Source organism: Maricaulis sp., assembly GCF_030149515.1.
Taxonomy (GTDB): Bacteria; Pseudomonadota; Alphaproteobacteria; order Caulobacterales; family Maricaulaceae; genus Maricaulis.
Window position 1 is genome coordinate 1 of the sequence record NZ_JASBRI010000029.1, and the last position, 113,471, is coordinate 113,471.

A 113,471-nucleotide genomic window follows, 5' to 3' on the forward strand; every position below is an offset into this window, starting at 1 on the left:
GCTTGCGCAGCGCCTTCGCCTCGATCTGGCGGATGCGTTCGCGGGTGACCGAGAATTGCTGACCGACTTCTTCCAGCGTGTGGTCGGTATTCATGCCGATGCCGAAACGCATGCGCAGGACGCGTTCCTCGCGCGGGGTCAGGCTGGCGAGCACCCGTGTCGTGGTTTCGCGCAGGTTGGCCTGGATCGCGGCGTCGATCGGCAGGACGGCATTCTTGTCCTCGATGAAATCGCCCAGATGGCTGTCTTCCTCGTCGCCGATCGGCGTTTCCAGGGAGATCGGCTCCTTGGCGATCTTCATCACCTTGCGCACCTTCTCCAGCGGCATGGCCAGCTTTTCGGCCAGTTCCTCCGGGGTCGGCTCGCGGCCGATCTCGTGCAGCATCTGACGGCTGGTGCGCACGATCTTGTTGATCGTCTCGATCATGTGCACCGGGATGCGGATGGTCCGCGCCTGATCGGCGATCGAGCGGGTGATGGCCTGACGGATCCACCAGGTGGCATAGGTGGAGAATTTGTAGCCGCGGCGGTATTCGAATTTGTCGACGGCCTTCATCAGGCCGATATTGCCCTCCTGGATGAGATCCAGGAATTGCAGGCCGCGATTGGTGTATTTCTTGGCGATGGAGATCACCAGGCGCAGATTCGCCTCGACCATCTCCTTCTTGGCCACCCGGGCCTCGCGCTCGCCCTTCTGGACGGTGCGCACGATGCGGCGCAGGTCCTCGATCGGCACGCCGGCGCGCTGGGTGAGATCGGCAAGATCGTCGCGGATTTTCGAGGCGTCCGTCGCCTCGCGCTCGATGAAGCGGTCCCAGGCCTTCGACGTGCCCTTCATCGAACCCGGCCAGTCGGGGTTCAGCTCGTTGCCGAAATAGCTGTCCATGAACTGGGCGCGCGGCACGCCATGGGCATCCGCCATGCGCAACAGCTTGCCCTCGAGCGACATGCGCTCCTTGTTGATGGCGTAGAGCTGCTCGACCAGGGCCTCGATACGCGCATTGTTGAGATGCATCGTATTGAGCTGGGTGACGATGGAGTTCTGCAGTCCCTCGTACTTCTCCCGGCTCTGCTTGGTCAGGTCCTTGCCCTCGATGCGCGCGGCGACGAGCTTGTCCTGCAGCTTGCGGAAGGCGGCGAAGTCCGTGGCGATACTGTCCAGGATCTCCATCACGCCTTCGCGCAGCTCGGCCTCCATGGCCGACAGGGACAGGGACGCGCCGTCATCATCGTCGTCGTCCTCATCCTCGTCATCGCCTTCGCCGGAGCCCTCGGCGTCGTCTTCACCGTCCTCGTCATCGTCCTTGGACGGCTTGGCCGGCTTCTCGGCCTCTTCGGCCTCGGGTGCGGCCGGTGCCGGAGCCGGCGCAGCAGCCTCGGCGCCTTCGCCGTCCTCGCCCTCACCCTCACCTTCACCTTCACCTTCGGCCTGCTGGCCGCCATAGGTGGCATCCAGATCGATGATGTCGCGCAGCAGGACCTGGCCTTCCTGCAGCTCGTCGCGCCAGACCATGATGGCTTCGAAGGTCAGCGGGCTTTCGCACAGGCCGCGGATCATCGCGTTGCGGCCGGCTTCAATGCGCTTGGCGATGGCAATCTCGCCCTCGCGGGACAAGAGCTCAACCGAGCCCATTTCGCGCAGATACATGCGCACCGGATCATCGGTACGGTCGGCGGAGGAGCCGGTATTCTGGCCGACGACGGCGGATTTGGACGTGCCGGCCACGGCACGGCTGTCGCTTTCCTCCTCCTCGTCGCCGTCTTCCTCGCCGCTGTCGCCGGACGCGGCCGACGCCTTGCCGTCACCTGCGTCGTCGTCGACATCGGTCTCGCTGTCGACGACATTGATGCCCATTTCCGACAATTGCGCGAGGACGTCCTCGATCTGCTCGGAGGAAAACTCCTCGCTCGGCAGAACGGCGTTCAACTCGTCATGCGTCACATAACCGCGTTTCTTCGCGGTCTTGACCATGTTCTTGACCGACTGGTCCGTCAGGTCCAGCAGCGGACCGTCCTGGTTTTCCGATGCGTCGTTGGCTTCGGCCGTCTTGCTCATCTATTCGTCCCTTGTCGCGCCGCCCTGCAGCGCACAATTCGAATTCATCTTCCGCATCAGGACGGTTCGGAGCGAGAGGTTTCCCGGCGCCAGGCTTCAACCAGCCGCCGTACACTCTCCGAATCGTCCCTGCCAATTTCTTCGTTCAGCCGCGCGCGGATCTCGTCACGCCGGCGCTGTGCCTCGCTCCGTTCCATATAGGCCGCCGCCAGACGCGTCCAAGCCTCCGTCCTCGACGTCAAGGATGCTTCATTGCCGCCCAGTGCCGCCCGCATGGGTCCGCGCTCTCCGTCCAACCGCTTCAACATCGCCGCGTATCCGGCCTCGGCCAATCTGGCCCTAAGCGTGTCGGTTTGCACAGACTGCCCAGAAGAGCAGGCGTCTAAAACGGCGTCGCGCAACGAGTCAAGCGAACCGAGAGGCAAAAGCGCAAGTGTTTCCACCTGATCGAGCGCAATATCCGGATATTCTATGACCGCCAGCAGCAGAAGACGGGCATCCGCCGCCCCCGGCGCCGGCCGTGCGGCGCGCTTGAGACCCGGTGTCGCGCCCAGCCTGGGCAGGCGCCCCGAGCCGCGGCGCTGAAAACCGGACTTCGGCCGCGCTCCGAACAGCGCCTCCATGCGCGTGTCGAATTCGCGTTTGTACTCTTCGCGTATATCGGTATCGGCGATCTGCGAGACAAGAGCCCGGATACGGCGCCGGAACCCGGCGCGGCGGTCGGGATCGTCCAGCGGTTCCAGATTGACCTCGCGCTCCCAGAGCAGATCCGCCAGGGACCGCGTTTCCGTGAAGACGGCGCGCAGGGCGTTCGGTCCCTCCTCGCGCAGCATGTCGTCGGGATCCTTGCCCTCGGGCATGAAGGCAAAGCGCAGCGTCTTGCCCGGCTGCAACAGCGGCAGGGCCCGGTCGGCCGCCTTGAACGCCGCCGCACGCCCGGCACCGTCCCCGTCCAGGCACATCACCGGCTCGCCGCCGGCGCGCCAGAGGAGCTGGATCTGGTCTTCGGTTACGGCTGTCCCCAGCGGGGCCACGCCATGCTCCAGCCCGGCCCGGGCCAGGGCGATCACGTCGAGATAACCCTCGGCGACGATCAGGCCGCGAATGTCCTGCTTGGGATCGGAGGCCGCCTTGCGGGCCTCGGGATAGCGGTAGAGGACCGAGCCCTTGTGAAAGACCGGCGTTTCCGGCGAGTTGAGATATTTCGCCCGCGCCTCCTTCGACAGCGCCCGCCCGCCGAACGCCACCAGCCGCCCCCGCGGATCATGGATCGGGAACATGATGCGGTCGCGGAACCGGTCATAGGGCGAGCCCGTATCCGGCTGGATCAGCAGGCCGCACTCGATCAGGTCCTCCACCGGTGCACCGGCGGTGACGAGTTCGTCCTTCAGCGCCGTGCGCCCGTCGGGCGCATAGCCGATGCCGAAACGCCTGCAATCCTCGCCGGTCAGCCCGCGGCTCTTGAGATAGGTGCGCGCCGTTTCGCCGGCCGGTCCGAACAGGGCCCGCTGGTAGAACGCCTGGGCCGCCTCCATCCATTCCACCAGCGATTTGCGGTGCACACTCTTTTCGGCGGCCTGCGGATCGGGATCGGGCAGGCGCAGCCCCGCCTCGCCGGCCAGACGCTCGGCCGCCTCCATGAAGGACAAGCCCTCCATCTCCTCCAGCCAGGTGAAGACATCGCCATGCTTGCCCGAGGCGAAGCAATGATAGAAGCGCTTGTCGTCATTGACGAAAAAGGAGGGCGTGCGCTCCTTCTTGAAGGGCGAGAGGCCGACGAATTCACGCCCCTGGCGCTTGAGCGGAACCGAGCGGCCGATCAGGTCCGACGGACGAATCCGCGCCTTGATCTCGTCGATGAAGTCATCGCTCAGCCGCATGGAAACAAGTCCGCCTCATGACCCCGGGGTCCAGCCGGACATGATGCGCCGGATTGCCGGTGGCGTCACGCGGAGAGTCAGGGCTGCGGAGCGACACGTCCCTTAAGGGAACGCGGCCCTGGCCTACGCCGCACCCGCCAGCAGGTGTTTCACCTTGGCGCCGGCCTGGCCGAAATCCATACGGCCGGCATAGCGGGTTTTCAGCTCGCCCATGACGCGGCCCATATCCTTCAGGCCGGAGGCTTCCAGCTCGTGCACGACAGTTTCCGCGGCCTGTTCGATCTCGGCCTCGTCCATCGGCCTGGGCAGGAATTCGCGGACCACTTCGGCTTCCGCGCGCTCGGCTTCGGCCAGATCGAGACGGCCGGCCTTTTCATAGGTGTCGGCGCTGTCCTCGCGCTGCTTCACCAGCTTTTGCAGGATGGACAGGATCTCGGTGTCCTCGCATCCGGCGCAGCGATCCTCGGCGCGCGCCGCGATGTCGCGGTCCTTTACCGCCGCCGAGATCAGGCGCAGCGTCGACAGGCGCGCCTTGTCCCCGGCCTTCATGGCGGATTTCATTTCTTCAGTAATGCGGTCACGAAGCGACATGGGTCAACTCATCCATTCTGGGTGGCGTCCGGCCACCCGACAGGAGATTTCCGGTGTGGAGAACTTTTCTTGCGCGTCTCTTAAGCTGCGCCATTGTTTCGAGCGATTAAGGTCTTTTCCTGACATCGACGCTGGCGGGGCCGAATGCCCCCGAAACGAGGGCCGGGGGAATATTCCCATGTCGGAAAAGAATCAAGCCCCAATCATAAAGCGGTCATAAAGCGTGATCGAAAACCCGGCATGCGAAGTTGCAGGTATTGACCGCGGCGGGCGAAGAGACTAGCGAAGCGCCCGTTTACCCGGACGTTGCCCGGGCGCCGATTCCCGCGCGCGCCGCCGCCGTCCCGCCAGGCCCGGAGTCGCCCCATGACGCAAGACATCCCGACCCAAGCAACCGGTGCGATCGCCCTCGCCGACGGTGAGGTCCTGTTCGGTTTCGGTGCCGGCGCGGCCGGCATGGCAATCGGCGAGATCTGCTTCAACACGGCGATGACCGGGCATCAGGAAATCCTGGCGGACCCGTCCTATGCCGGTCAGGTGGTGTGTTTCACCTCCCCCCATGTCGGCAATGTGGGCGCCAATGCGGAAGACGAGGAAGCCGCCTCCGAACCTGCCCGCCATGCCGCGGTCGGCATGATCTCGCGTGCGACGATCACACCGCCGGCCAATTGGCGCGCCGAGCAGAGTTTCGACGAATGGCTGCGCACACGCGGCATTGTCGCCCTGACCGGCGTCGACACCCGCGCGCTTACCCGCCGCATCCGGGAAAAGGGCATGACGATGTGCGCCATCGCACACGACCCCAATGGCCGGATAGACGTTGAGGCCCTCAAGGCCGCCGCGGCGAAGGCACCTAGCATGGAAGGCCGCGAGCTCGCCGCCGATGTCGCCCGCGCCGAGCCCGGCGACTGGGACGAAGGCACGTGGACGCGGGGCGAAGGCTACGCCGCAGGGCCTGAGGACGGGCCGCGCGTCGTCGTGCTCGATTATGGCGTCAAGGCCAACATCCTGCGCCTGCTCGTCGGGGCCGGCGCCCGGGTCGCCGTACTGCCGGGCAAGGCCTCCTTCGAGGACGTCAAGGCGCTCAATCCCGACGGTGTGGTTTTCTCCAACGGCCCGGGCGATCCCGCCGAGACCGGCAAATATGCCCTGCCCACGATCAGGGCGGTGCTGGACGCCGGCATCCCGGCCCTGGGCATCTGCCTGGGCCACCAGATGCTGGCCCTGGCCATCGGTGCCAGGACCGCGAAAATGCCCCAGGGCCATCACGGCGCCAATCACCCGGTGAAGAACCACGAGACCGGGCAGGTCGAGATCGTGTCGATGAATCACGGCTTCGCCGTCGACGGCACCACCCTGCCCGCCAACGCCGTGGAGACCCATGTCTCCCTGTTCGACGGCTCCAATTCCGGCTTCAAGCTTACCGACAAGCCGGTCTGGGCGGTCCAGCACCACCCGGAGGCCTCCCCCGGCCCGCAGGACAGTTTCGGCGTGTTCGACCGTTTTGTCGGCGCGCTGGCGAAAGCCGAGGCGTAGTTTCTTCCCTCCCCGCGAGCGGGGAAGAAAGAACTCGGCCTTCCCTCCTCCGCAAATCGCGCCATGATGGCGCGATGCTCAATCGCCGCGCCCTCCTTGCCGCGTCTGCCGCTACCGGCCTTGCCGCCTGCGGCCGCCGGGCCGCACCTGAAAACCTCTTGCGGGTGGCGACCACAAGCCTGCCCGACAGCCTCGACCCCGCGCGCGGCGAATTCGCCGCAGCGGCACTCGTCTACAAGCAGATCCATGCCGGGCTCACCGAATATGCGTCAGACGGCTCTGTGGCGCCGGGCCTGGCCGAGCGCTGGACGGTCTCGCCCGACGGGCTCAGCTGGACCTTTCATCTGCGCGAGGGCTTGGCCTGGTCGGACGGGCATCCGCTGGATGCGCATACGGTGGCCTGGTCGGCGCGCCGTTTCGTCGACCCCGGACAGAGCCTGGCCAATCTCGGCGACTTCTTTCATGCCGTCGCCAATGCCCGCGCCATCCAGGCCGGCGAGGCGGCGCCGGACCGGCTGGGTGTCGAGGCCCTGGATGCGCGCCGGGTGGTATTCCGGCTGTCCACCCCGCTGGGCCTCTTTCCCATCCTGATGCGCGAATTCTACCCGTTCCCGCGCCATGTCGTCGAACGGGCGGGGCTGAACTGGGTGCGGCCGGAAAACATCGTGACCGCAGGCGCCTATACCGTGACCGGGGAGAGCCAGCTGCATCTCGACCTGGCCAGGAACCCGCACTATTACGCCGCCGACAACGTCGCGGTTCCGGCGATCCGCATCGATGCAGTGCGCGACGACGCCACCCGTACCCGGCTTTTCCGGGCCGGGGATTTCGACCTGGCCGACAGTCCGCCGCCGAACCAGATCGCCTTTCTGCGCCAACGTCTGGGCGAACGTTTCCGGAGTTTCGACGCGCCGATCCTGCGCTATCTCAAACTCAACCATGCCCGGCCGACGCTGGCCGATGTGCGGGCACGGCGGGCCCTGTCCCGGGCCATAGACCGCGAATTCATTGCCGAGAACTTCTTTGCCGGCACGGCCCGCCCCACTCATCACGTCATCCCGCGCGAAGCGCCGGCCGATCCCCTCGCACGCCGCGGCGCGGCATTGAGCCCGCCCGTCGATCCCGACCTGCCTGAACGGGTGGAAATCCGCACCACGACCGGCGTCAATGAACAGATCGCCATCGCCATTGCCGACGACTGGAACCGGCTCGGGGTCGGGACCGAGCTTCTGGTGACCTATCCCACCGATCTCTACCAGGCCGTCGATGCCGGCGAATTCGACATCGCCGTGGCCAGCTTCAATCGCGGCCTCAAGACCGATCCCTTCTTCATGCTCGACCCGTTCGCACCGGGCGGTTTTGCCGACAATTTCAACTGGGAAGACGACGAGTTCGCCCGCACCATGGCGACAGCCCGGGCCGAAAGCGATCCGGCCTCACGCGCGCTCGCCTACCGCATGGCCGAAACCCGCCTGCTGGACGAACAGGCCATCATCCCCCTGCTGCACGAACGCGCCCACTGGCTGGTCGGCGAGCGGGTCGCCGGCACGCGCGGGGACGTGCAGCCCATGCTGTGGCGGGACCTCAGCCTTCGCTCCGCCTGAATTCGAACAATTCCCCCGGCTGGCAGTCCAGCACGTCGCACAGCGCAATCAGGGTGGAAAAGCGGATCCCCTTGATCTTGCCGGTCTTGATCATGGACAGCGCCTGTTCGGAAACACCGACCTGGTCGGCCAGCTCCTTCGAACGCATCTTGCGGCGCGCCAGCAGCACGTCGAGATGCACCACGATCTCGCCGGCGGGAGTCCCGGTCCCGTTCACAGGATCAGCTCCAGCTCCTCATGCCGCCGGCGGCCTTCCGCCAGGATGTGGGCGATGAGGAAGAAGACCAGCGCCAGGCCGATGGCCCGGACATGGTCGGATCCCAGGGCAATCTCCAGAGCATTGGGCACGTTCGGATTGGAAACCGACAGGTAGACGCCCATCAGCGTATGCTCGAAAGGCGCCCAGATCGCATTGACGAGGCTGGCCAGGGCAAATTGCCGGAAACCGCTCACCGCTCCGGCAGAGAAATACCGGCCTTCCGCGCACGCCCGGAACAGATCGCGCAGCCCCATGAGACCGTAGAGCGCGACCAGCAGCGCCACCGTGGCGATGCCCGCGGCGCCCAGGCGCAGGGGCCAGACGAACCAGTCCAGCCCGCCGCCGAACCCGTTGCCGGGCACCTGGCCGGACCGGCCGATCATCTCGAATACGCCGGGCCACAGCCACGGCCCCCAGGCCATCAGCGGCATGACAGCCATGAGACCGAGCGTGGCGGCGGAGAGGAAACGGCTGAGGCCGCGAATGCGGCTGTCGTGGGCGGTTTCGGGCAAGGACACGTCCATGAATTAAAGTTTAACTTGAATTTATTCCGAGATTAGTTGAATCGTACCGCATCGGCAATCGGGAGCATGACCGTGATTTTCACCCCCCAGCCGTCGCGGTATGTGTCTGTTCGTTCGTATCCCCGCCCCCTTCCTCACACACGGGGTGAAGGCTGCAGCAAACCCTCCCGGTTGCCGAGCCTGTCCCGCCCGCGGAAAGCGGCCATCCGAACTACTCATTTTCATATTTAATTCAGATATTTATCCTCATACACACCGAAAGTCACAGTTTCCCCCTTACCTTCTCCGCGATTCCGCGATAGGTACCCGCTTCAGCATCAAAACCGACGCCACCTGCACGGCCTCCCGGAACCGGGGTGCCGCGACGGGTGCGCGCGCACGCAGACGAAGGCCCGAACGCCCATGCCCAAACGCACCGACATCGAAAGCATCCTGATCATCGGCGCCGGCCCCATCGTCATCGGCCAGGCCTGCGAGTTCGATTATTCCGGGGTGCAGGCGGTCAAGGCGCTGAAATCCGAGGGCTACCGGGTCATCCTGGTGAATTCGAACCCGGCGACGATCATGACCGATCCGGAATTGGCCGATGCCACCTATATCGAACCGATCACGCCGGAAATGGTCGCCAAGGTGATCGAGAAGGAACGCCCCGACGCGCTCCTGCCGACCATGGGCGGCCAGACCGCGCTCAATTGCGCGCTGGAACTGGACAAGCGCGGCGTGCTTGACCTGTTCGGCGTGGAAATGATCGGCGCCCGCGCCGACGTCATCGACAAGGCGGAGAACCGCGAACGCTTCCGCACAGCCATGGACAAGATCGGGCTGGAAAGCCCGCGCTCGCGCACCGTTCACTCCATGGCCGAGGCCGAGGCAGTGATGTCGGAGATCGGCCTGCCGACCATCATCCGTCCCTCCTTCACCCTGGGCGGCACCGGCGGCGGCATCGCCTACAATGTGGAGGAATACGAAGAGATCTGCCGCAACGGTCTCTATGCCTCGCCGGTCAACGAGATCCTGGTCGAGGAATCCATTGTCGGCTGGAAGGAATTCGAGATGGAGGTCGTCCGCGACAAGGCGGACAATTGCATCATCGTCTGCTCGATCGAGAATATCGACCCGATGGGCGTGCATACCGGCGACAGTATCACCGTCGCCCCGGCCCTCACCCTGACCGACAAGGAATACCAGATCATGCGCTCGGCTTCGCTGGCCGTGCTGCGCGAGATCGGGGTTGAGACGGGCGGCTCGAACGTGCAGTTCGCCGTCAATCCGGAAGACGGCCGCATGGTCGTCATCGAGATGAATCCGCGCGTCTCGCGCTCCTCGGCGCTGGCGTCCAAGGCCACCGGATTCCCCATCGCCAAGGTCGCCGCCAAGCTGGCCGTGGGCTATACGCTGGACGAAATCGCCAACGATATCACCGATGGTGCCACTCCGGCCTCGTTCGAGCCGACCATCGACTATGTCGTCACCAAGATCCCGCGCTTTGCCTTCGAGAAATATCCCGGCGCCGACAATCGCCTGTCCACTTCGATGAAGTCCGTCGGCGAGGCGATGGCTATCGGCCGGACCTTCCAGGAAAGCATGCAGAAAGCGCTGCGCTCGATGGAGACCGGGCTGGCCGGGTTCGACGATGTCGAGATCCCCGGCGTCGTCGAGGCCGCCAATGAGGACGCCCGCAAGGAAGCCGTGCGCGCCGCCCTCTCGGTGGCCACGCCCGACCGCCTGCGCGTCATCGCCCAGGCCTTCCGCGAAGGGTTGAGCGTGGACGAGGTCCAGGCCGCCTCGCTTTACGAGCCCTGGTTCCTGCGCCAGATCGAGGCCCTCGTCCATACGGAGGAAGACATCGCCACCTTCGGCCTGCCGGAGACGGCAGAGAAGTTCCGCGCCCTCAAGGCCATGGGCTTTTCCGATGCCCGCCTGGGCCAGCTGGTGAAAAAGGACGAGGCCGCGGTGCGCAAGGCCCGTCGCGCGCTGGGCGTGCGCCCCGTGTTCAAGCGCGTGGATACGTGCGCAGCCGAGTTCTTTGCCGCGACGCCCTACATGTATTCGTCCTACGAGAGCCCGGCCTTCGGCGGCCAGGCCGATTGCGAAAGCGATCCGTCGGACAAGCAGAAGGCCATCATCCTGGGCGGCGGCCCGAACCGGATCGGCCAGGGTATCGAGTTCGACTATTGCTGCTGCCATGCCGCCTTCGCCTTCGGCGAAATGGACATCGAATCGATCATGGTGAACTGCAACCCCGAGACTGTCTCGACCGACTACGACACCGCCGACCGGCTCTATTTCGAGCCGCTGACGATCGAGGACACGCTCGAACTCATCGAGACCGAACGCGCCCGTGGCACGCTTCTGGGCGTGGTGGTCCAGTATGGCGGCCAGACCCCGCTCAAGCTCGCCGGCGAGCTGGAAGCCGAGGGCGTGCCCATCCTGGGCACCGCGCCCGACGCCATCGACCTGGCCGAGGACCGCTGGCGCTTCAAGGACCTGCTGGACAGGCTGAACCTGAAACAGCCGCCCAACGCCATCGCCTCCTCGGAAGACCAGGCCCGCGCGGAAGCGGAAAAGCTGGGCTTCCCCCTCGTTCTGCGCCCCTCCTATGTGCTGGGCGGCCGGGCGATGGAGATCATCCGCGAGATCGACAGTTTCGACCGCTATCTGCGCGAGGCCGTCCACGTCTCGGGCAAGTCTCCGCTGCTGCTCGACCGCTATCTCACCGACGCCGACGAGATCGATGTCGACGCCATCTGCGACGGCGAGGATGTCTGGGTCGCCGGCGTGATGCAGCATATCGAGGAAGCCGGCGTGCACTCGGGCGACAGCGCCTGCTCGCTGCCGCCCTACAACCTGCCGCAGGAAACCATCGACGAGCTGAAGGCCGAGGCCGTTGCCATGGCAAGGGCGATCGGCGTGAAGGGGCTGATGAACGTCCAGTTCGCCGTCAAGAACGGCGAGATCTACGTGCTGGAGGTCAATCCGCGCGCCTCGCGCACCGTACCCTTCGTGGCCAAGGCCATCGGCCAGCCGGTCGCCAAGATCGCCGCCAAGGTGATGGCCGGCGCCAAGCTGAAGGAGTTCGGCCTCAAGGACCCGGCTCCGAAACATGTCTCGGTCAAGGAAGCGGTGATGCCCTGGGCCCGCTTCCCCGGTGTCGACCCGGTATTGGGCCCGGAAATGCGCTCGACCGGCGAGGTGATGGGGATCGACACCATGTTCGAGGCCGCCTTCGCCAAGGCCGAACTGGGTGCCGGTGTGAGACTGCCGCGCTCGGGCGGGGTCTTCATCTCGCTCAAGGAAAGCGACAAGGCAGGCATGATCGAACCGTCGCGCGTGCTCGTCATGCTGGGTTTCAAGATCCTGGCCACCGGCGGCACGGCCTCGGTGCTGGAAGAGGCCGGCGTGCCGGTAACCCGCGTCAACAAGGTGTTCGAGGGCCGGCCGCACATCGTCGACCTGATGAAGAATGGCGAGGTACAGCTGATCTTCAACACCACCGAGGGACGCCAGTCGCATCTGGACAGCTATTCCATCCGCCGCACGGCGCTGGACATGAAAATCCCGTGCTACACGACCGCTTCGGCCGCACGGGCCGCCATCCTGTCGCTACGGCGCATCGATGACGGCGCGCTTGAACCGATGGCCCTGCAGACCTACTCTTGATGGTCAACTTCGCGGAGGCTAGCCTGTCTCCCGCTCCCGAAGAAATGTGGTCGTATGAACAAGATCCCGATGACCGTCGCCGGGCATAAAGCCCTCGACGAAGAGCTGAAACGTCTGAAGACGGTCGAACGCCCGGCCGTGATCGCCGCCATCGCCGAAGCGCGCGAACATGGCGATCTGTCCGAAAATGCGGAATATCACGCCGCGAAGGAACGCCAGGGCTATATCGAGGGCCGCGTCACCGAGCTGGAAGACAAGCTCGCCCGCGCCCAGGTCATCGACACCTCGAAAATGTCCGGCGACCAGGTCAAGTTCGGCGCCACGGTGACCGTTCTGGACGAGGACACCGAAGAGGAATCGACCTACCAGATCGTCGGCGATGACGAGTCGGATGTTAAATCGGGCAAGATCTCCATTTCCTCGCCGATCGCCCGCGCGATGATCAACAAGGAAGTCGGAGACGTCGTCGAGGTGAATGCACCCGGCGGGCTGAAGAGCTACGAGATCATGTCGGTGGAGTGGGGCGCCTAGACATTTCATCCCGACAGGCTGAGGGTTTCAACCGGCGCTCCTTCGGGGCGCCGGCTTGTTTTTGCCTCGCCTTCTGCCTATCCCAGCGTCCATTTCAGCTGCAGCTGGGCAACGCGCTCATCGACACCGGGCACGCCGAACTTGTTGCGCCAGTACTGATATTCCACGCCCAGATAGAGCCCGTCGGTTTCTGGCACCTGCCATAACAGGCGCGGCACAACGAGCTGGTGGGCCGTTCCGGCCCCCTCGCCACCGGCCAGGTCGGCAAAGCCTTCGGTGAGAAACGCCTGCCCGCCGATCCGGAACGAGCGGTTCCAGACGAGGGTCCACTGCCAGGTCGACCCCGGCCGCTCCGGATCGTTCCGGTGATAGGCGTGCACTCTCAGAAAACGGAATCCGGGCACGTCGAGGTCCGCCGCCAGCCCGGCCAGCCTCCGGTCCAGGCCCTCATCGCCCAGTTCGAAATTGGTTGCGATGTAAATGTCACGTACGGCAGGGAAGGCGATATCCCGGCCGGTCATCCGGGACAGGGAGAAACGCGGGGACACCTCGCCATAGACGCCGCGCTGGCCATCATCACCCCATGTGACATCGGCGAACAGGAAGAGGTCTCCGAAGCGCCACCGATTGGCATGCTCGATCGTGACGATGGTGCGCCGCCTGTCGCCGAGCTCATAGTCGAACCCGCGCAGCAGCTGGACATTTTCCGTATGCCACTCGACGAACCCCTGAGCGTGGCCAGCCCCGGCAAGGAGGCCGGCAAGACAGGCTGAAACGGCAATGCACCGCATGTCACGCCTCCCGGGACGGCACCGCCGTCAAGGATACCCGGAAGCGCGAAAGGGGGAAGCAGTTTCCGCGGGAACCGGCCTTTGCCACCGGCGCTTCCCCCAACCCTGCCGTCGGTGTTTCGACGAGCAGGCGGTGCCCCTACAGGCCCGGCACCACGCCGGCCGGATCCAGGCGCTCGCCGTCATGGTGCAGTTCCACATGCACGTGCGGGCCGGTGGAACGGCCGGTCGACCCGACACGGCCGATCTGCTGGCCGGGCGAGACGTGATCGCCCAACGCCACATCGAAGCCTTCCATGTGGGCATAGACGGTCTGCCAGCCATTGCCGTGATCGATGGCAATGGTGTTGCCCCAGGCGGCATTGCCGTTGAACCCGGCCGCAGCATGGACAATCACACCCGCACCCGGCGCGACGATAGGCGTGCCGCGTTCGGCAGCGATGTCGATGCCATGATGGAAGGCCGGAGCACCGGCCGGGCGGGCGGGACGATCGCCATAACGGCTGGTGATACGCCCGTGCGCAACCCGGTGGGTCAGGCTCGGCGCAACCGCAGGGGTGGCACGGCTGGCCGGCTGCCGCGCAGCAGGTGCGGTATGAGGCTCGGAACGGGGTGCGGCGTGCGGTTCGGCATGAGGCTCGGCATGCGGTTCGGCTTCGGGTTCCGGCACGGCAGCGGTCTCGCGGAAATGATCGTCATCTGCAATGGCCATTGAACCGGCGGCCGACACATGCAGGCTCTTACCGCGGACCGGGTTCACCGCTTCGACGGGTTCGTTGACGATGCGCCTTTCGGTCACCAGGGCCTGGGCGCCGGCGATGGGAACGGCGCTGGCCAGGATGGTGGCGGCGAGCCAGACGGCGCGGCTCTTCCGCGCCGCCCGAGCGGTCATGATGGCTTTGATTCGCATTTCCCGGTGTCTCCTGTTGGATGGTCCGAAGGCGGAGACGGCCGGGGCCGCACACCGCATCATGTCGATCAGCGCGGCCGCATAGGCCTTGCGCTGCGCGCCCCCCAGCGCATTCAGGGCCTCGCGGTCGCAAGCGATTTCGCGCGCCGCATTCAGTTCGCGTTCGATCTGGCGCAGCGGCCAGTTGAACCAGTTGACCGCGATCAGGGCCGCACCGACCAGCCGGTCACGTTCGTCGCCGCGGCGCAGATGGCAGAGTTCGTGAATGAGGGCGTAGTGCAGCGTGTCGCGCTGTTCCACCAGGTCCTGCGGCACGATCACGATGCCGCGCCACCCCGTCAGAAAGGGCGTGACACCGGCAGGACCGACGCGCATTTCCGGTGCGCGTACGCCGATCCGGCCTGCAAGGGCTTCCAGCGGCCGGCGCTCCTGTGGCGAGGCCGGGCGCGTGCGCGCCAGGAGGCGATTGCGGGCGATATGGCGGGTTGCGGCGATCAGCAGCGCCAGGACGAGTCCAGCGCAATAGGCCAGGCCCAGCAATACGGGCAAGGACGGCAGGGGGACCGGCGGGGCCGGCATATCCGCTGCCGCCGCCATCGCCGGGTACGACGGGACCGGCGTGGCCATGGATAGCTCCAGCCCCACGGGCGCGGCGGCTGTTTGCGGCACGAGATAGATCAGGGGCGCCAGGACGAGCGGCAAGAGGGCTACGAGGCGGGCCGTACGCCAGACGGCCACTTCGGCGCCATGGATGCGGTTGCGCAGGCCATGGCCGAGCAGCCAGGCGGCCATGGCCGCAAGAACGGACAGGCCGGCTCCGGCCAGAAGCGCATCGAGCAATCCGGTCATCGCTGCGCCTCCCCGTCGGGCTCGCCATCCTCGAGCAGACGCGTCAGCGCCTCGGCCTCCTCTTCGGTGAAGAGACGGCTGCCGGCAAAGGCGGTGCCGGGAAGCGGACCGTCCATGTCCAGCACGTTGGCGGCGAAATCGCGGATCATCCGGCCCATGAGCGAGACCTTCTCCGCCGTCGCCTCGAACACGGAGAGCCCGTGCACATCCTTGCGCGCGATAAGGCCCTTCTCGGTCATCCGCGTCAGCAATGTACGCGTGGTGGAATAGGACCAGCCGGTGGCCTCGCCGATGCCCGTCTGGACCTCGCGCGCGCTTTGCGGCCCGGCGGACCAAAGATGCTTCAGGACGGCCAGCTCGGCCTGGGAGGGTGCGGAGGACGTCATGACATTTCCTGTGATGGAGACGCTACATTCGTCGCACTATGTGACATCTGTAGCGCGACCTGTCAACGGGCACGCAGTCTTGACGCCTCGCCGGTCGCATCTTCTAAGTCGCGGCCATGGCGCAACCGGACCTGCCCCCCAACGCAATAGCGACAGACCCGCATCAGGCCACCATCTGGGTGGTCTCGGACGGGCGCCGCGGCATCGAGAACCAGGCGCTGGGCCTGGCCGAGGCCGTGGCCGGCAAGCTGGACCGGCCGGTCGGGATCGAACGCGTCATGGTGCGGCGGGACGGTTTCGTCACCCTGCCAGCCGCCGCCTCGCCGGATCTGTGGATCGGTTGTGGCCGCGCAGCCGTGAAGGTCGCCCGCAAGCATCGCCGCATCTTCCCGGACACGTTCTTTGTCTATGTTCAGGACCCGCGAACCCGCCACGATATTTTCGATCTGATTGTCGCCCCCGATCACGACCGCCTTAAGCGCGACAACGCGATGGCCATGATCGGCTCGCCCAACCGGATTTCCCGCGAAAAGCTGGACGAGGGCCGCGCCCGGTTTGCCGCGCGGATCGAGGCCCTGCGGGGGCCCCGCGCCGCCGTGCTGATCGGCGGCGCCTCGAAACGCTTCAAGGTGACCGAAGAGATCGCGGTCTATCTCGAACGGCGTCTCGACCATCTGCTGGGACGGGGCCTCAGCCTCATGGTGACCGTCTCCAGGCGTACGCCGGACAGGATCCGCGCGCGTCTGGCCAAACGCCTGGCCGGGCAGGACAGGGTCTGGTTCTTCGATGGCGACGGCGACAATCCCTATTTCGCCTTCCTGGCCGCGGCCGACTGGATTTTCGTCACCGAGGAATCCACGAACATGCTGCTGGAGGCTGCCGCGACCGGCGCGCCCGTCTACACGCTGCCCATGGCCGGCAGGCCCGGCAAGTTCGCCCGGCTGCACGCCGCGCTTGAAGGATATGGCGCGATCCGTCCCTATCTGGGCGATCTCGACCGCTGGACCTATCCGCCCCTGGACGAGACCAACCGCATGGCCGCCGCGCTGATCGCGCGCTGGCGGATGGCAGGACAAGACGATTGAGAAGGATATCCGCATGAGCGAGAGCGAAAGCCAAACCGTCGTTTGCCGGCATGGCGACATATGGATTGCGGCCCAGCCCAGCGAGGCCGATCTGGACCAGTGGGCCGCGGACGGCGTCAAGATGATCGTCAATTCGCGCACGCCGGGAGAGACGTCGGGCCTGTCCTTCTACCTGCCGGAAGCCGTCGAGACGCGTGGCATGCGCTATGTCGAACTGCCGATCGGCGGCACTTACGGGGCCAGCGCCGTGCTCACCGCCACGCTCGGGGACCTGCTCGCCGAAGCGGACGGACCGGTGGTCATGCATTGCCGCACCGGCGGCCGTTCAGCGCATCTTTATGCCGCCCATCTCGTCGATACCGGCCAGGACGGCGAGGACCCGTTCGACACGATGAACTGGCCCGGACCGCGCGACATGAACATGGTGCGTGCCCTCGTCCCGGTGCGCGGCGCATAGCCGGAATGCTGACATCGGGCATGCATCGCGCTGCGAACGCCCTATATAAGTCGTCCGATCCAGACCCGGGGCCCCGCGCCCGTCACCAGACTTCCCGAGGTTTCCCATGTCCGAGACGCGTCATTCGCGCCTGATCATCATCGGTTCCGGCGCCGCCGGCTATACCGCCGCCATCTACGCTGCGCGCGCCATGCTGGAACCGGTGCTGATTGCCGGCCTGCAGCCGGGCGGCCAGCTGACCATCACTACCGATGTCGAGAATTATCCCGGCTTCGCCGACGTCATCCAGGGCCCATGGCTGATGGAGCAGATGCGCGAACAGGCCGAGAAGGTGGGTACGGAAATGATCTCCGACATTATCGTCGAGGCGGACCTGTCCCGGCGCCCCTTCGTGCTGAAGGGCGACAGCGGCACCACCTACACGGCCGACAGCGTCGTCATCGCCACCGGCGCCCAGGCCAAATGGCTGGGCCTGGAGAGCGAGCAGAAATTCCAGGGCTTCGGCGTCTCCGCCTGTGCCACCTGTGACGGCTTCTTCTATCGGGGCAAGGATGTCGTGGTTGTCGGCGGCGGCAATACGGCCGTCGAGGAAGCGCTCTTCCTGACCAATTTCGCCTCCAAGGTAACCCTGGTGCACCGCCGCGACAGCCTGCGCGCGGAAAAGGTGATGCAGGACCGCCTGTTCAAACATCCCAAGATCGAAGTGGTCTGGGACAGCGTCGTCGAGGAGGTTCTCGGCGACACCGATCCGCCCGGGGTCACGGCGGTGCGCGTGAAGAACGTCAAGACCGGCGAGACCACCGACATTTCGGCCCACGGTTTTTTTGTCGCCATCGGCCACGCCCCGGCAACGGAACTCTTCATCGACCAGCTGGAAACCAAGGAAGGCGGCTATCTCATCGTCGAGCCCGGCACGCCGAAAACCTCGATCCCCGGTGTTTTCGCCGCCGGCGACGTCACCGACGACGTCTACCGCCAGGCCGTGACCGCGGCCGGAATGGGCTGTATGGCTGCGCTGGAAGCGGAGCGTTTTCTGGCGGCGCAGGAATAGCCCGGGCTCAACCCGGGAGACGGCCTGCCGGCCGCTCCCGGATCCGGATGCGGGGTCCTATTCCGGAATATCCGGCTTGTCCGTCGTCAGCATTCCGGCACGTTCGAGCTTGGCCCGGATCGCCTCGCGGTCGATCTCCGGCAGCGGCTCTTCGGGACCGGGCTTCTCACTGCGGGTCACAGGGGCGGCAGTTTCCGCCGGCGCGCCCTCGGCCTGCGGCTTTTCCTCCTGGGCCCGGGCCGCACCGCCAAGGGCGGCCGCCGCAATTGACGCTGCCATCAGCGCAGTACGCATGGTCGTCTCCTTCGATGTGACAATCAGCACTGCAAAGACAAGGCTTTGCAGGGTGCCAGATGGTTGGCGGCCCAGGCAGCTTCAAGAGACCCGCGCGACCTCGAAACAGTCCCGTGCAGACAGGCCCCGGCGCGAGAAAAGATGGACAGGATTTAAGTCGACCTGAGCGTGCATGCCCGGTACCCAGACCGGGCTGGGGAGCGCCAACAGGAGACTGATCATGTCGAATGTCCGGCTATGGATTCCCGCAGTCGCCGCGGCGGCCCTGCTCGCCCTTTCCGCTCCCCTGCCCGCGTCAGCCCAGGATGTGTCAGACCGTTTTTCCGCCTTTGCCGTTCACGCCGAAAGCGGGCCGGAAATCGACTATTCCGCGCTAAGCGTGATTTTCCGCAATGTCGTCTACGATGTGCCGATGTCCGACCGCCAGGTCGTGCGCAGCCGCGTTGAACGCACCGGCACCCGGCTCGTGCGCCAGAGCGAGTCGCGCTACCGCTATGAAGGCAATCGGCTGATGCTCCACGTTCTCAACGACGAGAACAAGGCCATCATCGCGTCCTACCGCGGCGGGCTGGAGGATATCGCACGCCAGGTCGACCTGGCCTCGCTGACGCGCGACGAACAGCTCGCCTTCTGGTTCAACCTGCACAATATCATCGTGCTGGACGAGCTGGCCCGCGCCTATCCGGTCAGCTCGCCGCAGCGGATCCGGCTGGGCCCGGACAATACCTCCCTGCACGACACTCCCGTTGTCGAGGCCGGCGGCACCCGTCTCAGCCTGCGCGATATCCGCGAGAATATCGTCTATCGCCATTGGGACGACCCGCGGGTGATCTACGGTTTCCACACCGGCGCCGTCGGTTCGCCGCAATTGCGGCGTCAGGCCTACACCGGCTCCGAAGTGTGGTCGATGCTGGATGCCAATGCGCGCGAATTCGTCAACGCCCTGCGCGGCGTGGAGGACAACACGACGCCCCGCATCTCGCCCGTCTACGAGACTGCGAGACCCCATTTCTTCGCCGATTGGCCGGCGGATCTGTATGCGCATCTCGGCACCTTCGCCGGCGCGCAGGTCTCCGCCATTCTTGCCAATGGCGGCGAACCGCGCTTTCTCGCCTATGACGACAATCTCGCCGACCTGACCAATGGCGCCGGCCCGTGCGCAACCGCCTCGCTCTACGGCGGCAGCGTCAGCCGGCCGAATGAAGGCGGCCTGGCCGACAGCGGTACGGGATGCCAGGCGGATTCGGAAATCGTTCGCGATTTCTTCGACAATGTCGCCCTGCGCCGGCAACGGATGTCGAGCGGCTCAGGCGATGTCTCGGTGCGGGATGTACCTGAGGAAGCGCCGTCGGACTGAGACTGGTGCCGGCACCGCCGCCCGGACCGCGGTGCTGGACCCGCCCCCGCGCATCGGGCTAGAGGGGTGCATGAGCGCCGATCAGCCCTCCACACGGACCCGTCTCATGCGCGCCGCCATGGTGCTGGTGGCCGAAGACGGATTCTCCGCCGCGACGACGGCTGCGATCGCCCGCAAGGCCGGCCTCGCGGAAGGCACGCTCTACCGGCATTTCGACAGCAAGGACGCGCTCTTCGTCGCGGTCTATTCCCACATCAAGCAGACCCTGTTCGAGACCGTGAAGGCCGGGACCGACGCCTCGGGCAGTGTGGAAACCCGCTTCCGGCGGTTCTGGCGCGGCATCTGGAACGCCTACAGCGCCGACCCCGTCGCCTTCGCCTATGGCCAGCGCTTTTCCGAATACCCCCTGTCCCGGGTCGACAGCGGCCAGGTCCACGAAGGCCTGATCACGCATACCGCCGCGCTGATCCGGGACGGCCAGGCCGCCGGGCAAGTCAAGCCCGTGCCCGACACCGTACTGCGCGCCTTCCTCTTCTCCCCGCTCGTGACGATGCTGAAACAGGGCGCCCAGGGGCGCCGGTGGAGCGAGGCGGAAATCGACGCGGCCATCGACGCAGCCTGGGACAGCTGGCGCATTCAGGACTAGAATTCTTCCGCAGGGGACTTGCGCTGACGCCGGCCGCATCCCATTTGTGAGTGAGCACTCACCCGCTGCGGTGAGTGCCTTTCATGGCTCCGGCCGGGGCCGCCCCTCATTCAGCAATCTCCACGCAAGGGAGACCATCATGCAGAAACGCGAAATCGGCCATTCCGGCATTTTCGTGAATCCGATCGGGCTGGGCTGTATGGGCCTGTCCGAATTCTACGGACCCGCCGTCGGCACGGCCGACGGTGTCGCCCTGCTGCACGCCGCGATCGATGCCGGCATCGATCATTTCGACACCGCCCAGCTTTACGGCATGGGCGCCAATGAACGCCTTCTCGGCGAGGCCTTTCACGACCGCCGCGACAAGGTGACCATCGCCACCAAGTTCGGCCCGGTCCGCGATCCGGAGACCGGCGCCTTTCTGGATGTCGACGGATCGGAAGCCAATATGCGCAGGGCGATCGAGGACTCGCTGCGCTTCCTCCGGACCGATCATGTCGATCTCTACTACCTCCACCGGGTCGACCCGAAAACACCGATCGAGGAAACGGTGGGCGCCATGGCCAGGCTGGTCGAGGAGGGCAAGGTTCGCGCCCTGGGCCTGTCGGAAGCCTCGGCGGACACGCTCAAGCGCGCCGGCGCCGTTCACCCCATTGCCGCGCTGCAATCGGAGTATTCCATCTTCAGCCGCGATATCGAGGAGGGCCCCCTGCCCGCCGTCCGCGAGACCGGCGCCTCGCTCGTGGCCTATTCGCCGCTCGGGCGGGGCCTGCTGACCGGCCGCTTCACCAGGGACTACACGCCCCCGGAGCAGGATTTCCGCTCCAGCGCCACGCAGCCGCGCTTTGCCCGAGATGCCCTGGAGGCCAATCTGGCCCTGGTCGAAGAGGTGAAAACCGTTGCGGAAACCCTCGATGCACATCCTGCGCAGGTCGCCCTGGCCTGGGTCCTCGGCCGGGGCGAGGAGGTGCTGACCATTCCAGGCACGACCAGGCTGTCGAACTTGCACGTCAATCTCGGCGCCTCGCGACTGACCCTGACGTCGGACCAGATCGCCCGCCTGGACACCCTGGCCGACCGGGTGAAAGGCGCCCGCTACCCGGAAAGCCGGATGAGCAATATCAACGCCTAAGGTCAGCGCTACACCGCAAGCCGGTCCCTTGCGGACCGGCTTGCGCATTTCGCCCCTCGCGATTTGTGCCCATACAGATAAACTGTCCCCGGAACTCTGATTCCGGGGGAGACGCAGGGCCGATGGACTGGGACAAGCTGAAGACGTTTCATGCCGCGGCCCAGGCCGGCTCGCTGACCAAGGCCGCCGACATGCTGGGCTTGTCGCAGTCGGCCGTCAGCCGGCAGATCGCCGCGCTGGAAGACGATCTGGGCGTCACGCTCTTCCACCGTCATGCGCGCGGCCTGATCCCGACTGAGCCGGGCAATCTTCTCTACGAGGCAGCCCACGAAATCCACGGCAAGGTGGCCGTCGCCGAGGCACGCGTCCAGGATGCCCGCGACGAACCCTCCGGGGAACTGAAGGTCACTGCCCCCACGGCCCTGGGCGCCATCTGGCTGGCCCGCCGCCTGGAAGCGTTCCACGAACAATATCCCGGCATCCGCATTCGCCTGATGCTGGACGATCACGAGCTGGATCTGGCCGGTCTCGAGGCCGAGGTCGGCATCCGCCCCTGGCCCTCGACCCAGAACGATCTGGTCCAGCGCAAGCTGATGAGCGTGCGACAGCACCTCTATGCCAGCCATTCCTATGTCGAACGCCGCGGCGCGCCGGTCTCGGCCGAGGATCTCGACAATCACCCGATCATCCATTACGGCCCGCCGCAAATGGCACCCATTCCGGGGCTGGACTGGGCCGCCAAGGTCGGGCGCCCCGACGGCGAACCGCCGCGACCTGCCGTGATCGAGGTGAACACGATCTATGGCGTGATGAAGGCCGTCGAGGCGGGCATGGGCATCGCCGCCCTGCCCGACTATGTGGCGCGGGAGAACGCCAATCTGGTGGAGGTCCTGCCCGAGGTCGAGGGCCCCGATTTCGACGTCTATTTCGTCTATCCCAGCGAGCTGCGCGGGTCGCGCCGCATTGTCGCCTTCCGGGATTTCCTTATCGAGCAGGCTCGGCTCTGGCAGAGCTGATTCCGATCGTCACCCGGCTCGCCGCCATCCGGTGATGGCGGAAATATTGCATGGCAAAAATGTGGACCGCCCGCATTTTTGCATGTCCGACATGATGGATCGGCTCTGGTCGGCCCTTCGCAAATGCATCATATACACGCCCGACGCGGCGGCGACGTCGCGCCTCAGATCTCCCCATTCTGAGTTTGCATACCCGTCTCCTCCCCATCAGGTATGCACATCGCGCCGGGTCCCCTCTCCTCCCCTTAAGGACCCGGCGCCATTTCTTCGGGCTACCCCGCCCGCAAGCGAGTAACACTGCCCCGGTCCTCCTGGACCGGGGCTTTTCTTTGCCTGTCCGCCACGACTTGCCAGGGCACCACATCGTCCATATATCCATTTTTCTGGAATATTGGATATTATATGCTGCACGATCATCTCAATGCGCAGTGCCAATGCACGCCCACCGGCCCCGGCCTGGCGCTCACGGCGCCACAGGGGGTTTTCCTGCCGCGCCGGACCCAAGCCGGCCTTGTCGAGGCGACGCGGGCCGTCGGCCGGACGCTGAGACGCCTGCGGCCGCGCAGCAGCGCTGTCGACAATGCGGGCCTCTTCAACAGTTTCGACTATCACATCACGCCCGACGGGCCGAAGCTGATCGAAATCAACGTGAATGCGGGCGGCCTCTTCCTGCAGCCCGCCATTGCCGCTTCGGTCGCATCCGCCCCGGCGGGCTGTCTGACCCGGATCGGCGCAACACACCCCGCCGATCCGGTCGAGACCATTCTCAAGGCCTGGTCCCGCCATGCCGGATCCACGCCACTCAGGCGGGTCGCGATCCTGGACGAGGATCCTGAAACACAACCGCTCCATTGCGAGATGCAGGCCGCGCGCCACGCCCTCGGCCGCGCCGGGATCGCCTGCGACATCCTCGATATAGGGCAGTTGGCGTTCGACGGCTGCGGGCTTCGCGGACCCTCCGGGCCCGTCGACATGGTCTACAACCGCTGGACCGATTTCACCTGGGCAACGCCGCAAAGCCGGACGCTGCGCCATGCCCATGAAACCGGCGCCGCATTCGTGGCACCCAATCCGCAGGTATGGCAGGCCTATGCCGACAAGGCCCTGCTCGTACAGCTGGCGGCCGATCCCGATCGGCCGGCCGCGATACTCGATGCCGAAGCCGTCACGCATGCACGCGCCGATGCGCTCTGGACCGGCCGCAAATCGCTGGTCTTCAAACCCCTTCGCGGCTTCGCTTCGCGCGGCGTCTATCGGGGCGACAAGCTGAGCCGGCGCAAATGGCAGGACATCCTGGACGGCGGTTATCTGGCCCAGGCCCTCGCCCCTCCCGGCCAGCGCATCCTGACCACCGCCGCCGGAGCACGCGCCTTCAAGACCGATATCCGCGTCTGGACGCATGGCGACACACCGCTTTATATGGCCGCACGCCTGTTTTCCGGGCAGGTCACGGGATTGAGCGGCGAGGCGGAGGGCTTCGCGCCCATCCTGTGGGTCGAAGACGAAAAGGGCGGACCGGATGCCTGCCATTGCTGACGCCGATACCGATCTCGACCGTCTGGCCGGACAGCTTGCCGCCCTGGGACACGGAACACGTCTGCGCATTTATCGCGTTCTCCTGCGGGCCGGGCCGGAGGGCCTCCCCGTCGGCCGGGTGCAGGCACAGCTGAGCATGGCGCAGTCCACACTCTCCTTTCATCTGCGCAAACTGGTCGATGTCGGCCTGGTGCGGCAGACGCGCGACGGACGGGTGCTGAACTGCTGCTGCGACATGGCGGCCATGGGGGGGATTCTTGCCTTCCTCCAGGAAGAGTGCTGCCGCAACGCCTAGCCGATAAAAAACCCCGGCATGGCGGCCGGGGTTTTCATGTTGGCTGGCAGGGCGCGCCCTATCCGATCGTCGAGCGCAGCATCCAGGCGGATTTCTCGTGCTCCGTGAGGCGCGGGGTCAGCACGTCGGCCGTGGCCTCGTCGCCATGTTCGTCAGCAAGTTCCAGCGCCTTGCGGATCGTGGCGACCACGGTTTCATGGCCCGTCAGCAGATCCTTCAGCATGGCATTGGCCTCGGTGGCATCGCCGCCGGACTTGATAGAGGCCGCGCCCTCCATCTCGGCGTAGGAGCGCGGCGCGACCACGTCGAGGGCACGGATACGCTCGGCGATCACGTCGGTTGCAGCCCAGAGTTCGTTGTACTGGGTCTCGAACAGGGCGTGCAGATCGTGAAAGCGCGGTCCGGTGACATTCCAGTGATAGACGTGCGTCTTGAAATAGAGCGCGTAGGTGTCCGCCAGGACAGCCGTGACGGCCTTCGCCATGGTCTCGCGCTGCGTGTCCGACAGACCCATATTGATGCTCATGCTTGTCTCCATTCGTAGTTCGCGTGCGGGCAGGCCCGCGGTCTCGACCCCAATATGGGCCGGGCAATTCCGCACTTCCAATCAGGAATTACGAAGGCCGGTATAGACTGGATCTATGATCAACTCAGTGCGGCACAAAAGCGCTGGATACGCTTTCCGGCTTCGGCGAGGGCGGCATCGTCCGTCGCGTAGGAGATGCGGAAACCCGGTTCCAGGCCGAAGGCAATGCCCGGCACAACGGCTACGGCCTCCGCACCCAGAAGCGCCGCGCAGAAATCGGTATCGGTTTCGATCCGCGTGCCGTCCGGCGCGGTCTTGCCGATACAGCCGGAACAATCGGCAAAAACATAGAACGCACCCTCCGGCGTCGGCGCCTGCAGGCCTTCCGCTCCGTTCACCGCCCCCAGCACCAGATCGCGGCGGCGCAGGAAGGCGTCGTTGCGCGCCTTGAGGAAACCGTGATCGCCGTTGAGCGCCTCTACCGAAGCCCACTGGCTGATCGAGCAGGGATTGGAGGTGGTCTGCGAGGCGACCTTGCCCATCTCCTTGATCAGCGCCTGCGGCCCGGCCGCATAGCCGATGCGCCAGCCCGTCATGGCATAGGCCTTGGAGACCCCGTTCATGGTCAGCGTGCGGTCATGGAGTTTCGGCTCGACCTGGGCGATGGTGGCGAATTCATAGCCCTCATAGACGATGTGCTCATACATGTCGTCGGTCATCACCCAGACATGCGGGTGGCGCAGCAGGACCTCGGCCAGCGCCTTCAGCTCGTCTGCGGTGTAGCCCATGCCCGTCGGGTTGGAGGGCGAGTTGAGGATGAGCCAGCGCGTTCTGGACGTGATCGCCGCTTCCAGCTGGTCCGGCGTGATCTTGAACCGGCTTTCGATTCCCGCCCGGACGGCCACCGGCGTCCCGCCGACCAGATTGACCATTTCCGGATAACTCACCCAGTAGGGTGCCGGAATGATCACCTCGTCGCCGGGATTCAAGGTCGCCAGAAGCGCATTGTAGATCACCGGCTTGCCGCCGGTGGACACATGCACCTGCTGGGCCGTGTATTCCAGATCGTTGTCGCGGCGGAATTTCCTGACGATGGCTTCCTTGAGTTCGGGGATGCCGTCGACGGCCGTATATTTGGTCTCGCCGCGCCGGATGGCCTCGATCGCGGCCGCCTTGATGTGGTCGGGCGTATCGAAGTCCGGTTCGCCCGCGCCAAGCGAAATCACGTCCACACCCTTCGCCTTCAGATCGCGCGCCTTCTGGGTGACGGCAAGCGTGGCGGAGGGTTTCACGCGCATGAGCGCGGCGGACGGCGAAAAATTCATGATGTGATTTCCGGTGAACAGGGATGGGCGAAGCAGGAAGCCTAGTCGCCACACCGGTTAAGGCCAATCCCCCAGCCATGCAAGATCGCCTTGGCGGCCCGGCAATTCTGCATGACATGAAAAGCCCGCGGCGCCCCGCAATTGCCCAACTTCTCCCCGCTCTCGCCCCATTCCTGCCCCGTCACATCCGCGTTCCGGGTCCAGCGTTTCAGGCGGACAGGGAGGCCGGCCGCTCCGGATCTCACCCTCGCAAACGGAGCGGCCGGCGCGTTTCGGGGAGAGACATTGATGGCATCCGCTCATTCACACCATTCGCTTGGAGGACAGGGCGGCTTTGCCCTTGTCCTGGCAATCGCCGCCCTCGCGGTATCGCTCCTTCTGTGGTCCGACGCCCGCGCCGACACGCCGGACGGCCTGGTCAGGCTGTCGGAGATCCATGAAGGCGCGCTGTTGATCAGGACCGTCGATGCCGGGCTCTACGTGCCCGCCCCGATGGTCGCCACCGACATCGAGCTGGATATATCCGGCCCCATTGTGCGCGCCACGGTGACCCAGCGTTTCGAGAATCCGTCGGATGCCTGGGTCGAGGGGACCTATGTCTTTCCCCTGTCCGCCGGCAGCGGCGTCGACCGGCTGCGCATGCAGGTCGGCGACCGCTTTATCGAGGGCGAGATCCACGAACGCCGTGAAGCCCGGCGCATCTACGAACGCGCCCGCGAGGCCGGTCAGCGGGCCAGCCTTCTGGAGCAGGACCGGCCCAACATGTTCACCACCTCGGTGGCCAATATCGGTCCCGGCGAGACCGTGATCGTGCAGATCGAATACCAGGACGTCGCCCGCCTCGATGACGGCACCTTCCAGGTGCGTGTGCCGCTGGGACTCACCCCGCGCTATATCCCGCAGGACAGTGACGTCCTGCCCGCCGCCCTCGGCAGCCCGCCCGATCGCCGCGTGCCCGGCGCCCATCGCATCACCCCGCCGATAATGCACCCGGACGGCGAGCCCGAGGAAGGCCTGCGCCTGCCGGTGACGATCACGGCCGATCTCAGACCCGGGTTCGAACTCGGCCGTGTCGCCAGCCTCTATCACGCCACGCTGATCGAATTGGGCGACCCCGGTCGCGCCCGGGTGTCACTGGCCGACGGGCCGATCCCGGCCAATCGCGACTTCGTCCTCACCTGGCGTCCTGCCGACGAGTCCGCCCCCAGCGCTGCCCTCTTTACCCAGGAACATGAGGGCGAGACCTATCTCCTCGCCCAGATCCTGCCGCCGGCTGCGCTCGGTGCCGGCACGCCGAGGCGGCCGCGCGAAACGATATTTGTCATCGACAATTCCGGCTCCATGGCCGGCACCTCGATGCGCCAGGCGCGCGACGCCCTGATCCAGGCGCTTCAGCGCCTGGCGCCGGAGGACCGCTTCAACGTGATCCGCTTCGACAATTCGATGGAGATGGTCTTCCCCGCCGCCGTCGACGCCAGCGAAACCAATATCGGCCGCGCCCTCGCCTTTGCGCGCGGCCTCGACGCCGGGGGCGGGACCAATATGCTGCCCGCCATGCAGGCGGCGCTGACCGACGCCACGCCGGACGACGGGAGCCGCATACGGCAGATCGTGTTCCTCACCGACGGCGCTATCGGCAATGAGTCCGAACTCTTCGCCGCCATCCACGACGGCCTGGGCCGCTCGCGCCTTTTCCCCGTCGGTATCGGTTCGGCCCCCAATACCTATTTCATGAGCCGCGCCGCCCGCATCGGCCGGGGCACCTTCACCCATATCGGCGATGTTTCGGAAGTCTCCGGGAAGATGGCCGAGCTCTTTACCACGCTGGAACGTCCGGTGATGACGCATCTCGACGCGCTCTTTCCGGAAGACACCTTGTCGGAAATCTGGCCGGCCCCGCTGCCCGATCTCTATTATGGCGAACCGGTACTGCTGACCGCCCGGCTCGGCTCGAGCGAGGGTGTGATGATGGTGGAAGGCCGCCTGTCAGGCGAGACCTGGCGGCAACAGCTCTCGCTGGCCGGCACGATACCGGCCACCGGTGTTGCCACGCTGTGGGCCCGCAACCGGATCCGCGCCCTGGAGGAAACCCGGTTCCGGGGCGCCAGCCAGGCCTCGATCGATGCGGCGGTGCTGGAAACGGCGCTCGATTTCCACCTGGTCTCGCGCCTGACCAGCCTGGTCGCCGTGGACGTCACCCCCGCCCGCACCGCCGGCGACGACCTGGTTGCACGCGACGTGCCCCTGATGATCCCCGACGGATGGGATTTCGAGGCGGTATCGGACTCTCGCGCCCGGCCGGTCCGGCATGCCGCGCTCGATGACGCCGCCGTCAGCCGCATCGCCCCGTCGGCACCCCCGCCCCCGCCCGGCAGCGATGCCGGCGAGGGTGAGGCCGGCCTTGCCCTGCCGGCCACCGCGACGCCGCGCGAATTGCTGAGCCTGGTCGGCGGATTGCTGATGCTGCTCGGCCTGCTCTGGCTGGTGATGAATCAGGAGCGCCGCCTGTGGTGAACACCCGTCTCATCGCCCGCGGCGGCGCGCTGGCGCTGATCGCCGCCGGAGCCCTGGTCTTCGGACAGGGGGTCTGGATCGCCGCCAAGGCCGAAATTGCGCAGGTCCTACTGGCGCACGCCTGGACCCGCGCAATCGACGGAGAGACCGCGCCAACACCATGGCCCTGGGCCGATACCTGGCCCGTGGCGCGGCTCTCCGTCCCCGAACTCGGCGAACATGCCATCGTGCTGGCGGATGCTGGTGGAGAATCCCTCGCCTTCGGCCCCTCGCTGCTCGCGGTGTCGGCACGCCCGGGCGAGGCTGGGGTCAGCGTGATCGCCGCCCATCGCGACACGCATTTCGCCTTCCTGCGCGATGTGGAACCCGGCCAGACCGTCATCGTCGAACCCGCGGACGGTCCGCCGGTCGCCTATCGCGTGACCGGCAGCGAAATTGTCGACGCCAACCGTTCCGGCATTCATGTCGACGGCGGGACGGCACGCCTGGCGCTCGTCACCTGCTGGCCCTTCGGCGCCATGACGCCGGGCCCGCTGCGCTATGTCGTATGGGCCGAAATGCTGTAGGCCGCCGCCCCTCCCGCCTACCCATTCTCCCCGGTCCCCGTTCCGGGGGATATGCGCAGCCCGTTCCCGACCGCAGCCCCATTACAGACTTGTCACCTCGACAAGTCTGGTCCTTGCCGCGGCGATCCGCTACCTCTTGAAACGACGGCGGGGGCCGATTGGGAGGCTGGATTGGGCGTAGCGTTTTTCGCGCCCCCGACCGATATCGTGCGCCGCCGTGCCCTCGCCGGCGTGCTTGCCATTGCGGCCAATTCGCTGTTCATCACCCTGCTTCTTTTCCTGCCGCGCCCGCCCGATCCGCGCGAATCGCCCGCCGCACTGGACGTGGTCTTCGTGTCCCCGCCGCCCCGGCCGGAACCCGCACCGGAACCCGCCACGGCGCCACCGTCCCGGACCGGACCGGAACCGCCGGAGCCCGAGCCGGCCGCCGAGGCCGCGGAACCGGTCACGCCGGCTGTGCCGCCACCATCCGCCGAGGCCGAAACCGACGAGGACGAGGACGACGACGACGAAACACCGGCGGAACAAGCCCGTGGCGGCGGCGCCGCGGCGACCGGCCTGGCGAATGAGGTTCTGCCCTATCCCGCCGGTCCCGGATCGACGGAGTTCGCGGTACGCGAAATCTTCTGCCTGTCCACCTCGGACGCCAATCGGGACGCCCTGCGCTGCCCGCCCCCGGACGGATCGGAAGGCCTGCCCATGCTGCAATATGCCAGCCCGGAGAACCTCGCCAGGGCCGAGGCCGCCTTTGCCGAACTTACCGAAGCGCAGATCCGCGCCCTGTTCGCCGGACGCGGACTTCCCGTCCGCGATCTGGCCGGCCAGCCCACCCTGGCCGACCCGTCCAGCCGCCCGACGTCCTCGGCCGACCAGATGCGCGACACCCTGCCGCCACTGATCCCCGACCCGGCCTTCGGCGATTGACGAATGCGCGCCGGCGTTCTCCATTGCGGCCCATGAATTTCCTGTCCGACACTACCGCCCCCGCCCATCCGGCCCTTCTCGAGGCCATTGCCGCCGCCAATGCCGGCTTTGCCGCCAGCTATGGCGCCGACGACGTCTCCGTCCGCGTCGAAGCCCGGCTGAAGGAGATTTTCGAGACCGACCTGAAAGTCCTGTTCGCCGTATCCGGCACGGCCTCGAACGCGCTTGCCCTGTCGGTCCTGTGCCCGAGTCACGGCGCCATCCTGTGCCATGACGAGGCGCATATTCACCGCGACGAACGTGGCGCGCCGGAATTCTTTACCGGCGGCGGCAAGCTGATCCCGCTCCATGGCGATCACGCGAAAATCTCGCTGGACGCGCTCGACAGCGCGCTGGGCGAGATTCCCGAAGGCTTCGTGCACACCTCGCCGGTCCGGGTCTTGTCGCTGTCCAATCTATCCGAGAGCGGCAGCGCCTACAGCCCGGCCGAGATTGCCGAACGCGCCGGCCGGACCAGGGAACGTCCGGCCTTCGTGCACATGGACGGCGCGCGCTTCTCCAATGCCCTTGTCACCCTGGGCTGCAGCCCGGCCGAGCTGACCTGGAAAGCGGGCGTCGATGCGCTTTGTTTCGGCGCCACCAAGAATGGCGCACTGGGCGCAGAGGCCGTGATTCTCTTTCCCTCTGTCATGGACCGGTTCGAGGAGTTGCAGGCTCGGCAGAAGCGGGCGGGACACATGGCCCCGAAAATGCGCTTTCTGGCCGCCCAGTTCGAGGCCTGGCTGTCCGGCGATCTCTGGCTCGATCTTGCGCGCACAGCCAACGGGCATGCCCGGCGCCTGGCCGAGGGGCTTGCCGCTCTGCCGGGCGTGACCATCCTGCATCCTGTGGACGGAAACGAAGTCTTCGCCCGGCTCCCCGAAAGGCTTGCTGAACGCTTGCGCGGAGGCGGGGCGAGATTCTATCAGTGGCCCGACGGATCTGCGCGTTTCGTGACCAGCTGGTGCACCGGAGACGCAGAGATCACCGGTCTCCTCGAGACAGCATCCTGACACCACTTGTGTGTGCAGAACAAATCATGTACACCTTGTGAATGTGGAGCAGGAGGGGTGCATGTGTGCAGATATCGGGATTGTCTTAGAACTGGATGAAATCGCCTTCGACCCCCATGGCCGGGTCGTCGTCTCCGACAAGGCGGCCGGCGTGCGGATCATGGAGCTCCTGGCGGAAGCCGACGCCATTTCATGCCGGTCCGGCTGCGGCGCGCCACTCAGCTGCGACACCGCGCTGATCACCCGCACGGAAGCCGTCCGCATCGGACGCGACGTTCTCGTCAACAATCCCGACTTCGCCGCCATCATCCGCAAGCGCAAGGCCGTCGGCGCAGGTGAGGCCGTGATCGTGTTCTCGGTCTACAAGAAGATGGAGACAACAGCCGCGTAAGGGACATGGACACGAAAGCGACGGACATGGAGCAGCCCCGGTCCGTGTCGCCTGAAATATGCGGCCGTACTACCCGGTCGCGGAGTGTTCCTCGTCCGTCTCGCGGCGCCAGGGGCCGGTATAGCGCGGATCCTGGCGGCGGCGGCGGTCGGGGCCGAAATAGGTCGAGGCCTTGATGAAGCGCCGCGGGCGCTCGATCAGCGCGGTAATGCGGTGGAACAGGTCCACCGGACGCACCGGCTTGGCCAGGTATTCATTGACCCCGGCATTGATCGCCTCGAGCACCTTGGAGCGGTCGGTATGGCCGGTGACCATGATGATCGGCAGATACTTGTTGGCGCTGTCCGAAGCGGTGCGCACCAGGCGCGTGAATTCCAGCCCGTTCAGATCGCCCAGCATGTAGTCGACAAGGGCAAAGTCCGGATTGACGTCGCGCATCGTCTCGAACGCGTCCGCCGCATCGCGCACCTCGACGATCGTGCGCACGCCGAAACCCTGCAGGATCGTGCGCAGAATGGTCGACATGTGAGCATTGTCCTCGACGATCAGGACGCGGATGCGGTCGAAGCTGCCGGACATGGGGTCTCGCGGTAACGGCGGTGAATCGGTCGTTGGCTGCATATTGACCCCGCCACCTTAACCAAGTCTTGATCGGAGAGCCCGCCGCCCACCCCGCCGCCCACCCCGCCGCGGCATCGCCGCGCACCCCGGGGACGGAGGTCACAGAAGCGCGAAACCGTGCTAGGCTGCGGCCGTTGCCAAGCGTTCATCGCGTCAGGCGTGAAAGGGCGTTGACATGAACATCGCGGAGCAGATGGTCCAGAAACTCATCCTGAGAGCGCGGGCCTATGACAGCAAGGAACAGATCGACGATTACGAGCACGAGCGCGATCCGGACAATGGCGAAACCGACGCCGTGGAGACGCTCCTGACCGGCGATATCGACCCCATCCGGACCGAGATCGAGGACTGGCTGGACAGTCTGGACGAGGAAGCCCAGGCCGAGCTCGTGGCGCTTTACTGGATCGGCCGCGGCGATTACGAGGGCAACGATTTCCCGCAAGCCGTCCGCGAGGCACGCAACCGCCGCTCGGGTTCGACTGCGGCCTATCTGCTGGGCGCACCGATGCTGGGGGATTATCTCGAACTCGGTCTGGACGCCGTCATCGAAGCTGACGTCTACGACGAGGCCTGATGAGGCCCGGCCAATCTGTCCGGACATCGCGCTGGCGACCCGGCGTCCCGACCTGTTCCTGCGGTCCCTCGCGCCCTGCTCGGGCGGTCGACCGCGAAATCCCCATCGATGCCGTCAAACCGACCGACGAAGACACAAGGGGGACAGGTATAGTTAACGAGCGTTAACTATACCTGTCCCCCAAATCGTGGCGCGTTCTGTCGGCAACAACAGCTCGGAGGTGTCCGATGATCCGGTTGATGGTTTCCCTGTCCGCTCTGCTTGTTCCGGCAATCAGCGCACCCGGCCTGCCGCAGGACAGGGAACTCCCGGAGCTTCTGAACGCACCCATTGAGGTTGAACGCCCGCAGCCTGTTGCTTCAACGGCGCTCGAAACACGCTTCGGGAAGTTGTTTCTGAACGCCACGGTGAATGGCGAGACGCATGAATTTATCTTCGACACGGGTTCGCCGACCATGCTCTCGCGCAGTATCGCCGAGCGCCTTGGGTTGACGACTATCGGCCACAATACCGGCCTGGACGCGAACGGCAATTCAGTCACGATGGCGTTCGCGCTCGTCGACGAACTCGCGGTCGGAGGCGCAGTGTTTCATGATGTTCCGGTCCTGGTGTTCGATTTCACCGAACTCTCTCTCGGTGGGTGCATCATTGACGGCGGCATTCTCGGATCGGAAATCTTGGCCGGCAGTGCCTGGCTGATAGACACGGAGAATGAAACGCTCAGTTTTGCCGCGAACGCCGATGCACTTGGAAGCGGCGAGGCGGTCGTCGACGCCGGGCTGAGCGATTTCGGGTATCCGCACGCACCAATCATTGCTTACCAGGTCGGCGATGTGACTGACCGGGCCTTGTTTGACACCGGCAGTGCCGAAGCCGTCTCCCTCTTCCGGACACTCATTCAGGACGCGTCTGTCAGAGACGCAATTGCGGCAGATTCCATGGTCACCGGACGTGGTTCCGAAGGCGAGTCGGCCGGTGGTTACGGCGAAATCACGGACCTTGCCCGCTTCACGCTCGAGGCCTTTTCCATCGACGGTCAATCGGTTGCTCCGTTGCGCGCGAACACCCGCGGCGCGCCCCCGACGCTCGTCGGGGCCGGCATGCTCGACACCTATCGTGTCCGTCTCGACTACCCGCAGGGCCGCTTTGTCCTGGAGCGGCGCGACGAGGCGCTTCCGGACGAAGCGGAGAGTGGCTACTCGGTCGCGTTCGTGGACGGTCAGGCGCGCGTGGTACAGATATTCAGCGGCTCCCCCGCTGCCGAGGCCGGCCTCCAACTCGGGGACCAGGTCATCGCTATTGACGGGCGCCGGCTGGACGTGACCCCAGCCTCGCCGATGTGCGAGACGGCGCTCTGGCTGCTCAACGGGTTCGACGCCGCCCGCGGCGGGGTTTTTGAGATCCAGCGGGGTGACACAAGAATGACAGTGTCCGTTCCTCCGGCGGGACAATGACAAGGCTGCGGAGACTGCCTCCGCATCGGGACAACCGGCAACCCCCGCCTCCCTAAAGCCACACCTTCCCGTCATCACCCGGATCGGGATCCGGGCACACGTCCGGCCTCATGTGTCAAACGCACCAGGTGTCGTGAGGACGTCCGGGCTCCGGTACGGCACGATACCGGACCGCCAACCCGGTCAGTGTCCGAGCCAGGCCGCCACTGTCTTGCGCCGCCGCCGGCTGACGGGCACCGCCCGGCCGTTTTCCAGGACCAGCCACCAGCGTTCGCCGTCGCTGCGCCGCTCGCTCACGGCATGGCGGGCAACCCAGTGCGACCGGTGTACCTGCAAGCCCGGTTCGTCACCGGTCTCGGCGATGGCGTCGGTCAGGCGCATCAGCAATTGCCCCTCGCCCCGGTCCGTGATCACACGCACGTAATGTCCGTCGGCTGACAGGGCGAGCAGGCGGCCGGTGCGCGCCGGACCGGCGAGCCGGCCGAGCAGGCGCGGCCGTTCGGCAGGCGGCCGGGTGTCCGCTCCATACCCGTCGCCGCGGGCCGGAAGCCATGCGGCGGGGCCCAGGCGCAGCCGGTGGGCGGCCAGGGTCAGGCCCGTGCCCAGGACCAGGATCTCCAACCAGGTCGCCAGCCAGTCGGCGTCCACCGGACGGGCCAGAAGCCCGCGTTCCAGCAGGACCAGCCAGGCCGTTCCCGGCCAGGCGGCCAGCGCGACCAGAAGCGTCAGCGCGAGGGCGGGGCGCGGGCGCGCCCGTTCCGGCATGAGCCGTGCCGCGGCAAAGGCCAGCAGCTCGATCAACCCCCACACGCCCATCACCGCCAGAATCCAATAGGCCAGCCGCGCGCCGCCGCCGAACTCCTCATAGGTGCCGAACGGACCGCTCAGTCCCAGCGCGCCGCCCAGGGCCAGCATAGCCCCGCCCGCCGCGAACGGACGGCGGGGCCATTCACGCTGCGCGAACGGCAGGGCAGCGCCTTTCATGTCGTTTCTCCCGTCATTCACGCATCCTGGCTTGAGACGCAGGACCAGGGAAAGAGGCTGGGCGATAGCAATTTCGTGACGGAGTCCTTCATGCGTTTTCGCCCTTCCTTCCTTCTCCCCTGCCTCGCGCTCGCAAGCCTGCCACTGGACTGCAGCGCCGTGGCGCAGGGCCTGCCCGCACAGACCGGCGCCGACGGTCCCTTTCTCGGTATCGGCGTGGGGCAGACCGCGCACGGGGCCGATCTCACCGTGTCGGTGGTCGGGGCCGGATCGGCAAGCCTGGACGGGACAAGTCTTGACGCGCCGGCGCTCGATATCGCGGCCGGCTGGATGGCGGCGCACGGGCGATGGCACTGGGGCGTTCGGGGAGAGGCCGGCTTCGTTCTGGAGGATGCGCGTGCCACCGGCGCCTTCGATGACGGGCCCGCCGGGTCGGTCTCGCTACGCCGCGACGACAGTCTGCACCTCGTACTGCAGGCGGGCTGGGCGCCCGGCGAGGGCAGTCTGGTTTACGGCTCGGCCGGCTGGACCTGGACCGCACTCACGGCGCAGGGCGAGATCGCCGGGACCGGATTTTCCCGGTCTCTGGACCAGGACGGTTTCACGCTGGGCGGGGGACTCGGCGTGGCGGTCAGCCGCCACGCCATGCTGGTTCTCGATATTCGCCGGGAATTCCTGAACGCGCGCACGCTGATGCCCGATCCGGATACGCAGCTCGAGATCGGCGGCCAAGCCAGTGGCGCACGGCTCGGTCTCGTCTGGCGTTTCGGCGGCTAGGCCTGCTTGCGCTCGACCGTGTGAAGCCCGGCATCCGCCTCGCCCGTCAGCTCGGCGATCTTGTCGCCCAGCATGCGGGCCGTGACCGGCTTGGGCAGGATCGCGTCGACCCCGGCCTCGCGGGCTCCGGCGGTGAGATGGTCCTGGCCGGTCGGCGAGAGGAGGATCAGCGGCAGCTCCGGCATCGGGCTCTGCGCGGCATCGCGGAAGGCGGCGACCAGTTGCACACCGGTCTCGGCACCCAGGTCGTAATCGATGATCGCCAGATCCGGGCGGCACACCCGCGCCATGATGAAGGCTTCCTCGCGGTTTTCCGCTTCGTAGATCCGCGTCACGCCGAGGCCGCAGAGCAGCGTCTTCAGGACGGTTCGAACCGGACGGCTATCGTCGACCAGAAGAATATTGATGGCTGCATCGCCCAGGACTGACATGGTCTCCTCCATCGAATGTCGAAGCTCATATTATGCGAAACATGTTTAACGCCCGGTGACCGGGGAGTGATTCCGTATGATCTCGTCGCTGCCCGCTGCTGACACAACGCTGGCAGGGAGCGCACCGCACCCTCTGGCCCCGGCCGCCGCGACGCCGCATATTCACGGCCATGACCAAACTCACCCTCGACGACACGCTGACGGTTCCGGAAGATTTCGTGCTGGACCGGGACATGCCCGACGTGCCGGCCGCCTGGACGCCGCACCGGCCCGACCGTCCGGAAAAGTCCGAGGGCGGGCTGCGTTTCCGGTGCGTCTCGGAATACCAGCCCACCGGCGACCAGCCGACCGCCATCGCCGAACTCGTCGAGGGGCTCCGGGCCGAAGAGCGCGACCAGGTCCTGCTGGGCGCGACCGGCACCGGCAAGACCTTCACCATGGCCAAGATCATCGAGGCGGTGCAGCGCCCGGCCCTGATCCTGGCGCCCAACAAGACGCTGGCGGCCCAGCTCTACGGCGAATTCAGGAGCTTCTTCCCGGACAATGCGGTGGAGTATTTCGTCTCCTATTACGACTATTACATGCCCGAGGCCTATGTGCCCCGCACCGACACCTATATCGAGAAGGAAAGCTCCATCAACGAGGCCATCGACCGGATGCGCCACGCCGCCACGCGGGCGATCCTGGAGCGCGACGACGTCATCATCGTCGCCTCGGTCTCCTGCATCTACGGCATCGGCTCGGTGGAGACCTATACCGCCATGACCTTCGAGCTGAAGCCCGGCGACGAGATCGATCCCCGCCAGGTCATGCGCCAGCTCGTCGACCTGCAGTACACGCGCAACGACCAGGCCTTCATCCGCGGCACCTTCCGCCTGCGCGGCGACAATCTGGAGGTTTTCCCGGCCCACTATGACGACCGCGCCTGGCGCATCGCCTTCTTCGGCGACGAGGTCGAGGCGATCACCGAATTCGACCCGCTCACCGGCAAGGCCATCGCCGACCTGAAGAGCGTGAAATTCTACGCCAATTCCCACTATGTCACGCCCAAGCCGACGCTCAACCAGGCCATCGTGCAGATCAAGAAAGAGCTGAAGGAACGCCTCGCCTGGATGGAGGCCGAGGGCATGCTGCTGGAAGCCCAGCGCCTGCAGCAGCGCACCGAGTTCGACCTGGAAATGCTCGAGGCCACCGGCTCCTGCGCCGGCATCGAGAACTATTCCCGCTACCTCACCGGCCGCAAGCCGGGCGAGCCGCCCCCCACCCTGTTCGAATACCTGCCCGAGGATGCCCTCGTCTTCGCCGACGAGAGCCATGTCTCCATCCCGCAGCTGGGCGCCATGTACCGGGGCGACTACAACCGCAAGAAGACCCTGGCCGACCACGGCTTCCGCCTGCCCTCCTGCCTCGACAACCGCCCCCTCAAATTCGAGGAGTGGGACGCGATGCGCCCGCAGACCATCGCCGTCTCGGCCACGCCGGGCTCCTGGGAGCTCAACCAGACCGGCGGCGTCTTCACCGAACAGGTCATCCGCCCCACCGGCCTGATCGACCCGCCGGTCGAGGTGCGCCCCGTCGCCAAGGACGGCGCCTCCCAGGTCGATGACGTCATCGACGAGGCCCGCGCCACGGCGGAAAAGGGCCTGCGCACCCTGGTCACCACGCTGACCAAGCGCATGGCCGAGGACCTCACCGAATACATGCACGAACAGGGCCTCAAGGTCCGCTACATGCACTCCGACGTCGACACGGTGGAGCGCATCGAACTGATCCGCGACCTGCGCCTGGGCGTCTATGACGTGCTGGTCGGCATCAACCTGTTGCGCGAGGGCCTGGACATCCCCGAATGCGGCCTCGTCGCCATTCTCGACGCCGACAAGGAAGGCTTCCTGAGATCGGAAACCTCCCTCGTCCAGACCATCGGCCGCGCCGCCCGCAATTCGGAATCCAAGGTCATCCTCTACGCCGACCGGGTCACCGGTTCCATGCAGCGCGCCATGGACGAAACCGACCGCCGGAGAACCAAGCAGATCGCCTATAACGAGGAACACGGCATCACCCCCACCACCATCACCCGCGGCATCTCCGACATCCTGGAAGAGGTGATGGAAAGCCAGGCCAAGGGCCGCGGCGTGGCGAGCAAGGGCCGCGGCAGGAAGGCCAGCGGCAAGCCGGCCGGCGTGTCGGATCGCGGTCAGGCCGCGCTCGAGGGCGGCGAGAACATCACGGCGGTGATCGCGGATCTGGAGAAGCAGATGCGCGAGGCTGCGGCGGATCTGGAGTTCGAGCGCGCGGCGAAGCTGCGGGACGAGATTATGGGGTTGAGGGGGGAGTGAGGCTATTCGGTAATCGCCAATGGTGGCATTTCATCCCAAGTTCTGCCATCGAGCTCACGCCCAGTCTTTTTCTTATTCACGCCGCCCCATTGTTTGAAGAAAAAGGCGACATTTTGCCGGTCGCACTGATCAAAAATCTGTCGCACCCACAGCTCGCTCATCGGGCGCGCCCGAGGCCCGGATTCTCCCCCTACAATCGCCCAGTGGATGCCTGTGAGATCTACGGAGCCGACTGCCCCGATTAGGGGCTCAAATGAGATGAATCGTACGGTAGCCTCACAGGCCCGAAGATCATCGACCCGACCTTTTACTCGCTCGTCCTCCACCGACGTGCCAACCCAGACGTTAGGTAGCGCTTGGCCGTCGCGTTGAGCCAAGTACTCCCTCATTCGCTCAGGCTGTTTCGTGAGAATCTGATAGGTGTGAATGGGGGTAGCGGCCATGACTTCCCAAACCCTATCCACATAGGCAAATGGCACTGCATCCTGGAAGAGGTCCGACATCGAGTTAACGAATACCAATCTCGGCTTCCGCCACGACTTGGGAATGTCCAGTGCAGCTTCGTTCAAATAGACGGCCCCAGTCCAAACATGACGCTGACCGCTTTTCCTTGTCGTGCCTTGGTAGGGGCGCTGCCCCATCGCCTCCAAACGCGCGGCCATTCTCATTGCATAGCAATTGGTGCAACCCGCGCTCATGATGCGACACCCGGCAACCGGGTTCCATGTCGCATCAGTCCATTCGATGTCAGAAGAGCCGGCCACTACTTCAGTACCTCACGAGCCAATTTTAGCGCTAATTTGGACGCTTTGGGACTTGGGTTCGAACAAGCAAATAGTAGTGAGTACCAATGCGAACCCCCGCGCCCCAGAGGCAACCACCTATCCGAGACACCTCCTTTAAAGATGCTCTTCATCTGAGAAATCATTATCTCGGTGACCTTCACTGGCGTCGATAGCTTCTTATTAACCTGAATGGGATTGTCGAATAAGTCTCTGCGCTCTTCGCGCTGAATTAGCTGATCCCTCCAATGTTCTCCACCAAAAATTCGATTTAGTGATTGAACCGCTGTTGGGTGTACTATCCCTTTTCTGGATATCTGTCGATCAACACATAAAAAAGCAGGAAACAAATACCACAAATCGATTGCCTCAGTTCGGGCAATTGCGTCTACAGTATCCCAGTGCACTTGTCCCCCCATCGGGTCCAAAAACACTATGCCTCGATTGGCACTCCATTCGGTTTCGCCAACCCATTTCAAGAGAGCAGCGTTCGCGTCCTGCTGTGAAAACTGGCACCTATCGTACCTTTCGTGGCCGCATAGCAGATCTTTAAGTGCCCCGATTTTTCTCGGATCGAGCTCTACAAAATTGTATCTATCAAACGGATGCCTAGTTTGTAGCGCGCGTGTGGCCGACCCTTGGATCACGGCGTTGGCGTCATCCTCCGGTATTAACGAGGACTGGCCTGCTTTGCGCTTAGCATCAACAACGCTCTTCGAAATCTCCACGGTGCCAGTACCGGCGAACGCGTCGAAATAGTGTAGTTTCAGCGGTTGCTTGCTAAGGGCTGTGGTGAAAGCGTCGAGATACCTTTCAAGCGCTTCAAGCTTCCGCTTCGTATGATCACCGCCGAACGATTGCACGCCCCCCTCCCCAGTGCATCAACTACTAATTGCACATTACGCCGAGGTTAACAAATGCACGAATCGTCTAAACTGTAAGGAACAGTCCAAATGTGGCATACCCTGTCCGTCGGCAAACATCCGCCACGCCGGGTCACTTCTCATTTCTACAAAACGCCTTTCTCCCGGAAGCGCGACCGCGCTGTCCGGGACCGACGATGGCCGAAAGCGAGCGCGGCGATCGCTCAGTAGATCCCGGCTCGGCGCCTTGCGCCTATCCGGAAGAAAACCGGCGTTCTGGCGAAAGCCGGGCTGTGGCCGCCCCCTTATCCCGCCGCGCGGCCGGGACGGCGGGGCCCGGAACGCCGATGGCAGGCGGCTGCGCGGGCGGCCCTCAAAAAACTTGTCCCCGCCCGGACGGGCCCGCGCATACTCCCCGCCGTCCCGTCACCACTCGAGGCCCGGACCGGTCAGTCCGGGGGTGCCGGGATTGCGGAGCGTGCTCGTCCGGCGGGGTTGACCGCCGTCCGGCCCGGCACGGCTACAGGGAGGTCCGGCGGCATGTTTGACGATCCAGACCGTTTTACCTGCCCTGTCTGGTAACCGAGGCGAGAGCCGAGGGGAAATCTCCGTGTGCGGGATGACGGCCAGGACCACACATAATCGTAACGGACGGCCCTGACCGGCATCCCGCACGCCTCACACACACCTCCAGGCCAATACGCCGTGGAGACGTCGATGCTGGGCACTGTCCGCGACAAACACCAGGGGAGGAAACGCGCATGAGACCGGGAGGAAGCTTCGACACACGCCGCCGGCGCGGCGGCCCGCCGGACGATAACGAGGCGGCGGACATGGAGGATCCCCGCACCATCGCGGAGTTGCGGGCTGCGCTTCGCTTCAGGATCTACCGGCAATGGACGCGCTTTCACATTGCGCCGAACATCGAGCGATGGGGGCATCCCGGCGGCCTGTTCGGCCTGGTGGAGGACGGCCGGATTCCGCTGGACACCGTGCCCCTGCCCGAGACGCTGCCCCCTGACGACACGCCCGATCCCTGGTACCAGCAGGAACTGGCGCTGTTGCGGGCGCATCCGGAAATCGGCACACGGGTCGATCCCGACGCGCCGCACCCCGGGCCGGGCTGGGCGCGCGCCCGCTGGTGGCGCGGTTTCGTCGACCCGGACATCCCCCCGCCCCTGCCGGACCCGGATGCCGGGCAGCGCCCCGCCTATCCGCCCGGATGGTCGCCGCGCTGACCGCTCACACATCCTCCGGCATGAAGGGGATATCCGTGTCCTCCGGCCTGGCGCCGGCGGCGGTGAGCATAGCGTGGACCTGGCCGCGATGGTGGGTCTGGTGGTTGAACATGTGGGTAATGCAGATCCAGCGCGGCGTGATCATGTCGCGCTGGAGGGCGCCGGAAAACCAGTGCAGATCCGCCGCGATCTCCGCCTCGGTGAGGGTGTCGGCCCAGGTCAGGATGGCCGCGTCCAGCGCCGCCCGGGCGAGACAGAGCCCGTCCCAGTCGCCGCCCTCCTTCGTCGATTGCGCGATCGAGGTCTCCTTCGGCGGTTCGGTGCCGGCCAGGCGCGACATCCAGATCCGGTCGCCCCACAGGAGATGGCCCAGCGTGGCGTCGATGGAGCCGAAGAAGGCGCCCCGGTCGGCGCGGCGTCCGGCCTCGTCCAGCGTGGCGGCGGCGGTATAGAGGCTGCGGTTCTGCCAGCGGTTATAGCGCGCCATCAGGCGGACATGCTCGGGCGAGATCATGGGCGGGCTCCCTGCTTACGGCGGCATTGTGGGCCGGGCCGGGGCGCCGCGCCAACCCGAAAATCCCGCAAATCGCCTAAAACGCAAGGCAAATTCGCCTCAAATCGCGCGGCCCGGCTTATCCGGCGGGCAAGACATCGCTGGTTTCATGGCACATGGATGCACCAGGGGCCGGCCGTTCCGGGCCGGCATGAGAGGTGAGCGATGTCCGAGCAGCACACCCGGCGCGGGACCCAGGTGGTGGTCTTCGCCTCGCAGAAGGGCGGGTCCGGCAAGACCACGGTGTCCGCCCACATGGCCGTGGAGGCCGGACGCGCCGGCGCCGGTCCGGTGGCGCTGATCGATACCGACCCGCAGGGTTCGATGGCGAAATGGTGGAATGCCCGGGCCAGCGAGACGCCGGCCTTCGCCCAGATTTCCGTGCCCGACCTGTCGCGCGATATCCGCTTTCTCGAAGACGCCGGCTACCGGCTGATCATCATCGACACACCCCCGGCGGTCACCTCGACGATTTCGGAAGTCATCACCCACGCCGATCTCGTCGTGGTGCCGACCCGGCCCAGCCCGCACGATCTGCGCGCGGTCGGACCGACCGTGGACATCGTGCAGATGCAGGACAAGCCGCTGGTCTTCGTGGTCAATTCGGCCACGGCGCGGGCGCGGATCACGGGCGAGACGGCTGTGGCACTCTCCCAGCACGGCACCGTGGCGCCGGTGACGCTGCATCACCGGGTCGATTTCGCCGCCTCCATGATCGACGGGCGCACGGTGGGCGAGGTCAACGAGACCGGCCCGTCCGCCCGGGAGGTGGCCGGCCTGTGGCGCTATTTCGAGGACCGGCTGCGGCGCCTGCGCGGCGACAGGCTGGACATGCTGTCGCGCCCGCCGCGGCGGACCTTCGAGGACGACATCCTCACCCCCGCCAGCGCCGGCATGCCCGGCCTGGACGAGGAGGGCGAGGCCCCGACACCGATCGAGGAGCGGCCCGGCTATGCCCTGCCCGGCCAGCCGCCGCGCTTCGGCACGGGTGCGGGGGCACCGGCGCCGGAGGCGTCGAACACCAACTGGGACGGAACCGAGCGGCGCCAGGCCGATCTCGGTCCGCCCAAGGGACAGCCGGACCGGCGCCGGGGGAACCAGCCCTTCGGCCGTCGCCATACGGCCTGATCCGGGAGACGGGAGGACACGCAATCATGGCCAAGTATGCCAGTCTTCATGCCGGTCTGCTGGCCCGCAAGGGCGAAGCCGCACCGGCCGTGCCGCCCGGTTTCACCGGAGCGGGCCATGCCGACAATGCCGCGCCGCGCCAGGCCGACCGGCGCGATGTCGAACTCACGCCCGCGCCGCAGCCGCTCTTCGCGCGCAAGCCCCCCGGCCGGCCCGAACACGACGAGGATGCCGGGCCGGGTGCGAAAGGCTGTTGCGTCGCCCGGCCCGGTCCGGGCGAGGACCCGCATGCCGGTGTCGACCGGGCGGCACGGGCCGAGGTTCGCCTGACCGCCGAACAGAAGCGCCGGCTGCGCACGGTCGCCATTCAGATGAACTGGCCGCAGCAGCGTATCCTGTCGGATGCGCTGGACGCCTGGCTGGAGGCCCTGTGCGCAGGGGAAATGCGCAATTGTTCCTGCCTGCGCGCCCGGCCGGAGGATGGAGCTACCCGTTGAGACAAGGCAGGTATGCGCCTGAAATTGCTTTAATTTGCGTCGCTGCCACATTCCCGGCACGATTGGGCTTACAACGGCCCGCCTCGGGGGGGTCGGCCCGTTGGACGCGGAGGGGATCGCGTGGTCATACAAGCCTATTCCATGGAAGGCTTCGATATCCGCATCGACGGGGACATCCTGGAAATGCGCACCGAAGGCGACCGCACGCCCTCGACCGGGACCGATCCGCGCCGGGCCTTCGAAAGCTTCCTGGCCGCCTCCCCGGTCCGCGGCATTCTCTTCGACGTGCGCGGCGCCCGCTATCATTTCCAGGCCGGGCAATGGGAGGAACGTGCGCGCGTCATCGCCCGCCTCACCCGCAGCAGGGTCATCGCCATCATCGGCCGCGAGGACCAGGATGCGTTGATCGACCGGGTGCTGGAATATCACGCCGAAATGGGGGGCAGTGGCATGGCTTTCCGTTCGCGAGCGGAGGCCCGCAACTGGCTGCGCGACATCCTGGACGGCGGCTAGACGCTCTACTGGACCGGCCCGTCCGCCCCGCCGGCCAGGCGTTCGGCCAGGATCGCCTCCATCTCGCCCAGGCGCGCCGCCGTATCCGCCGCCTCGAGCAGGCGCTGACGGTCCTGCGCCCCGAAGGGCGCAACCATGGACAACTGGTCGACGAGCGTCGTCAGCGGCGCCTCGGCCACCGATTCCCAGTCCGCCGCCACATGCTCGTTCTGGAACCAGGCCTGCAGCATGCGCACCAGCCGGTCCCGATCGCCCTCGATCTCGCTGCGCGGCTCCAGATCGTGGGCGAAAGGCGCATAATCGGCCCGGGCCACACGATAGGGGGTCGCCCGCTCCAGCTCCTCGACCATGACAAAACGGCTGACCCCCGTCAGGGTGATCAGGTAGCGCCCGTCGCCGGTCTCCTCGAAATGGTCCACCCGCCCGGCCCCGCCGATGCCCGCAAGCGTTGGCTTTTCCGGCGTGCCGCCCGGGCGGATCTGGATAATGCCGATATGGCCGGGACCGCGGCGGACATCGTCGATCATGTTGAGATAACGCGGCTCGAACACGTTCAGCGGCAGGCGTTCGCCGGGCAGGAGTATCGTCCCGCCCAGCGGGAAGAGGGGCAGATCCGTCGGCGGATGCGTGGCGCTGCTCATACTATCGACATAGGCCGGCCCGGCGTCTCCGCCAAGGCCCCTCGCCTATTCCGCGAACGCGGCGCAGGGCGCATCCGGCGCGCGATGGCAGCCGGCCTCGACATAGGGTTTCAGGCGCCCTTCGATGAAATGCACCCAGACCGAGCGTACCACGCCGGCCAGCTCCGCATCGATCTCGCCCGTCATCGCCAGGGCGATCCCGAACCGGGTCGCCTCGCCCTCTCCGGCCTCGCTGAGCGTCCAGCTGGTCACCAGATCGACCGCCCGGCCCGACAGACCCAGCGGACCGTTGAGGCGAAGTTCATTCGGCGCATGCACGTAGATCACACGGGCGTGCAACACCCCGTCATCGGCGCCGGCCTCGAACCGCTCGTAGAAACGGCCGCCAACGACGGGTTCGATGGCCATTTCCGCCGGATCCGTGGAAAAGGAATGATCCCACCAGCCTGTGACATCCCCCGTCGCAGCCTCGAATACCTCGGCCACGGGTGCGTCTATCTCGACCTCAATCGTGGTGCGGAAACCCTGCGGCTGAAACGCCTCCACGGCACCGGTTTCCTGAGCGGCCATGATGGCAAGAGCGGCGGCGGCCGGTGTCAGCATGCGATCCTCCCTGCGGGCGAATATCACACTAACCGCCCGGGCCGCCGCCCGCTAGCGGGCGGGCATACCCATCATGTCGGCCTTGCCCAGCGGCACGCCGATATTGCGCAGGATGTCGTAGGCCGTGGCGGCATGGAACATCGTATTGGCCAGAACATAGTTCTGAACATAGGTCTGCCGCGGCGTTGTCAGCTCGCGGCCGGGTCCGGCGGGAAAGGTGATCGAGCCCTGCGGGTCGGCATCCATCGCCGCCGGATCGAGCGCCCAGACCGCTTCGCGGGCTTTGTCTATACGGGCGCGCAGGGCTTCGAACGTGGCTTCGTCATCGCTCATGGACATCGGTTCCACGCCGGCCAGCCGGGCGAGGCCGCGATAGGAGAAATCGCTGACCAGCTGGATCTGCCGGGTCAGAGGATACATGTCTGCGGCCAGCCGCCAGTTCAGATAGACGCTTTCCTCGACGCCACACTCCGACGCATGCGCCTCGCCCTTGCTCAGAATGATGCCAAGGGCGCGGTAGGTCTGGTCGAGCTGGGTCTTGGCCAGGCTGGACAGGGTTATGGACATCAACTCTCTCCCGGATTGACTGCCGGAAGAGATGGGCGGCGCAGGCCTTTCGTTCAAGCGAATGAGGGCCATACGAAAACGGGGCTTGCTCCTGGTGCAAACAAGACGGCCCGGATCGGCGGATCCAGGCCGTTTGCGCAGATACTGCACCGGTCAGATGGCACTACCCCCATAGCGGCAGACCGTTTCGCCGGCGGCGTTCCAGGTGGTCAGCCGGGCAGAGAATTCGGCGCCGGTGTCGACCAGCATGTCCGACACCACCACGGCGCCCGGACCGTTTCCGTCGACCTCGCCGCTCTGGACGATATCGAAACCGCCCGCCCCGGCGGACTGGGTGACAACCATGCGCCAGCTGTCCGAGATTTCCGCGGCGCTCCAGGCGGTGAGCAGGAGACCGTCCTCGGTCTCCGACACATCGATCCCGCACGCCTGACCGGCTTCGAGCTCGGCGAGCCGGGCGCTATCCGGAGCCTGGTCCGCCTGGGTGGCGAACCAGACGCCGCATGCGGCCAGCAGCGAGCTGAGGGATGCAAGTTTAAAGCTCATGACAGCCTCCTTTGCTGTCTGGCCTGAAGCCCGCGGTTCCGGGCGGCACAGCACGCCGCCCGGCCGCGGCCCCGGGCCTAGTGGTCGCCCTGGATCACCAGGGTCACATTGCCATTGCCCGTTTGGCGGACATTGGCGCTCTGGCCATTGCCGACCTGGATCACGCCGGCAGCGTTGTTGTAGCCGTACTGGTCGGTCACCGCGGTATTGTTGCGGCCGATCTGCGAGACGCCGGAAATGTTGCGATTGCCGGTCTGCACGCTGGTGGCGTAGTTGTTGCGACCCTGCTGGCCGACAACGGCGTCATTGTTGCGGCCGTACTGGTCGACATGGGCCTCGTTGTAGCGGCCGTATTGGCCGACCGTGGTGCCATTGCGCGCACCGTCCTGGATCACGGTCACATACTGGCGCTGGCCGTACTGGTTGATCACCATGCGCTGGCGGTAGCCCGACTGGCGGCCGGCGATGTCGTTGTTGTAGCCCTGCTGGGCAATGCTCACCCGGTTGCGCGACTGCGCTTCGGCCACGCCGACCGTTCCGAGAACCGAAACCGCCGCGAGGGCGCTGGCGATGAGAAGACGGGTTTTCATAGTCGATACTCCTTCTGGCTGGCCGACGCCCAATGCATCGAAGCCTGGGATCCGGTTTAAGGGACAGGCCATGAGTGGATGCTGAGTGCGTCGTTCAGACTCCGGTCAGCCGGATGAACAACCGCTCAGCACCCTCTTGCCGCTGATTGGAAAAGAAAAAGCCCGAAGCGCGTGCTTCGGGCCATCAGTGGAGGGATGTGAAACGACGGATCAGAACCGGTCCGCAGGTGCAGGCCGGAAACCGGCCGGCCCGGCATTGGGCACGGGCGCTGGAGACGGACCCCGCCCGCCATAGGTCGGTGCCATCGCGCCGATGGATATCGCGTCGACTTGATCCGTCGAACAGGTGAGGCGGCCGCGCATGTCGAACACGTCGAGCCGGGCGACGATGCGGCGCGTATCGATTTGTCCGCCCCCCAGGGCCGGACCCCGATGCATGGCGAGGAAATGGCGCTGCAATTGCGATTCGGCCAGCACCGCCTCGGCCCGGCCCCGGCTGTCGAAACGGCCTTCCAGGTCGGCCAGGACGTCATTGCCCGCACCGCGCCGCTGAATCACCAGGCGATAGCGTCCGTGCTGGCCCGGACCGGCCTTCGCCAGCAGCGGCCCCGAGCGGTAGAAGCCGTAATACTGCAGCCCGCACGCGGCGCCATTGTCCAGCGGAATACCGCGAACGCCATTGTGCGACGGCACGGTCTGGGCGGCCGCCTGGCCGGCGGATGCCAGGGCCATCGTCACGGCCGCCGCGCCGGCGGCCAGGGTTTTCAGGCAAGTGCGGGACATGAAGACCTCCTCGATTGTCGCGAGGAGCATGGCGCACACCGGATTAGCCGGGCATGAGCAACGGGTTCAGGCCGCATTCATCGCCGCAGCATCACGCGCGGGCCATCTCTCGAAGGGGTTTGTCGTCCCCGTCGCGCGGCGGCAGGAGGATGGAGGCTTCCACGGTATTGCCGACGCCGAGATAGTTGACCTGGGTAAAGCCCATCGACCTGGCCAGCTTGATGCCCTTGCCGCGATAGCCCGCCCGCGCGGGATTGGCCATTTCAGCGGTTTCCGCATCTATCCCCTCTCCATCGTCCTGGATAAGAAAGGAGATCGAGCGCACACCCCGGTGGAAACGCAGCTTTACCCGGCGATCGGCATAGCCCGGCTCGTCCATCCGCTTCCTCAGCTTGCGATACCAGGAACCGTCCGCCAGGCCCTTGGCCTTTTCCGTCGCGTCGTATTCCAGGTTTCCGTGCTCGATCGCATTGGCCAGCAATACGTAGAGACCGACCGAGGTCTGGCATGGCTCCGGGCAGGACCGGCCCAGGAAAACCGCCGTATCGCGCGCCTCCTCCAGTGTCTGCACCGAGAACTCACCATCGGACAGGGTGTGGATCGCCCCCAGGCCGGCATCGTGATCGTCGGGTACGGCCATCAGGTATTCCCGATAGGCGCGCATTCCCTCGATCGCATTGGTCAGCGTACCGGCATCGGTGTCGTGATCCAGATAGAGATCGGCCCCCGTGCGCCGGGCATTCCCGGTCACCCAGAGCGAGAACTGTTTCGGCGCCGCATTGGTCTTCGCCTCGGCGATACACTTGCCGTGGGCATCGTCCGCAACCACCAGGGCCACAGGCCCCTCCTGGTCCATCGTCGGCCCCATATAGACCGTCATGCCCAGACCCTTTGCCAGCGCGCGGGACACCACGCGCGTGCGGTTGCTGTCGCTCATGCAGAGCCAGATACGGTATGGTGTCTTGCCGGTCTCGGCGGGGGCCATGACGTCTCCGCAGCTCGCGAATCCAAGCAGTTATCCTTGCCACGCAGTATTCACACAAGACATTAACAATGACTATCGAGCGCTGCGCCGGCAAATACGCGCCCAGCGGGCATCATTCCTGACACAAGGCTGTCAGGGCCACAGGCTTAGAACAATGGGCGAACGGTACCGCACGGGGCGGTGCCGGACGCCCAGGATGCCCGTGATGTACAAGCTCTACCATTTCCCCTTTTCCCAGCACGCCCGACGTGTCGTCACCCTGCTCGAGGCCGCCGGCCTGCCCTATACGCTCGAACATGTTGCCATGGACGCGGGCGAACATCTCACGCCCGCCTATCTCGCCATCAATCCCAATCGCCAGGTCCCCACCCTTGTCTGCGACGGCCTGAAGATTCACGAATCCACGGCCATCATGCGCTATCTGTGCAACCGGCACGGTCTGGAGGACTGGTATCCCTCGGCGCTGCCGGTACGGGCCGAGATCGACCAGTGGGTGGACTGGACCCAGAGCCGCATGGCTCAGGCGGTCATCGATATCGTGTTCAATTCGGTCTTCGCACCCGCCCATATGCGCGATCACGCCGCCATCGAACGCGGCAAGGCGCGCATGAGCGAACTCGCTCCGATGATCGAAGCGCGGCTGGACGGCCGCGACTGGATTGCCGGGACCGACCGGCCAAGCATCGCCGACGTCGTCATCGCCTCCAATATTTCCCAGCTGCAACTGGCCGGATGGCGGCCCGCCAACGGCAACTTCAAGGCCTGGTACGGGCGTGTCTGCGCCATCGAGGCATTTGCGAAAACGCTGCCGGAAATGGAAGCGGCGTAAAGCCCGGAGATTGAAAAATGTTTGTCATCCTGCTCAGATTTTCCGGCAACAAGGCGCGTGCCGGAGCCTTCATGGACGGCCACAAGGCCTGGCTGAGCCGCGGGTTCGACGACGGCATCTTCCTGATGTCGGGCAGTCTTCAGCCCAATGCGGGCGGCGCCATCCTCGCCCACAACACCACGATGGACGAACTCCGGACCCGCGTGGGCGAGGACCCGTTCGTCGCGGAAAATGTCGTCAATGCGGAAGTCTTCGAGATCACGCCATCCCGCGCGGGAAGGCAGCTGGACTTCTTGCTGGCGTAAGCGTGCGGGATGAGGAGCGGTCGGTTTCGCCGATCGCAAAAGTCCGGGGACTTTAGCGACACGAAGAATGGCGGGCGCCGGTAAACCGGTCTGGTTTTTGGGCGTGACATCCATCGACATCCCGCACGCGGAGCTTTCCCGGGCACAAGTGACCGAGCTCGCGTCTCCCGTCCCGGAAACCGTCTCCGTGTCCAAGCCAGATGCAAAGGACGGGGACAGGCCGGGACACGTTTCCGGAAAGTGGCTGGCAGGCCTACGCGTCGCGTTCGCGGACCACACCGGCGGCACGTTCGCGGCGGGTGGGGAAGCGGTAGAAGATGTGGGTGCCGATGCGGCGGGTGCGCACCAGATTGTCGTTCCAGTAGGGATCGACAGCCACAGTGTGATAGTGCGTCGCGTGGCGGGTCACATCCCGGCCGAAGCCCATGAAGGCGTGCTGGGCGACCAGCTGCGACCGGCGCCAGGCCCGGCCGCGGGCTTCGCGCATGATCGAGCCGTCACAGGTGAAGGTGAACTGGCAGCCGGTATGGCGTTCGGAGCCCTCGAAGACCACGCCGCAGATCGAATCCGGATAGGAGCGGTGGCGCACGCGGTTCATCACGACCTGGGCCACGGCGAGCTGGCCGACAAAGGGTTCCGAGCGCGCTTCGTAGTAGATCGCGCGGGCCAGGCAGTCGATTTCGGCATTGAGGCCGGCCGCGGTGTCGAAGTGGGAACTGTCGAAAGTCCGCAGATCGTCCAGCGAACGGGCGGTCAGGATCGCCCCCATTTCGCGGTCGGCCTCCAGCGCGATCGAGGCGATGCGCAGCGCACGCGGAGCTTCCCAGCTCTCGCCGACATCGCCGCGCACGAGATAGTGCCGGGCCAGACGCTGCCATTGGAGCGTCTCGTCCTGTTCGCGCGCCCGGGCGGACGCCAGATTGAGAACCAGTATGGTCAGCGCGCACAGCAGCAAGGTCGCCAGCATGTGCAATGCTGTCGCGACCTGTTTCTGCTGGCTGCGTGCCTCGTCCAAATTCATCCGGTCTCTGACTTTCTCTCAAAACGGCTCGAATCGATCCGTGCAAGTCACGAACCTACCATGAAGCTTCGACCTGAATCCTTCATGAAAAAGTGCGCGGCTATCTATGGAAGGCCGCGGCTACGGTCAACCCGACCGCCCGATTACAAATAAGAAATGACTCCCCCAAACCAAGGGGGAGTCGCTTTTACGCATTGTTTTCAGCAAGTTCTACTGCCGGCGAAGGCGGGCCTGGGCCGCGGCAAGCCGGGCAATCGGAACACGGAAGGGCGAACAGGAAATATAGTCCAGCCCCCTCTCCTCGCAGAAATCGATCGAGGACGGATCCCCGCCATGCTCGCCGCAAATTCCCAGTTTGAGACCTTCACGGGCCGCCCGGCCGCGTTCCGCGGCAATGCGCACGAGGTCGCCCACGCCTTCCTTGTCGAGCGAGACGAAGGGATCCTTCTCGAAAATGCCGGCTTCGAGATAATCGCCCAGGAACTTGCCCGCATCGTCGCGGGACAGGCCGAACGTGGTCTGGGTGAGATCGTTGGTGCCAAAGGAGAAAAATTCCGCATCCTCGGCGATCTTGCCGGCCAGCAGCGCGGCGCGCGGCAGTTCGATCATGGTACCGATCAGATATTTCGGCTTGCCGCCGCTTTCCTCGGCAACAGCCTTGGCGACACCGGCCACGCGGGCCTTGAGTATGGAAAGCTCGGCCGGCGTGGCCACCAGCGGAATCATCACTTCCGCCAGCGGCTGGAAACCCGTCTCCTTTTCCACAGCGACCTGGGCCTCGAAAATGGCCCGCGCCTGCATCTCGTAGATTTCCGGATAGGTGATGCCCAGGCGGCAGCCGCGATGACCCAGCATGGGGTTGCTTTCCGCCAGGTCGCGGGCGCGCGCGAGTAGCTGGTCGGCGGGCAGGCCAGTCGCCCTGGCGACATCGACCACATCCTCTTCCGTGTGGGGGAGGAATTCATGCAGCGGCGGGTCGAGCAGACGGATCGTACACGGACGATCTCCCATGATCCTGAAAATCTGGGCGAAATCGTCGCGCTGCATGGGCAGGATCTTGTCGAGCGCCGTGACGCGGCCATCCTGGTCGTTCGACAGGATCATTTCGCGCACGGCGGCGATACGGTCGCTTTCGAAGAACATGTGTTCGGTGCGGCACAGGCCGATGCCTTCCGCACCGAAGTCGACGGCGGTCTGGCAGTCGGCGGGCGTTTCCGCATTGGTGCGCACCTTCATGCGCCGGTGCGTGTCGGCCCAGGCCATCAGCTTGCCGAAATCGCCGGTCAGCTCCGGCTTGATCATCCTGGCTTCACCATAGAGGACCTGGCCGCTAGCACCGTCGATGGTAACCGTCTCGCCATCCTTCACCACCCGCCGGCCGACGGTGAACTGCCGGTTGGCATAATCGATCTTGATCTGGCCGGCGCCGGAGACGCAGGGGCGCCCCATGCCCCGCGCAACCACGGCGGCGTGGGAGGTCATGCCGCCGCGGGCGGTGATGATGCCTTCGGCCGCATGCATGCCGTGAATGTCTTCCGGCGAGGTCTCGATGCGCACGAGAATGACCTTCTCGCCCATCTTGCGGCGCTCTTCGGCCTCATCGGAATCGAACACCACCTTGCCCGACGCCGCGCCCGGCGAGGCCGGCAGGCCGGTGGTCAGCACATCGCGCTCGGCTTCGGGATCCAGCGTGGGGTGCAGCAACTGGTCGAGCTGGGCCGGATCGACCCGCATCACCGCCTCGTCGGTGGTGATCAGCCCCTCGGTCGCCATGTCGACCGCGATCTTCAGCGCCGCCCGGGCGGTGCGCTTGCCATTGCGGGTCTGCAGCATCCAGAGCCGGCCTTCCTCGACCGTGAACTCGATGTCCTGCATGTCGCGATAATGCCGCTCCAGCTTGTCGAACACCTTTTCCAGTTCGGCGAAGCTCGCCGGCATTGCGGTTTCCATCGACGGGTTCTCGTCGCCCATCTTTTCGCGCATCGCCTCGGTCAGGCATTGCGGCGTGCGGATGCCGGCCACCACGTCCTCGCCCTGGGCATTGACCAGGAATTCGCCGTAATAGCCCGTCTCCCCGGTGGACGGGTCGCGGGTGAAGGCCACCCCCGTGGCCGAGGTCTCGCCCATGTTTCCGAACACCATGGCCTGGACATTGACCGCCGTGCCCCAGCTGGCGGGAATATCGTGCAGGCGGCGATAGGTCTTGGCGCGCTCGGTCATCCATGAGCCGAACACGGCGCCGATGGCGCCCCAGAGCTGTTCGCGCGGATCGGCGGGGAAATCATGGCCCAGCTCGCGCGCGGCGGCCTGCTTGTATTCCGCCACGATGGTGACCCAGTCCTCGGCCGACAGCTCGGTGTCGAGGGTGAAGTCGTTATCGTCCTTGTAGCTGTCCAGGATGTCCTCGAAGATCGAGTGATCCAGGCCCAGAACAACGTCGGAATACATCTGGATGAAGCGGCGATAGCTGTCATAGGCAAAGCGCTTGTCGCCGGAGAGTTTCGCCAGCCCCTCGGCCGTCTCGTCGTTGAGACCGAGATTGAGCACGGTGTCCATCATGCCCGGCATCGAGGCGCGCGCCCCGGAGCGTACCGAAACCAGCAGCGGATTGGCCGGATCGCCGAACCGTTTGCCGACGGCGGCCTCGAGCTTGGCCAGGGCCGTCTCGACCTGGGCATCGAGGCCGTCGGGATAGGCCTTGTCGTTTTCGTAATAGGCGGTGCACACGCCGGTCGTGATGGTGAATCCCGGCGGAACGGGCAGGCCCAGCTTGGCCATTTCGGCCAGGTTGGCGCCCTTGCCGCCCAGCAGTTCGCGCATGCCCGCTTCGCCTTCGCTGTCCCCGCCGCCAAAGGCGTAAACCCATTTCGTCCTGGTCATCACGTCAGCGCTCATGCCTGGAAACTCCTGGAGTTGGGTGCGTGGCCTATTGAAATGTCGGCCGGAGATTTTTCCTCCCCAATGTCAGTTGGGGAGGTGGATCGCCACGCAAGTGGCGAGACGGAGGGGCCGCCGTGCGCAGCACGGCGGAATGCCCGCGCCAAGCTCGACCGCCCTCCCGGCGCTGCGCGCCGGGCCCCTTCGACCCGCGGCTCCGCCGCGGCCCACTTCCCCACTTTGTGGGGAGGAAAACCCGCCCCGCCTTCGCGGAGGCTCCATCCGGGATGACAGGGCGAATGAGCGGAAACAAGGCTGTCTGCAATGAAAAGCATGATGCGTCTAGCCTGAGATCTTGTCGAAGTCCGCGACTTCGCGGACGGCCGTGCGGATTTGCGACAATAGGAAAAGTCTGTTGCGGCGCAACGCGGGATCGTCGCTGTTAACGGTCACGTGCTCGAAAAAGGCATCGATCGGTGCACGGAGCGTCGCCAGCGCGGCCATGGCGGCCTCGAAATCCTCCGAGACCAGCGCCTGTTCCGCCTCGCCCTTCACCGTGTTCACGGCGGCGATCAGCGCGCGTTCCTGGTCTTCCGGGGCGGCGGCGAGATAACCGGCTTCCAGCTCGCCCTCGAAAGCGCCCTCGCCGTCCTTCTTCTCTTCCGCCCGCACGATGTTGGAGGCGCGGTTATAGCCGGCCAGCAGCGCCGCGCCGTCATCGGTGTCGAGGAAGGCCTGCAGCGCGCGGGCCTTGGCCGTGACGCGGACGAGATCGTCATCGCCGAGGGCAAAGACGGCGTCGATCACGTCGTAACGGATGCCTTCGTCGCGGAGGTGGACTTTCAGGCGGTCGGCGAAGAAGGCGAGGAGGTCTCGCCCCCCCTCTCCACCTAGAGCACTAAAATACCAGCCGCCGGCTTGCTTCGCTGCGAAGGAGGCCAAGTGGAAATCCGCTCTAGGAATTGCACGATCAAGCAGAGGCATCTTGAGCCGTTCTTCCAACAAAATCCGGATCATCCCCAGCGCTGCCCGCCTCAGCGCAAACGGATCCTTCGACCCTGTCGGCTTTTCATCGATGGCCCAGAATCCGACCAGCGTGTCCAGCTTGTCGGCCAGCGCGACGGCAGCGGAGACCGGTGCGGTCGGCACGGCGTCGGACGGGCCCTGCGGCTTGTAGTGGTCCAGACAAGCGTCGGCGATCTCGGGCGCCTCGCCCTGGTCGAGGGCGTAATAGCGGCCCATCGCGCCCTGCAGCTCGGGGAATTCATAGACCATCTCGGAGACGAGATCGGCCTTGGCCAGGCGGGCGGCCTTTTCGGCCATGTCGGCATCGGCGCCGACGACCGGGGCCAGTTCGCGCGCCAGCGCGGCGACGCGCTCGACCTTGTCGGCCACCGTGCCCAGCTTTTCGTGGAAGGTCACCTTCGACAGCTCTTTCGCCATCTCGTCGAGCGGCGTCTTGCGGTCATTGTCCCAGAAGTGGCGGGCGTCGGAGAGGCGGGCCGAGAGGACGCGGGCATTGCCCGCCGCGATGGCCTTGCCGCCGTCCGGGGCAACCTGGTTGGCGATGACGACGAATTTCGACGTCACGCCGGCCTCGCCCGGCCTTTTCACCGCGAAATACTTCTGGTGGGTCTTCATGGTGAGGGTGATGACTTCCGGCGGCAAGTCCAGGAAGTCCGGATCCATCTCGCCCAGGAGCGGCACCGGCCATTCCACCAGGCCCGCCACTTCGGTGAGCAGGCCGGCATCCTCCACCAGTTCCAGCCCCGCCTCGGCACACACCTTGCGCGCGCCCTCCAGGATGATCGCCTCGCGCTCTTCGCGCTGCTGGATCACATGGCCCTCTTCGCGCAGCACTTTGGTGTATTGCGCAAAGTCCGTGATCTCGAACGGGCCGCGGCCCATGCGGCGATGGCCTTCGGTGAGATTGCCGGTCTTGATGCCAAAGACCTCGAAATCGACCACATCGCCATCGAAGATGCACAGGAGGCGCTGGATCGGACGCACCCAGCGCTGGGCCTTGTCGCCCTCGCCGAACTTCATGGATTTGGGCCAGGGGAAAGCCTTCATCACTTCGGGGATCGCCTCGGCGATCACGTCGGCCGTGGCACGGCCGGGCTTTTCGATCAGGGCGACCCAGAATTCGCCCTTCTTGTCTTCGCGCTTTTCGCAGCTGTCGAGACTGTCGAGCCCGGCGCCGCGCAGGAAGCCTTCCACCGCCTTGTCCGGCGCGCCGACGCGCGGTCCCTTGCGCTCCTCGCGCACATCGTCCGTCTTCACCGGCAGTCCCTCGACCACCAGACCCAGGCGGCGCGGACCGGCGAAGGTCGCCATCGAGGTCCAGGTGAGGCCGGCCGCCTTGAGTTTTTCGCTCACCAGCCTGTCGAGATCGGCCTCGGCGCGCGGCTGCATGCGCGCGGGGATTTCCTCGCAGAAGATTTCGAAGAGGAGTTCGGACATCTCGTCTTTCCGTTAAGAGGCGTGCTCTTGCGCCGCCCAGCGCTCCATCAGCGCGTAATAGCTGTCGTCAGGCGCTTCTTCGTAGATCAGCGCGTTTTCGTCGAAAATCATCCAGTCCTGGGCAGACTTGACCCAGATATGGCCGACCGGTTTCAGCCTGGCCCGGTCGTCCAGCGTGCCTGCCTTCACCGACAGGGCCGGCCGGCCCTCGGTATCGTGCGCGATGCGACAGCCGCACTTGGCGCAGAACAGGCCCAGCTTTTTCTTCTTGCTCGCCGTGGGGATCTCGAAGGCCGCGGCCCCGCCCTTGAGGAAGCGGAACCCGTCGCGCTCGACCAGCATGGACAGGCCGAAAGCCGAGGAGGATTGCTGCTGGCAGGTGGTGCAGTGGCAGGCATAGAGCGTCAGCGGCCGCTTGGTGATCTCGAACCGGACCGCCCCGCACTGACAACCGCCGCGAAGGGGGAGTTTCATGATGCGGCCTCCGCACAATTTCCATCCTCCCCCTTGATGGTGGAGGGGGTGGGGGCGAGATGTTTGAAAAGGCGAACACCGGGATTCACCCCTTCCGACCCGAGGCTTCGCCTCGGCCCACCTTCCCCATCAATGGGAAGGATGTTTGCTGCCCGCACCATCACGCCACCTCCAGCGCGGCGCGCTCGTTCTTCACCCAGGCTTCTGCGCAGCCCTTGGCGAGTTCGCGCACGCGGGCGATCCAGCTGGCGCGTTCGGCCACCGAGATGGCGCCGCGGGCATCGACCAGGTTGAACAGGTGCGAGGCCTTGAGACAGAAATCATAGGCCGGCAGGGGCAGCGGCTTGTCGAGGTCCAGCAGCGCCATGCACTGGCTTTCCGCACCCTTGAACCACTCGATCAGCATGTCGACATCGGCATGCTCGAAATTGAATTCGGAATACTGCCGCTCGGCTTCCTGGAAGACCTCGCCGTATTTCAGGCCGGCGCCGTTGAAATCCAGGTCGTAGACATTCTCCACGCCCTGGACATACATCGCCAGGCGTTCCAGCCCGTAGGTCAGCTCGCCGGAGACAAGGTCGACGTCCAGACCGCCGACCTGCTGGAAATAGGTGAACTGGGAGACTTCCATCCCGTCGCACCAGACTTCCCAGCCCAGCCCCCAGGCGCCGACGGTGGGATTTTCCCAGTCATCCTCGACAAAGCGCACATCGTGCACGTCGCGATCGATGCCGATGGCGTCGAGGGAGCCGAGATAAAGGTCCTGCAGGTTGGACGGGCACGGCTTCAGGAGGACCTGGAACTGGTAATAGTGCTGCAGCCGGTTGGGGTTCTCGCCATAGCGCCCGTCGCCGGGACGGCGCGAGGGCTGGACATAGGCGGCGCGCCAGGGCCGCGGCCCCAGCGAGCGCAGCGTGGTGGCCGGGTGCAGCGTGCCGGCCCCGACTTCCACGTCATAGGGCTGGAGAATGGCACAGCCCTGCTCCGCCCAGTAATGCTGCAAACGGAGGATCAGGTCCTGGAAGGACGGCGCATTCGAAGCGGCCATATCGTGTAGTCCCGGCGAAATGAAACGCGGCAAGAAATCGGGCGGACACTAGGCAACGGGGCCAGTCTAATCAAGCGCGCGAGTCCTCATCCTGCTGCGCCGCAGCATCCGGATTGAGCCGCGCTTCCACGGCCTTGCGTGCCGCGTCGGCTGCGGCATCGCGCCGGGCGGTCTTTTTGCCGCGGAAGGCGAGCCAGAGGATAAGCGCCAGGAGGATGAGCAAGACGGTGAGGAGCATGGGGACGGGTTTAGCAGGGAAAGGACGGTCTGGAACAGACATTCGGCCGGAGCGCGGATACGCGGCGGCCCGTCGAGGCTCAGCCCATCTGCACCACGGCCCGCCCGCGCAGGATCGCATCCGCCTCGGCGGAATGCCCCTCCCCGTCGTGAAGCCACAGGGGCGAGAGCAGCTGCAGCGGAGCCCGGCCGCCGATGCGCGCCAAGACAATCACCCGTTTGGCGGGCTGGCCCTCGCGCGGATGGACCGGCTTGATGACAACCGAGCCGAAACTCTTCTCCAGGCCGTGCAGAATGTCGCCCAGCCGGTCGGCGCGGTGGATCAGGGTGAGACGGCCCCTGGCCTTCAGCGTGCGGGCCGCGGCCCGGATCCAGATGCCCAGGGGCGTCGGGCCGCTCAGCCAGGCATCGCGTTTCTCCGTCTTCGGCGTGCGCAATCGCGTCTCGTCATCAAAAAAGGGCGGATTGAAAAACACCTGGTCGGCCCGGTGCGCATTGCCCAGACTGCCAATATCCGCGGTTTCCACCTGCATGCGTGGATCCAGACCGTTGGCGGCAATGTTTTCGCGGGCCAGTTCGGCAGCCGCGGCGTCCTTTTCGATCCCGGTAAAGCGCGCCTCGCCGAGGCGGGCCGCCGCACACAGCATGGCCGCGCCCGGCCCGCAGCCGAACTCGACCAGGTGTTCGCCGGGTTTCGCGTCCAGGGCTGCCGCCAGCAGGACCGCATCCATGCCGGCCCGGTAGCCTCCGGCCGACTGGCGCAGCGCGACCCGGCCGTCGAGCAGACGATCCAGCGTGGTGTCCGCGCTCACGTGTCGTCCTTGAGCGCTTCGGCCAGCAGGTCGCGGGCCCGGGCGGCGTGATCGTCGGCGACGGACAGGCGTTTCTCGACGAAGGGAATCCCCCCGCCATACATCGACGCCATGCCTTCATCGAGCACGAAACTCTCGATCCCCGCCTCGCTCAGCACCGATCGGGCGTAGGACAGGATCACCGGATTGTCGGTCTTGAGGACATCCTTCACGGCATCGTCACCCCTGTGCTGTTTCGTCACCGCCTCCGCCGCTTGCCGGGGGAGGTTCGGATTTCTATTGTCTCGGTCAATTCACGGGGCTGCAAGAGGACCGCTGGCGTGGACAGCACGGTGAGAGTCGATACGGCAGCGGCCCGGGTAGCGTCCGCGCCGAATGCCGCCGAACGGCTCGCCTCCCTGGCTTACAACGACATGCGCCGCGTCGACGCGCTCATTCTCGAGCGTCTGGACAGCCATGTCGAACTGATCCCGGAACTGGCCCGTTATCTGATCGAGGCCGGAGGCAAGCGCGTGCGCCCGATGATCACGGTCGCCGCGGCCAACATGCTGGGCCATCGCGATGCCGCGCCGATCCGTCTCGCGGCAGCCGTGGAGTTCATTCACACCGCCACCCTGCTGCACGACGATGTGGTCGACGAGAGCGGCATGCGCCGCGGCAAGATTGCCGCCAATCTGGTCTGGGGCAATGCGTCGAGCGTTCTGGTCGGCGATTTCCTGTTCGCACGCTCCTTCTCGCTGATGGTGGAGGCCGGCTCGATGAAGGCACTGGGCGTGCTTTCCGCCGCAGCCTCCACGATCGCCGAAGGCGAGGTGCGGCAATTGTCGGCGGTGAAGGATATCGGCATGACGGTCGAGACCTACATGCAGATCATCGATGCCAAGACCGCCGCCCTGTTCGCTGCAGCCGCGCGGGTTTCCGGTATCGTTGCGGGACGCCCGGCTGCAGAAGAAGCCGCCCTGGAGGCCTATGGCCGCGAACTGGGCCTGGCCTTCCAACTGGTCGACGATGCGCTGGATTATGGCGGTGCCGCTGCCAAGCTGGGCAAGTCTGTGGGCGATGATTTCCGCGAAGGAAAGGTGACCCTGCCGGTGGCGCTGTGCCTGCAGGAAGCGCAGGGCGAAGAGGCGTCGTTCTGGCGCCGTACCATTGCCGAGACACGGCAGTCTGACGGCGATTTCGAACAGGCCCTGGCCTATCTCGGCCGCCACGGCGCGCTTGAAGCCACCCTGGACCAGGCGCGCAGTCATGCCCGCCGGGCACGCGAGGCCCTCGCGGTCTTTCCCGCCAATGAATGGCGCACGGCGCTGGAAGACCTGGCCGACTTCGTGGTGGATCGCGCCTACTAGGGCGCCGACGCTGGTTGCAACCGCACTGTCCGCGACACCCTTATTGATACACGTCCAGTCCGGCCGCCATCGCCATTTTGCGCACGACACGGTGGATGATCGCGAAGGCCGCGACACCGATTGCGAAAACCGCGAATTTCACCCACGCCCCGCCGGCCGCTCCGGCCAGAGCCAGAGCACCGCAAGCCAGGCTGAGACCGCCCCATATCGCGGCAATCCGGGCATGGCTTTTCCCCATGCGTATGAGCAGCTGGTAGGCATGCGCACGGTGCGCCACGAAGGGCGAGCGCCCGGCCCTCACCCGCGCCGCCATGGTCAGGAGAACGTCGCCCAGAAGCGGCAGGATCAGCAGCGGTGCGAGCCAGACGCTTCCCGCCGGCGCCGTTGCGGCCCAATGCAGGGCCAGCCCCGCAAAAATCACCGCAATGCCCAGCGAGCCCACATCGCCGCAGAACAGGCGGCCGCGCGGCCGGAGCAGCGGTGCGTTCCAGACGGCGAAGCCCGCCAGACCCGCCGCCAGCGCAAGGCTGGCATCCGCCGTTCCGCCATCGGCAAGGAGCCCCAGCGCCAGCGCCGCGGGGATCAGCGTAGCAGTGAGAAGACCGTCCGATCCGTCCATGAAGTTGACCGCATTCGCCACCGTGAACACCCAGAGCGCGGACCCGGCCAGCCCCACGATCCAGGGCAGGGCGATACCGAGCCCGGTCACCGGCCCGGCCATCACCGACAGGGCGAGACCAAGGGTCGTGAGAACAGCAAATTTCAGTCTCTCCGACAGGGTGAGCAGGTCATCGAGCAGCCCCAGGCCGGCCGCCATGCCGCCGCAGAGCACGGTCCCGGCCAGCGCCGCGCCTTCGGCGGGGCCGGTCACCGGAATGACGAGCAGTGCCGCAAACACGCCGGCAAGCACGCCGATACCGCCGCCGCGCGGGGTCGGGCGGGCATGGCTGGAACGGGCATTGGGATGATCCAGGATGCCCGCGGCCAACACCGACCAGGCCACCAGGACCGCCACCGGAAATGCGATGAGCGCGGCCGGCAATGTCACGCCTCCATGTCCGGCGCGCCCAGGGTTACCGCCTTGCCGAATTGCGGATAGGCATCGGCGGCGGCGCGGGCATCGGCAGCGCGCTTGCACACGGCAAAACAGCTTGCCCCCGACCCCGTCATGCGCGCCAAGAGAACACCAGGCTGGGCATGCAGCCAGTCCAGCGTGTCACCGATGGCGCCTTCACGCACGATCGCCGGGGCTTCCAGATCATTGCTCTCGCCGGCCAGCCAGTCGACCAGGTCGCCCTGCCACCAGGCACCCTCGGCCAGGGGCTGCGGGCTCGCCTCGTCGAAGGCCCGGAACACCGGACCGGTGGGCACGGCGACGCCCGGATTGACGATGACGGCATGCAGAGCGGGAACATTGTCGATCATCTCGATCCATTCACCGATACCGCGCATGCGCAGGGGCCGCGAATAGACACAGGCCGGCACGTCGGCCCCCAGGCCAAGACCCAGCTGGGCCAGCCGTTCCGGCGGCCAGTCCAGACCCCATAGCCGGTTCAGCGCGCGCAGCGTCGCGGCCGCATCGGCCGAACCGCCGCCCAGGCCGGCTTCAACGGGAATATTCTTGTGCAGATGAATGCTGGCACAGCGATCGACGCCCGCCTCGCGCTGCAGCGCCATGGCCGCGCGCAGGACCAGATTGTTGTCGCCGCCGCCGGCGAGCCGCCGCGACGGTTCGCCCGACATGGACAGGAGGAAGGCCGGGCTGTCCTTGACGCGGATCTCGTCGCCCCAGTCGGCGAAGACCACGAAACTGTCCAGCGGATGATACCCATCGGGCCGGACCCGGCCGACGCGCAGGGTGAGATTGACCTTGGCAGGCGCGAGTTCGCTGATTTCCCCGGCACTCACGGCTCGCCGGCCCCGGAGACATCGACCGAGGCCATCTCTGGCGTGTGTTCGGGCGGACGGCCATGTTCGAGACGATACTCGATCTGCACAACCTGTTCGGCAGACGGGTCCAGGTCGGCGGCCCGGCGCCACTGGAAACCCGCTTCCAGCCGGCGGCCGACCTGCCAGTAGGCATCGCCCAGATGCAGGTTCGCCGTGGCGCTGCCGGGATTGAGCGCAGCGGCCCGTTCCAACTCCTGCACCGCCAGCTCGTAATGGCCAAGCTGGTAGTAGGCCCAGCCCAGACTGTCGATCACATTGCCGTTTTCCGGGTCCATCTCGGCGGCCCGGGACACCATGTCGAAGGCCCGTTCAATATTCTCGCCGCGCTCGATCCACAGATAGCCCAGATCGTTGAGCACGGTGGACTGGTTGGGGGCGATGTCGAGCGCATCCAGATAGGCCGCCTCGGCATCGTCCCAGCGGTCCAGCGTGACCAGGCAGGATGCCCGGAAATATTCATACCGCCAGTCCTCGGGACGGCCGCGCGACCGGTTGAGGGCGATGGCACGTTCGTAAAGGGGAACAGCGGTTTCGCAGCGATTGTGGATCCGCGCCAGATCGGCATGGAGCAGAAGCGCCTCGGGCTCCCCGGACTGTTCCGCCAGATTCTCGGCCGCGGCATAGGCGGCATCCATCCGCCCCAGCGTCGCCATCAGCACGATCCGGTCGATCTCGGCGCCCAGGCGGAAGGGTCCTTCGGGCACGGCAGCGTATTCGGACAGGGCAAGATCGTGCAGGCCGATCCGGTCCAGCGTGCCGGCCAGCACCACATGCAGGGGCGCAAGATCGGGATCCAGGCGCTGGACCATGCGCATGTAGACAACGGTCAGATCCATGTCGGCCTGGGCAGCCAGGTCGGCTGTCGGCCCCAGCACGGCCCGCGCAGCCAGGCCGGCGATGCCCGGCCGGCGCGGCGCCCGCGCTCCGGACGCCGCCGCTCGGCGTGCAGCCTCGATACTGCTTTCGCCGCGATCGTCGCGAAGATAGGTGTCATAAAGGGCAATGGCTTCGTCGCGCCGGTTCTGGCGAACCAGGAAGGCGCCGTACATGTCCGTCGCCAGGCGCCGGAAGGTTGATGTAAACACGGCCGACCGATACCCCGCCTCGGCCGCCTCCATCTGGTCATCGGCCTCGAACAGCATGGCCTTGTGCAGCCAGAGATGCGGCGCCAGGAATCCCGGTGCCTGCATGGCGCCCGCCGCCTCCAGCGCCTCATCGCTGCGGCCGGCGCCCATCAGGGCCCATTGCTGCAGGATGTCGCTGAAGAACGCGTTGTAGGGACCGTATTCCGGCCCGGTATCCAGCACGGCGATGGCGCCTGAATAGCGCTGGCGGGAGATCAGGTCCGCGGCATGATAGAGTGTGGCGAGCCGGCTGGGATCGCCCGCCCCGGCTGCGCCTACAGCCAGATCGGCGGCCCGGTCGAGATCGCCGGCAATCACCGATGTGATGAAGGCCCGGTCCGTGAGCACGACGTTTCCGGGCATGCGGTCGAGCGCTTCGACATAGTATTCCGCCGCGCCCTGGGCATCGCGGTTCACACCGGCATAGCGCGCCGCCAGAAAGGCACCATAGGCCGACGCCTCCTCTTCCGGCGGTGTCACGCAAGAGGTAAGCGCCAGTGCTGGCAACAGCACCGGCAGGGCAAGGGAAAGACGCGTCATGGCCGGTATGCTCGCTCCAGCGGCGATCCGGCGCAAGGGCGTATCGCGGTTAAATGCCTACATCCCCGCATACATCGGACCGCCCCCGCCTTCCGGCGTCGTCCAGTTGATGTTCTGGTTGGGGTCCTTGATATCGCACGTCTTGCAGTGGACGCAGTTCTGGGCGTTGATCTGGAAGCGCTGCTCCCCCGTCGCCTCGTCCTCGATCCACTCATAGACACCGGCCGGGCAATAGCGTGCCGACGGCCCGCCGAACTCGCCGAGCTCGGACGACTTCTGCAGCGCCGCATCGGCGAGCTTAAGGTGAACCGGCTGGTCCTCCTCGTGATTGGTGTTGGAGATGAATACCGAGGACAGCCGGTCGAAGGTGAGCACGCCGTCGGGCTTGGGATAGTCGATCTTCTTGAATTTCGAGGCTGGCTGCGTGCTTTGCGCATCGGTCTTGCCATGACCCATCGTGCCAAAGGGCGACCAGCCGCCGGTGATCGTGTTGATCCACATGTCTATCCCGCCCAGGGCAATACCCAGCACGGTGCCGAATTTCGACCAGAGCGGCTTGGCATTGCGCACGCGCTTGAGGTCCTGCGCCACCCAGGACTTGTCGTAGGCGGCCTGGTATTCGGCCAGTTCGTCATGTGCCCGGCCCGCACCTAGCGCCGCAAACACGCTCTCGGCGGCCAGCATGCCGGTCTTCATGGCGTTATGGCTGCCCTTGATGCGCGGCACGTTGACGAATCCGGCCGAACAGCCGATCAGCGCCCCGCCCGGGAAGGCCAGTTCCGGCACCGACTGGAAGCCGCCCTCGGTGATGGCCCGGGCGCCGTAGGAAATGCGCTCGCCGCCTTCCAGCACTTCACGGATCGCCGGATGCGTCTTCAGGCGCTGAAATTCCTCGAAGGGGGAGATCCAGGGATTCTTGTAGTTGAGGTGAACGACGAAACCGATCGAGACCAGATTGTCGCCGTAGTGGTACATGAAGGATCCACCGCCGGTGGCGTTGTCCAGCGGCCAGCCCATGGTGTGCTTCACCAGGCCAGGCTTGTGCTTCTCCGGCTTCACGCGCCAGAGCTCTTTCAGCCCGATGCCGAATTTCTGCGGCTCCTTGCCTTCGGACAGGTTGAAACGCGAGATAAGCTGCTTGGCCAGGGAGCCGCGCGCGCCTTCCGCGATCAGCGTGTACTTGCCGCGCAATTCAATGCCGGGCTGGTAGCCATCCTTGTGGCTGCCGTCGCGGCCGAGACCGAAATCCCCGGTGACGACACCCTTGATAACCCCGTCTTCCTCGACGAGATCGGCGGCGGGAAAGCCGGGATAGATCTCCACGCCCAGCGCCTCGGCCTGTTCGCCCAGCCAGCGGCAGACATTGCCCAGCGAGACGATATAGCAGCCGTGATTGCTCATCAGCGGCGGGAAGAAGAGCGTGGGCAGGCTGATCGATCCGGCTTCGCCAAGCACTTCGAAAATGTCGGTCCTGACCGGTTCGTCGAGCGGGGCGCCCCTCTCCTCCCAGTCCGGGATCAGTTCATTGAGTGCCTTGGGGTCGACCACCGCGCCGGACAGGATGTGCGCACCCACTTCCGCGCCCTTTTCCAGGACCGCAATGGATATCTCCTGGTCCGCGTCGGCAGCCAGCTGTTTCAGGCGGATCGCCGCCGACAGGCCGGCGGGACCGCCGCCGACTATCACCACATCGTATTCCATGGATTCGCGTTCGATCGGTGCGTCGGTCATGTTCGGGCCACCCCTTCCTGTTCAAGTTTCAGCACTGTCCCGCTTGCAGGCTTCCGGTCATACCTTAGGATCGAACACCCATCTAGCGCGTCCGGCTGTCCGGATCAAAATTATTACGTTAACGTGCACGTAAGGCATGTCCGACCCAACCGCCTCTCTCGACCCCTGCCAGGAAAAGGCTCTCAAGGCGCTCATCACCTGGTGGGAGGAAGCCGGGATCGAGCTCGACGCGCCGGTGGTCCGGCCGCGCCCGGCCCCGGCACGGGCCACACCGCCCGCCCGTGAAACCGGAGCCGTGCGCGAAGCGCCGCAGCACAGCCCCGCCCGTCCGGCAGAACCGGTACGCGCCGCCACCGCCGCATCCGCCCGCGCAGCGGGCTACGGCCAGGTCGAACACGAAGGCCCCGGCGCCCGGGACCTGGCCGCCGGCGCCGATACGCTCGACGCGCTCCAGGCTGCCATCGAGAGCTTCGAAGGCTGTCCGCTCAAGCGCACGGCGCGCAACACGGTATTCTCGCGCGGCAGCCGGGAAGCCCGGCTGATGCTGGTCGGGGAGGCGCCCGGCAAGGACGAGGACGAACAGGGCCAGCCCTTTGTCGGGCGGTCCGGACAATTGCTCGACCGCATGTTCGCCGCGATCGGCATCGGCCCGAACGATCTCTACATCTCCAACATCCTCAACTGGCGCCCGCCCGGCAATCGCACGCCGACCCAGGAGGAGATCGCAATGTGCCTGCCCTTCATCGAGCGGCACATCGCCCTGAAGGCGCCGGACATACTGATCGTCGCCGGCGGCATATCGGCCCAGTCCCTGCTGCGCACATCGACCGGCATCACGCGCCTGCGCGGCCAGTGGCAGGACTATGCCGTGCGCGACACGGCGGGCGAGCCGACGGACAAGACCATCCCCGTCCTGCCCGTCTTCCACCCGTCCTACCTGCTCCGCCGTCCGCCGGAAAAGCGCAAGGCCTGGCAGGACATGCTGGCGCTGGAGGCGCATCTCTCCTCGCTTTAGACGACCGTGCGGGACGCCACGACCGGCGGCGTCCTCGCGAGGGCTGTTCTGCCGCCGCTCGATCGCAAAAATGTTCTTGATTTGTTCTTTTTCTGAGTCATAGTAGCGCCATGACCGAGCGCCCAGGTGGCTACGCCCTAAACGCCCCTTCCACGGCCCCCTCGCCCGACACCCCCACCGCCCCGGGGACCGGCGCCCGGGGCCGGGGCGCTCGGTCAAACATTTCAGGGCGCTATGAGATGTTCGCACGGGAAGCCTTCGACGACGGATGGACCGAGGCGGATGGCGAGGCACCGCGCCTGGCAACAACCATCCTGAAGGATGCCTCGCGCTCCATCGTGGCCACCAATTCCTCGCCCGACATCTCCTTCGACCAGTCGATCAATCCCTACCGGGGATGCGAGCATGGCTGCATCTACTGCTATGCCCGGCCGAGCCATGCCTATTGGGGATATTCTCCGGGCCTGGACTTCGAAAGCATCATTTTCGCCAAGCCGGACGGGGCGGCCCTCCTGGAACAGCATTTCAACCGGCCGGGTTACACACCTCGGCCGATCGTGATCGGGGCCAATACGGATGCCTGGCAGCCCGTGGAAAAACAGCTGGAACACACGCGGGACATCCTCAAAGTCTTCGCCCGCTACAAACATCCGGTCAGTTTCATCACCAAATCGGCGCTCGTGCTGCGCGATCTCGACATCCTCGGGCCCATGGCCGCGCAGGGCCTGGCAAAGGGCGCCATATCCATCACCACGCTGGACAGGCGGCTGGCGCGGGACATGGAGCCCCGCGCCGCGGCGCCTCACCGCCGGCTCGATGCCGTACGCGGCCTGGCCGGCGCCGGGCTTCCTGTGACGGTAATGATGGCGCCGATCATACCGGCCTTGAACGACAGCGAGATCGAGGCGGTGTTCGAGGCAGCCGCCGAAGCGGGAGCGGCCAATGCCTCCTACGTACTCTTGCGCCTGCCGCTGGAGATCCGGGAACTGTTCCGCGAATGGCTGGCCGCAAAACGTCCCGATGCGGCGGCCCGGGTGATGTCGCTGATCCGCCAGATGCGCGGTGGCAAGGATTATGATGCGCGCTGGGGCGTGCGAGGCCGCGGCGACGGCCCGCTGGCGCAATTGATTGCCAAACGGATTCGCGCCGCGGTCAAACGCTATGGTCTGACGGCGCCGCGGGCGGAGCTGGATATTTCAAGGTTCGAACGCCCGCTTGGATCGGCGGGCCAGCCCAGCCTGTTCTGAGCCAGCCGGTTCGCGCTTGAATTGCAGAAGGCCGTCTGCATAGTCCGGGTCGGGGGGCAAATTCATGCGCGTGTTTCCGATCCTGCTGCTGCCGCTACTGGCAGCCGTCTCGGCCTGCTCAGTTCAGGTCCAGCCCTATCTGCGCGGTCCGACCGCCGACGAGATCGCCACAATGTCCGACAAGATCGGCGACGAGGTCGATCGCGCCTTCATTCGCGAGATTTACCGGGCCGCGCTGGACCGTGACCGGGCCGTATTGACGAGTGCCTTCGTCGACGAGATCGGTCAGGCCGATCTGGAAACGGGCTTCACCTCCTTTTACCAATACATGCCCGAAGACCGGCCTGTGCGCTCGGACCTCGTTACGTGGGTGTTCAACACCCATGTCATGAACGACGCCGACCCGGTCCACACATTGACCGCCGAATACGTGCTGGAGGCGTCCAACGGGCAGTTGCATCACCTCTACATGCAGAGCCGGCGCGCCGGCGGCGGAGACCCCCGGATGGCGAGCCTGATCTCGAACCATCTGCCGACGAACGGTTTTGAAATGCCCGATCGGTGGGGTTGGCTGCGCATGCTGATGGCCGGGCTGGCCATCGCCTCCCCGCTGGTCCTGTTCGCCGCCATCTCGGTGCGCCTGCGAATCCACAATCTGGAAAAGCCCATCCTGTGGACCGCGGCCATCCTGATCACTGCGCCAACCTTCACGTTCAACTGGACCAGCCAGGCGATCGACGTGATCGCCCCCTTCGTTCAGACGGGCGGGACGACGGTCAATGTCAGTCTGTTCAGCTGGATCGTCACAGGCAGCCAGGTCGCCAGGGCCGGTGACTATCATCCCTGGATGCTGACGATCGGCCTGCCGCTGGGTGCGGCCTGGTTCCTGCTCAGGCACTGGACCGGCGGCCTGAGGCTCAAGACCTGAGCGGTCAGGCCCGGCGGCGTGGCGTCTCTGCTCCTGCGTTCACGTGCTCGCAAATGCGCAGGCGCAGATCCGCGCTTTCGGCGTCGAATCCGGGCACCTGGCCGCGCGAGATCGGGCGGGAGAGCAGGAAACCCTGCAGGACGAGATCGGGCTGGCACCCTAGCGCACCAAGCTCGTCGAACTCTTCCACACCCTCGACAACGACACGGATATTCAGCTCACGCGCCAGGTCGATCGTCGCCTGCACGATGATCTGGGCTTCGCGGTCCCGGTGGATGCCGGTCATGAAGGACCGGTCAATCTTGATCTTGTCGAAGGGGAAGGCGCGCAGATAGCTCAGCGAGGAATAGCCCGTGCCGAAATCGTCGATCGCCAGGCCCACGCCCAGCTCCTTCAAGGCGCGCAACACGTTCAGTGCGCGCTCCTCGTCATCGATCAGCACGCCTTCGGTGATCTCGATCTCCAGCCGCTCCGGTGCAAGACCGGAAAGCTTCAGCGCCTGCCGGACCGAGAATACCAGATTGCCCTGGCGGAACTGGGCCGGGGAGACGTTGACCGCAACCCGCCGCCCATCAGGCCAGTTCACGGCCTCGCGGCAAGCCGCCTTCAATACCCATTCGCCCATTTTCAGGATCAGACCGGTCTCCTCGGCAATCTGAACGAAGTTCGAGGGCGGAACGAAACCGCGGCGCACATCGTTCCAGCGGATCAACGCCTCGTATCCCACGATAGCGCCATCGCCCAGGCGGGCCTGCGGCTGGAAGTGGAGTTCCAGCAGCTCGTCCTCGATCGCCAGCCCCAGATCGGCCTCGAGCATGCGGCGTTCCTGCATCATCTGGCCCAGCTTGGGATCGAAATCGCAAACCTGGTTCCGGCCCTGGCCCTTTGCCCTGTAGAGGGCGAGATCGGCCTGGTTCATCAAGCGGTCCGGATCCTCGCCATCGAGCGGGAACAGGGTCACGCCGCCGGACGCCGACACCTTGAGGTGCAGTTGCCCCAGCGTCAGCGGAGATCCGACCGTATTGACCACGCGCTGGGCGATGGCCAGCACATCCTCGCGGCCCTCGACATCGGGCAGGACGACAGCAAACTCGTCGCCCGACAGACGCGCGGCGATCGCCCCCTTGGGCAGCACGTCGAGCATGCGTTCCGAAACGGTCTTCAGCAATGCATCGCCTGTGGCATGGCCGTGGACGTCATTGACCTCCTTGAACCGGTCGAGGTCGAAGAACATCAGCGCGACGATCGTGTCTGCGTGCCAGGCCCGGTCCAGTTCGGCCTCGAAGGCCTCACGGAACTTCAAGCGGTTGGGCAGGCCGGTCAGTGTGTCGTGATGCGCCAGATGAGTGATCCGCGCGCGGGCGCGCTCTTCGGACGAGACGTCGCGGAAGGTCAGGACCTGGGCAGGGTCGCCGTCGAACTCCATGGTGCGCCGCCGCACCTGTACGGTGATCGCCGCGCCATCACGACAGCGCAGCTGGCAGGTGACCGGACGCATCTCGGCCTGCTCGTCGAGGATCTCGGCCAGCTTTCCGTCCATGACCACCTTGTTGATCGGGGTGCGGATCAGATCCTGACGGTCGAGCTTGAGCATTTCGCAGAAGCGGGAATTCATGTCCTGCATGATGCCATCGCGCACAACGGCAATCCCCTCGAAAGTCGCGTCGGCCAGGGTGCGCATGCGCCGTGCCTCGGCTTCGCGGCGCGTGCCGAGATGCAGGTCCAGTGCCGCCGCGCCCAAACCGATGGAGACGACGAAGATCACGCCGAGGGCGATGGTCACAGCCAGCAGCTTGGTCGATACACCGTCCGGCTCCACGATCCCCGGTGCGAGGGGAACAAGCTGCAACGCTCCCATCGCAATGAAGTGAAGGCAGACCACGCCCAGAACGAAAGCCGCCGCAGCGCCGAACAGGCCGCGGCGGGTCGGGTAACGCACCATGATCGTCGCGCTGGCGGCCGCGAACTGCATGCCCAGGACGACAGATGCAATGACAAGGCCGGTATCCCACTGCATGCGCGCACCGACATCCATCGCGTCGATGCCCATGAAATGCATGGTGGCAATGCCGGCCCCGATGACGGCGCCACCGACCGGCGCGGCAAAGGCATGTTCGGCCCTGACCGCATAGGCCCAGCCACAGGCAGAAACGAAGACGGCCAGAAGCAGCGAACCTATCGTGCCGACCATGGCGTAGTGGATGGGAAGCGGCGATTCATAGGCCAGCATGGACACGAAATGCGTGCCCCAGATACCGACACCGGTCACGAATCCTGCCACAAGCAGCCACAGCACCTGCCGCTCGGCCGGGGCGGCCATGGCACGCCGCGCCGTACCCACAGCGGCGAGGGCGGACAGGGTGCACAGGATGGCGGCGACGGCGACCAGACGCAGGTCGTGTTCGACCGTCAGGCAATAGAATACGCGATACACTCTTGCCTCGAAGGATCGGCTTTGACCCGGACGCTCCCACAAAAAGACAAGCATTACCTTAACGGGACCAAGGGTTTTCCCGCGCAACCGGTGGCCGGTGTGGACGAGGCTGGACGGGGGCCGCTGGCCGGTCCGGTCGTGGCCGCTGCGGTGGTCCTCGATCCGTCCCGGCCGATCCCGGGCCTCGCCGATTCCAAGACCCTCACCGCCCGCCGGCGCGAGGCCCTGGCCGGGCAGATCCGGCAAAACACATGGATCGGTATCGGTATTGCCGAACCCGCCGAGATCGACCGGCTGAATATCCTGCAGGCGACAATGACGGCCATGGCGCGCGCGGTCTCTCGACTGCCGCGGAGGCCTGTACACGTCCTGGTCGACGGCAACCGGGTGCCCGAGGGTCTGCCCTGCCCGGCCGAAGCCCTGGTGAGAGGCGATGCCCGCGAGCCGGCGATCGCCGCGGCGTCGATCATCGCCAAGACGCTGCGCGACGCGCTGATGCTGGAGGCAGCCCGCCGCTGGCCCGGCTACGGCTTTGACGGACACAAGGGCTATCCCAGCGCCGCCCACCGCAAGAGGCTCGCCGAGCTGGGCCCCTGCCCGATCCACCGGCTGAGCTACACGCCGGTTCGTCTTGCGGCCGAATCAGCGCAATCCACAGATGCGGCCAGCTGTGGATAACTTGATCGAAGCTTAACCGCCCGTTAGCCATAAGAGCTGAGAAACTTCCCGTCTGAAGTACGAGTGGGAGTGGCGTGTCATGGCGGATATCCGGATCGACCAGATCCTTGAAGGCGAATGCGTGGAAGTGATGAAATCGCTTCCCGACGGTAGCGTCGACCTGGTTTTCGCCGACCCGCCCTACAATCTCCAGCTCGGCGGCGATCTGCATCGCCCGGACAATTCCAAGGTATCGGCCGTCGACAATGACTGGGACCAGATCGGCGGGTTCGACGAGTACGACCTGTTTACCTGGAGCTGGATGGAAGAGGCGCGCCGCGTCCTCAAGCCGAACGGCGCGATCTGGGTGATCGGCTCCTATCACAATATCTTCCGCGTCGGCGGCATTCTCCAGGATGCGGGATTCTGGGTCCTCAACGACATCATCTGGCGCAAATCCAACCCGATGCCGAATTTCAAGGGCACGCGCTTTACCAATGCACACGAGACCCTGATCTGGGCCGCCAAGTCGAAGGACGGCCGCCCTACCTTCAACTATGCCGCCATGAAGGCGCTGAATGACGGCGTGCAGATGCGCTCGGACTGGACCTTGCCGATTTGCTCCGGAGGCGAACGCCTGAAGGGCAAGGACGGCAAGAAGGCGCACCCGACGCAAAAGCCGGAAGCCCTGCTGCACCGCGTCCTGCTGTCGACCACCAATCCCGGCGATATCGTGCTCGACCCCTTCTTCGGCACCGGCACCACCGGTGCCGCGGCCAAGCGCCTGGGCCGCCATTTCATCGGCATCGAACGCGACCCCGACTATCTTGACGTCGCCCGCGCCCGGTTGGACGCTATCACGCCTGCCTCTACCGAAGCGCTCAGCGTGACCCAGTCCAAGCGCGCCCAACCGCGCATCCCCTTCGGCGCGCTGGTCGAGCGCGGCCTGGTCAAGCCGGGCGACACGCTGTACTGCCCCAAGGGCCGCCACACCGCGCGGGTGCGCGCCGACGGCACACTGATCGCCGGCGCCAATGCCGGATCGATCCATCAGGTCGGCGCCCGGATCCAGAGCGCGCCCTCCTGCAACGGCTGGACCTACTGGCACGTGCGCACCAAGCAGGGCCTCGCCCCGATCGACGTTCTGCGCGCGGAAGTCCGGGCCACGTTGGACAGCTAGCCCCGATGCTATATCCTGTGTCCTGCCGCCGATCAGGGCACGCGACATGAAGACTGGGCGAGGCTGAAGTGAGCCGCCATGGCTCCATCGCTTGGATGATCCTTGCGGTCATCGTGCTTACCTCGCTCGTAGTTTCCGGCAGCACGGTCGCTATTACGGCGGTCAGTTTCTGGCGTGACCTGCAACGCGTGCAGCTGGAACAAATTGAAGACTATGTCGCCGAACGCGGCCGTATCAACGCTGCCCTGTTCGAGCGCATGGCGGCCACCCAGACAAACGCTATTGCAGCCCTCGACCGGCGCCTGGCCACGCTCGACGATGATTTTGCACGGGCCGAATTCGATCGCCTGTTCCCGCTGCAGGACGACGGGACACGCCGCAGTATCGACCCGCTTTTCGAAGGCTATACCGCCCCCGATGGAGACACCCATTTTGGCGTCGGCGCCTATCTCAATCCCGAGCGCGAATGGGATCTGCCGCGCAAACGCTTGCTGGTGGCCGCCTATCTGGTCGTCGACCGGTTCGGCGAGGCGCTGCAGGGCCTGATCGACAACATCTATTTCTTCTCCGACGACAATGAGCTGGTTATTTCCGCTCCCGCCCGGCCGGACCGTCTGGCCTACTACCGCCGCGAGGCACCGGCCGGCTTCGACATGCGCGAAGCGTCCTTCTTCCCGCTCGTCCTGCCGGAAAACAATCCCGAAGGCCTCTTCGTCTGCGACGAGCTGGCCCGGCTGCTCTATGTGCAGAGCGGAGAATGGCTGACAACCGGATGTTTCACACCCTACCGGCGCAACGGGGAACACCGCGGCGCCTTCGGCACAACCGTGGAATTACGCACCTATTTCGGCGAAGCCATGGCCAATCCTCCCGCCTATGGCGAAAACATGATTATCGATGCCAACGGCAATCTCATCGCACATGCCGCCCTGCTCGACGCTCCGGTCACACCGCAGGCGGTCGAGGCCGTCTCGCAGGGCCTCGACACGTCCGGATTTCTCCACGCCATCGAGGCCAGCGGTCAGCCGCACGAGCATGGCGTCGTGGCCACGCCGAACGGCCACTGGATCATCGGCTATACATGGCTCGACGGTCCCGGCTGGTATTCCATCTCGCGCATTGACCGGGACGCCCTGCGGCAGGAGCAGGCCGGCCGGGTCCTTGTGGTCATCCTGATCGGCATCGCCGGTGTCGCACTGCAATGCCTGCTGGCCTATCTGATCCTGTTCAACCGCCTGGTCCGCCCGCTGGCCGCCATGACACGGCATTTCGGCACGTCGCGGCCGGATGCCGCCGGACGCAATCCCGCCCTCACCCGCACGCTCCAGGCCCGCAACGAGCTGGGCACGCTGGCCCGCCGGCTCGAGGCCCAGCGGCGGCGCAATGAGGAGATGATCGACCAGCTCGAGGACCGTGTCGCCGAACGCACCCGTGAACTGGAAGTGGCGAACCAGGCCAAGAGCGAGTTTCTGGCCAATATAAGCCACGAAATCCGCACCCCCCTGAACGGTGTCCTGGGGCTTGCTCAGATCATCGAACTCAGGGCCAAGGATCCGAATCTACGCGAGCAGGCCCGCATGATTCATGACAGCGGCGAAATGCTGACAGCGCTGCTCAACGACATTCTCGACATGTCCAAGATCGAGGCCGGCAAGCTGGAGCTGGCCCCGGCCGCGACCGATCTTCGCACCGTGCTGTTCAACCTCAAGACCCTGTTCGAAAGCGAAGCGCAAGCCAAAGGGCTGGATTTCACCTTCAACATCGACGCCGGCATTCCTGCGCAGCTAAGTTTCGACCCGCTGCGGGTCAAGCAGTGCGTATCGAACCTGCTGTCGAATGCGATCAAGTTCACTGAGACCGGTTCGGTCCGCCTGACCGCTCACGCCGAATGCGAAGAAGCCTCGGGCGAAACCGGCGGGACATGCCTCGTCACGATTTCGATTGCCGATACTGGCATGGGCATGGAGCCGGACGTGCTCGACCGCCTGTTCGCCCCCTTCACTCAGGCCAGCGCCTCGATCGGACAAACCCATGGCGGCACGGGCCTGGGATTGGCCATCACACGCAATCTGGCGGAGATAATGGATGGCGGTGTCACGGTCCGCTCGACACCGGGCGGGGGGGCGGTATTCACCCTCACCTTCCGGGCTGCAACAGTCAAAACCGCCGCTGGCCACCAGGCGCGGGAAGCCCCGTCGGATCTGGCAGCCGCGCCGGAATTCGCGCCGCTGCGCGGGCTGAACATTCTTCTGGTCGAAGACAATCACATCAATCAACAGGTCGCCACGGCCTTCCTGGCGCCGCTGAAGGGGCGGATCCACACCGCCATGACCGGCTTGCAGGCGCTGGAAAGGCTGGCCGACAGCGCATTCGATATCGTCATCATGGATGTGCGCATGCCCGTCATGGACGGCCTTGAGGCAATCTCGCGAATTCGCAGCGGCGAAACCGCCTATGCCGGCATTCCGGTCGTCGCCCTCACCGCCAATGCCTCCGAAGAGGACGCACGCATCTGCCTGCAGGCCGGCATGGACGCCTACGTATCCAAGCCGCTGAAACCGAAAGCCCTCTACAACGCCATGCTGACGGCGCTCTCCCGCAGTAGCGCGCGCCGCTAGCGCGACCGGGCCGCCACCACTTTTCGCATCACACTGGGCAGGGCTTCGCGCTCCAGGGCTTTTTCCCTCACCCAGCCGCCCTCATCGGGTTCCCAGTCCGGCAGGGCGGCGGCCTCGCGCACCGACAGGCGCAATTCGAAATGGGTAAAAACATGGCGCACCTCGCCGCGATCGGCCCACTCGCCTGCGAAGGGCGGGTCGCCCTCGGGCTCGGCCTCGCCCCAGGGCGTGGAGGGCACTTCCATCATGCCGCCCAACAGGCCCTTGTCCGGCCGCTGGCGCAGCCAGACGCCCTTGGGACTTCGTACAAGCCAGGCAATGCCGCGGCGCACCGGTTTGGGCTTTTTCTTCTCCTTGAGCGGATACCGCGACATGTCGCCCGCGGCCCGGGCCTCACAGGCAAAGGCCCAGGGACAGGCAGCGCAGCCGGGGGTGCGCGGCACGCACACCGTGGCCCCCAGATCCATGATCGCCTGGGCATAATCGCCCGGCCGGTCCGGCGATGCGATGGCGGACGCCAGGCGCCGGATTTCCGGCTTGGCCTTCGGCAGTGGCGTGTTGATGCGATAAAGCCGCGTGATGACCCGTTCCACATTGCCGTCCACCACGCTGGCCGGCTTGTCGAACGCCGCCGCCAGGATGGCGTTCGCCGTGTATTCACCGATCCCGGGAAGTGCACGCAGACCCTCGAGCGTGTCGGGGAAGCGTCCGTCATGATCTTCGCTGACGGCCCCGGCGCAGGCATGCAGATTGCGGGCGCGGGCGTAATAGCCCAGACCGGCCCACTCGCGCATCACATCCGCGCGCGGGGCTGCGGCCAGATCGTCGACACGCGGCCACAGGTCCAGGAAACGGAACCAGTAGGGCGTGGCATGCGGCACCGTGGTCTGCTGCAGCATGATTTCCGACAGCCAGACCGCATAGGGATCGGCCACACGCCCCCTCGCCCGGTCTTCCGGCCGGACCCGCCAGGGCAGCGTGCGGCCCTCGCGGTCGTACCAGTCGAGCAGGGTGGAACGCAGACGGTCGATCTGATCGGACGGGGTCATGGGGCTTTGCACTTGCGACAGGCCGTCAACACGGCGACACTGGTGAGCATGATGCGCAAACCGTCCCCGTCAACACTGGAAGCTGCCGCAAACGCCTTTATCAGCAGACGCCGCGGCCGGCCGGCGATCCGGCCCGCTCCCTCGGCGGGGCGCGCGGCCGAGCGTGTTCTCAAACCGCTGGCGAAACAGTTCGGTGTCGGCACCGACCAATTGCGCGAGAACTGGGAAGAGATTGTCGGGCCGCGCCTGGCGCAATGGAGTTCCCCGGAAACCATCCGGCGCTCCGGCGGGGTATTCACGCTGGTGATCCGCGCCCGCGGTCCGGCCGGGGCCATCCTGCAGGCGGAATCGCGCCGCATCCTGGAACGCATTGCCACCTTTGCCGGCCAGCGCGCCCCGACCCGGCTGCGCATCGTCCAGGGCATGTCCGCGGCCAGGCCGGCTGTGCGCCCATCCACCCGCATGAACACTTCGCAATCCGCTTCACAACTGAGCGAGACGGTGGAGACTTCGCCCGAGGCCCGTCTATTGTCGGCCCTCGACCGGTTCGGCCGTGCGATCAAGGCACGGGACGAACGCTGATTTTGGCATGGGGAGCCTCCCGATGAATCTCACACGACGTGCGTTGTCCGCTGTCGCCGTTTCCGCCGCCCTGATTGTTGGCGCCTGCGGCGACAATGACGCGCCCAGCACCGGGCAGACCAGCTATGAACGGGCCAGCGATCGCGGCCTGGGCAGTGCGTCTGCACCGGTGACGATGATCGAATACGCCTCGGTGGCCTGCGGGCATTGTGCCCTCTTCCACGAAGAGGTTTTCCCGACGCTCGAGGAATATATCGAAGCCGGCCAGCTCCGCTTCGTCTTGCGCGAAATGATCACCGGAACGCCGCAATTTGCCATCGCAGGCTTCGCGCTGGCCCATTGCGTGCCCGAAGATCGCTATTACGACATGATCGATCTGCTGTTCGAACAGCAGCGCGCCATTTTCCAGGCCGCCCAGACCCAGGGCAGCGCCCGCGGCCAGTATCTTGCCATCGCCCGGTCGATGGGGCTTAGCGAGCAGGAATTCGTGGCCTGCCTGAACGATGAAGAAATCAATGAGGCCATCGTTGCCGCCCACGACCGCGCGGTCGAGGAAGGCATAGACGGCACGCCGCGCTTTGTCTTCAACGGACAGATGCTGGAATCGCGCCGTGCGCCGGGGGATACGGAATACACCTATTTCCTGGGCGGCGAACAGCTGATGATCGATGGCGAGCCCGTGCCGGGCCTGGTGGATGCGGAGACGTTCAGCCGTATCATCGATCATCTCGTCGCCCAGTCGGGTGGCGCGGCGGGCGAAGGGGCGGAATAATGTCCCTGTCGCGCCTCGTCCCGACGGCCCTGACCTCGGCGGCGCTCCTACTGGGTACGGCGGCGGCCGGTCTGGCCCAGAACCCGGCCCAGGCGGAACGTCCGGACGATCACGCCATCGGCGCGGCCGATGCCCCGCTGCTGATTGTCGAATACGCGTCCTATGCCTGCCCGCACTGCGCGCATTTTCAGGAAGATGCGTGGCCGGCCGTGCGCGAGGAGTTTATCGAAACCGGCCAGGTACGCTGGGTCTATCGCCCGACTCTGACCAACCCGATCCAGCTCGCAGGCGCCGGGATCATCCTCGCCGAATGCGCCGCCGAGGACCGCTTCTTCGATGCCACCGACCTGTTGTTCGCCGAACAGGCCGCCCTGTTCGAAGCGGCGCGCTCAGGCGGCGATGTGCTGGGTGTCTATAACCGGATCGGCGCCGCGGTCGGCCTCAATTCGGAGGCCTTCATGGCCTGTTTGCAGGACCCTGCGATGAACGAGGCGGTCAACGCCGCCGCGATCCAGGCCAATGAAGACGGCATCCCGGGCACCCCCTCCTTCATCATCGGCGGCGAGTTGCTGGCGATCGTCCGGGAAGAGGGCCGCTCGATCTGGCACTGGGGCGGCGAGCCGCTGATGCTCGACGGGGAACGGGTTCCCGTCGAATTGAACGGAGACTCGTTCAGCCGAATCGTCCTTCACTTCCTGAATAGTTCCGATTCGGAGAACTAGAATCGCATCAGGAAAGCGCCGCATTCGGGTAGTAAAGGACCCGCCAGGCTGCGCAATGGAGGTCGGGTGAAGTTCACACAGCTGAGGCTGGCCGGATTCAAATCATTCGTCGATCCCACCGAGTTGCGGATCGATCCGGGCCTTACTGGCGTGATCGGACCCAACGGTTGCGGCAAATCCAACCTGCTTGAAGCCCTGCGCTGGGTGATGGGTGCCACCTCGGCCAAATCCCTGCGCGGCGGCGGCATGGAAGACGTGATCTTCTCGGGCACGGACGCCCGCCCCTCGCGCAATCACGCCGAAGTCGTCCTGACCGTCGACAATGAGGAAAAGCTGGCCCCGGCCCGGTTCAACGAGGCCGATGTGCTGGAAGTGACCCGCCGCATCACCCGCGGCGCCGGATCGGCCTACAAGATCAACGGCGAGGAGGTGCGCGCCAAGGACGTCCAGCTCCTGTTCATGGATGCCGGCACCGGCGCCAATTCGCCCGCCCTGGTGCGTCAGGGGCAGATTTCCGAGCTCATCGCCGCCAAGCCGGAAAACCGCCGCCGGATCCTCGAAGAGGCTGCTGGCGTTTCCGGCCTGCGGGCCCGCCGCCACGAAGCCGAGCTGCGGCTGAAGGGCGCGGAGACCAATCTCGACCGGCTGCAGGAGGTGATCGACGATGTCACCGCCCGGCACGGATCGTTGCAACGCCAGGCCCGCCAGGCCGCGCGCTACCGCAAACTGTCCGCCTCGATCCGCGCCCTGGAAGCCGCCGTCTGGCTCAATCGCTGGCGCGAGGCGGCCACGGCCGTTGAAACCGCCGAGGCCGAGCTCGGCGACAAGCGCGAAGCAGCCGAGACCGCCACCCGGGCTGCCTCCGAAGCGCGGACCCAGGCCGAAATTCTCGCGGCTGCGCGCGAACCGGCCCGCGAGGCGGAGGCCGAGGCCGCCGCCGCCCTGCGCCGCCTGGAGCGCGAACGCGACCTCTTGGAACGCGATGCCGCCGAGGTGGAACGCACGATCGAGAGCCTGGAACACCGTCTGGCGGACCTCGCCTCCGCCGAAGAGCGCGAGACCCATATCGCCGAGGATGCCGAAGCCAGCCGCGACGAAGCCGCCCGCGCCATCGAAGAGCTCGACGCCGAAATCGAACGCGAAGCGGCCACTCTGGCCGAGGCCGAGAGGCGGGCCCGTGAAGCCGAGGAGCAGCGCCGCGCCAGGGAGGCCGTGCTGGACGAACGTGCCCGCGAGGCCGCCGACAAGCGCGCTGCAATCGAGGCCGCACGTCGCGATCTGGACCGCTGCCAGACCCGCCTGGAGCAGATCGCGCGCGAAATCGAGAGTGCCGGGCGCGAACGCGATACCATGCGTACTTCCGCTGCGCTGAGCGATCTGGAAGATGCCGAGATCCGGGCCGAGGCAGCCGAAATGGCGCTGACCGAAGCACGTGCCGAGCTTGACGCGGCCGAGGCCGTGCGGGCCGCTGCCGATACGGCCCTGGAAACCGCCGCCCAGACCTGGCGCGATCTGTCGACCGAGCGCGAGACGCTGGAACGCGAGGCCCAGGCACTGGAACGCCTGCTCGCCTCGTCGATGCAGGAAACCGTCTCGCCGGCCCTCGATGCCGTGCGGGCCCGTCCGGGCTATGAAAAGGCCCTTGCCGCTGCGCTCGGAGACGACCTGGATGCCTCGCTGGACGCCGGCGAAGCACGGCACTGGCGCGAGACCGGCATCAGGGCGGACTATCTGCCCGGCGGCTGCGTGCCCCTGTCCGACCATGTCGAAGCACCGGCCGCACTCAAGGCCCGGCTCGACTCGGTCGGCGTGATCAACGCCGGCAGGGCCGAAGAGGCCGCGGCCAGACTCAAGCCCGGCCAGCGACTGGTCACACGCGAGGGCGATCTGTGGCGCTGGGACGGTCTGATTGCCCGCGCCGACGCGCCGTCCGCCTCGGTCGCGCGGCTGGAAAACCGTAACCGGCTCGACGCGATCCGCGAGGAACTGGAGGCCGGGGTCGAGGCGTTCGAGACCGCCCGCACTGCCGAGGCCGAGGCGCGCGAGGCGGCCGACGCCGCGCGTACCCGCGAACAGGATGCCCGTGCCGCCATCGGCCCGGCCGACCGCGCCGTACGCGAAGCCCTGGCCCAGGTCTCGGGTCTGCGCGAAAAGGCTGCCAAGGATGCCGCCCGGGCCACCGCGCTGGACGAGCGCATCGAACGGTTGGAGGCCGAAGAGAGCGAAAACCGCACCGCCCTGGAAACGGCGCAGTCGCTGCTGGCCGAGGCGGAGGCAGCCGAAGGCGATACCGACGCGCTGGACGCCGCGCGCGAGGATGCCGAAGAGGCCCGCCGCACCGCCGCCGATACGCGCGCGGCCCTGGAAAGCGTCCGCCGCGACGGCGAATTGCGGCGCCAGCGCCGTATGGGCTTCAAGCGCGATCACGATGCCTGGGCGGAACGCTGCAAATCGGCGCGGGCCCGTATCGAGGACCTTCACCGCCAGGACGCCGAGGCCCGCAAGGCCCTGGAAACGGCCCGCGCCAGGCCGGACCTGATGGAGGAAAAACTGCTCGCCCTGACCGGCAAGGTCCAGGCTGCCGAACGCGCCGCCTGGGAGGCGCGCGAAAAGGCGTCCACCACGGAAGGCCAGGTCAAGGAGGCCGACAGCGCGGCACGCCAGGCCGAAGCCGCTGCCTCGGCCGCGCGCGAGGGCCGGGCCGCTGCGGAAGCCCGTCTGAGCGGTGCCCGGGAGCGCCTGAACGAAACCACTGAACGCCTGCAGGACGCGACGGGCGAAGCGCCCGGCGCCCTCTCCAGGCGTGTCGACGAGGACGAGATCTCCGAACTCACCCCGGCCGAGCTGGAACGCCGGCTCGACGAGGCCCGCCAGGGCCGCGAACGCCTGGGTGCGGTCAATCTCCGCGCCGACGAGGAGGCCGAGGATCTGGCCCGGCGCATGGAGGAAATGACCAAGGAACGCGACGATCTTATCGAGGCGATCGCCCGCCTGCGCAAGGCGGTGGACGAATTGTCCCGCGAAGGCCGCGCCCGCCTGCTGGAAGCCTTCGACATTGTCGACGGGCATTTCCGCAATCTCTTCGCCACCCTGTTCGAGGGCGGCCATGCCGAGCTGCGCCTGACCGAGAGTGACGACCCGCTGGAAGCAGGCCTGGAGATCATGGCCTGCCCGCCCGGAAAGAAGATGGCGACGATGTCGCTGATGTCCGGCGGCGAACAGGCCCTGACCGCCTCCGCCCTGATCTTCGCGGTCTTCCTGTCCAATCCGGCGCCGGTCTGCGTGCTCGACGAGGTCGACGCGCCGCTGGATGACGCCAATGTGGACCGCTATTGCCGCATGCTGGACGAGATGCGCCGCCTGACGGAAACCCGTTTCCTCGTCATTACGCACAACGCACTGACCATGTCGCGCATGGACCGGCTTTACGGCGTAACCATGGCCGAGCGCGGCGTTTCCCAGCTGGTCTCGGTCGACCTTGTCGGCGCGGAACAGCTGATCGCCGCCGAATAGCCGATTTTTCCAACACGATCAGGGCCTTACCGCACCTGCGGGCTTGCTTGACTTGCCGGGGGGGCGTGGATAGTGTGCGCGCGCCTACGGGGGGCTGTTCTTCCGTCGGCGGACCGGTCAATCATGTCACGCAAAGACGAAAGCCAGCGCGACCCATCCATCTCCGATCTGGACAGCTTGCAGCAGCGCATCGAGGCGCGGCGCGAGAAATACAGACCGAAACAGGACAAGGCTCCGGCGTCCGCCTGGTCGCTCGGCATGCGCTACGGCTCGGAATTCTTTGGCGGTGTGCTGGTTGGCGGGGCCCTGGGCCTTGTGCTCGACTATTTCGCCGGCATCTCGCCCTGGGGGCTGATGGCCGGAACGATGTTTGGATTTGCAGCCGGCACGCTGAATGTCGTAAGGGCTGCGCGGGAAATCGGTTCGGAGTCGCAGGACGAATAGGTCCGGCGGCTTCTGGGGAAGACAGGCGGACGATCCGCCCACAAACGTGAAGAGAGGCCGGGCGTGGCAGACACCAACCCGATCAAGCAGTTCGAAGTTCACGAACTGGTACCGTTCGAAGCCTTCGGCCTGAATCTGGCTTTCACCAATTCCAGCTTCTTCATGGTGCTGACCACGGTGCTGACCATCGTGCTGTTCTCGCTGGCCATGTCGAGCCGCGCGCTGGTGCCCAACCGCTCCCAGTCGGTGGCCGAGATCATCTACGGCTTTGTCGCCGACATGCTGCGCTCGAGCGCCGGTGCCGAGGGGCTGCGCTTCTTCCCCTTCGTCTTCACCCTCTTCATCTTCATCCTGGTCGCCAACATGCTCGGCATGTTCCCCTATTTCCCGGCGCCGGGTGCCCACTCCTTCACCGTGACCAGCCATCTGATCGTCACCGTCGCCCTGGCCATGCTGGTGTGGCTGACCGTGATCATCTACGGCGTTTTCAAGAACGGTCCGAAATTCCTCAAACTCTTCGTGCCGTCGGGCGTGCCGATCTATATCCTTCCCTTCGTCACGCTGATCGAGGTGATCTCCTTCATCTCGCGGCCGATCAGCCATTCCGTGCGCCTGTTCGCCAACATGCTGGCCGGTCACATCCTGCTGAAAGTGTTCGCGGGCTTTATCGTCATGCTGGGCGCGGGCCTGGGCGCCGGCGGCTATCTGCTCGGAATTTTCCCGTTCGCCATGACGCTGGGCCTGACGGCCCTGGAATTCCTGGTCGCCTTCCTGCAAGCCTATGTGTTTGCGGTCCTGACCTGCATCTATCTTTCCGACGCCCTGCACCCGGGTCACTGACCGCAGGCGTCGCACCATCAACCAACCAACCGATTGCCAGATATCCTCGAGAGGAGTTTTGAAATGGAAGAAATGGGCAAATACATCGGCGCCGGTCTCGCCTGCCTCGGCATGCTGGGTGCCGCTGTCGGCGTGGGCAACATCTTCGGGTCCTTCCTGCAGGGTGCCATGCGCAACCCGTCCGCTGCCCAACAGCAGTTCGGCAACCTGATCTTCGGCTTCGCCGTGACCGAAGCGCTGGGCATCTTCTCCCTGCTCATTGCTCTCTTGCTGCTGTTCGCTGTCTAAGCATCCGGATTGCGGCCGGGTCCACGGGGCGCGGCCGCATCCATTGCTCCACAGAACCAAAGGAGCTGGCGTCCCATGACGCACGCACCGCATACCGAAGCGGCACAGCACGCGGCCGATGCCGCCGCCGATCACGCCTCCGGCGTGTTCCCGCCGTTCGATCCGACCTATTTCTCGTCGCAGCTCTTCTGGCTGGCGATCAGCTTTATTGCGCTCTACATCGCGCTCGATCGCTTCATCCTGCCGAAGATCAAGACGACCATCGAGGACCGTCGCGACCGGATCGCCGACGATCTCGACGCTGCCGCCCAGGCCAAGGCCGATGCCGAAGCCGCCGGACAGGCGTATGAGAAGGCACTCGCCGAAGCCCGCTCCAAGGCCCACGGCATCGCCGCGCAGACACGCAAGGCGCTCGACGCCGAGATCGCCAAGGAAACCGCCGAGGTCGAAGCCGAACTGGCCGCCAAGCAGGAGGCGTCGGAAGCCGCCATCCGCAAGGCCAAGGACAAGGCCTTCGCCGAGGTGCGCGGCATCGCCGCCACGGCCACAGCCTCGGTCGTGGAAGCCCTGGCGGGTGTCGAAGTCTCCGAAGCCGATGCCGGCAAGACCGTCGACACTCTGATCAAGTCGAAGGGGGCATAGGCCATGATGCTTCGTGCTGAAGACACCGGACACGGCGAAAGCGGGGGCATCATGGAATGGCTGGCCGCCCAGCCGGGCGATCCGTCCTTCTACGCCTTCCTGGCCCTCATCGCATTCTTTGCCATCCTGCTGCGCTTTGGCGTCCACAAGACCATTGCCAAATCGCTGGACGACCGGGCCGACGCGATCCGCGCGGAACTGGACGAAGCCAAGCGCCTGCGCGAAGAGGCCCAGGAAATGCTGGCCTCCTATCAGCGCAAGCAGCGCGAGGCGGAAGCGGAGGCCGAGGCCATCGTCGCCCAGGCCAAGTCCGAAGCGAAAATGCTGAAGGCGGAAGCGCGCAAGGAAATGACCGAACGCCTGGAACGCCGCACCGCCATGGCCGAACAGCGTATCGCCCAGGCCGAGGCCCAGGCCGCCGCCGAGGTGAAGGCCGCCGCCGCTGAACTCGCCGCCCAGGCTGCGGAGGAAATCCTCAAGACCCAGCTGAAAAAGACCGATCTCAACAAGATCGTCGATGCCGACATCAAGACCGTTGGCGAAAAGCTGAACTAGGTCTCAGCGGACCCCGTATGCGAAAAGGCCCGCAGTACATGCTGCGGGCCTTTTTTTTCCTGGCGGCCTGGCCGGTGCTTGCCTACTGCGTCCCGCATCCCTGCATCGCCGCAAGCAGCATCGCCGAGCGGGCGAACATCTCCCCCTGGCTCTCGTCGACATTCGTCAACATCACCACACTGCCGCCGTGGCCGATCATATGGGCAGACGTGATATTGGTCGCCCCGTTGGATCCGGACTGGGTGGAAACGCGCTGCGGCCGGCCGCAGATCTCCCAGACATCGTAGCGCCCTCCGAAGCCATAGCGCGCCGACGGCACTTGTACTGTGCGGAACGTCTCGAGACTGTCGGCGTTCAACACCTGCCCGTCATCAAGCGCGTGTTCCAGGCGCAGGAGATCGGCCGCCGTCGTGAAACTTCCGGTCAGAAAACGGGGACTCCAGTAATCTCCGCGCCCTTCCGGATCTGCAGGGTCATGGCCGATCGCGACATCGTCCGAATGCGGGCGGGTTTCGGTGAGGTCATGAGTGTAGACCCCGCTGTGAACCATGCCGGCCGGCTCGAAGACCAGCGTCTGCAGGACCTCGCCATAGGACTGTCCGGTTACCGTCGCCAGCAGGTGCTGGACGACGAGCCAGTTGGTCAGCACATAGTCGAACGTCCGGCCGGGATCGTGTTTCAGGTCACCGGAGGCATAGCGCTCCACCGCCTGCCCCGGCGTCAGCGCATCCACCGCAGCACGCTCCGAACGGAAAGCCTGCAGAATGTCATTGGGCAGCCCGGACTGATTGCTGAGCAGCGCGCGCAGGGTCAGACGGTCTCCGGTATCGGCCCGGAAGCCGGGCAGATACGTCCGGATCGGTGCGTCCAGGTCCACACGCCCTTGCTCGACCAGGGCGAACACGGCGAGGGCAGCGAAATACTTGTCGACGGATCCGGTCTGGAACCGGGTTTCGGCAGTTAGTGCACGGCCTGTTTCCGGATCGGCCGTCCCCGACACCCATTGCCAGATCGGGGTGCCATTCCGGCCCGCCATCATGACCCCGTTGAAATCCCTGGCATCGGCCCAGTCCGCCACCACCTCATCCAGGCTGGCGGCATCGCTCGCAGGATCGGCCAGCGCGCATGCATACATCAGGCCCGCGATGGCGGTACCGGCCAGGATCATTCGTCTTTTCATTGATTTCTCCATTGCGATTGCCCGCTCGGGCAACGGCACAGAGGTATCAGGCATGCAGGACCGGGACAGCTACCGTTCACCGGCCTGTCAGGGCCGTTCGCCGAATCGCGGCCTATTCAGCCGCTTCCTTCTCGCCGAAGGCAAAGCGCACCCGCTTCCAAAGCCAGGGGAAGCGGCGCAGCGTATTGGTGATGTAGGTGTGCAGCGTCTTGGAGGCCGCCGCCACAAGGATCAGGCCGAACAGGAACATCGGCAGGCCGATCGGAATGAAGGGCGTCACGAAGCCGAGCGGAATCGCCAGCACCATAAGCGCCATACCGAAGGCCACACAGACGGCACGGATCACCAGCACAACGACCGCGCCGAAGGCGTTCCGCTGAGCCCATCCGTTGAGGGAATCATTCATCGCCGTGACCATCTCCAACCCCTGTCTCGCGTGCAGGGCGCACCGGCAACATGGTGCGCGAACCGAGACAGACAACACTAAACGCGTAAACGTGACCCCAATGCGAGACAAAAGCGCCGAAATTCGGGCGGCAGTGTCACTCTGCTGCGGGATGTTGCATATGCGCACCGATTCTGACGTCAGCTTAATATTGCAAGCGCTTACGGCGCCTTTGAGACCGGTGCCCGGACCGGGCCGCCGTCCCCCTGGGGCGCAGGGAATAATTTAGTAGCCCGCACACCCGCTGTCAGCGGGGACGCTGCAGAGAAATTTCCCGGCATGGGTTTTCGGGACCGGCCCCACCTCGTCCCTTCCCGGTCGGAGAGCCGGGATGATGACGCAAACGCGGCCGGCAGAGAGATCCGCCGGCCGCTGCTTGCGCCGTGTGCGGACGTTTACTCGGCGGCTTCCAGCTCGTTGGCCGGGGGTGACCAGCGCAGGACCGGCTGGCGGGCGGCCCGGGTCTCGTCCAGCCGCTTGGTCGGCGCGTGCACGGGGGCAACCAGGAAGCGGTCCTTCCCGCCGGCCCGGGCCGCTTCGGCGAGGGCTTCGAGCACTTCGGTAAACCGGTCGAGGCCGCCCTTCGATTCGGTCTCGGTCGGCTCGATCAGCATGGCGCCGTGGACGACCAGCGGGAAATACATGGTCATCGGGTGATACCCCTCGTCGATCATCGCCTTGGCGAAATCGAGGGTGGAGACACCGGTGTCCTTGAGGAAGCGGTCGTCGAACAGGGCTTCGTGCATGCAATGGCCCTCATAGGCGGGCGTCATCACATGTTTCAGGCGAGCCAGGATGTAGTTGGCGTTGAGCACAGCGTCCTCGGCCACCTGTTTCAGACCGTCCGAACCATGGCTCATCATGTAGGTGAGCGCGCGGGTGAACATGCCCATCTGGCCATGGAAGGCAGCCATGCGGCCGAAGGGTTCGCCGGCTGCCTGCCCGGCGTGCTCGACGAGTTCCCAGGCCCCCTTTTCGGTCTGCTGGACATAGGGCACGGGCACATAGGCGGCCAGCGCGGCGGAGAAGACCGTGGGGCCGGAGCCGGGGCCGCCGCCACCATGCGGCGTCGAGAAGGTCTTGTGCAGATTGATATGCATGGCGTCGATGCCGAGATCGCCCGGACGCACCCGGCCGACAATGGCGTTGAAATTGGCGCCGTCGCAATAGAAATACCCGCCCGCCTCGTGGATCAGATCGGCAATCTCGCGAATGTCGCGTTCGAACAGGCCGCAGGTATTCGGATTGGTCAGCATGATACCGGCGACATCGTCGCCCAGCTTGGCCTTGAAGGCTTCCATGTCGACCCGACCGGTCTTGTCGGCGGGGATTTCGTCGACGGTGAAGCCGCACTGCACGGCGGTCGCCGGATTGGTGCCATGGGCGCTTTCCGGCACCAGGACACGGCGGCGATGCGTCTGGCCGTCGGAATCCAGCTTGGCCCGGATTGCCATCATGCCGCAGAACTCGCCATGGGCCCCGGCCTTGGGCGACATCGCCACGGCCGTCGTGCCGGTGAGCGTCATCAGCCAGTGCGCCAGCTCGCCCATCAGCTGATAGGCCCCCTGCACGGTCGAGGCCGGTTGCATCGGATGAATGTCGGCAAAGCCCGGCAGGCGCGCGATCTTCTCGTTCAAACGCGGATTGTGCTTCATCGTGCACGAACCGAGCGGATAAAGACCCAGATCGATGGCGTAATTCTTCCGCGACAGGCGGACGTAATGGCGCATCGTCTCCGGCTCGGCGAGGCCGGGCAGACCGATCTGGCCCTGGCGCTCAAGTCCGCCGAGACGGGTCCGGGTGCCCTTCGGTTCCGGCAGGTCAACGCCGCAATGCTCCAGATTGCCGCGTTCGAAGATCAGCGGTTCGGCCTGTTCCAGGCCGCGGCTTCCGGAGACGGTATCGGCATAGCCGCCGGTGGCGGCGTTTTCGGCCATGCGGGTGGGCCGGCCTTGCGTATTCATGCCCATCTTACAGCACTCCCTTCAGCGCCTTGGCGAAGACGGCAATGTCTTCCGGCGTGTTGGTCTCGGTCGCAGCGACGATGAGATAATTCTCGAACCGGCCCGGGAACAGACGGCTGGCGGGCACGCCGCCGATCACGCCCACGCGGGCAAGATCGTCAACCACCTGGGCGGCCGGCCTGGGCAGTTTCAGGGTGAACTCGTTGAAGAAGGCCTCATTGACCAGTTCCACACCCTCGACCGCACTCAGCGCGTCGGCAAGTTCGCATGCGGTCTCGTGATTGAGACGGGCCAGCGTGGTGATGCCCTTTTCGCCCAGGAGCGTCATGTGGATGGTCCAGGCCAGCGAGCACAGACCGGAATTAGTGCAGATATTCGAGGTCGCCTTGTCGCGGCGGATATGCTGTTCACGTGTCGACAGGGTCAACACATAGCCGCGGCGGCCATCTGCATCCACGGTCTCGCCGGCCAGGCGGCCCGGCATCTGGCGGATGAAACGGCGATCGTCCTTGCAGGCGAAAAGACCCACATAGGGGCCGCCGAAATTCAGCCCGACGCCGATCGACTGGCCCTCGCCCACGGCGATATCCGCGCCCATGGCCCCCGGGCTTTCCACCAGGCCCAGCGCGACGCATTCGGTAAAGACCGCTATGACCAGGGCGCCCTTTTCGTGCGCAGCCTCGGAAATGGCGCGCAGATCGTGCAGACGGCCGAACACGTCGGGCGTCTGCACCACGATGCAGGCTGTCTCATCGCCGATGGCGGCGATGACCTCGTCCAGGCCGGACGCGGCCGGATCGGTCACCGAGATCTCGACGTCGGAGTATTTCGCCAGCGTCTTCGACGCTTCGATATAGTGGGGGTGCACGCCACCGGCCATGACGGCCTTGTTCCGGCGCGTCACGCGGGCGGCCATCATGATGGCCTCGGCACAGGCCGTCGAGCCGTCATACATGGAGGCATTGGCCACATCCATGCCGGTCAGGAGCGCGACCTGGGTCTGGAATTCGAACAGGGTCTGCAGCGTGCCCTGCGAGATTTCCGGCTGATACGGTGTATAGGCCGTGAGAAATTCGGAGCGCTGGATCAGGTGATCCACCGTCGCCGGGATATGGTGCTTGTAGGCCCCCGCCCCCACAAAGAACGGCGCCTGGCCGGCGGCCACATTTTTCGCCGCCATGGCCGAAAGGGCGCGTTCGACCTGCAATTCGCTCTGCTTGGTCGGCAGGTCGATGAGACCGTCCAGCCGGGCCGCGTCGGGCACATCGGTGAACAACTCGTCGATGGAGGCAACGCCGATGGTTTCCAGCATCGCCTTCCGGTCGGTATCCGTGTGGGGGAGGTAACGCATGCAGATTGGCCTTTTAAGCGGTGTGTGCGTTGTAGGCGGCTTCGTCCATCAGCCCGTCCAGCTGGGCCGCGTCGGACAGCTTGATCTTCACGAACCAGCCTGCGCCGGCAGGATCTTCGTTCACCTTGGCAGGCTCGCCCTCGAGATCGTCATTGATGGCGACGATTTCGCCATCGACGGGCGCATAGACTTCCGAGGCGGCCTTCACCGACTCGACCACGGCGAACTCGTCGCCCTTGGAGAGCGTCTTGCCGACTTCGGGCAGTTCCACGAACACCACGTCGCCGAGCTGGCCGGCAGCGTAGGCGGTGATGCCGACCGTGGCGGTATCGCCGTCGACGGTGATCCATTCATGGTCTTCGGTATAGCGGGTAGTCATGGCGTCTCTCCTGCCCCTGAATTAGCCCCGATAGAAATTCGCCGGCACGAACGGCAGTTTGACGACCGTCGCCGGACGCGGCTTGCCGCGTACGAGAATGTCGACCCCGGTTCCCGGTTCCAGGAAGCCGCGATCGATATAGCCCATGGCCACCGGACCGTTCACGGTCGGCCCGAAGCCGCCGGAGGTCACGATGCCGATGATGTTTCCGTCCTTGTCGGCGATCTCGGCCCCCTCGCGCGCGGGCGCCCCGGCTAGCTTGAGACCGATGCGCTTCTGGCAGGTCTTCTCCTCGATCTGCCGCGCGATCACATCTGCACCCGGGAAATCGCCCCGGTCGCGCCGCGTTCGCGCCAGCGCCCAGATCAGCGAGGCTTCGACCGGCGTGCGGCTTTCGTCCATGTCATGGCCATAAAGGCAAAGTCCGGCCTCCAGGCGCAGCGAGTCCCGCGCGCCCAGACCGATCGGCTCGACCTCCGGCTGGGCCAGCAGAAGGCGCGCGATCCGTTCGGCATCGCCCGCCGGAACGGAGATCTCGAACCCGTCCTCGCCGGTATAGCCGGAGCGGGAGATGAACACCTCGGCACCGTCCAGCTCGAACACGCCGCACTGCATGAAGATCATCCTGCAGGCATCCGCGCACAGGCGTTCCATCACATCCCTGGCCGCCGGCCCCTGCAGCGCCAGCAGCGCGCGGTCTTCCAGGCGGGTCAGCTTGCCCTTGCCGGCGACAGCCGCCTCGATATGGGCGAAATCGGCCTCCTTGGTGGCGGCATTGACGACCAGGAAAAGCCCGCCCCCGGACCAGGGACGCGAGACCATCAGATCGTCGCGGATGCCGCCCTTGTCGTTGAGCAACAGCGTGTATTTCTGTTCACCCGGATTGAGTGCCTCGAGGTCGGCCGTGATCAGCCTTTCGATGGCCTTTTCATCGCCCTCATATCGCGCCTGGCCCATGTGGGAGACGTCGAACAGCCCTGCCCCGGTGCGGGTTTGATTGTGCTCGCCCATGATTCCCATGGGGTATTGCACCGGCATGTCATAACCGGCGAAGGGCACCATCTTGCCGCCCAGTTCGACGTGGAGGGCATGGAGCGGGGTTTTCTGGAGCGTGTCGGTCATGTCGGGTCCTTGCGTTGAGGCGGCCCTGCACGCCCCGTCCGAGCTTGCAAGCCATGCCCCCGCTGTCCCGATAACCTGAGAGATTCCGTGGACTTCCTCGCCGCCCGATCGCGGCGGAACCCACTTGCTCCGTCGGTGGGATGGGGCAAACCCCATCCACTTTCCAGCGTTCTGCTCTCCCGCGGTCCTTCGGCCTGAGCGTTTCCGGGGCGGTTGCGCCTTCGGCGCCGGCCTTTTCGCCGGTCTCTCCCGCGGGGAGTTTGATCCCGCGAAGCCGGTCATGAGCCTGCTTCGCGATTGCGCCGGACTCTATGATTCCGCGGCCGAGAGTCAATGATGCGGGGCGGTTAATCCAGGCGCGGCAAGCAGACGGCCAGCGCGCAGATCCGGCAAGCATGGAACAAAGTCCGCGGCCATATTGCGAACATGGCAACACCCCTCCCCGGAACAGCGAAGCCAAACAGTCGTGCGGGGAAACCCGGTAGCGTGCTTGTGGGGGTAAACTACATCCGCGCCGGCGCTTCCAGTCCCAGAAGCTCCAGGCAGAGTTCCAGCTGTTTCAGCGTGGCCTCGGCCAGGGCCAGGCGGGAGGTCTTCTCACCCTCGCCGTCCGCGGACAGGACCGGACAGGCCGAATAGAATTTCGAAAAGGCCTGGGCGAGCGTGAAAGCGTGGTCGCAGATCGCGTTGGGCGCCCGGTTCTCGCACGCCTGCTCGACTGCGGCGCCGAACGCGTCGAGCGCCAGCACGAGTTCGCGCTCCTCCGGCGTGTCCGCCGAGATCGGCCCCGCCGCAACGCCCGCCGCCTCCGCACGGCGCATCAGCGATTTCACCCGCACCGCGGCGTAGAGGAGATAGGGGCCGGTCTTGCCCTCGAAACTGGTAAAGCGGTCCAGGTCGAAGACATAATTGGTGGTGCGATAGTTCTGCAGATCGGCAAACTTGATCGCCGCCAGCCCGACCATGCGGGCCACCCGGTCATGCTCCTCCGCCCCGACATCCTCGGCCAGCCCCGCCTCGTGCAGGCGCTCGTCGGCCCGTTTGATGGCACTCGCGATCAGGTCGGCGAGGCGGAACGTACCGCCGTCGCGCGTGCGCAGGCGCTTGCCGTCCGGTCCGTTCACGGTGCCGAACTTGACGTGTTCCAGCGATCCTTCCGGCGCCAGGCCGGCCTTGTCGGCGGCGCGGAAAACCTGTTCGAAATGATCCGACTGGGCCAGGTCCACGACATAGAGTGTCAGGTCAGGACCGATCGTCTGCTTGCGATCGAGAATGGTGGCAAGATCCGTCGTGCCGTAGAGCGAGGATCCCTCGGACGTCACCAGGATCAGCGGCGCCAGCTCCTTCTTGTCGCCGTCGCGGGCTACGCGGACGACCCACGCCCCCTCGCTCTCCTCGGCCACGCCGCGCGCCTTGAAGTCGGCGATCAGCCCGTCGATCAGATCGTTGACGTCGCTTTCGCCCTTCCACAGGTCGAAATGCACGCCCAGCGCCGCGAAGTCCTTTTTCAGTGCCGCCACCGAAACATCGATGAAATGCCGCAGCAAAGCCCGGTACCCGGCCCGGCCGGCCTGCAATTCCGCCGTTGCCTTGCGGGACTTCGCCAGGCGTTCCGGATCCTCCTTGGCCTTTTTCGAGGCCTGGGGATACAGACGCGCGAGATCCTCGATATCGACCGGCGGCTGTGACGGATACTCGCCTTCATAGTCGGCGTCGAAATAGGGCAGGTCCGGCTGCTCGTCCTCGAGCTCGGTGATCAGGTGGCCCATCTGCAGGCCCCAATCGCCCAGATGGATGTCGGACACGACATCGTCGCCACGGAAGCGGAACAGCCGCTGCAGGCTGTCGCCCAGCACGGACGAGCGCAGGTGTCCAACATGCATCGGCTTGGCGACATTGGGACCGCCGAAATCGATCATGACCTTGCGCGGCGCCGCCGTCACAGGGACACCTGCACGCTCGTCGGCCGCGATTTCTGCCGCTCGCGCATTGATGGCGGCCTTGGCCGGACGCAGATTGACAAAGCCCGGACCGGCGATCTCTGCGGTTTCGATCAATGCATCGCCCGCCACCGCATCGAGCACCGCCTGCGCAATGTCGCGCGGTGCCTTCCTGGCCTGCTTGGCCGCGGGCATGGCGCCATTGCACTGGAAGGGGAAGACATCCGGATTCTGCCTGGACGGCGTGACACGGCCCAGTTCGCGCGGAAGCCCAAGGGAAGCAAACGCGTCGCCCAGCCGTTCGCTGAGCTGTTCGGCGATTGAAGGCATGGTCTAGTCCTGGCCGGCCGCCACGCGGAAGCGCTGACCGGAACGGTTGAAGGCAAGCTGTTCAGGCGTCAGTTCGAACCCGACAATGATTTCGAAATTGGTGCCCGACGTGTTCGCCTCGGCCCGCGGGATCGAGATCGCGTCGATCGTCTCGGTGAGGTAGACACGGTCCTGGCCCGGATCGAAGCGCACCGTGATCGGAAAGGTTTCCTTGTGGATCACGGCCATGTCGCGCCGGGTCACCGCGACGAAATACTCGTAGGTGCGGGCCTCGCCCCTGGCCGCCGGGCCGCGGCCGAAGCCCATGTCCAGCTCCAGATTGGCTATAATGGGCCGCTCGCCATAATAGCTGCACAGCGACCGGACGGCGAGAATCTCGCCGGTGAAACCCACACTCTCGTAATTGACCTCGTCGCCGTGGATATCGACCACCCGGTGTGCGTCATAGAGCGACAGCGCGGAAGGACACGGACCGGCATTGGGCTCGGGCGACGCCAGCGCCTCCTGCACGGTCGAGCAGCCCGAAACGAGGCCGGCGGCAAGGGCGAGAGCGGCGAAAGAACGCACGTGACTGGAAAACGCGTGACTGGAGAACATTGTGCACTACCTGTCCTGGGAACGGACCCCGCCACTGGATAGCGGCCGGGCAGTTTGTTAGGACGGTCATACGATGCGTGTGCGGCTTCCGCAACGCCATCGCTGAAGGAGATTGCGAGCCAATGAGCACGCCCCGCCCGCCCCTCACACTCCTGCTGGCGGCCCCGCGCGGTTTCTGCGCCGGGGTCGACCGGGCGATCCAGATCGTCGAGCGCGCCCTGGAGCGCTTCGGCGCGCCGGTCTATGTACGCCACGAGATCGTACACAACCGTCATGTCGTCGAACGGCTGGAAGCCATGGGCGCGGTCTTTGTCGACGAGCTGGACCAGTGCCCGGACGACCGGCCGGTCGTGTTTTCCGCTCACGGCGTCCCCAAACGGGTGCCGGACGAGGCCCGGCGGCGCAACATGATCTATGTCGACGCCACCTGCCCGCTGGTCTCCAAGGTCCATGTTGAAGCCCAGCGCCATTTCGCCAATGGCGACGAGATCGTTTTGGTGGGCCATGCCGGCCACCCCGAAGTGGTGGGCACGATGGGGCAACTGCCCGACGGCGCGATCACGCTCATCGAAACCGTCGACGATGCGATGCGCTTTGCACCGCGCGATCCGTCGCGCCTCGCCTTCGTCACCCAGACGACGCTCTCGGTCGACGACACATCGGCGATCGTCGAAACCCTTCAGACCCGTTTTCCGCAGATGAAGGCGCCGCACAAGGAAGACATCTGCTACGCGACGACCAATCGGCAAAGCGCCGTCAAGGCCCTGGCACCGCGCAGCGATATCGTCTTCGTGATCGGCGCGCCGAATTCCTCGAACTCGGTTCGCCTGGTCGAGGTTGCCAGACGCGCCGGCACACCGCGGGCCCAACTGGTGTCCTGTGCCGCCGACGTAGACTGGGATGAGATCGTAGATGTCCAGACCGTGGGCATCACCGCCGGCGCCTCTGCGCCGGAAGACCTGGTGCAGGGGTTGATCGACGCCTTCCGGGCGCGCTTCGACGTGGTACTGGAAGAAGTGCGGGTGACCGACGAGGACGTGGTGTTTAAGCTCCCCCGGGCGGTCGCCTAGGCTGCGCAGCATTCGAGGGGAGAATGACACGATCTCGACTGATCGGGCTGGCCGTCCTCACGCCGGTCGTCGGCGTTTTCGGATTTCTGGCTCACGAAGCCGGGCATTGGAGCATGGGCCGGGCCTTCGGCCTGGACATGTATCTCCAGCTCAACCGGGCGGGACCGGTCGACCCCGGCATCGATGTCGCCACGTGGCGGCAGGCCACAATCACATCGGCGGGACCGGCCGTGACCTTTGCCCAGGCACTGATCGGCGTGGCGCTCGCCCGCCGCCTGCCCGTGCTCGGCTTCGCATTGACCTTTTCGGCCGTCTACATGCGGGCCGTGGCGTTCGGGATATCGGTTCTGGTCAATCCCAATGACGAGGCCCGGCTGGGGGAGATGCTGGGAATCGGCATCTATCCCATCCACATTGCCGTGATGGCTCTCCTCCTGCCTGTGCTGGCACTGGCAACGCTCCGGGCCCGGGCCGGGTGGTCCGCCTATATCATCGCCTTCGTGGCATCGAGTGCGGCCGTGAGTGCCGTCGTCTATCTTGACCCGGTGATCGGGCGTATTCTCTGAGATCTGTCATGAGCACCAACAAGACCCAGCCCACACAGATAGATCCGCGCGACTTTATCGAGTCGGTCGAACATCCCGTCCGCCGGCAGGACGCACTGACCCTGCTGGACATGATGACCCGTATCACGGGTGAAGAGCCGGAGATGTGGGGCCCGTCCATCATCGGTTTCGGCCGGTACCACTACAAGTATGAGAGCGGCCGCGAAGGCGATTTCATGCGCACGGGCTTTTCCCCGCGCAAGGCCAATCTCGTCGTCTATATCATGCCGGGCTATACCGATTTCAGCCCGATACTGGCGCGGCTTGGCAAACACAAACTTGGAAAATCCTGTCTTTATCTCAACAAGCTGGCGGATGTGGATCTTGATGTGCTCGAAGAGCTGATCCGCGCCGGCCTGGCCGACATGGCGAAAAAATATCCGGAATGAGCCAGATCACCATCCACACCGACGGCGCCTGTTCCGGCAATCCCGGGCCCGGCGGATGGGGCGCCATTCTCGAATGGAACGGTCATCGCCGGGAGCTGAAGGGCGGCGAGGCGGACACGACCAATAACCGCATGGAGATGATGGCTGCAATCCAGGCGCTTGAAGCTCTCAAACGCCCCGGCCAGACCGTTGTCCTGATCACCGACAGCGTCTATCTGCGCGACGGTATCACCAAATGGATCCACGGCTGGAAGAAGCGCGGCTGGAAAACCGCCGACAAGAAGCCGGTCAAGAATGTCGATCTGTGGCAACGCCTGGACGGGCTGAGCGAAAAACACCGCATCGAATGGCGCTGGGTGAAGGGCCATGACGGCGATCCCGGCAATGAGCGTGCCGACGAACTCGCGCGCGAAGGCCTGGCCGAGGCGCGCTAGGCTCTCAGGCGCCGCTCCATGACCGATCGCAGGGCCGCGTCGATGCTGGCCAGATCGAGCGGTTTGGCCAGATAACCTGTCGCGCCAGTGTGCAGATAGCGCTCCCTGGCACCGGTTGTCGCGTCGGCCGTGACAGCGAAGACGGGCATGTGGGCGTAGGGTTTTCCGGAATTGCGGATCCGCGCAATCGCTTCCTCGCCGGACATGACCGGCATCTGGATGTCCATCAGGACGGCGTCGAAATGGCCTGTCTCCAGCGCCTTCAGTGCCTCATGCCCGTTCGCGGCAGTCTCGACGTCATGGCCGGCCTTGCCCACCAGGGCGGCAGCAACCACGCGATTGGTCTCGACATCGTCGACCACCAGGATACGGCCGCGCGGCACCGGGGCCTCCGAACAGGCTACCGTTTCGGCCGGGGCCTCCCGCTCGGCCGCGCCGGCATCGGGCATGGGCACTTCGAACCAGAAACAGGTTCCCTCGCCGGGTTTGCTGTCGACGCCGATCTGTCCACCGGCGAGTTCGACGATCTCCCGGCAAATGGCCAGTCCCAAGCCGGTGCCACCATGCTTGCGGGTCGTCGAGTCGTCGACCTGGGCGAAACGGTCAAAGACATGGTCCAGCCGGTCTTCCGGGATGCCGGGACCAGTGTCCCGGACCTCGAAGCGGACGACATTGCCCCGAGCGCGTGTGACGCGCACATCGACACGCCCCGTCTCGGTGAATTTGGCCGCATTGCCGACGATATTGATGAGCACCTGGCGCATGCGCTTTTCGTCGCCCAGGACGCGGGCCGGCACTGCAGGCGCCAGGTCGAGAGCAACATCAATGCCCTTTTCGCGCGCGGTCGGATCGACAACGTCGAGCACTTCCCGGACCATGCCCGGCAGGTCGAAGGCCGTTCGGGACAGTTCGGCCATGCCGGACTCGATCTTGGATATGTCGAGCACGTCCTCGATAAGCGCGAGCAGCGCACGGCCGGACGATTGAAGCGTCTCCACGAAGCCCGCCTGCTTCTCGTCGAGCCCTGTCATCTTGAGGATTTGCGCCATGCCCAGCACTCCATTGAGCGGCGTGCGGATCTCATGGCTCATATTCGCCAGGAACTGGGACTTGGCTGCGTTGGCGGCTTCCGCCTCCTCGCGCCGGCGATCCAGTTCCTGCGCTGTCGTCACATCGCCCGTAATATCGATATTGGTCCCGCTGATGACCTTCATTCCGTCGAGCCGCGTGCGGGCAATCGCGTTGACGCGGATATGGCGTACCTGGTCGCCGGGCAGAACGATCCGGTATTCCAGATTGCACGGCTGACCGGTCTCGATCGCCTGGTCGAAGGCCGTCATGACTTTGGGAAGATCCTCGGGATGGACCCGGTTCTTCCAGCTCCTGAAGGTCATCGTGTCGCCCGCACCTTCACGGCCGAACATTTTCGTGCACGCTTCGTCCCACCAGAAGCTTCCCGGCCCGGTCCGGTACTCCCATACGCCCACACCCGAGGTTTCCAGTGCCAGCGACAGACGGTTGGAAACCGTGGCGAGCTCCTCTTCGCGCTGCCTGCGGTCGGAAATGTCCTGGAAGGATCCGATCAGCTTGACGGCCTTGCCACGCTCGACGACGGGCTTGCCGACTGTACGGACCCAGAGCTGGCGGCCATCCAGCCCGTCGAACGGCAGTTCGAGGTCCCAGGGATCGCCCTCTTCGGCAGAGCGCCGATACGCCTCCTGCAGCTGTTCGCGGGCGCAGTCCGGGAAGAAGCCGAGCGCCGTATCGAGATCGAATTCGATATCGTCATCGATGCCGAAGATGCGCCGCGTGATGCTGTCGCATTCCGAACACCCAGTCGCGAGGTCGACCTCCCAGCTGCCAATACCGCCCAGTTCCGTGACGGCGCCGAGCCGGGCGCGTATGCGTTCCTCCGATTCGACCAGCCGCATCCGGTCGGTGATGTCCTCGGCCGAGCCCGCCATCCGGACGGCGCGCCCGTTCTCGTCCCATTCAGCCTGTCCGCGCACGAACAGATGGAGGTAGTGACCGTCGCCATGCCGATAGCGATAGGTCATTTCGAAGGGTTTGCGTGTTGCCCAGGTGCGCTTGAGACCGGCATCGACCTTTTCCCGGTCCTGCGGATGGACACGTGAAAGCAGCAGGTCCAGGCCGTCGGTGGCATAGGTTCCCAGCGCATCGCCCTGGCTGGGTCTCCGGCCGATGATTTCCAGCAGCCGGTCGGATGTGAACAGCGTGCCCTGAACGAGGTCGAGCTCCCAGATTCCCGCCGTGATCCCATCCATGGCCAGATTGAAACGCCGCTCGGAACTCGCCAGGCGCGCAAGCGCGTCTTCATGTGCAATCGCCGAACGCCGGGCGTGAATGAGATTGCCGATCGTCTGGAGCAGCGGGTCGCAGGATTGAATGATGCTGTCGGTGAAACCGCCCGGGCGATTGGCGATCCCCACCATCGCAACAAGCTCCCCGAGCGAGTAGAGCGGGATGGCGGCAAAGGCATGGATCGGCGGATGGCCGGACGGCAATCCGCCCGCCCGCTGATCGTGCTCGGGCTCGTTGGATATCACCCGTTCCCCGGTCCGCAGCGCATGGCCAATCAATGTGTCGGGATCGCGAAATTCCAGGCCGCCGCCCTCGGGCATGGCATAACGCGAACGAATCTCGTCGGTCCACGCGATATCGGTGAAGACGCGCGTACTCAGATAGCGCCCGCGCTCATCTTCCAGAATGTCGCCGATGAAACCGTATTCGCTTCCCGTGAAGTCCAGAATGACCCTCAGCAGGCGTTCGAATGCCTGCTCGACCGACGCGACGTCGGCCAGGTAATCGCCCTGTACGCGGGCGATTGCCTCGAGCAGCTCGTTGGAGGACTTCAATTGCCGTTCGGCGACATGCGATGCGATGCGATCCTCGACCATGCCGGCCAGAGCCGACAGACGCTCCAGGACTGCAGGCCCGAATGTGCGAGGCCGGGTATCCATGACGCACAACGTGCCGATGCGCGCACCGCCCGGCTCGGCAACGGGGATGCCGACATAGGCCCGGATATGGGGTGCGCATTTTACCAGCGGGTTGCCGCTGAAGCGTTCGTCGGCGCGGGCGTCGGCGACTTCGAACACCTCTGCGGCCTCTATCGCATGATGGCAGAATGCGAATTCACGCGGGGTGTGGTCGATATCCAGTCCGACCCTGGACTTGAACCACTGCCGGTCGCTGTCGATCAAAGACAGGGCCGCCATCGGGGCATCCGAGACAGACGCCGCCAGGTCGGTGAGAGCGTCGAAAACCGTGTCCTCGCCGGTATCCAGCAAGTTCAGCCGGTGAAGCGCCTTCAGGCGCCGTTCCTCGTGAACACCCGTCATTCCTCTCCCCGCGGCTTCCGCCCACGCCGTCTCCGTCGGCGGCAATCCAGCGGGGAGGCATACCCGATCGCGGTTACCGGGCGTTAAACGGGCGTGTTGCCTATTGCGGTCAATTGTTCAGTGCAAAGAGAAAGGGGCTGCGACCATGACAGTCGCAGCCCCCGGCCGAATACCGGCCGGCTTCGGGGGTCGGGTGAAGCCGGCGCGGACCGTCTGTGTCCGACTTAACGGGACAGACGGAATTCCAGCTCGCGCGAATGGCCGTCGGTCTGAGCGGCGGCCGGCGCGAAACGCCAGTTTTCAATGGCAGACAGCGCAGCGCGATCGAACACGCCGGCCGGGTTGGCTTCGACGACCTGGGCGTTGACAACCTGACCGTCGGCATTGATCGAATACTCGATGCGCACGGTACCTTCGATGCCACGTCGTTCCGCACCACGCGGATATTCCGGGGCTACCAGTTCGACGGCTTCACGATCCGGGCCGGTGTTGGCGGCGGCAGGGGCGGTCAAGGCGACCGGAGCGGCGATGGCGGACAGGCAGACCAGGGCGGAGAGAATTTGCTTTTTCATGGCTCACTCGAGACGTTGTTAATTGCGAATGCGAGCGTGGATTTAAGCCGGGTCTATTGCTGCCGCCCTTCCAAAAACGATAAAATTAGAAACATCGCTGTCATATGATATAACAGGAAAAATTCACCCTAATTCGTGTGCGAAGCAATAATCAGTACAACACCTCGCACCTCGGTTACGGTCCAGGTTTCCCCGGCATCAGGATCGCTGCCATCCACGGTTTCTGCGGCCCATTCGGAATCGCCATAACGAACCCGCCCGCGGCCGGCAGAAAAATCGGCCACAACCGTCACACGCTGTCCGACCATGCGCATGGACCGGTCGTTGAGCCCGCTATTGATGCCCAGCCTGAGAGCCGGGCGCACCCAGCGATCGCCTATCCAGAGCAGGGGAACCGTCAGCAGGGCGAACACGGCCAGCTGGATGGGCCAGCTCACACCGAACATCTCCATCGCGACGAAGCCGGTCAGGAAGGCCGCTGCCGCGGGCCAGAGCAGATAGGTGGTGCCGGTCAGCAACTCGGCGATCAGGATCAACCCGGCGATCGCCCACCAGGCCCACATATTCATGCGGTCGAAAACCGAAAGCAGGATATCCATGTCTAGCCTCCCTGGCGAACCGGTCAGGACTGGGGCTTGCGCGTGGCTTCGCTGACGGCATCGTGCGCTGCCTTGCCCAGCTCGCCCACGCCGGTGATCGTGCCGATAATGTTGGAAAACTCGGCCGGAATGATCACGGTGCGCTGCTGTTCGCTGGTGGCCAGCTTGCCGAAGGCTTCAACATATTTCTGGCCCAGGAAGTAGTTGATCGCGGACACATCGCCCTTGGCGATGGCGTCGGAGACCATCTGGGTCGCCCGTGCTTCGGCCTCGGCCTCGCGTTCCCGGGCCTCGGCGTCCAGAAAGGCGCTTTCCTTGCGGCCCTCGGCCTCGCGGATCGCGGCTTCCTTCTCGCCCTCCGCGCGCAGGATGGCCGATTGTTTCGAGCCCTCGGCCTCCAGGATTTCGGCACGCTTCAGGCGTTCAGCCTTCATCTGCCGGGCCATCGCCTCGGTAATGTCGTGCGGCGGCGACAGGTCACGGATCTCTATACGCGTCACCTTCACGCCCCAGGGATTGGTGGCGGCGTCGATCACGGAGAGAAGGCGCGCATTGATCTCGTCGCGCTTCGACAGGGTCTCGTCCAGGTCCATGGCGCCGATCACGGTCCGCACATTGGTCAGGGCGAGGTTGATGATGGCAAAGTCGAGATTGTCGACTTCATAGGCTGCTCGCGGCGCGTCGAGCACCTGGATGAACACCACCGCATCGACCGACACGGTCGCATTATCCTTGGTGATCACGTCCTGATTGGGCACGTCGAGCACGCGCTCGCGCATATTCATCTTGTAGCCAACGCTGTCGATGAATGGCACGAGGAAGTGAAGGCCGGGCTTGAGGGTCCGCGTGAACCGGCCGAAACGCTCGACCGTGAATTCCTTTCCCTGCGGCACCGTCTTGATCACCGAAGCGATGACGAACAGCGCCAGAAGAAACAGAACACCAATGCCGATCAGACCGAAATCCATGCGGACCCTCCTATTTTGCTTTGTTGTCAGGTCGTCCGGGCGGATTGCCTAGACGGTTACGCTGTCGAGCTGACCGAGGATGTGATCGGCCGACGAAACCTTGAACTCGCCCGGCGCCTCGATGTTGAGCTCCGCGACGACGCCATCCTTGACGAGCATGGAGAAACGCTGGGCGCGCGTGCCCATGCCAAAGCCGGTACCGTCCATCTCCAGACCCGCCGCCCTGGCAAAATCGCCATTGCCATCGGCCAGCATGAGAACCTCGTCGCCGGCATTCTGGGACTTGCCCCAGGCATCCATGACAAAGACGTCGTTGACCGACACACAGGCGATCGTGTCGACGCCCTTGCCCTTGATCTCCTTGGCCTTCTCGACGAAGCCGGGCAGGTGCTTGGCCGAACAGGTCGGCGTGAAAGCGCCCGGCACGGCAAACAGCGCAACCGTCTTGCCCTTGAACACATCGTCCGTGGACAATTTGGCGGGACCGTCGGCTGTCATCGTCATGAAGCCGGTTTCGGGAAGGCGATCTCCTACCGAAAGCGTCATGTCATTTCTCCTCTGGGTGAGTATTGGCGGGATTCCGCACGGCAAGATAGCGGGAACATGGCTGGACGCATCCCCTCTTTGGGGCGAACATGCCGCCCATGGACCCCGATAGCCCGACAAACCCGGACGACCGCTTTCTCGGCGGAAAACTCCTCGTCGCAACGCCGAGCATCGGCGATCCGCGCTTCGACCGCACGGTTATCCTGATGTGCGATCATTCCCCCGAACATGCAATGGGAATCGTGATCAACAAACCGGTGGAAGGCCTGCGCATGCCCGAACTCTTTGCCCAGTTGGGCATCGAACGACCGGACGACGCCCCCGACAAGCCCGTCCTGCTGGGCGGCCCGGTGGACCGGGATCGCGGTTTCGTGATTCACACGATGGATTATGCCACCGAGGACTCCACCCTGCCCGTCTGCGCCGGGCTGGCGCTGACCGCCACCAAGGACGTTCTGGAGGCGATTGCCTCCTGCTCCCCGCCCCGGCGCAGCCTGCTGGCCCTGGGCTATGCCGGCTGGGGTGCCGGCCAGCTGGAAGAGGAGTTGGCGGCCAATGCCTGGCTGGTGACCGAACCGGACGAAGCGCTGATCTTTGATTCTACCGCCGAGACCAAATGGGAGCGCGCTCTCGACCTCATCGGGGTGACGCCGGAACATCTCTCCTTCCTGGCCGGCCACGCCTGACCGGCTCCATCCTTTCCAATCGAGAAGACCAGATTCATGACGGCACATATTGTCGAAAAGGGCGAGTTTGCCGGCTGGCGCTATTGGCCCGGCGATCCGTTCGAACAGACCGCCGGTCCGTTCTTTTTCAAGCAGGAAGACGGCCTGGCCCTGTGCGCCTTCCGCGTGGAGCGCAAACACGTCAACGGCATGGGGTCGGTGCATGGCGGCTGCCTGATGAGTTTTGCCGACTTTGCCCTATTCGGCATTGCGCACGAGCATCTGGCGCCCTCGGGCTATGGCGTTACCGTAGCCTTCACCTCGGAATTCCTCCGCGGTGCCTCGGTCGGCGACTATATCGAAGCGCGCGGCGAGGTGTTGCGGGCGGGCCGCTCGCTGATCTTCGTCCGCGGCGTAATCACGGCCGAAGGCGAGCCCTGCCTGAACTTCTCGGGAACGATCAAACGGGTCAGGCAGAGCTAGCGCGCGGGCGGATCGAACCGGCCCTCAATGCCCGACAGGATGGCCTCTTCGGCGGCATCCGGAGACAGCGCGCCGGCATAGCGATAGCCCTGGGCGAAATGGCAGCCCATGTCCCGCAGCGTCCGCGCTGCTTCCTCGCTCTCGACCCCCTCGGCCACGACTTTCATGCCGAAATGGCTGGCCAGCTGGATCACGGATTTCACCACCGTGCCCGCGCTTTCATTCCCGGCCATGGCCCGGACGAAATAGCGGTCGATCTTGACCACATCGAAGGGCAGCATGTCGAGGCGGGCGAGCGAGGAATAGCCGGTGCCGAAATCGTCCAGCGCCAGGGCGATACCCGCCGCAGCCAGCCGGTCCATGGCCGAGGCGGCCCGATCCGGATCGCGCATGATCTCGGTCTCGGCGATTTCGAGCTTGAAGGCACCTGCGGGCAGTTCGGCTTCCTCGATCCGCGCGATCAGCGCATCGCAGAATCCGGGATCGACAAGTTCGCTGACCGTCGCATTGGCGGCGACAAAGAGGGCCGAGGCGGCCTCGTGTGCGGTCCGCCAGGACGACAGGTCCGCAGCGGCCAGGGCGCGCACCTGGGTGGAAATCCGTCCGAGCAGATCGAGATCGTCGGCCATGTCGAGGAAATCGTCGGGCGACAGAACGCCCAGGCCGGGCCGCTCCCAGCGCGCCAGCGCCTCGAAACCGGCCAGCCGTCCCGTCGGGAGCGCGATGATCGGCTGGTACCAGGCCAGCACTTCCCCGCTTTCCACACCATTGGCCAGCGCGTGTTCCTCGCTGATCCGGCCAACACCATCCGCCGTGCTGCCCGCCGGCGTCATCAGCCCCTCTATTCTGTTGTCCGACACGCGCGCACCGAGCATCCGAACATAGGCGAGCTTGTTGTCGTCCCCGATAAGGCGAACGCGCAGATCGAGACGCGCCCCCGTCAGCGCCGCATGCAGCCGGGACTGGTCTGCCGGCCCCAACCGCCCGAGAAAGCCGGCCCAATCCAGCTCGTTTTCGGAAATGCCGAACCGCGACGTATCGCCGGTGAAGCGCAATCGATCCGCTGCAGCATCGTACACGAAGGCGACCGCACCGGCGGCCCTTGCTCCGGTTTCATAATCGCTTCCGGTCATGGGCGCGGATCGGTGGACAGCATGGCGAAGCGATCATGATCGCGCCATTCGCCAGCGATGTTGAGATATGCCCGCGAGACACCTTCATAGGTGAAGCCGACCTGTTCGAGCAGGGTTCGGGACGCGGTATTGGCCGGCTGGCAGGCTGCCTCGACCCGATGCAGGCGCAATTCGTCGAACGCAAAAGCCAGCACGCGCCGCACCGCGGCCTTCGTGTGTCCCTTGCGGATATAGGGGCTGCCGATCCAGTAGCCGATATCTGCACTCTGCAGCACACCGCGGCGTACATTGTTCAGATTGCAGGCGCCAAGCAGGACATTGTCGCGCGCGCGCAGGACGAAGAAGGGATAGCCCGTTCCGCCGTTGCGGTCAGCGTCATAGCGTTCGATCCGGCGCTTGAACGCCCCTTTCGACAGCTCGTCGGCCGTCCAGGCCGGCTCCCATGGTTCGGTATGGGCGCGGCTGGCACTGCGCAGCTTTGCCCAGGCTTCATAGTCGTCCAGCCGGGGCGGGCGAAGGCGGATACCCTCTCCGATAAGCGGTTCGTCCCAGGCTGTCTCGCGCCACACTGCCACCAGTCAATTCTCCTGTCCGGGCGGCTCTGTTTCCGCCTTCTCTCAATCCTTCGCCCCGCCGGGACGCCCCGGTCCCAGCCGGCCCCGCGCAATATGCAGGGCCAGATAGACCCCGACGAGTGCCAATGCGAGACCGAACCAGGTCAGCGCATAACCGAAATGGCGGGCGGGCGGTGTCTGTGCAAGACTCGCCGGCAGACCCGTATCGGCCCTCGCCCAGACCGGATGGACCCGGTCCGGATCGACGCCCAGGGCCCGGGCCATCGCCACAGCATCGAAACGATACCATTGATTGGTATCCGTATCATTGCGCCCGGCGAACCGGCCTGCAGCGGGAAACGGCTCGATCCGCCATTGCCGCGGCGTTGCCCGCCCCCCGCCGGCAAGGGATTCGAAGGCGGTTTCGACAAACACGTAACCCGGTTCGCCACTGGGATCGCAAGCCGGCACCGGCATCAGTCCGACCCGCACCCATCCGGCCTGGTCACGCAGGGCGTACAGGCGCAGTGTCTCGCCGGCCAGCGGCGCGGGACCGCTCACACTCGGACCAAAGGCGCCGTCGAAATCCGTGCAGATTGCGGTGCGGAAATCGGCCAGCTGGCCCCTCGCCTCGAAGGCGGCGATCCGTTCGGCCTTCCAGGTCATGCGCTGCACCTGCCAGAAACCCAGGATCACAAGCAGGGCCAGCGCCGGCAGGGAGAAAAGCGTCAGAAGCGGGAAAGGTCGGAAACGGAGCATGGCCTTCGCGTGACGGCGCTGCCGCCTCCTATTCGTCGAGCCGGGCTTCCTGGGCGTCGTGGCTGTATTGCAGGGCGAACAGCATGCCCTTGATCGGCCGCAGGAGCGCGATCGACACGAGCGGCACGAACGGGATCTGGATGATCAGGTGGACCCACCAGGGCGGCCGGAACGCCACTTCGACAAGCAGGTAGAGCACGACCGCCAGAAAGCCGGCGATGAACATGACGAAGACGGACGCACCGTCCCCCACATCGGCCTGCCCGAAATCTGCTCCGCACACATCACAGCGCGGCGCAATCTTCAGGAGACCGTCAAACATGGCGCCCTCCCCGCATTTCGGACAGCGCCCCGAGACGCCGGCCTGGATGGGGGAGGGTCTGACCATGAATGCGTGTCCCTAGCCGAATGTCACGTAGACGAAGGCGAACAGGAAGAGCCAGACCACGTCGACGAAGTGCCAGTACCAGGCGGCCGCCTCGAGACCGAAATGCTTTTCCGGCGTGAACTGGCCGGCAAGCAGGCGCAGCAGACAGACTGCCAGGAAGATCGTCCCGATCACCACGTGCGCACCGTGGAAACCGGTCGCCATGAAGAAGGCCGAGCCGTAGAGATTGCCGCCATCGGCCATCGAGAAGGCGAAATGAGCCTCGGAATATTCGTAGACCTGCAGCGCTGTGAAGCAGACGCCCAGTACCACGGTGAAGATCAGGCCCAGCGTCGCACCACGGCGGTCGCCATGCTGCAGGGCGTGGTGAGCCCAGGTGACCGTAGTACCCGACAGCAGCAGGATCAGCGTGTTCATCAGCGGAATGTGCCAGGGATCGAACGTCTCCACACCGGCCGGCGGGAAGGTCGCCAGGGCCGGGTCGAGCCGGACCTCCGGGAACAGGGCGTATTCGAAGAAGACCCAGAACCAGGCGACAAAGAACATCACCTCGGAGGCGATGAACATGATCATGCCATAGCGTAGATGAAGGTCGACCACTGGCGTGTGGTCGCCGCGGCGCGATTCCTTGATCACATCGCCCCACCAGCCGAACATGGTGTAGAGAATGACGGCAAAGCCGATCAGCAGACCGCCCCAGGACCCGTCGCCATAGGCCCAGGCCAGCGGATGGTCCGCGCCGACCAGGCCCTTCATGTTGCCGACCGCGCCTACGGCCAGCAGAAAGGCGCCCACCGACCCCACAAACGGCCACGGACTCGGGTCAACCAGGTGGTAGTCGTGCTTAACGGCATGCCCAGCCATCGCGAATCTCCTGCGATATCAATCAGCCCTTTGCGCCCTGATACAGGGCGGGCCCAAAAGGTTCAATGCTAAGGCGCGGCATCGGACGAGGCCGCATCCCCCTCGGATTCGAAAAACGTATAGGACAGGGTGAGCGTCGTGACATCGTCCATGCGCCGTTCCTCGTCGATCAGCGGATCGACAAAGAAAAGGACCGGCATTTCCACGCTCTCGCCCGGATCCAGTGTCTGTTCGGTAAAGCAGAAACATTCCAGCTTCGAGAAATAGGAGGCGGCCTTGAACGGCGCCACATTATAGGTCGCCACGCCCGTCACCGGACGGTTCGACGTATTTGTCGCCGTGAAATAGGCCAGCGCCGTCTCGCCGACACGCACCGTCATCGAACGCTGAACCGGGCGGAATTCCCAGCCCAGATCGCGGCTCGTATTGGCGTCGAACAGCACGGTCATCTCGCGGTCGAGAATGGCGCCGGCTTCGCCCATGGCGACAGTGGTTGTCCCGCCATAGCCCGTGACCTTGCAGAACAGGTTGTACAACGGCACAGCCGCATAGGCCGCCCCGACCATGGTGACCGCCGTCAGTCCGGCGAACAGGGCAACGCGGGCATTCCTGGCTTGCGGCAAACGGATCATCCCGCAGCTCCATCGGCGATATTCTGGCTCAGGCGCACGACCGTGATCAGAAACACGGCCACCATGAAGCCCACAAGCCCCAGCGCGATGTAGATATTGCGCTTCCTGCGCGCCTTTTCCTGTTCCGGCGTCAGCGTGACATGCTCGCCCGTCGGACGGCCTTCGCGGTGATGGAAGCCGAAATTGTCCGCGCGTTCCTTCGCTTCGCGTTCGGCTTCGGTAAGGGTCTCGTTCTCGGTGCTCATCCCGCCACTCCAGGCACGCTGACATAGGCACCAAAACCGTGTTCGGCGATCAATGCGGCAAAAAGCGCGGCCAGATAGCCGATGGAATAGGCGAAGAGATCGCGCGCCGCCTTGTCGCCTGCGCGCACGGCATAAAGCGCACCCTCCTCTGCCGACCCCGCTTCGCCCGCACGCGAATTGAACACCCGCCAGGCTAGGAGCAGAAACAGGGCGCCGCCACCCAGCGAGGTCGCCGCATAGGCCAGTCCGCCCAGGCCGGTCAGCACCGGCGCCCCGGCGAAGACGACCAGCACGAGCGAATAGGCGAGGATCTGCAGGCGGGTCGATTTCGGACCCTTTGCGACCGGCATCATGGGGACGCCCGCAGCGGCATAGTCGCCGGACTTGTAGAGCGCGAGCGCCCAGGAATGCGGCGGCGTCCACAGGAAGATGATCATGAAGAGGATTACCGCATCGAGCGAGATCGAGCCGGTCGCGGCGACCCACCCGATCATCGGCGGGAAGGCCCCCGCTGCGCCGCCGATGACGATGTTCTGCGGTGTGCGGCGCTTGAGGATCATCGTGTAGATGACGGCGTAGAAGAAAATGGAGAAGGCCAGAAGCCCCGCGGCCAGATAATTGCTCGCCAGAGCCATCATCAGCACCGAGAGCACGGCGGCGACAGTACCGAACCCGTAGGCGTTCGATACCGATACCGCACCGCGCGGCACGGGCCGCTTGCGTGTGCGCTTCATCGTCGCGTCGATATCGGCATCATAGGCCATGTTCAGCGCGCCGGCAGCGCCCGCCCCGACCGCCACGCACAGGATCGACATGAAGGCGAGAAAGGGATCGGCATCCACCGGAGCCGCGACCAGACCCGCGAACGCGGTGAAGACGACCAGCGTCATCACCCGCGGTTTCATCAAGTCGAAAAAGTCGCGGGGCGAGGCTGTCGAAACAGCCCCGCCCTCGGCGCGATTGACGCTGGTGTCTGTCAGCGTGTCCAAATTGCCACCTATTTGATCTTCGGCAGCTCGTTGAACTGGTGGAAGGGCGGCGGAGAGGACAGTGTCCACTCCAGCGTCGTGGCGCCCTCACCCCACGGGTTCGCGTCGGCCTTGCGGCGCCGGATCATGGCGTCGATCAGGACGAGGAAGAACAGCACCATCCCGACCAGCATGATGAAGTAGCCATAGGTCGAGATCTCGTTCCAGAAGGCGAACCCGTCCGGATAGTCGACATAGCGGCGCGGCATGCCCTGCAGGCCCAGAAAGTGCTGCGGGAAGAAGATCACATTGGCGCCCACGAAGAAGAACAGAAATTGCAGACGCGCCAGGATCGAGTTGTACTTCACGCCGAAGATCTTCTCGAACCAGTAGTACCAGCCCGCGAAGATCGCGAAGACCGCGCCCAGCGACAGCACGTAGTGGAAGTGAGCAACGACGTAATAGGTGTCGTGCAGCGACTGGTCGACGCCGGCATTCGCCAGCACCACGCCGGTCACACCGCCCACGGTGAACAGGAAGATGAAGCCGATCGCCCACATCATCGGCGTGCGGAATTCGATCGACCCGCCCCACATCGTCGCGATCCAGGAGAAGATCTTGATGCCGGTCGGCACGGCGATCACCATGGTCGCGGCGATGAAATAGGCCTTCAGATCGACCGGCATGCCGACCGTGTACATGTGGTGCGCCCACACGATGAAGCCGATAAAGCCGATCGCCACCATGGCGTAGGCCATTCCCAGATATCCGAAGACCGGCTTTTTCGAGAAGGTCGACACGATGTGCGAGATGATACCGAAGCCCGGCAGGATGAGGATGTAGACTTCCGGGTGGCCGAAGAACCAGAACAGGTGCTGGTACATCACCGGGTCGCCGCCGCCGGCCGGATCAAAGAAGGCGGTGCCGAAATTGCGGTCGGTCAGCAGCATGGTCAGGGCACCGGCCAGAACCGGCATTGACAGCAGCAGCAGGAATACCGTGACCAGCACAGACCAGACGAAGAGCGGCATCTTGTGCAGCGTCATGCCCGGAGCGCGCATGTTGAAGATGGTGGTGATGAAGTTGATAGCGCCCAGGATCGAGCTGATACCCGCAATGTGCAGGGACAGGATCAGGAGGTCCATCGCCGGCCCGTTGTGGCCCGAGGTCGCCAGGGGCGGATAGAGCACCCAGCCGCCACCGAAACCCATATCGCCGCCGGCTCCCGGCACGAACATCGACATGAGCGCCAGCACGAAAGAGGCGGGCAGCAGCCAGAAGGAGATGTTGTTCATGCGCGGGAAGGCCATGTCCGGCGCACCGATCATCAGCGGCACGAACCAGTTGCCAAACCCCCCGATCATCGCCGGCATGACCATGAAGAAGATCATGATCAGGCCGTGCATCGTCGTGGCGACGTTGTAGTTGTGCTCATTACCGAAGACCGAGCCCCAGAAGGTCTCGTCGCCGGTGAAGAATTGCAGGCCGGGCTCCATGAGCTCCAGACGCATCATGCCGGACAGGGCACCGCCGATAATCCCCGCGAAAATCGCGAAGACGAGGTACATCGTGCCGATGTCCTTGTGGTTGGTGGACAGCACCCAGCGGCGCCAGTCCCACATGCTGGGAGTGTGATCGTCGTGCGTTGCGGCGTCAGCAGACATGGTTCAGCCCATCCCTAGTCGAGTTGCGCCAGGCGCGTATCCCGCGCGGCAGAGTATTCAGCGATGATGGCATTGGCCGCATCCGAGTACGGATCCTCGGCCTTGGCGGCGATCCAGGCGTCGAAAACATCCCGGGGAACCGCATGCACTTCGATCGGCATGAAGGCATGGCGAATGCCGCACAGTTCCGAGCACTGGCCATAATAAGTGCCCGCCTCGTCAACGCGGAACCAGGCTTCGTTGATGCGGCCGGGAATGGCATCCATCTTGGTGCCGAAAGCCGGCATCGCCCAGTTGTGTATGACATCCGCCGCCGTCACCTGCAGGCGGACCGTGGCCCCGACCGGCACGACCACAGGAAGATCCACCGAAAGATTGCGCAGCTGGCCTTCTTCGAGGTCTTCGTCGGCGATCATGTTGGACACGTATTCGTCCACTTCGTGGTCGGGGTATTCATAGCCCCAATACCACTGATAACCCGTCGCCTTGATGGTGAAATCCGCTTCCGGAATTTCGTCCTGGAAATAGAGCAGCGGGAAAGAGAAGACGGAAATGACCACAAGGATCAGAACCGGCACCGCCGTCCACACCACTTCCAGAAGCGTGTTGTGGCTGTTCTTGGACGGGTTCGGATTGGCCTTGCGGTTATAACGGATCATAACCCACAGCAGGAGGCCCATCACGAACAGCGTGATAGGAATGATGATCCACAACAGGATGTTATGGAAGTCGTTGACCCGCTCCATGATCGGCGTGACGGCGGGCTGGAAGCCCAGGGCTCCGTCGATCGGCTGGCCAGTGGCGGCGAGTGCGCCGGCGGCCGCGGTCGTCCAAATGAGCGCAAGTGCGGTCAGGAATCGCATGGCTTCCCCATACAAGTCAGGCATTAAGGCGGGAATCCCCCGCCGATGGCGGCGGAATATAGAGCCCGTCCCCGGCCCTGTCAGGCCATCAACGGCATTTTTTGCTCCGGCATTCGCACAATTCGGCAGTGGCAAACACAAGAGACTGATAACAAAAAGGTTTTCCCCGCCCCACGGAAAGTTGAACGGTGAGTGGCGGCAATTGATGGTACGTTTAAAGCCTCTACAGTGACCTGAAGGAGCCTGTGATGCGTCCAATCGTCTCACTCCTGTTCCTCGCGTCCGCAGCGACCGCTGCGCCGGCCAGCGCCCAAATGCTGGTCATCGGGGAACCGGCCGCCGTCGCCTGTTACGAAAACGCCCTTGCACGGCGATCCGATCGTGAAGCCCTGGAAGACTGCAATGCGGCGCTCGAACTGCCCACGCAATTGCGCGTCAATCGCGCTGCCTCCTACGTCAATCGCGGTGTCATCCTGATGCACCGGGGCCGCAGCGAGGACGCCCTGGCCGACTACGACCGCGCCGAAGCTATCGGCCTGCCCGAGCCAACGGGGGTGGCCCTCAACCGTTCCAGCGCCTTTATCCGGCTGGGTCGAATGCAGGAGGCCCTGGCCCAGACCGATATCATCATCGAGGCTGACGACCGGCATCTGGCGGAAGCCTGGTTCAACCGCGGCGTCGCCCTCGAATCGCTGGGCGAAACCACGGCTGCATACAATGCCTATTCGCGTGCGCTGGACGAGCGCCCGGGCTGGCGGCTGGCCGAAATCGAACTGGAGCGCTTTACGGTACGTTCCGGCAGCTGACCGCGGGCGCGACTGCGCTCCGGACGGGCCAGGCATGTTTCCTCCGGCGGCCCGCTCGACTATGTCATAGGGTCGAGCCGTACCGGAGTGCCCGCCATGTCAGACGAACCGATCAGCCAATTCGACTTCGACGCCGAC

The 113,471-nt window shown here is 65.3% G+C and carries 112 protein-coding genes, 1 pseudogene and 1 riboswitch (1 of these 114 running past the window's edge); of the genes and pseudogenes, 52 read left to right on the forward strand and 61 right to left on the reverse strand.

Annotation, left to right across the window (positions count from 1 at the left end):
* The 3 genes from rpoD to Q1U94_RS13340 form a co-directional block, all read right to left on the reverse strand.
* A partial coding sequence (gene rpoD / locus Q1U94_RS13330; RefSeq protein ID WP_300545553.1) for an RNA polymerase sigma factor RpoD occupies positions 1–2,056 on the reverse strand: 2,056 nt, incomplete at its 3' end.
* A 56-nt stretch (positions 2,057–2,112) separates the two neighbouring features.
* On the reverse strand, positions 2,113–3,936 hold the full coding sequence (gene dnaG, locus Q1U94_RS13335; RefSeq protein ID WP_300545555.1) for a DNA primase: 1,824 nt from the start codon (positions 3,934–3,936) through the stop codon (positions 2,113–2,115).
* A gap of 123 nt (positions 3,937–4,059) precedes the next feature.
* Positions 4,060–4,527 (reverse strand): GatB/YqeY domain-containing protein, encoded by a 468-nt coding sequence (locus Q1U94_RS13340; RefSeq protein WP_300545556.1) that lies wholly within the window; start codon positions 4,525–4,527, stop codon positions 4,060–4,062.
* Between the two features lie 366 nt (positions 4,528–4,893).
* Between Q1U94_RS13340 and carA the strand changes: the two genes are divergently transcribed.
* Positions 4,894–6,063: a glutamine-hydrolyzing carbamoyl-phosphate synthase small subunit gene (gene carA, locus Q1U94_RS13345; RefSeq protein WP_300545557.1), complete on the forward strand. Its 1,170-nt coding sequence runs from the start codon at positions 4,894–4,896 to the stop codon at positions 6,061–6,063.
* A gap of 74 nt (positions 6,064–6,137) precedes the next feature.
* Entirely contained in the window at positions 6,138–7,667 is a 1,530-nt protein-coding gene (locus tag Q1U94_RS13350) for a peptide ABC transporter substrate-binding protein (RefSeq protein WP_300545559.1), read from the forward strand.
* Here the strand turns inward: Q1U94_RS13350 and Q1U94_RS13355 are convergent.
* On the reverse strand, positions 7,648–7,884 hold the full coding sequence (locus tag Q1U94_RS13355; protein ID WP_300545561.1) for a helix-turn-helix transcriptional regulator: 237 nt from the start codon (positions 7,882–7,884) through the stop codon (positions 7,648–7,650). The two genes, Q1U94_RS13350 and Q1U94_RS13355, sit on opposite strands and share 20 nt — an antisense overlap.
* The gene (locus tag Q1U94_RS13360; RefSeq protein WP_300545564.1) at positions 7,881–8,438 is read right to left on the reverse strand and encodes a DUF2975 domain-containing protein; all 558 of its coding nucleotides are present in this window, start codon (positions 8,436–8,438) and stop codon (positions 7,881–7,883) included. Before Q1U94_RS13360 ends, Q1U94_RS13355 begins: the two co-directional genes overlap by 4 nt.
* A gap of 414 nt (positions 8,439–8,852) precedes the next feature.
* Here Q1U94_RS13360 and carB point away from each other — a divergent pair, with 414 nt between their 5' ends.
* Both carB and greA read left to right on the forward strand, forming a co-directional pair.
* On the forward strand, positions 8,853–12,110 hold the full coding sequence (gene carB / locus Q1U94_RS13365; protein ID WP_300545566.1) for a carbamoyl-phosphate synthase large subunit: 3,258 nt from the start codon (positions 8,853–8,855) through the stop codon (positions 12,108–12,110).
* Positions 12,111–12,164: 54 nt separating this feature from the next.
* Positions 12,165–12,641 (forward strand): transcription elongation factor GreA, encoded by a 477-nt coding sequence (greA, locus tag Q1U94_RS13370; protein WP_300545568.1) that lies wholly within the window; start codon positions 12,165–12,167, stop codon positions 12,639–12,641.
* 77 nt (positions 12,642–12,718) lie between these two features.
* Here greA and Q1U94_RS13375 read toward each other — a convergent pair whose 3' ends face one another.
* The 3 genes from Q1U94_RS13375 to Q1U94_RS13385 all read right to left on the reverse strand — a co-directional run bounded on the left by Q1U94_RS13375 (position 12,719) and on the right by Q1U94_RS13385 (position 15,577).
* Entirely contained in the window at positions 12,719–13,432 is a 714-nt protein-coding gene (locus Q1U94_RS13375) for an outer membrane protein OmpK (protein ID WP_300545570.1), read from the reverse strand.
* Between the two features lie 139 nt (positions 13,433–13,571).
* Complete coding sequence (locus Q1U94_RS13380) at positions 13,572–15,191, reverse strand: peptidoglycan DD-metalloendopeptidase family protein (protein ID WP_300545572.1); 1,620 nt, start codon at positions 15,189–15,191, stop codon at positions 13,572–13,574.
* The gene (locus Q1U94_RS13385; RefSeq protein WP_300545573.1) at positions 15,188–15,577 is read right to left on the reverse strand and encodes a BlaI/MecI/CopY family transcriptional regulator; all 390 of its coding nucleotides are present in this window, start codon (positions 15,575–15,577) and stop codon (positions 15,188–15,190) included. Before Q1U94_RS13385 ends, Q1U94_RS13380 begins: the two co-directional genes overlap by 4 nt.
* 116 nt (positions 15,578–15,693) lie before the next feature.
* On the opposite strand from Q1U94_RS13385, the gene Q1U94_RS13390 reads away from it, so the two are divergent.
* The 3 genes from Q1U94_RS13390 to trxB all read left to right on the forward strand — a co-directional run bounded on the left by Q1U94_RS13390 (position 15,694) and on the right by trxB (position 18,170).
* On the forward strand, positions 15,694–16,662 hold the full coding sequence (locus Q1U94_RS13390) for a mitochondrial fission ELM1 family protein (RefSeq protein ID WP_300545574.1): 969 nt from the start codon (positions 15,694–15,696) through the stop codon (positions 16,660–16,662).
* A 13-nt stretch (positions 16,663–16,675) separates the two neighbouring features.
* Complete coding sequence (locus tag Q1U94_RS13395) at positions 16,676–17,119, forward strand: sulfur transferase domain-containing protein (protein ID WP_300545575.1); 444 nt, start codon at positions 16,676–16,678, stop codon at positions 17,117–17,119.
* A gap of 106 nt (positions 17,120–17,225) precedes the next feature.
* Positions 17,226–18,170, forward strand: a complete 945-nt coding sequence (gene trxB, locus Q1U94_RS13400) for a thioredoxin-disulfide reductase (protein ID WP_300545577.1) — start codon at positions 17,226–17,228, stop codon at positions 18,168–18,170.
* A gap of 57 nt (positions 18,171–18,227) precedes the next feature.
* On the opposite strand, the gene Q1U94_RS13405 is transcribed toward trxB, so the two are convergent.
* Positions 18,228–18,464: a hypothetical protein gene (locus Q1U94_RS13405; RefSeq protein WP_300545580.1), complete on the reverse strand. Its 237-nt coding sequence runs from the start codon at positions 18,462–18,464 to the stop codon at positions 18,228–18,230.
* 220 nt (positions 18,465–18,684) lie between these two features.
* On the opposite strand from Q1U94_RS13405, the gene Q1U94_RS13410 reads away from it, so the two are divergent.
* The 6 genes from Q1U94_RS13410 (at position 18,685) to Q1U94_RS13435 (ending at position 24,446) form a co-directional block, all read left to right on the forward strand.
* Entirely contained in the window at positions 18,685–19,821 is a 1,137-nt protein-coding gene (locus tag Q1U94_RS13410; RefSeq protein ID WP_300545582.1) for a DUF547 domain-containing protein, read from the forward strand.
* Positions 19,822–19,891: 70 nt separating this feature from the next.
* Positions 19,892–20,467 (forward strand): TetR/AcrR family transcriptional regulator, encoded by a 576-nt coding sequence (locus Q1U94_RS13415; RefSeq protein ID WP_300545584.1) that lies wholly within the window; start codon positions 19,892–19,894, stop codon positions 20,465–20,467.
* A gap of 139 nt (positions 20,468–20,606) precedes the next feature.
* Positions 20,607–21,599 (forward strand): aldo/keto reductase, encoded by a 993-nt coding sequence (locus Q1U94_RS13420; RefSeq protein WP_300545587.1) that lies wholly within the window; start codon positions 20,607–20,609, stop codon positions 21,597–21,599.
* 122 nt (positions 21,600–21,721) lie between these two features.
* Positions 21,722–22,615, forward strand: coding sequence for a LysR family transcriptional regulator (locus Q1U94_RS13425; RefSeq protein ID WP_300545590.1), 894 nt, complete (start codon positions 21,722–21,724; stop codon positions 22,613–22,615).
* Between the two features lie 402 nt (positions 22,616–23,017).
* Positions 23,018–24,151: a hypothetical protein gene (locus Q1U94_RS13430; RefSeq protein WP_300545592.1), complete on the forward strand. Its 1,134-nt coding sequence runs from the start codon at positions 23,018–23,020 to the stop codon at positions 24,149–24,151.
* Complete coding sequence (locus Q1U94_RS13435; protein ID WP_300545594.1) at positions 24,135–24,446, forward strand: metalloregulator ArsR/SmtB family transcription factor; 312 nt, start codon at positions 24,135–24,137, stop codon at positions 24,444–24,446. The genes Q1U94_RS13430 and Q1U94_RS13435 overlap by 17 nt, the downstream gene beginning before the upstream one ends.
* A 58-nt stretch (positions 24,447–24,504) precedes the next feature.
* On the opposite strand, the gene Q1U94_RS13440 is transcribed toward Q1U94_RS13435, so the two are convergent.
* Both Q1U94_RS13440 and Q1U94_RS13445 read right to left on the reverse strand, forming a co-directional pair.
* On the reverse strand, positions 24,505–24,972 hold the full coding sequence (locus tag Q1U94_RS13440; RefSeq protein ID WP_300545596.1) for a DNA starvation/stationary phase protection protein: 468 nt from the start codon (positions 24,970–24,972) through the stop codon (positions 24,505–24,507).
* Between the two features lie 119 nt (positions 24,973–25,091).
* Positions 25,092–26,297: a pyridoxal phosphate-dependent aminotransferase gene (locus tag Q1U94_RS13445; protein WP_300545597.1), complete on the reverse strand. Its 1,206-nt coding sequence runs from the start codon at positions 26,295–26,297 to the stop codon at positions 25,092–25,094.
* A gap of 288 nt (positions 26,298–26,585) precedes the next feature.
* On the opposite strand from Q1U94_RS13445, the gene Q1U94_RS13450 reads away from it, so the two are divergent.
* The 5 genes from Q1U94_RS13450 (at position 26,586) to Q1U94_RS13470 (ending at position 31,744) form a co-directional block, all read left to right on the forward strand.
* Positions 26,586–28,811, forward strand: coding sequence for a marine proteobacterial sortase target protein (locus Q1U94_RS13450; protein ID WP_300545599.1), 2,226 nt, complete (start codon positions 26,586–26,588; stop codon positions 28,809–28,811).
* Complete coding sequence (locus Q1U94_RS13455) at positions 28,808–29,377, forward strand: class GN sortase (protein ID WP_300545602.1); 570 nt, start codon at positions 28,808–28,810, stop codon at positions 29,375–29,377. The genes Q1U94_RS13450 and Q1U94_RS13455 overlap by 4 nt, the downstream gene beginning before the upstream one ends.
* 171 nt (positions 29,378–29,548) lie before the next feature.
* Entirely contained in the window at positions 29,549–30,301 is a 753-nt protein-coding gene (locus tag Q1U94_RS13460) for a hypothetical protein (protein WP_300545604.1), read from the forward strand.
* Between the two features lie 32 nt (positions 30,302–30,333).
* Positions 30,334–31,353: a low specificity L-threonine aldolase gene (locus Q1U94_RS13465; RefSeq protein ID WP_300545606.1), complete on the forward strand. Its 1,020-nt coding sequence runs from the start codon at positions 30,334–30,336 to the stop codon at positions 31,351–31,353.
* Between the two features lie 61 nt (positions 31,354–31,414).
* Entirely contained in the window at positions 31,415–31,744 is a 330-nt protein-coding gene (locus tag Q1U94_RS13470; protein ID WP_300545609.1) for a hypothetical protein, read from the forward strand.
* Positions 31,745–31,813: 69 nt separating this feature from the next.
* On the opposite strand, the gene Q1U94_RS13475 is transcribed toward Q1U94_RS13470, so the two are convergent.
* Entirely contained in the window at positions 31,814–32,323 is a 510-nt protein-coding gene (locus Q1U94_RS13475; protein ID WP_300545612.1) for a response regulator, read from the reverse strand.
* 217 nt (positions 32,324–32,540) lie between these two features.
* Between Q1U94_RS13475 and Q1U94_RS13480 the strand changes: the two genes are divergently transcribed.
* Positions 32,541–32,939: a DUF3775 domain-containing protein gene (locus Q1U94_RS13480; protein WP_300545614.1), complete on the forward strand. Its 399-nt coding sequence runs from the start codon at positions 32,541–32,543 to the stop codon at positions 32,937–32,939.
* Between the two features lie 227 nt (positions 32,940–33,166).
* Positions 33,167–34,393 carry an aspartyl protease family protein gene (locus Q1U94_RS13485; protein WP_300545617.1) on the forward strand — a complete coding sequence of 409 codons (1,227 nt, stop codon included), beginning with the start codon at positions 33,167–33,169 and terminating at the stop codon, positions 34,391–34,393.
* Between the two features lie 183 nt (positions 34,394–34,576).
* On the opposite strand, the gene Q1U94_RS13490 is transcribed toward Q1U94_RS13485, so the two are convergent.
* On the reverse strand, positions 34,577–35,377 hold the full coding sequence (locus Q1U94_RS13490; protein ID WP_300545620.1) for a LytTR family DNA-binding domain-containing protein: 801 nt from the start codon (positions 35,375–35,377) through the stop codon (positions 34,577–34,579).
* 90 nt (positions 35,378–35,467) lie between these two features.
* On the opposite strand from Q1U94_RS13490, the gene Q1U94_RS13495 reads away from it, so the two are divergent.
* Complete coding sequence (locus Q1U94_RS13495; RefSeq protein WP_300545622.1) at positions 35,468–36,154, forward strand: outer membrane beta-barrel protein; 687 nt, start codon at positions 35,468–35,470, stop codon at positions 36,152–36,154.
* Here the strand turns inward: Q1U94_RS13495 and Q1U94_RS13500 are convergent.
* Complete coding sequence (locus Q1U94_RS13500) at positions 36,151–36,585, reverse strand: response regulator (protein WP_300545625.1); 435 nt, start codon at positions 36,583–36,585, stop codon at positions 36,151–36,153. The genes Q1U94_RS13495 and Q1U94_RS13500 overlap by 4 nt on opposite strands.
* A 233-nt stretch (positions 36,586–36,818) precedes the next feature.
* On the opposite strand from Q1U94_RS13500, the gene uvrB reads away from it, so the two are divergent.
* The gene (uvrB, locus tag Q1U94_RS13505) at positions 36,819–38,921 is read left to right on the forward strand and encodes an excinuclease ABC subunit UvrB (protein WP_366917295.1); all 2,103 of its coding nucleotides are present in this window, start codon (positions 36,819–36,821) and stop codon (positions 38,919–38,921) included.
* 2 nt (positions 38,922–38,923) lie between these two features.
* Here uvrB and Q1U94_RS13510 read toward each other — a convergent pair whose 3' ends face one another.
* Both Q1U94_RS13510 and tcmP read right to left on the reverse strand, forming a co-directional pair.
* A complete protein-coding gene (locus Q1U94_RS13510) occupies positions 38,924–39,685 on the reverse strand; it encodes a DUF5131 family protein (protein WP_300545629.1) in 762 nt (253 codons plus the stop codon).
* The gene (gene tcmP / locus Q1U94_RS13515) at positions 39,685–40,566 is read right to left on the reverse strand and encodes a three-Cys-motif partner protein TcmP (protein ID WP_300545632.1); all 882 of its coding nucleotides are present in this window, start codon (positions 40,564–40,566) and stop codon (positions 39,685–39,687) included. Before tcmP ends, Q1U94_RS13510 begins: the two co-directional genes overlap by 1 nt.
* Positions 40,567–41,327: 761 nt before the next feature.
* Between tcmP and Q1U94_RS13520 the strand changes: the two genes are divergently transcribed.
* Positions 41,328–41,804 carry a hypothetical protein gene (locus Q1U94_RS13520; protein ID WP_300545634.1) on the forward strand — a complete coding sequence of 159 codons (477 nt, stop codon included), beginning with the start codon at positions 41,328–41,330 and terminating at the stop codon, positions 41,802–41,804.
* A 4-nt stretch (positions 41,805–41,808) separates the two neighbouring features.
* Here Q1U94_RS13520 and Q1U94_RS13525 read toward each other — a convergent pair whose 3' ends face one another.
* Positions 41,809–42,318, reverse strand: coding sequence for a DinB family protein (locus Q1U94_RS13525; RefSeq protein ID WP_300545637.1), 510 nt, complete (start codon positions 42,316–42,318; stop codon positions 41,809–41,811).
* A gap of 204 nt (positions 42,319–42,522) precedes the next feature.
* On the opposite strand from Q1U94_RS13525, the pseudogene Q1U94_RS13530 reads away from it, so the two are divergent.
* From Q1U94_RS13530 to Q1U94_RS13540, 3 genes and pseudogenes are all read left to right on the forward strand, one after another.
* Positions 42,523–43,161: pseudogene (locus tag Q1U94_RS13530) on the forward strand (ParA family protein); the annotation flags it as partial.
* A 350-nt stretch (positions 43,162–43,511) separates the two neighbouring features.
* Complete coding sequence (locus Q1U94_RS13535; RefSeq protein ID WP_300545642.1) at positions 43,512–43,982, forward strand: hypothetical protein; 471 nt, start codon at positions 43,512–43,514, stop codon at positions 43,980–43,982.
* 120 nt (positions 43,983–44,102) lie between these two features.
* Positions 44,103–44,495, forward strand: coding sequence for a hypothetical protein (locus Q1U94_RS13540; RefSeq protein WP_300545645.1), 393 nt, complete (start codon positions 44,103–44,105; stop codon positions 44,493–44,495).
* 5 nt (positions 44,496–44,500) lie between these two features.
* On the opposite strand, the gene Q1U94_RS13545 is transcribed toward Q1U94_RS13540, so the two are convergent.
* The 7 genes from Q1U94_RS13545 to Q1U94_RS13575 form a co-directional block, all read right to left on the reverse strand.
* Positions 44,501–45,136, reverse strand: coding sequence for an LON peptidase substrate-binding domain-containing protein (locus tag Q1U94_RS13545; protein WP_300545647.1), 636 nt, complete (start codon positions 45,134–45,136; stop codon positions 44,501–44,503).
* A 45-nt stretch (positions 45,137–45,181) separates the two neighbouring features.
* Positions 45,182–45,739 carry an SRPBCC domain-containing protein gene (locus tag Q1U94_RS13550; RefSeq protein WP_300545650.1) on the reverse strand — a complete coding sequence of 186 codons (558 nt, stop codon included), beginning with the start codon at positions 45,737–45,739 and terminating at the stop codon, positions 45,182–45,184.
* 51 nt (positions 45,740–45,790) lie between these two features.
* The gene (locus Q1U94_RS13555; protein ID WP_300545652.1) at positions 45,791–46,306 is read right to left on the reverse strand and encodes a DUF1993 family protein; all 516 of its coding nucleotides are present in this window, start codon (positions 46,304–46,306) and stop codon (positions 45,791–45,793) included.
* Positions 46,307–46,459: 153 nt separating this feature from the next.
* Positions 46,460–46,852 carry a curli-like amyloid fiber formation chaperone CsgH gene (gene csgH / locus Q1U94_RS13560; RefSeq protein WP_300545654.1) on the reverse strand — a complete coding sequence of 131 codons (393 nt, stop codon included), beginning with the start codon at positions 46,850–46,852 and terminating at the stop codon, positions 46,460–46,462.
* Between the two features lie 77 nt (positions 46,853–46,929).
* Entirely contained in the window at positions 46,930–47,442 is a 513-nt protein-coding gene (locus Q1U94_RS13565; protein ID WP_300545657.1) for a curlin-associated protein, read from the reverse strand.
* A gap of 210 nt (positions 47,443–47,652) precedes the next feature.
* Positions 47,653–48,255, reverse strand: coding sequence for a hypothetical protein (locus Q1U94_RS13570; RefSeq protein ID WP_300545660.1), 603 nt, complete (start codon positions 48,253–48,255; stop codon positions 47,653–47,655).
* A 61-nt stretch (positions 48,256–48,316) separates the two neighbouring features.
* Positions 48,317–49,210, reverse strand: coding sequence for a hypothetical protein (locus Q1U94_RS13575; RefSeq protein ID WP_300545662.1), 894 nt, complete (start codon positions 49,208–49,210; stop codon positions 48,317–48,319).
* Between the two features lie 205 nt (positions 49,211–49,415).
* On the opposite strand from Q1U94_RS13575, the gene Q1U94_RS13580 reads away from it, so the two are divergent.
* Positions 49,416–50,039, forward strand: a complete 624-nt coding sequence (locus Q1U94_RS13580) for a glutathione S-transferase family protein (protein WP_300545665.1) — start codon at positions 49,416–49,418, stop codon at positions 50,037–50,039.
* Between the two features lie 17 nt (positions 50,040–50,056).
* Positions 50,057–50,344 carry a hypothetical protein gene (locus Q1U94_RS13585; protein WP_300545667.1) on the forward strand — a complete coding sequence of 96 codons (288 nt, stop codon included), beginning with the start codon at positions 50,057–50,059 and terminating at the stop codon, positions 50,342–50,344.
* A gap of 253 nt (positions 50,345–50,597) precedes the next feature.
* On the opposite strand, the gene Q1U94_RS13590 is transcribed toward Q1U94_RS13585, so the two are convergent.
* From Q1U94_RS13590 to Q1U94_RS13625, 8 genes are all read right to left on the reverse strand, one after another.
* Positions 50,598–51,365, reverse strand: coding sequence for a cell wall hydrolase (locus Q1U94_RS13590; protein ID WP_300545669.1), 768 nt, complete (start codon positions 51,363–51,365; stop codon positions 50,598–50,600).
* Positions 51,366–51,575: 210 nt separating this feature from the next.
* Complete coding sequence (gene ppdK, locus Q1U94_RS13595; RefSeq protein WP_300545672.1) at positions 51,576–54,260, reverse strand: pyruvate, phosphate dikinase; 2,685 nt, start codon at positions 54,258–54,260, stop codon at positions 51,576–51,578.
* Between the two features lie 324 nt (positions 54,261–54,584).
* Entirely contained in the window at positions 54,585–56,705 is a 2,121-nt protein-coding gene (glyS, locus tag Q1U94_RS13600; RefSeq protein ID WP_300545675.1) for a glycine--tRNA ligase subunit beta, read from the reverse strand.
* Between the two features lie 12 nt (positions 56,706–56,717).
* Positions 56,718–57,179, reverse strand: coding sequence for a GFA family protein (locus Q1U94_RS13605; protein WP_300545678.1), 462 nt, complete (start codon positions 57,177–57,179; stop codon positions 56,718–56,720).
* Between the two features lie 160 nt (positions 57,180–57,339).
* Positions 57,340–58,227, reverse strand: a complete 888-nt coding sequence (locus Q1U94_RS13610) for a glycine--tRNA ligase subunit alpha (RefSeq protein WP_300545681.1) — start codon at positions 58,225–58,227, stop codon at positions 57,340–57,342.
* Between the two features lie 70 nt (positions 58,228–58,297).
* Positions 58,298–58,465 carry a hypothetical protein gene (locus tag Q1U94_RS13615; protein ID WP_300545683.1) on the reverse strand — a complete coding sequence of 56 codons (168 nt, stop codon included), beginning with the start codon at positions 58,463–58,465 and terminating at the stop codon, positions 58,298–58,300.
* 79 nt (positions 58,466–58,544) lie between these two features.
* Entirely contained in the window at positions 58,545–59,276 is a 732-nt protein-coding gene (locus tag Q1U94_RS13620) for a methyltransferase (RefSeq protein WP_300545685.1), read from the reverse strand.
* The gene (locus Q1U94_RS13625) at positions 59,273–59,518 is read right to left on the reverse strand and encodes a DUF2007 domain-containing protein (protein ID WP_300545687.1); all 246 of its coding nucleotides are present in this window, start codon (positions 59,516–59,518) and stop codon (positions 59,273–59,275) included. The genes Q1U94_RS13620 and Q1U94_RS13625 overlap by 4 nt, the downstream gene beginning before the upstream one ends.
* A 90-nt stretch (positions 59,519–59,608) precedes the next feature.
* Between Q1U94_RS13625 and Q1U94_RS13630 the strand changes: the two genes are divergently transcribed.
* The gene (locus Q1U94_RS13630; protein ID WP_300545689.1) at positions 59,609–60,625 is read left to right on the forward strand and encodes a polyprenyl synthetase family protein; all 1,017 of its coding nucleotides are present in this window, start codon (positions 59,609–59,611) and stop codon (positions 60,623–60,625) included.
* Between the two features lie 40 nt (positions 60,626–60,665).
* Here the strand turns inward: Q1U94_RS13630 and Q1U94_RS13635 are convergent, their stop codons facing one another.
* Genes Q1U94_RS13635 through Q1U94_RS13650 form a run of 4 tightly spaced genes read right to left on the reverse strand, consistent with a single transcriptional unit; the run spans position 60,666 to position 65,970 of the window.
* Positions 60,666–61,673: a hypothetical protein gene (locus tag Q1U94_RS13635; RefSeq protein ID WP_300545692.1), complete on the reverse strand. Its 1,008-nt coding sequence runs from the start codon at positions 61,671–61,673 to the stop codon at positions 60,666–60,668.
* The gene (locus tag Q1U94_RS13640) at positions 61,670–62,533 is read right to left on the reverse strand and encodes a 4-(cytidine 5'-diphospho)-2-C-methyl-D-erythritol kinase (RefSeq protein ID WP_300545695.1); all 864 of its coding nucleotides are present in this window, start codon (positions 62,531–62,533) and stop codon (positions 61,670–61,672) included. Before Q1U94_RS13640 ends, Q1U94_RS13635 begins: the two co-directional genes overlap by 4 nt.
* Complete coding sequence (locus tag Q1U94_RS13645; protein ID WP_300545697.1) at positions 62,530–64,239, reverse strand: tetratricopeptide repeat protein; 1,710 nt, start codon at positions 64,237–64,239, stop codon at positions 62,530–62,532. Before Q1U94_RS13645 ends, Q1U94_RS13640 begins: the two co-directional genes overlap by 4 nt.
* Before the next feature lie 57 nt (positions 64,240–64,296).
* On the reverse strand, positions 64,297–65,970 hold the full coding sequence (locus Q1U94_RS13650; RefSeq protein WP_300545699.1) for an electron transfer flavoprotein-ubiquinone oxidoreductase: 1,674 nt from the start codon (positions 65,968–65,970) through the stop codon (positions 64,297–64,299).
* A gap of 136 nt (positions 65,971–66,106) precedes the next feature.
* Here Q1U94_RS13650 and Q1U94_RS13655 point away from each other — a divergent pair, with 136 nt between their 5' ends.
* From Q1U94_RS13655 to Q1U94_RS13665, 3 genes are all read left to right on the forward strand, one after another.
* On the forward strand, positions 66,107–66,985 hold the full coding sequence (locus Q1U94_RS13655; RefSeq protein WP_300545701.1) for a uracil-DNA glycosylase: 879 nt from the start codon (positions 66,107–66,109) through the stop codon (positions 66,983–66,985).
* Between the two features lie 110 nt (positions 66,986–67,095).
* Entirely contained in the window at positions 67,096–68,232 is a 1,137-nt protein-coding gene (locus Q1U94_RS13660) for a PA0069 family radical SAM protein (RefSeq protein ID WP_300545703.1), read from the forward strand.
* A gap of 64 nt (positions 68,233–68,296) precedes the next feature.
* Positions 68,297–69,160 (forward strand): hypothetical protein, encoded by an 864-nt coding sequence (locus Q1U94_RS13665; RefSeq protein WP_300545705.1) that lies wholly within the window; start codon positions 68,297–68,299, stop codon positions 69,158–69,160.
* A 4-nt stretch (positions 69,161–69,164) separates the two neighbouring features.
* Here the strand turns inward: Q1U94_RS13665 and Q1U94_RS13670 are convergent, their stop codons facing one another.
* Positions 69,165–71,594: an EAL domain-containing protein gene (locus Q1U94_RS13670; RefSeq protein ID WP_300545708.1), complete on the reverse strand. Its 2,430-nt coding sequence runs from the start codon at positions 71,592–71,594 to the stop codon at positions 69,165–69,167.
* Between the two features lie 90 nt (positions 71,595–71,684).
* Here Q1U94_RS13670 and Q1U94_RS13675 point away from each other — a divergent pair, with 90 nt between their 5' ends.
* The 3 genes from Q1U94_RS13675 (at position 71,685) to Q1U94_RS13685 (ending at position 76,049) form a co-directional block, all read left to right on the forward strand.
* Complete coding sequence (locus Q1U94_RS13675) at positions 71,685–72,272, forward strand: ribonuclease HII (protein WP_366917296.1); 588 nt, start codon at positions 71,685–71,687, stop codon at positions 72,270–72,272.
* Between the two features lie 79 nt (positions 72,273–72,351).
* Complete coding sequence (locus tag Q1U94_RS13680; protein ID WP_300545712.1) at positions 72,352–73,431, forward strand: site-specific DNA-methyltransferase; 1,080 nt, start codon at positions 72,352–72,354, stop codon at positions 73,429–73,431.
* 68 nt (positions 73,432–73,499) lie between these two features.
* Positions 73,500–76,049: an ATP-binding protein gene (locus Q1U94_RS13685; RefSeq protein WP_300545714.1), complete on the forward strand. Its 2,550-nt coding sequence runs from the start codon at positions 73,500–73,502 to the stop codon at positions 76,047–76,049.
* On the opposite strand, the gene mutY is transcribed toward Q1U94_RS13685, so the two are convergent.
* Positions 76,046–77,098 carry an A/G-specific adenine glycosylase gene (gene mutY / locus Q1U94_RS13690; RefSeq protein WP_300545716.1) on the reverse strand — a complete coding sequence of 351 codons (1,053 nt, stop codon included), beginning with the start codon at positions 77,096–77,098 and terminating at the stop codon, positions 76,046–76,048. The genes Q1U94_RS13685 and mutY overlap by 4 nt on opposite strands.
* Before the next feature lie 12 nt (positions 77,099–77,110).
* Here mutY and Q1U94_RS13695 point away from each other — a divergent pair, with 12 nt between their 5' ends.
* From Q1U94_RS13695 to Q1U94_RS13735, 9 genes are all read left to right on the forward strand, one after another.
* On the forward strand, positions 77,111–77,680 hold the full coding sequence (locus Q1U94_RS13695) for a DciA family protein (protein ID WP_300545718.1): 570 nt from the start codon (positions 77,111–77,113) through the stop codon (positions 77,678–77,680).
* Positions 77,681–77,702: 22 nt separating this feature from the next.
* The gene (locus tag Q1U94_RS13700) at positions 77,703–78,452 is read left to right on the forward strand and encodes a thioredoxin domain-containing protein (protein ID WP_300545720.1); all 750 of its coding nucleotides are present in this window, start codon (positions 77,703–77,705) and stop codon (positions 78,450–78,452) included.
* Positions 78,452–79,174: a thioredoxin domain-containing protein gene (locus tag Q1U94_RS13705; RefSeq protein ID WP_300545723.1), complete on the forward strand. Its 723-nt coding sequence runs from the start codon at positions 78,452–78,454 to the stop codon at positions 79,172–79,174. Before Q1U94_RS13700 ends, Q1U94_RS13705 begins: the two co-directional genes overlap by 1 nt.
* 66 nt (positions 79,175–79,240) lie before the next feature.
* The gene (gene smc / locus Q1U94_RS13710; protein ID WP_300545725.1) at positions 79,241–82,687 is read left to right on the forward strand and encodes a chromosome segregation protein SMC; all 3,447 of its coding nucleotides are present in this window, start codon (positions 79,241–79,243) and stop codon (positions 82,685–82,687) included.
* Between the two features lie 123 nt (positions 82,688–82,810).
* Positions 82,811–83,131 (forward strand): AtpZ/AtpI family protein, encoded by a 321-nt coding sequence (locus Q1U94_RS13715; protein ID WP_300545727.1) that lies wholly within the window; start codon positions 82,811–82,813, stop codon positions 83,129–83,131.
* 63 nt (positions 83,132–83,194) lie between these two features.
* The gene (locus Q1U94_RS13720) at positions 83,195–83,971 is read left to right on the forward strand and encodes a F0F1 ATP synthase subunit A (RefSeq protein ID WP_300545729.1); all 777 of its coding nucleotides are present in this window, start codon (positions 83,195–83,197) and stop codon (positions 83,969–83,971) included.
* 63 nt (positions 83,972–84,034) lie between these two features.
* Positions 84,035–84,259, forward strand: a complete 225-nt coding sequence (locus tag Q1U94_RS13725; RefSeq protein ID WP_300545732.1) for a F0F1 ATP synthase subunit C — start codon at positions 84,035–84,037, stop codon at positions 84,257–84,259.
* A 75-nt stretch (positions 84,260–84,334) separates the two neighbouring features.
* Positions 84,335–84,901 carry a F0F1 ATP synthase subunit B' gene (locus Q1U94_RS13730; protein ID WP_300545735.1) on the forward strand — a complete coding sequence of 189 codons (567 nt, stop codon included), beginning with the start codon at positions 84,335–84,337 and terminating at the stop codon, positions 84,899–84,901.
* A 3-nt stretch (positions 84,902–84,904) separates the two neighbouring features.
* Positions 84,905–85,456, forward strand: a complete 552-nt coding sequence (locus tag Q1U94_RS13735) for a F0F1 ATP synthase subunit B (RefSeq protein WP_300545737.1) — start codon at positions 84,905–84,907, stop codon at positions 85,454–85,456.
* Positions 85,457–85,538: 82 nt separating this feature from the next.
* Here Q1U94_RS13735 and Q1U94_RS13740 read toward each other — a convergent pair whose 3' ends face one another.
* The 8 genes from Q1U94_RS13740 to Q1U94_RS13775 form a co-directional block, all read right to left on the reverse strand.
* Positions 85,539–86,636 (reverse strand): serine hydrolase domain-containing protein, encoded by a 1,098-nt coding sequence (locus Q1U94_RS13740; protein ID WP_300545739.1) that lies wholly within the window; start codon positions 86,634–86,636, stop codon positions 85,539–85,541.
* 112 nt (positions 86,637–86,748) lie between these two features.
* Positions 86,749–87,042 (reverse strand): hypothetical protein, encoded by a 294-nt coding sequence (locus Q1U94_RS13745; protein WP_300545741.1) that lies wholly within the window; start codon positions 87,040–87,042, stop codon positions 86,749–86,751.
* Between the two features lie 434 nt (positions 87,043–87,476).
* Complete coding sequence (gene gcvPB, locus Q1U94_RS13750; RefSeq protein ID WP_300545743.1) at positions 87,477–89,051, reverse strand: aminomethyl-transferring glycine dehydrogenase subunit GcvPB; 1,575 nt, start codon at positions 89,049–89,051, stop codon at positions 87,477–87,479.
* A gap of 1 nt (position 89,052) precedes the next feature.
* The gene (gene gcvPA / locus Q1U94_RS13755) at positions 89,053–90,396 is read right to left on the reverse strand and encodes an aminomethyl-transferring glycine dehydrogenase subunit GcvPA (RefSeq protein ID WP_300545745.1); all 1,344 of its coding nucleotides are present in this window, start codon (positions 90,394–90,396) and stop codon (positions 89,053–89,055) included.
* Positions 90,397–90,409: 13 nt separating this feature from the next.
* Positions 90,410–90,775 carry a glycine cleavage system protein GcvH gene (gcvH, locus tag Q1U94_RS13760; protein WP_300545748.1) on the reverse strand — a complete coding sequence of 122 codons (366 nt, stop codon included), beginning with the start codon at positions 90,773–90,775 and terminating at the stop codon, positions 90,410–90,412.
* A gap of 21 nt (positions 90,776–90,796) precedes the next feature.
* Positions 90,797–91,897: a glycine cleavage system aminomethyltransferase GcvT gene (gene gcvT, locus Q1U94_RS13765; protein ID WP_300545750.1), complete on the reverse strand. Its 1,101-nt coding sequence runs from the start codon at positions 91,895–91,897 to the stop codon at positions 90,797–90,799.
* 172 nt (positions 91,898–92,069) lie between these two features.
* A riboswitch (glycine riboswitch) is annotated at positions 92,070–92,159 on the reverse strand.
* A 241-nt stretch (positions 92,160–92,400) separates the two neighbouring features.
* Entirely contained in the window at positions 92,401–94,167 is a 1,767-nt protein-coding gene (gene argS / locus Q1U94_RS13770; protein WP_300545752.1) for an arginine--tRNA ligase, read from the reverse strand.
* A gap of 3 nt (positions 94,168–94,170) precedes the next feature.
* The gene (locus tag Q1U94_RS13775; protein WP_300545754.1) at positions 94,171–94,764 is read right to left on the reverse strand and encodes a hypothetical protein; all 594 of its coding nucleotides are present in this window, start codon (positions 94,762–94,764) and stop codon (positions 94,171–94,173) included.
* 122 nt (positions 94,765–94,886) lie between these two features.
* Between Q1U94_RS13775 and ispH the strand changes: the two genes are divergently transcribed.
* From ispH to rnhA, 4 genes are read left to right on the forward strand one after another with little or no spacing between them, the layout of a single operon-like run.
* On the forward strand, positions 94,887–95,834 hold the full coding sequence (gene ispH / locus Q1U94_RS13780) for a 4-hydroxy-3-methylbut-2-enyl diphosphate reductase (protein WP_300545756.1): 948 nt from the start codon (positions 94,887–94,889) through the stop codon (positions 95,832–95,834).
* 23 nt (positions 95,835–95,857) lie between these two features.
* Complete coding sequence (locus Q1U94_RS13785) at positions 95,858–96,400, forward strand: hypothetical protein (RefSeq protein ID WP_300545759.1); 543 nt, start codon at positions 95,858–95,860, stop codon at positions 96,398–96,400.
* Between the two features lie 8 nt (positions 96,401–96,408).
* Positions 96,409–96,828, forward strand: coding sequence for a DUF1801 domain-containing protein (locus tag Q1U94_RS13790; protein WP_300545761.1), 420 nt, complete (start codon positions 96,409–96,411; stop codon positions 96,826–96,828).
* Positions 96,825–97,262 carry a ribonuclease HI gene (gene rnhA / locus Q1U94_RS13795; RefSeq protein ID WP_300545763.1) on the forward strand — a complete coding sequence of 146 codons (438 nt, stop codon included), beginning with the start codon at positions 96,825–96,827 and terminating at the stop codon, positions 97,260–97,262. Before Q1U94_RS13790 ends, rnhA begins: the two co-directional genes overlap by 4 nt.
* Here the strand turns inward: rnhA and Q1U94_RS13800 are convergent.
* From Q1U94_RS13800 to Q1U94_RS13820, 5 genes are all read right to left on the reverse strand, one after another.
* Positions 97,259–100,624: a PAS domain-containing protein gene (locus tag Q1U94_RS13800; RefSeq protein ID WP_300545766.1), complete on the reverse strand. Its 3,366-nt coding sequence runs from the start codon at positions 100,622–100,624 to the stop codon at positions 97,259–97,261. The two genes, rnhA and Q1U94_RS13800, sit on opposite strands and share 4 nt — an antisense overlap.
* Positions 100,625–100,848: 224 nt before the next feature.
* Positions 100,849–101,196, reverse strand: a complete 348-nt coding sequence (locus Q1U94_RS13805) for an energy transducer TonB (RefSeq protein WP_300545768.1) — start codon at positions 101,194–101,196, stop codon at positions 100,849–100,851.
* Between the two features lie 128 nt (positions 101,197–101,324).
* Positions 101,325–101,795, reverse strand: a complete 471-nt coding sequence (locus Q1U94_RS13810; protein WP_300545770.1) for an NfeD family protein — start codon at positions 101,793–101,795, stop codon at positions 101,325–101,327.
* A gap of 23 nt (positions 101,796–101,818) precedes the next feature.
* Positions 101,819–102,763: an SPFH domain-containing protein gene (locus Q1U94_RS13815; protein WP_300545771.1), complete on the reverse strand. Its 945-nt coding sequence runs from the start codon at positions 102,761–102,763 to the stop codon at positions 101,819–101,821.
* Between the two features lie 48 nt (positions 102,764–102,811).
* Positions 102,812–103,309: a peroxiredoxin gene (locus tag Q1U94_RS13820; protein WP_300545772.1), complete on the reverse strand. Its 498-nt coding sequence runs from the start codon at positions 103,307–103,309 to the stop codon at positions 102,812–102,814.
* A gap of 98 nt (positions 103,310–103,407) precedes the next feature.
* Between Q1U94_RS13820 and Q1U94_RS13825 the strand changes: the two genes are divergently transcribed.
* Complete coding sequence (locus Q1U94_RS13825) at positions 103,408–103,995, forward strand: YqgE/AlgH family protein (RefSeq protein ID WP_300545774.1); 588 nt, start codon at positions 103,408–103,410, stop codon at positions 103,993–103,995.
* A 36-nt stretch (positions 103,996–104,031) separates the two neighbouring features.
* Positions 104,032–104,457 carry a PaaI family thioesterase gene (locus Q1U94_RS13830; protein ID WP_300545777.1) on the forward strand — a complete coding sequence of 142 codons (426 nt, stop codon included), beginning with the start codon at positions 104,032–104,034 and terminating at the stop codon, positions 104,455–104,457.
* Here the strand turns inward: Q1U94_RS13830 and Q1U94_RS13835 are convergent.
* The 10 genes from Q1U94_RS13835 to coxB form a co-directional block, all read right to left on the reverse strand.
* Complete coding sequence (locus tag Q1U94_RS13835) at positions 104,454–105,590, reverse strand: EAL domain-containing protein (protein ID WP_300545779.1); 1,137 nt, start codon at positions 105,588–105,590, stop codon at positions 104,454–104,456. The genes Q1U94_RS13830 and Q1U94_RS13835 overlap by 4 nt on opposite strands.
* On the reverse strand, positions 105,587–106,165 hold the full coding sequence (locus tag Q1U94_RS13840; RefSeq protein WP_300545782.1) for a GNAT family protein: 579 nt from the start codon (positions 106,163–106,165) through the stop codon (positions 105,587–105,589). The genes Q1U94_RS13835 and Q1U94_RS13840 overlap by 4 nt, the downstream gene beginning before the upstream one ends.
* A gap of 42 nt (positions 106,166–106,207) precedes the next feature.
* Positions 106,208–106,903, reverse strand: coding sequence for an SURF1 family protein (locus Q1U94_RS13845; protein WP_300545785.1), 696 nt, complete (start codon positions 106,901–106,903; stop codon positions 106,208–106,210).
* Between the two features lie 28 nt (positions 106,904–106,931).
* Positions 106,932–107,291 carry a DUF983 domain-containing protein gene (locus tag Q1U94_RS13850; RefSeq protein ID WP_300545787.1) on the reverse strand — a complete coding sequence of 120 codons (360 nt, stop codon included), beginning with the start codon at positions 107,289–107,291 and terminating at the stop codon, positions 106,932–106,934.
* A gap of 12 nt (positions 107,292–107,303) precedes the next feature.
* Positions 107,304–108,155 (reverse strand): cytochrome c oxidase subunit 3, encoded by an 852-nt coding sequence (locus Q1U94_RS13855; RefSeq protein WP_300545790.1) that lies wholly within the window; start codon positions 108,153–108,155, stop codon positions 107,304–107,306.
* 68 nt (positions 108,156–108,223) lie between these two features.
* Positions 108,224–108,787, reverse strand: coding sequence for a cytochrome c oxidase assembly protein (locus Q1U94_RS13860; protein ID WP_300545792.1), 564 nt, complete (start codon positions 108,785–108,787; stop codon positions 108,224–108,226).
* Positions 108,784–109,032, reverse strand: coding sequence for a protoheme IX farnesyltransferase (locus Q1U94_RS13865; RefSeq protein ID WP_300545794.1), 249 nt, complete (start codon positions 109,030–109,032; stop codon positions 108,784–108,786). The genes Q1U94_RS13860 and Q1U94_RS13865 overlap by 4 nt, the downstream gene beginning before the upstream one ends.
* Complete coding sequence (cyoE, locus tag Q1U94_RS13870) at positions 109,029–110,021, reverse strand: heme o synthase (RefSeq protein WP_300545797.1); 993 nt, start codon at positions 110,019–110,021, stop codon at positions 109,029–109,031. Before cyoE ends, Q1U94_RS13865 begins: the two co-directional genes overlap by 4 nt.
* 8 nt (positions 110,022–110,029) lie before the next feature.
* The gene (gene ctaD, locus Q1U94_RS13875; RefSeq protein ID WP_300545800.1) at positions 110,030–111,664 is read right to left on the reverse strand and encodes a cytochrome c oxidase subunit I; all 1,635 of its coding nucleotides are present in this window, start codon (positions 111,662–111,664) and stop codon (positions 110,030–110,032) included.
* Between the two features lie 14 nt (positions 111,665–111,678).
* Positions 111,679–112,527: a cytochrome c oxidase subunit II gene (gene coxB, locus Q1U94_RS13880; RefSeq protein WP_300545802.1), complete on the reverse strand. Its 849-nt coding sequence runs from the start codon at positions 112,525–112,527 to the stop codon at positions 111,679–111,681.
* A gap of 248 nt (positions 112,528–112,775) precedes the next feature.
* Here coxB and Q1U94_RS13885 point away from each other — a divergent pair, with 248 nt between their 5' ends.
* Complete coding sequence (locus Q1U94_RS13885) at positions 112,776–113,333, forward strand: tetratricopeptide repeat protein (RefSeq protein ID WP_300545805.1); 558 nt, start codon at positions 112,776–112,778, stop codon at positions 113,331–113,333.
* A 96-nt stretch (positions 113,334–113,429) separates the two neighbouring features.
* Positions 113,430–113,471, forward strand: partial view of a metalloprotease TldD gene (gene tldD, locus Q1U94_RS13890; protein ID WP_300545807.1) — the beginning only. 1,374 nt of this gene lie beyond the right edge of the window; the window shows 42 of its 1,416 coding nt (coding positions 1–42); its start codon is at positions 113,430–113,432; its stop codon lies off the right edge, out of view.

Coding starts and splice junctions, on each gene's coding strand:
- dnaG (WP_300545555.1), bottom strand. CDS start 3,936: ATGCGGCTGAGCGATGACTTCATCGACGAGATCAAGGCGCGGATTCGT.
- Q1U94_RS13340 (WP_300545556.1), bottom strand. CDS start 4,527: ATGTCGCTTCGTGACCGCATTACTGAAGAAATGAAATCCGCCATGAAG.
- carA (WP_300545557.1), top strand. CDS start 4,894: ATGACGCAAGACATCCCGACCCAAGCAACCGGTGCGATCGCCCTCGCC.
- Q1U94_RS13350 (WP_300545559.1), top strand. CDS start 6,138: ATGCTCAATCGCCGCGCCCTCCTTGCCGCGTCTGCCGCTACCGGCCTT.
- carB (WP_300545566.1), top strand. CDS start 8,853: ATGCCCAAACGCACCGACATCGAAAGCATCCTGATCATCGGCGCCGGC.
- greA (WP_300545568.1), top strand. CDS start 12,165: ATGAACAAGATCCCGATGACCGTCGCCGGGCATAAAGCCCTCGACGAA.
- Q1U94_RS13375 (WP_300545570.1), bottom strand. CDS start 13,432: ATGCGGTGCATTGCCGTTTCAGCCTGTCTTGCCGGCCTCCTTGCCGGG.
- Q1U94_RS13380 (WP_300545572.1), bottom strand. CDS start 15,191: ATGACCGGATTGCTCGATGCGCTTCTGGCCGGAGCCGGCCTGTCCGTT.
- Q1U94_RS13385 (WP_300545573.1), bottom strand. CDS start 15,577: ATGACGTCCTCCGCACCCTCCCAGGCCGAGCTGGCCGTCCTGAAGCAT.
- Q1U94_RS13390 (WP_300545574.1), top strand. CDS start 15,694: ATGGCGCAACCGGACCTGCCCCCCAACGCAATAGCGACAGACCCGCAT.
- Q1U94_RS13395 (WP_300545575.1), top strand. CDS start 16,676: ATGAGCGAGAGCGAAAGCCAAACCGTCGTTTGCCGGCATGGCGACATA.
- trxB (WP_300545577.1), top strand. CDS start 17,226: ATGTCCGAGACGCGTCATTCGCGCCTGATCATCATCGGTTCCGGCGCC.
- Q1U94_RS13405 (WP_300545580.1), bottom strand. CDS start 18,464: ATGCGTACTGCGCTGATGGCAGCGTCAATTGCGGCGGCCGCCCTTGGC.
- Q1U94_RS13410 (WP_300545582.1), top strand. CDS start 18,685: ATGTCGAATGTCCGGCTATGGATTCCCGCAGTCGCCGCGGCGGCCCTG.
- Q1U94_RS13415 (WP_300545584.1), top strand. CDS start 19,892: ATGAGCGCCGATCAGCCCTCCACACGGACCCGTCTCATGCGCGCCGCC.
- Q1U94_RS13420 (WP_300545587.1), top strand. CDS start 20,607: ATGCAGAAACGCGAAATCGGCCATTCCGGCATTTTCGTGAATCCGATC.
- Q1U94_RS13425 (WP_300545590.1), top strand. CDS start 21,722: ATGGACTGGGACAAGCTGAAGACGTTTCATGCCGCGGCCCAGGCCGGC.
- Q1U94_RS13430 (WP_300545592.1), top strand. CDS start 23,018: ATGCTGCACGATCATCTCAATGCGCAGTGCCAATGCACGCCCACCGGC.
- Q1U94_RS13435 (WP_300545594.1), top strand. CDS start 24,135: ATGCCTGCCATTGCTGACGCCGATACCGATCTCGACCGTCTGGCCGGA.
- Q1U94_RS13440 (WP_300545596.1), bottom strand. CDS start 24,972: ATGAGCATCAATATGGGTCTGTCGGACACGCAGCGCGAGACCATGGCG.
- Q1U94_RS13445 (WP_300545597.1), bottom strand. CDS start 26,297: ATGAATTTTTCGCCGTCCGCCGCGCTCATGCGCGTGAAACCCTCCGCC.
- Q1U94_RS13450 (WP_300545599.1), top strand. CDS start 26,586: ATGGCATCCGCTCATTCACACCATTCGCTTGGAGGACAGGGCGGCTTT.
- Q1U94_RS13465 (WP_300545606.1), top strand. CDS start 30,334: ATGAATTTCCTGTCCGACACTACCGCCCCCGCCCATCCGGCCCTTCTC.
- Q1U94_RS13470 (WP_300545609.1), top strand. CDS start 31,415: ATGTGTGCAGATATCGGGATTGTCTTAGAACTGGATGAAATCGCCTTC.
- Q1U94_RS13475 (WP_300545612.1), bottom strand. CDS start 32,323: ATGTCCGGCAGCTTCGACCGCATCCGCGTCCTGATCGTCGAGGACAAT.
- Q1U94_RS13480 (WP_300545614.1), top strand. CDS start 32,541: ATGAACATCGCGGAGCAGATGGTCCAGAAACTCATCCTGAGAGCGCGG.
- Q1U94_RS13485 (WP_300545617.1), top strand. CDS start 33,167: ATGATCCGGTTGATGGTTTCCCTGTCCGCTCTGCTTGTTCCGGCAATC.
- Q1U94_RS13490 (WP_300545620.1), bottom strand. CDS start 35,377: ATGAAAGGCGCTGCCCTGCCGTTCGCGCAGCGTGAATGGCCCCGCCGT.
- Q1U94_RS13495 (WP_300545622.1), top strand. CDS start 35,468: ATGCGTTTTCGCCCTTCCTTCCTTCTCCCCTGCCTCGCGCTCGCAAGC.
- Q1U94_RS13500 (WP_300545625.1), bottom strand. CDS start 36,585: ATGTCAGTCCTGGGCGATGCAGCCATCAATATTCTTCTGGTCGACGAT.
- uvrB (WP_366917295.1), top strand. CDS start 36,819: ATGCCCGACGTGCCGGCCGCCTGGACGCCGCACCGGCCCGACCGTCCG.
- Q1U94_RS13520 (WP_300545634.1), top strand. CDS start 41,328: ATGAGACCGGGAGGAAGCTTCGACACACGCCGCCGGCGCGGCGGCCCG.
- Q1U94_RS13525 (WP_300545637.1), bottom strand. CDS start 42,318: ATGATCTCGCCCGAGCATGTCCGCCTGATGGCGCGCTATAACCGCTGG.
- Q1U94_RS13535 (WP_300545642.1), top strand. CDS start 43,512: ATGGCCAAGTATGCCAGTCTTCATGCCGGTCTGCTGGCCCGCAAGGGC.
- Q1U94_RS13545 (WP_300545647.1), bottom strand. CDS start 45,136: ATGAGCAGCGCCACGCATCCGCCGACGGATCTGCCCCTCTTCCCGCTG.
- Q1U94_RS13550 (WP_300545650.1), bottom strand. CDS start 45,739: ATGCTGACACCGGCCGCCGCCGCTCTTGCCATCATGGCCGCTCAGGAA.
- Q1U94_RS13555 (WP_300545652.1), bottom strand. CDS start 46,306: ATGTCCATAACCCTGTCCAGCCTGGCCAAGACCCAGCTCGACCAGACC.
- csgH (WP_300545654.1), bottom strand. CDS start 46,852: ATGAGCTTTAAACTTGCATCCCTCAGCTCGCTGCTGGCCGCATGCGGC.
- Q1U94_RS13565 (WP_300545657.1), bottom strand. CDS start 47,442: ATGAAAACCCGTCTTCTCATCGCCAGCGCCCTCGCGGCGGTTTCGGTT.
- Q1U94_RS13570 (WP_300545660.1), bottom strand. CDS start 48,255: ATGCTCCTCGCGACAATCGAGGAGGTCTTCATGTCCCGCACTTGCCTG.
- Q1U94_RS13575 (WP_300545662.1), bottom strand. CDS start 49,210: ATGGCCCCCGCCGAGACCGGCAAGACACCATACCGTATCTGGCTCTGC.
- Q1U94_RS13580 (WP_300545665.1), top strand. CDS start 49,416: ATGTACAAGCTCTACCATTTCCCCTTTTCCCAGCACGCCCGACGTGTC.
- Q1U94_RS13585 (WP_300545667.1), top strand. CDS start 50,057: ATGTTTGTCATCCTGCTCAGATTTTCCGGCAACAAGGCGCGTGCCGGA.
- Q1U94_RS13590 (WP_300545669.1), bottom strand. CDS start 51,365: ATGAATTTGGACGAGGCACGCAGCCAGCAGAAACAGGTCGCGACAGCA.
- ppdK (WP_300545672.1), bottom strand. CDS start 54,260: ATGAGCGCTGACGTGATGACCAGGACGAAATGGGTTTACGCCTTTGGC.
- glyS (WP_300545675.1), bottom strand. CDS start 56,705: ATGTCCGAACTCCTCTTCGAAATCTTCTGCGAGGAAATCCCCGCGCGC.
- Q1U94_RS13605 (WP_300545678.1), bottom strand. CDS start 57,179: ATGAAACTCCCCCTTCGCGGCGGTTGTCAGTGCGGGGCGGTCCGGTTC.
- Q1U94_RS13610 (WP_300545681.1), bottom strand. CDS start 58,227: ATGGCCGCTTCGAATGCGCCGTCCTTCCAGGACCTGATCCTCCGTTTG.
- Q1U94_RS13615 (WP_300545683.1), bottom strand. CDS start 58,465: ATGCTCCTCACCGTCTTGCTCATCCTCCTGGCGCTTATCCTCTGGCTC.
- Q1U94_RS13645 (WP_300545697.1), bottom strand. CDS start 64,239: ATGACGCGTCTTTCCCTTGCCCTGCCGGTGCTGTTGCCAGCACTGGCG.
- Q1U94_RS13650 (WP_300545699.1), bottom strand. CDS start 65,970: ATGACCGACGCACCGATCGAACGCGAATCCATGGAATACGATGTGGTG.
- Q1U94_RS13655 (WP_300545701.1), top strand. CDS start 66,107: ATGTCCGACCCAACCGCCTCTCTCGACCCCTGCCAGGAAAAGGCTCTC.
- Q1U94_RS13660 (WP_300545703.1), top strand. CDS start 67,096: ATGACCGAGCGCCCAGGTGGCTACGCCCTAAACGCCCCTTCCACGGCC.
- Q1U94_RS13665 (WP_300545705.1), top strand. CDS start 68,297: ATGCGCGTGTTTCCGATCCTGCTGCTGCCGCTACTGGCAGCCGTCTCG.
- Q1U94_RS13680 (WP_300545712.1), top strand. CDS start 72,352: ATGGCGGATATCCGGATCGACCAGATCCTTGAAGGCGAATGCGTGGAA.
- mutY (WP_300545716.1), bottom strand. CDS start 77,098: ATGACCCCGTCCGATCAGATCGACCGTCTGCGTTCCACCCTGCTCGAC.
- Q1U94_RS13700 (WP_300545720.1), top strand. CDS start 77,703: ATGAATCTCACACGACGTGCGTTGTCCGCTGTCGCCGTTTCCGCCGCC.
- Q1U94_RS13705 (WP_300545723.1), top strand. CDS start 78,452: ATGTCCCTGTCGCGCCTCGTCCCGACGGCCCTGACCTCGGCGGCGCTC.
- Q1U94_RS13715 (WP_300545727.1), top strand. CDS start 82,811: ATGTCACGCAAAGACGAAAGCCAGCGCGACCCATCCATCTCCGATCTG.
- Q1U94_RS13725 (WP_300545732.1), top strand. CDS start 84,035: ATGGAAGAAATGGGCAAATACATCGGCGCCGGTCTCGCCTGCCTCGGC.
- Q1U94_RS13730 (WP_300545735.1), top strand. CDS start 84,335: ATGACGCACGCACCGCATACCGAAGCGGCACAGCACGCGGCCGATGCC.
- Q1U94_RS13735 (WP_300545737.1), top strand. CDS start 84,905: ATGATGCTTCGTGCTGAAGACACCGGACACGGCGAAAGCGGGGGCATC.
- Q1U94_RS13740 (WP_300545739.1), bottom strand. CDS start 86,636: ATGAAAAGACGAATGATCCTGGCCGGTACCGCCATCGCGGGCCTGATG.
- Q1U94_RS13745 (WP_300545741.1), bottom strand. CDS start 87,042: ATGAATGATTCCCTCAACGGATGGGCTCAGCGGAACGCCTTCGGCGCG.
- gcvPB (WP_300545743.1), bottom strand. CDS start 89,051: ATGGGCATGAATACGCAAGGCCGGCCCACCCGCATGGCCGAAAACGCC.
- gcvPA (WP_300545745.1), bottom strand. CDS start 90,396: ATGCGTTACCTCCCCCACACGGATACCGACCGGAAGGCGATGCTGGAA.
- gcvH (WP_300545748.1), bottom strand. CDS start 90,775: ATGACTACCCGCTATACCGAAGACCATGAATGGATCACCGTCGACGGC.
- gcvT (WP_300545750.1), bottom strand. CDS start 91,897: ATGACCGACACGCTCCAGAAAACCCCGCTCCATGCCCTCCACGTCGAA.
- argS (WP_300545752.1), bottom strand. CDS start 94,167: ATGCCTTCAATCGCCGAACAGCTCAGCGAACGGCTGGGCGACGCGTTT.
- Q1U94_RS13775 (WP_300545754.1), bottom strand. CDS start 94,764: ATGTTCTCCAGTCACGCGTTTTCCAGTCACGTGCGTTCTTTCGCCGCT.
- ispH (WP_300545756.1), top strand. CDS start 94,887: ATGAGCACGCCCCGCCCGCCCCTCACACTCCTGCTGGCGGCCCCGCGC.
- Q1U94_RS13785 (WP_300545759.1), top strand. CDS start 95,858: ATGACACGATCTCGACTGATCGGGCTGGCCGTCCTCACGCCGGTCGTC.
- Q1U94_RS13790 (WP_300545761.1), top strand. CDS start 96,409: ATGAGCACCAACAAGACCCAGCCCACACAGATAGATCCGCGCGACTTT.
- rnhA (WP_300545763.1), top strand. CDS start 96,825: ATGAGCCAGATCACCATCCACACCGACGGCGCCTGTTCCGGCAATCCC.
- Q1U94_RS13800 (WP_300545766.1), bottom strand. CDS start 100,624: ATGACGGGTGTTCACGAGGAACGGCGCCTGAAGGCGCTTCACCGGCTG.
- Q1U94_RS13805 (WP_300545768.1), bottom strand. CDS start 101,196: ATGAAAAAGCAAATTCTCTCCGCCCTGGTCTGCCTGTCCGCCATCGCC.
- Q1U94_RS13810 (WP_300545770.1), bottom strand. CDS start 101,795: ATGGATATCCTGCTTTCGGTTTTCGACCGCATGAATATGTGGGCCTGG.
- Q1U94_RS13815 (WP_300545771.1), bottom strand. CDS start 102,763: ATGGATTTCGGTCTGATCGGCATTGGTGTTCTGTTTCTTCTGGCGCTG.
- Q1U94_RS13820 (WP_300545772.1), bottom strand. CDS start 103,309: ATGACGCTTTCGGTAGGAGATCGCCTTCCCGAAACCGGCTTCATGACG.
- Q1U94_RS13825 (WP_300545774.1), top strand. CDS start 103,408: ATGGACCCCGATAGCCCGACAAACCCGGACGACCGCTTTCTCGGCGGA.
- Q1U94_RS13830 (WP_300545777.1), top strand. CDS start 104,032: ATGACGGCACATATTGTCGAAAAGGGCGAGTTTGCCGGCTGGCGCTAT.
- Q1U94_RS13835 (WP_300545779.1), bottom strand. CDS start 105,590: ATGACCGGAAGCGATTATGAAACCGGAGCAAGGGCCGCCGGTGCGGTC.
- Q1U94_RS13845 (WP_300545785.1), bottom strand. CDS start 106,903: ATGCTCCGTTTCCGACCTTTCCCGCTTCTGACGCTTTTCTCCCTGCCG.
- Q1U94_RS13850 (WP_300545787.1), bottom strand. CDS start 107,291: ATGGTCAGACCCTCCCCCATCCAGGCCGGCGTCTCGGGGCGCTGTCCG.
- Q1U94_RS13855 (WP_300545790.1), bottom strand. CDS start 108,155: ATGGCTGGGCATGCCGTTAAGCACGACTACCACCTGGTTGACCCGAGT.
- Q1U94_RS13860 (WP_300545792.1), bottom strand. CDS start 108,787: ATGATCCGTTTGCCGCAAGCCAGGAATGCCCGCGTTGCCCTGTTCGCC.
- Q1U94_RS13865 (WP_300545794.1), bottom strand. CDS start 109,032: ATGAGCACCGAGAACGAGACCCTTACCGAAGCCGAACGCGAAGCGAAG.
- ctaD (WP_300545800.1), bottom strand. CDS start 111,664: ATGTCTGCTGACGCCGCAACGCACGACGATCACACTCCCAGCATGTGG.
- coxB (WP_300545802.1), bottom strand. CDS start 112,527: ATGCGATTCCTGACCGCACTTGCGCTCATTTGGACGACCGCGGCCGCC.
- Q1U94_RS13885 (WP_300545805.1), top strand. CDS start 112,776: ATGCGTCCAATCGTCTCACTCCTGTTCCTCGCGTCCGCAGCGACCGCT.